At 68.8% G+C, this 112,780-nt stretch carries 110 protein-coding genes (1 of these 110 cut by a window edge); 58 read left to right on the top strand and 52 right to left on the bottom strand.

All coding sequences use genetic code 11. From position 1 onward, the window contains the following. The 4 genes from CTB96_RS02055 to CTB96_RS02040 all read left to right on the top strand — a co-directional run. Nucleotides 1-110, top strand: partial view of a TetR/AcrR family transcriptional regulator gene (locus CTB96_RS02055; protein ID WP_110125258.1) — the 3' portion only. It extends 484 nt beyond the left edge of the window; only the last 110 of its 594 coding nucleotides appear in the window; its start codon lies off the left edge, out of view; its stop codon occupies nt 108-110. Between the two features lie 48 nt (nt 111-158). After that, nucleotides 159-1,133, top strand: coding sequence for a DUF5692 family protein (locus CTB96_RS02050; RefSeq protein WP_110125257.1), 975 nt, complete (start codon nt 159-161; stop codon nt 1,131-1,133). A 310-nt stretch (nt 1,134-1,443) separates the two neighbouring features. After that, nucleotides 1,444-3,132 carry a phosphoenolpyruvate--protein phosphotransferase gene (ptsP, locus tag CTB96_RS02045; protein WP_110125256.1) on the top strand — a complete coding sequence of 563 codons (1,689 nt, stop codon included), beginning with the start codon at nt 1,444-1,446 and terminating at the stop codon, nt 3,130-3,132. 49 nt (nt 3,133-3,181) lie between these two features. Then, nucleotides 3,182-3,463 carry an HPr family phosphocarrier protein gene (locus CTB96_RS02040; RefSeq protein WP_110125255.1) on the top strand — a complete coding sequence of 94 codons (282 nt, stop codon included), beginning with the start codon at nt 3,182-3,184 and terminating at the stop codon, nt 3,461-3,463. A 190-nt stretch (nt 3,464-3,653) separates the two neighbouring features. Here the strand turns inward: CTB96_RS02040 and CTB96_RS02035 are convergent, their stop codons facing one another. From CTB96_RS02035 to CTB96_RS02025, 3 genes are read right to left on the bottom strand one after another with little or no spacing between them, the layout of a single operon-like run. After that, on the bottom strand, nt 3,654-4,469 hold the full coding sequence (locus CTB96_RS02035) for an alpha/beta fold hydrolase (RefSeq protein ID WP_110125254.1): 816 nt from the start codon (nt 4,467-4,469) through the stop codon (nt 3,654-3,656). A 48-nt stretch (nt 4,470-4,517) separates the two neighbouring features. Further along, nucleotides 4,518-4,961, bottom strand: a complete 444-nt coding sequence (locus CTB96_RS02030) for an SRPBCC family protein (protein WP_110125253.1) — start codon at nt 4,959-4,961, stop codon at nt 4,518-4,520. Continuing rightward, nucleotides 4,954-5,292, bottom strand: coding sequence for an ArsR/SmtB family transcription factor (locus CTB96_RS02025; protein WP_110125252.1), 339 nt, complete (start codon nt 5,290-5,292; stop codon nt 4,954-4,956). Before CTB96_RS02025 ends, CTB96_RS02030 begins: the two co-directional genes overlap by 8 nt. Before the next feature lie 139 nt (nt 5,293-5,431). On the opposite strand from CTB96_RS02025, the gene CTB96_RS02020 reads away from it, so the two are divergent. From CTB96_RS02020 to CTB96_RS02010, 3 genes are all read left to right on the top strand, one after another. Further along, nucleotides 5,432-6,043 carry a TetR/AcrR family transcriptional regulator gene (locus CTB96_RS02020; RefSeq protein WP_181397102.1) on the top strand — a complete coding sequence of 204 codons (612 nt, stop codon included), beginning with the start codon at nt 5,432-5,434 and terminating at the stop codon, nt 6,041-6,043. Nucleotides 6,044-6,154: 111 nt separating this feature from the next. Next, a complete protein-coding gene (locus tag CTB96_RS02015) occupies nt 6,155-7,735 on the top strand; it encodes an MFS transporter (protein WP_110125250.1) in 1,581 nt (526 codons plus the stop codon). 65 nt (nt 7,736-7,800) lie between these two features. Continuing rightward, complete coding sequence (locus tag CTB96_RS02010; protein WP_110125249.1) at nt 7,801-8,721, top strand: AEC family transporter; 921 nt, start codon at nt 7,801-7,803, stop codon at nt 8,719-8,721. A gap of 17 nt (nt 8,722-8,738) precedes the next feature. Here the strand turns inward: CTB96_RS02010 and CTB96_RS02005 are convergent, their stop codons facing one another. Continuing rightward, nucleotides 8,739-9,350: an antibiotic biosynthesis monooxygenase gene (locus CTB96_RS02005; protein WP_110125248.1), complete on the bottom strand. Its 612-nt coding sequence runs from the start codon at nt 9,348-9,350 to the stop codon at nt 8,739-8,741. 108 nt (nt 9,351-9,458) lie between these two features. Next, nucleotides 9,459-10,295 carry an exodeoxyribonuclease III gene (locus tag CTB96_RS02000; RefSeq protein WP_110125247.1) on the bottom strand — a complete coding sequence of 279 codons (837 nt, stop codon included), beginning with the start codon at nt 10,293-10,295 and terminating at the stop codon, nt 9,459-9,461. A 162-nt stretch (nt 10,296-10,457) separates the two neighbouring features. Between CTB96_RS02000 and CTB96_RS01995 the strand changes: the two genes are divergently transcribed. The 8 genes from CTB96_RS01995 (at nt 10,458) to CTB96_RS01960 (ending at nt 22,350) form a co-directional block, all read left to right on the top strand. Further along, complete coding sequence (locus tag CTB96_RS01995; RefSeq protein ID WP_110125246.1) at nt 10,458-11,459, top strand: TIGR03557 family F420-dependent LLM class oxidoreductase; 1,002 nt, start codon at nt 10,458-10,460, stop codon at nt 11,457-11,459. Between the two features lie 2 nt (nt 11,460-11,461). Continuing rightward, complete coding sequence (cofE, locus tag CTB96_RS01990; RefSeq protein ID WP_110125245.1) at nt 11,462-12,382, top strand: coenzyme F420-0:L-glutamate ligase; 921 nt, start codon at nt 11,462-11,464, stop codon at nt 12,380-12,382. 20 nt (nt 12,383-12,402) lie between these two features. Next, the gene (gene cofC, locus CTB96_RS01985; protein ID WP_219993193.1) at nt 12,403-13,095 is read left to right on the top strand and encodes a 2-phospho-L-lactate guanylyltransferase; all 693 of its coding nucleotides are present in this window, start codon (nt 12,403-12,405) and stop codon (nt 13,093-13,095) included. A gap of 408 nt (nt 13,096-13,503) precedes the next feature. Continuing rightward, entirely contained in the window at nt 13,504-14,823 is a 1,320-nt protein-coding gene (locus CTB96_RS01980; RefSeq protein ID WP_110125243.1) for an ABC transporter substrate-binding protein, read from the top strand. Between the two features lie 72 nt (nt 14,824-14,895). Next, nucleotides 14,896-15,885 (top strand): carbohydrate ABC transporter permease, encoded by a 990-nt coding sequence (locus CTB96_RS01975; RefSeq protein WP_110125242.1) that lies wholly within the window; start codon nt 14,896-14,898, stop codon nt 15,883-15,885. Next, nucleotides 15,882-16,712, top strand: a complete 831-nt coding sequence (locus CTB96_RS01970; protein ID WP_110125241.1) for a carbohydrate ABC transporter permease — start codon at nt 15,882-15,884, stop codon at nt 16,710-16,712. Before CTB96_RS01975 ends, CTB96_RS01970 begins: the two co-directional genes overlap by 4 nt. A 44-nt stretch (nt 16,713-16,756) precedes the next feature. After that, nucleotides 16,757-21,283, top strand: a complete 4,527-nt coding sequence (locus CTB96_RS01965) for an alpha-galactosidase (RefSeq protein ID WP_110125240.1) — start codon at nt 16,757-16,759, stop codon at nt 21,281-21,283. A gap of 53 nt (nt 21,284-21,336) precedes the next feature. Beyond that, nucleotides 21,337-22,350 (top strand): LacI family DNA-binding transcriptional regulator, encoded by a 1,014-nt coding sequence (locus tag CTB96_RS01960; protein ID WP_110125881.1) that lies wholly within the window; start codon nt 21,337-21,339, stop codon nt 22,348-22,350. Between the two features lie 44 nt (nt 22,351-22,394). On the opposite strand, the gene CTB96_RS01955 is transcribed toward CTB96_RS01960, so the two are convergent. Further along, nucleotides 22,395-22,961 carry a TetR/AcrR family transcriptional regulator gene (locus CTB96_RS01955; RefSeq protein ID WP_110125239.1) on the bottom strand — a complete coding sequence of 189 codons (567 nt, stop codon included), beginning with the start codon at nt 22,959-22,961 and terminating at the stop codon, nt 22,395-22,397. A gap of 105 nt (nt 22,962-23,066) precedes the next feature. Between CTB96_RS01955 and CTB96_RS01950 the strand changes: the two genes are divergently transcribed. Further along, complete coding sequence (locus tag CTB96_RS01950; protein ID WP_110125238.1) at nt 23,067-23,996, top strand: SDR family oxidoreductase; 930 nt, start codon at nt 23,067-23,069, stop codon at nt 23,994-23,996. Nucleotides 23,997-24,005: 9 nt separating this feature from the next. On the opposite strand, the gene CTB96_RS01945 is transcribed toward CTB96_RS01950, so the two are convergent. From CTB96_RS01945 to CTB96_RS01930, 4 genes are all read right to left on the bottom strand, one after another. Beyond that, nucleotides 24,006-26,072 carry a fructose-specific PTS transporter subunit EIIC gene (locus CTB96_RS01945; RefSeq protein WP_110125880.1) on the bottom strand — a complete coding sequence of 689 codons (2,067 nt, stop codon included), beginning with the start codon at nt 26,070-26,072 and terminating at the stop codon, nt 24,006-24,008. 190 nt (nt 26,073-26,262) lie between these two features. After that, nucleotides 26,263-28,617 (bottom strand): arylsulfatase, encoded by a 2,355-nt coding sequence (locus CTB96_RS01940; RefSeq protein ID WP_110125237.1) that lies wholly within the window; start codon nt 28,615-28,617, stop codon nt 26,263-26,265. Between the two features lie 144 nt (nt 28,618-28,761). Next, nucleotides 28,762-29,730 carry a formylglycine-generating enzyme family protein gene (locus tag CTB96_RS01935; protein ID WP_486601437.1) on the bottom strand — a complete coding sequence of 323 codons (969 nt, stop codon included), beginning with the start codon at nt 29,728-29,730 and terminating at the stop codon, nt 28,762-28,764. 57 nt (nt 29,731-29,787) lie between these two features. Then, nucleotides 29,788-31,494: an HNH endonuclease signature motif containing protein gene (locus CTB96_RS01930; protein WP_110125235.1), complete on the bottom strand. Its 1,707-nt coding sequence runs from the start codon at nt 31,492-31,494 to the stop codon at nt 29,788-29,790. Between the two features lie 200 nt (nt 31,495-31,694). On the opposite strand from CTB96_RS01930, the gene moaA reads away from it, so the two are divergent. After that, on the top strand, nt 31,695-32,810 hold the full coding sequence (moaA, locus tag CTB96_RS01925) for a GTP 3',8-cyclase MoaA (protein WP_110125234.1): 1,116 nt from the start codon (nt 31,695-31,697) through the stop codon (nt 32,808-32,810). Between the two features lie 80 nt (nt 32,811-32,890). Here moaA and CTB96_RS01920 read toward each other — a convergent pair whose 3' ends face one another. From CTB96_RS01920 to CTB96_RS01880, 9 genes are all read right to left on the bottom strand, one after another. After that, the gene (locus tag CTB96_RS01920; protein ID WP_110125233.1) at nt 32,891-33,235 is read right to left on the bottom strand and encodes a non-heme iron oxygenase ferredoxin subunit; all 345 of its coding nucleotides are present in this window, start codon (nt 33,233-33,235) and stop codon (nt 32,891-32,893) included. A 187-nt stretch (nt 33,236-33,422) separates the two neighbouring features. Continuing rightward, nucleotides 33,423-34,100: a lysoplasmalogenase gene (locus CTB96_RS01915; protein WP_110125232.1), complete on the bottom strand. Its 678-nt coding sequence runs from the start codon at nt 34,098-34,100 to the stop codon at nt 33,423-33,425. Between the two features lie 106 nt (nt 34,101-34,206). Further along, on the bottom strand, nt 34,207-34,677 hold the full coding sequence (locus CTB96_RS01910; RefSeq protein ID WP_110125231.1) for a hypothetical protein: 471 nt from the start codon (nt 34,675-34,677) through the stop codon (nt 34,207-34,209). A 92-nt stretch (nt 34,678-34,769) separates the two neighbouring features. Further along, nucleotides 34,770-36,224 (bottom strand): 2-phospho-L-lactate transferase, encoded by a 1,455-nt coding sequence (cofD, locus tag CTB96_RS01905; protein ID WP_181397101.1) that lies wholly within the window; start codon nt 36,222-36,224, stop codon nt 34,770-34,772. Beyond that, on the bottom strand, nt 36,221-37,171 hold the full coding sequence (locus tag CTB96_RS01900) for an ABC transporter ATP-binding protein (RefSeq protein WP_248283174.1): 951 nt from the start codon (nt 37,169-37,171) through the stop codon (nt 36,221-36,223). The genes cofD and CTB96_RS01900 overlap by 4 nt, the downstream gene beginning before the upstream one ends. 200 nt (nt 37,172-37,371) lie before the next feature. Beyond that, entirely contained in the window at nt 37,372-38,457 is a 1,086-nt protein-coding gene (locus CTB96_RS01895) for a putative F420-0 ABC transporter permease subunit (RefSeq protein ID WP_248283173.1), read from the bottom strand. A gap of 52 nt (nt 38,458-38,509) precedes the next feature. Then, a complete protein-coding gene (locus tag CTB96_RS01890) occupies nt 38,510-39,505 on the bottom strand; it encodes a putative F420-0 ABC transporter substrate-binding protein (protein WP_110125229.1) in 996 nt (331 codons plus the stop codon). A gap of 407 nt (nt 39,506-39,912) precedes the next feature. Next, nucleotides 39,913-41,214: an FAD-binding oxidoreductase gene (locus CTB96_RS01885; RefSeq protein ID WP_110125228.1), complete on the bottom strand. Its 1,302-nt coding sequence runs from the start codon at nt 41,212-41,214 to the stop codon at nt 39,913-39,915. Nucleotides 41,215-41,351: 137 nt separating this feature from the next. Beyond that, nucleotides 41,352-42,689: an aminotransferase-like domain-containing protein gene (locus CTB96_RS01880; protein ID WP_110125227.1), complete on the bottom strand. Its 1,338-nt coding sequence runs from the start codon at nt 42,687-42,689 to the stop codon at nt 41,352-41,354. A 240-nt stretch (nt 42,690-42,929) separates the two neighbouring features. On the opposite strand from CTB96_RS01880, the gene CTB96_RS01875 reads away from it, so the two are divergent. The 9 genes from CTB96_RS01875 to CTB96_RS01835 all read left to right on the top strand — a co-directional run bounded on the left by CTB96_RS01875 (nt 42,930) and on the right by CTB96_RS01835 (nt 53,390). Then, nucleotides 42,930-43,808, top strand: a complete 879-nt coding sequence (locus CTB96_RS01875; protein ID WP_110125226.1) for a nitrilase-related carbon-nitrogen hydrolase — start codon at nt 42,930-42,932, stop codon at nt 43,806-43,808. A gap of 130 nt (nt 43,809-43,938) precedes the next feature. Then, nucleotides 43,939-45,372 carry a dihydropyrimidinase gene (gene hydA, locus CTB96_RS01870; RefSeq protein ID WP_110125225.1) on the top strand — a complete coding sequence of 478 codons (1,434 nt, stop codon included), beginning with the start codon at nt 43,939-43,941 and terminating at the stop codon, nt 45,370-45,372. An 8-nt stretch (nt 45,373-45,380) separates the two neighbouring features. After that, the gene (locus tag CTB96_RS01865; RefSeq protein ID WP_110125224.1) at nt 45,381-46,397 is read left to right on the top strand and encodes a TIGR03842 family LLM class F420-dependent oxidoreductase; all 1,017 of its coding nucleotides are present in this window, start codon (nt 45,381-45,383) and stop codon (nt 46,395-46,397) included. Further along, complete coding sequence (locus CTB96_RS01860) at nt 46,394-47,338, top strand: ABC transporter permease (RefSeq protein WP_110125223.1); 945 nt, start codon at nt 46,394-46,396, stop codon at nt 47,336-47,338. The genes CTB96_RS01865 and CTB96_RS01860 overlap by 4 nt, the downstream gene beginning before the upstream one ends. Then, nucleotides 47,335-48,162, top strand: coding sequence for an ABC transporter ATP-binding protein (locus CTB96_RS01855; RefSeq protein WP_110125222.1), 828 nt, complete (start codon nt 47,335-47,337; stop codon nt 48,160-48,162). Before CTB96_RS01860 ends, CTB96_RS01855 begins: the two co-directional genes overlap by 4 nt. Further along, the gene (locus CTB96_RS01850; protein WP_248283172.1) at nt 48,159-48,965 is read left to right on the top strand and encodes an ABC transporter permease; all 807 of its coding nucleotides are present in this window, start codon (nt 48,159-48,161) and stop codon (nt 48,963-48,965) included. The genes CTB96_RS01855 and CTB96_RS01850 overlap by 4 nt, the downstream gene beginning before the upstream one ends. A gap of 114 nt (nt 48,966-49,079) precedes the next feature. Beyond that, the gene (locus tag CTB96_RS01845; protein ID WP_110125220.1) at nt 49,080-50,231 is read left to right on the top strand and encodes an ABC transporter substrate-binding protein; all 1,152 of its coding nucleotides are present in this window, start codon (nt 49,080-49,082) and stop codon (nt 50,229-50,231) included. A 91-nt stretch (nt 50,232-50,322) separates the two neighbouring features. Continuing rightward, nucleotides 50,323-51,657, top strand: a complete 1,335-nt coding sequence (locus CTB96_RS01840; protein ID WP_248283171.1) for an aspartate aminotransferase family protein — start codon at nt 50,323-50,325, stop codon at nt 51,655-51,657. A gap of 233 nt (nt 51,658-51,890) precedes the next feature. Beyond that, complete coding sequence (locus CTB96_RS01835; RefSeq protein WP_110125218.1) at nt 51,891-53,390, top strand: CoA-acylating methylmalonate-semialdehyde dehydrogenase; 1,500 nt, start codon at nt 51,891-51,893, stop codon at nt 53,388-53,390. Between the two features lie 48 nt (nt 53,391-53,438). Here CTB96_RS01835 and CTB96_RS01830 read toward each other — a convergent pair whose 3' ends face one another. Continuing rightward, nucleotides 53,439-53,717, bottom strand: a complete 279-nt coding sequence (locus tag CTB96_RS01830) for a GlsB/YeaQ/YmgE family stress response membrane protein (RefSeq protein ID WP_110125217.1) — start codon at nt 53,715-53,717, stop codon at nt 53,439-53,441. A gap of 144 nt (nt 53,718-53,861) precedes the next feature. Between CTB96_RS01830 and CTB96_RS01825 the strand changes: the two genes are divergently transcribed. The 4 genes from CTB96_RS01825 (at nt 53,862) to CTB96_RS01810 (ending at nt 57,807) form a co-directional block, all read left to right on the top strand. After that, a complete protein-coding gene (locus CTB96_RS01825; protein ID WP_110125216.1) occupies nt 53,862-54,524 on the top strand; it encodes a LuxR C-terminal-related transcriptional regulator in 663 nt (220 codons plus the stop codon). Nucleotides 54,525-54,639: 115 nt separating this feature from the next. Then, nucleotides 54,640-56,259 carry a xylulokinase gene (locus CTB96_RS01820; RefSeq protein WP_110125215.1) on the top strand — a complete coding sequence of 540 codons (1,620 nt, stop codon included), beginning with the start codon at nt 54,640-54,642 and terminating at the stop codon, nt 56,257-56,259. 63 nt (nt 56,260-56,322) lie between these two features. Continuing rightward, on the top strand, nt 56,323-57,030 hold the full coding sequence (locus CTB96_RS01815; protein WP_110125214.1) for an alpha/beta hydrolase: 708 nt from the start codon (nt 56,323-56,325) through the stop codon (nt 57,028-57,030). 138 nt (nt 57,031-57,168) lie between these two features. Beyond that, complete coding sequence (locus CTB96_RS01810) at nt 57,169-57,807, top strand: hypothetical protein (protein WP_110125213.1); 639 nt, start codon at nt 57,169-57,171, stop codon at nt 57,805-57,807. A gap of 40 nt (nt 57,808-57,847) precedes the next feature. Here CTB96_RS01810 and CTB96_RS01805 read toward each other — a convergent pair whose 3' ends face one another. From CTB96_RS01805 to CTB96_RS01765, 9 genes are all read right to left on the bottom strand, one after another. Continuing rightward, the gene (locus CTB96_RS01805; protein WP_110125212.1) at nt 57,848-58,078 is read right to left on the bottom strand and encodes a hypothetical protein; all 231 of its coding nucleotides are present in this window, start codon (nt 58,076-58,078) and stop codon (nt 57,848-57,850) included. A gap of 108 nt (nt 58,079-58,186) precedes the next feature. Then, complete coding sequence (locus tag CTB96_RS01800) at nt 58,187-59,023, bottom strand: sigma-70 family RNA polymerase sigma factor (protein WP_110125211.1); 837 nt, start codon at nt 59,021-59,023, stop codon at nt 58,187-58,189. 122 nt (nt 59,024-59,145) lie between these two features. After that, on the bottom strand, nt 59,146-59,553 hold the full coding sequence (locus tag CTB96_RS01795) for a hypothetical protein (protein ID WP_146215732.1): 408 nt from the start codon (nt 59,551-59,553) through the stop codon (nt 59,146-59,148). Between the two features lie 28 nt (nt 59,554-59,581). Further along, complete coding sequence (locus tag CTB96_RS01790) at nt 59,582-59,788, bottom strand: hypothetical protein (RefSeq protein WP_110125209.1); 207 nt, start codon at nt 59,786-59,788, stop codon at nt 59,582-59,584. Nucleotides 59,789-59,820: 32 nt separating this feature from the next. Beyond that, on the bottom strand, nt 59,821-60,438 hold the full coding sequence (locus CTB96_RS01785) for a hypothetical protein (protein WP_110125208.1): 618 nt from the start codon (nt 60,436-60,438) through the stop codon (nt 59,821-59,823). Then, entirely contained in the window at nt 60,435-61,010 is a 576-nt protein-coding gene (locus CTB96_RS01780; protein WP_110125207.1) for a DNA/RNA endonuclease G, read from the bottom strand. The genes CTB96_RS01785 and CTB96_RS01780 overlap by 4 nt, the downstream gene beginning before the upstream one ends. Continuing rightward, nucleotides 61,007-61,402 (bottom strand): hypothetical protein, encoded by a 396-nt coding sequence (locus CTB96_RS01775; RefSeq protein ID WP_110125206.1) that lies wholly within the window; start codon nt 61,400-61,402, stop codon nt 61,007-61,009. The genes CTB96_RS01780 and CTB96_RS01775 overlap by 4 nt, the downstream gene beginning before the upstream one ends. Beyond that, nucleotides 61,402-61,590 (bottom strand): DUF2273 domain-containing protein, encoded by a 189-nt coding sequence (locus CTB96_RS01770; RefSeq protein WP_110125205.1) that lies wholly within the window; start codon nt 61,588-61,590, stop codon nt 61,402-61,404. The genes CTB96_RS01775 and CTB96_RS01770 overlap by 1 nt, the downstream gene beginning before the upstream one ends. Continuing rightward, on the bottom strand, nt 61,587-62,069 hold the full coding sequence (locus CTB96_RS01765; RefSeq protein WP_110125204.1) for an Asp23/Gls24 family envelope stress response protein: 483 nt from the start codon (nt 62,067-62,069) through the stop codon (nt 61,587-61,589). Before CTB96_RS01765 ends, CTB96_RS01770 begins: the two co-directional genes overlap by 4 nt. Nucleotides 62,070-62,372: 303 nt before the next feature. On the opposite strand from CTB96_RS01765, the gene CTB96_RS01760 reads away from it, so the two are divergent. From CTB96_RS01760 to CTB96_RS01745, 4 genes are all read left to right on the top strand, one after another. After that, complete coding sequence (locus tag CTB96_RS01760; protein ID WP_110125878.1) at nt 62,373-63,674, top strand: ROK family transcriptional regulator; 1,302 nt, start codon at nt 62,373-62,375, stop codon at nt 63,672-63,674. 82 nt (nt 63,675-63,756) lie between these two features. Next, nucleotides 63,757-64,842 carry a sugar ABC transporter substrate-binding protein gene (locus CTB96_RS01755; protein WP_110125203.1) on the top strand — a complete coding sequence of 362 codons (1,086 nt, stop codon included), beginning with the start codon at nt 63,757-63,759 and terminating at the stop codon, nt 64,840-64,842. 93 nt (nt 64,843-64,935) lie between these two features. Beyond that, the gene (locus CTB96_RS01750) at nt 64,936-65,802 is read left to right on the top strand and encodes an ATP-binding cassette domain-containing protein (protein ID WP_110125202.1); all 867 of its coding nucleotides are present in this window, start codon (nt 64,936-64,938) and stop codon (nt 65,800-65,802) included. Further along, a complete protein-coding gene (locus CTB96_RS01745; protein WP_110125201.1) occupies nt 65,799-67,100 on the top strand; it encodes a sugar ABC transporter permease in 1,302 nt (433 codons plus the stop codon). Before CTB96_RS01750 ends, CTB96_RS01745 begins: the two co-directional genes overlap by 4 nt. 62 nt (nt 67,101-67,162) lie before the next feature. Here the strand turns inward: CTB96_RS01745 and CTB96_RS01740 are convergent, their stop codons facing one another. From CTB96_RS01740 to CTB96_RS01725, 4 genes are all read right to left on the bottom strand, one after another. Beyond that, a complete protein-coding gene (locus CTB96_RS01740) occupies nt 67,163-67,717 on the bottom strand; it encodes a GNAT family N-acetyltransferase (protein ID WP_110125200.1) in 555 nt (184 codons plus the stop codon). A gap of 29 nt (nt 67,718-67,746) precedes the next feature. Next, nucleotides 67,747-68,742: a phosphotransferase family protein gene (locus CTB96_RS01735; protein WP_110125199.1), complete on the bottom strand. Its 996-nt coding sequence runs from the start codon at nt 68,740-68,742 to the stop codon at nt 67,747-67,749. Between the two features lie 42 nt (nt 68,743-68,784). Then, entirely contained in the window at nt 68,785-69,420 is a 636-nt protein-coding gene (locus tag CTB96_RS01730; RefSeq protein ID WP_110125198.1) for a LysE family translocator, read from the bottom strand. Nucleotides 69,421-69,488: 68 nt separating this feature from the next. Further along, nucleotides 69,489-70,415 carry a LysR family transcriptional regulator gene (locus tag CTB96_RS01725; protein WP_110125197.1) on the bottom strand — a complete coding sequence of 309 codons (927 nt, stop codon included), beginning with the start codon at nt 70,413-70,415 and terminating at the stop codon, nt 69,489-69,491. A 132-nt stretch (nt 70,416-70,547) separates the two neighbouring features. On the opposite strand from CTB96_RS01725, the gene CTB96_RS20890 reads away from it, so the two are divergent. From CTB96_RS20890 to CTB96_RS20295, 3 genes are all read left to right on the top strand, one after another. Beyond that, nucleotides 70,548-70,670: a hypothetical protein gene (locus CTB96_RS20890; protein ID WP_282433101.1), complete on the top strand. Its 123-nt coding sequence runs from the start codon at nt 70,548-70,550 to the stop codon at nt 70,668-70,670. A gap of 71 nt (nt 70,671-70,741) precedes the next feature. Next, on the top strand, nt 70,742-71,287 hold the full coding sequence (gene pyrE, locus CTB96_RS01720; protein WP_110125196.1) for an orotate phosphoribosyltransferase: 546 nt from the start codon (nt 70,742-70,744) through the stop codon (nt 71,285-71,287). Next, the gene (locus CTB96_RS20295) at nt 71,287-73,656 is read left to right on the top strand and encodes a hypothetical protein (RefSeq protein ID WP_146215731.1); all 2,370 of its coding nucleotides are present in this window, start codon (nt 71,287-71,289) and stop codon (nt 73,654-73,656) included. The genes pyrE and CTB96_RS20295 overlap by 1 nt, the downstream gene beginning before the upstream one ends. A gap of 123 nt (nt 73,657-73,779) precedes the next feature. On the opposite strand, the gene CTB96_RS01705 is transcribed toward CTB96_RS20295, so the two are convergent. The 3 genes from CTB96_RS01705 to CTB96_RS01695 all read right to left on the bottom strand — a co-directional run bounded on the left by CTB96_RS01705 (nt 73,780) and on the right by CTB96_RS01695 (nt 76,660). Next, nucleotides 73,780-74,580: an HAD-IIA family hydrolase gene (locus CTB96_RS01705; protein WP_110125193.1), complete on the bottom strand. Its 801-nt coding sequence runs from the start codon at nt 74,578-74,580 to the stop codon at nt 73,780-73,782. A gap of 132 nt (nt 74,581-74,712) precedes the next feature. Then, nucleotides 74,713-75,357, bottom strand: a complete 645-nt coding sequence (locus tag CTB96_RS01700; RefSeq protein ID WP_110125192.1) for a metal-dependent transcriptional regulator — start codon at nt 75,355-75,357, stop codon at nt 74,713-74,715. A gap of 25 nt (nt 75,358-75,382) precedes the next feature. Next, on the bottom strand, nt 75,383-76,660 hold the full coding sequence (locus tag CTB96_RS01695) for an Nramp family divalent metal transporter (protein WP_110125191.1): 1,278 nt from the start codon (nt 76,658-76,660) through the stop codon (nt 75,383-75,385). Nucleotides 76,661-76,765: 105 nt separating this feature from the next. Here CTB96_RS01695 and CTB96_RS01690 point away from each other — a divergent pair, with 105 nt between their 5' ends. Together CTB96_RS01690 and CTB96_RS01685 are read left to right on the top strand one after the other, a co-directional pair. Beyond that, nucleotides 76,766-77,212, top strand: a complete 447-nt coding sequence (locus CTB96_RS01690) for a MarR family winged helix-turn-helix transcriptional regulator (protein ID WP_110125190.1) — start codon at nt 76,766-76,768, stop codon at nt 77,210-77,212. 156 nt (nt 77,213-77,368) lie between these two features. Beyond that, on the top strand, nt 77,369-78,817 hold the full coding sequence (locus CTB96_RS01685; protein WP_110125189.1) for an MATE family efflux transporter: 1,449 nt from the start codon (nt 77,369-77,371) through the stop codon (nt 78,815-78,817). 26 nt (nt 78,818-78,843) lie between these two features. Here the strand turns inward: CTB96_RS01685 and CTB96_RS01680 are convergent, their stop codons facing one another. Then, nucleotides 78,844-79,137, bottom strand: coding sequence for a DUF7882 family protein (locus tag CTB96_RS01680; RefSeq protein WP_110125188.1), 294 nt, complete (start codon nt 79,135-79,137; stop codon nt 78,844-78,846). A gap of 343 nt (nt 79,138-79,480) precedes the next feature. Here CTB96_RS01680 and CTB96_RS01675 point away from each other — a divergent pair, with 343 nt between their 5' ends. Together CTB96_RS01675 and CTB96_RS01670 are read left to right on the top strand one after the other, a co-directional pair. Further along, on the top strand, nt 79,481-80,737 hold the full coding sequence (locus CTB96_RS01675) for a sensor histidine kinase (protein ID WP_110125187.1): 1,257 nt from the start codon (nt 79,481-79,483) through the stop codon (nt 80,735-80,737). Beyond that, nucleotides 80,734-81,384 (top strand): response regulator, encoded by a 651-nt coding sequence (locus CTB96_RS01670; RefSeq protein WP_110125186.1) that lies wholly within the window; start codon nt 80,734-80,736, stop codon nt 81,382-81,384. Before CTB96_RS01675 ends, CTB96_RS01670 begins: the two co-directional genes overlap by 4 nt. On the opposite strand, the gene CTB96_RS01665 is transcribed toward CTB96_RS01670, so the two are convergent. Next, entirely contained in the window at nt 81,385-82,077 is a 693-nt protein-coding gene (locus CTB96_RS01665; RefSeq protein WP_110125185.1) for a DedA family protein, read from the bottom strand. It abuts the gene before it with no gap. 208 nt (nt 82,078-82,285) lie between these two features. Between CTB96_RS01665 and CTB96_RS01660 the strand changes: the two genes are divergently transcribed. Together CTB96_RS01660 and CTB96_RS01655 are read left to right on the top strand one after the other, a co-directional pair. Continuing rightward, nucleotides 82,286-82,915, top strand: coding sequence for a TrmH family RNA methyltransferase (locus tag CTB96_RS01660; RefSeq protein ID WP_110125184.1), 630 nt, complete (start codon nt 82,286-82,288; stop codon nt 82,913-82,915). Between the two features lie 34 nt (nt 82,916-82,949). Next, nucleotides 82,950-83,324, top strand: coding sequence for a DUF4440 domain-containing protein (locus CTB96_RS01655; RefSeq protein ID WP_146215730.1), 375 nt, complete (start codon nt 82,950-82,952; stop codon nt 83,322-83,324). Between the two features lie 44 nt (nt 83,325-83,368). On the opposite strand, the gene CTB96_RS01650 is transcribed toward CTB96_RS01655, so the two are convergent. Together CTB96_RS01650 and cmtR are read right to left on the bottom strand one after the other, a co-directional pair. Next, nucleotides 83,369-84,043: a cation efflux transmembrane domain-containing protein gene (locus CTB96_RS01650; protein WP_110125182.1), complete on the bottom strand. Its 675-nt coding sequence runs from the start codon at nt 84,041-84,043 to the stop codon at nt 83,369-83,371. Continuing rightward, on the bottom strand, nt 84,040-84,393 hold the full coding sequence (cmtR, locus tag CTB96_RS01645; protein WP_110125181.1) for a Cd(II)/Pb(II)-sensing metalloregulatory transcriptional regulator CmtR: 354 nt from the start codon (nt 84,391-84,393) through the stop codon (nt 84,040-84,042). The genes CTB96_RS01650 and cmtR overlap by 4 nt, the downstream gene beginning before the upstream one ends. 91 nt (nt 84,394-84,484) lie before the next feature. Between cmtR and CTB96_RS01640 the strand changes: the two genes are divergently transcribed. From CTB96_RS01640 to CTB96_RS01630, 3 genes are all read left to right on the top strand, one after another. Next, on the top strand, nt 84,485-85,102 hold the full coding sequence (locus CTB96_RS01640; protein WP_110125180.1) for a TetR/AcrR family transcriptional regulator: 618 nt from the start codon (nt 84,485-84,487) through the stop codon (nt 85,100-85,102). 13 nt (nt 85,103-85,115) lie between these two features. After that, nucleotides 85,116-86,792, top strand: coding sequence for an MDR family MFS transporter (locus CTB96_RS01635; RefSeq protein WP_110125179.1), 1,677 nt, complete (start codon nt 85,116-85,118; stop codon nt 86,790-86,792). Between the two features lie 340 nt (nt 86,793-87,132). Further along, nucleotides 87,133-88,296 (top strand): NAD(P)-dependent malic enzyme, encoded by a 1,164-nt coding sequence (locus CTB96_RS01630; RefSeq protein WP_110125178.1) that lies wholly within the window; start codon nt 87,133-87,135, stop codon nt 88,294-88,296. Nucleotides 88,297-88,474: 178 nt separating this feature from the next. On the opposite strand, the gene CTB96_RS01625 is transcribed toward CTB96_RS01630, so the two are convergent. The 4 genes from CTB96_RS01625 to CTB96_RS01610 form a co-directional block, all read right to left on the bottom strand. Continuing rightward, nucleotides 88,475-89,518, bottom strand: coding sequence for a Y-family DNA polymerase (locus CTB96_RS01625; RefSeq protein WP_110125177.1), 1,044 nt, complete (start codon nt 89,516-89,518; stop codon nt 88,475-88,477). Between the two features lie 111 nt (nt 89,519-89,629). Continuing rightward, nucleotides 89,630-90,286: a class I SAM-dependent methyltransferase gene (locus CTB96_RS01620; protein ID WP_110125176.1), complete on the bottom strand. Its 657-nt coding sequence runs from the start codon at nt 90,284-90,286 to the stop codon at nt 89,630-89,632. Nucleotides 90,287-90,390: 104 nt separating this feature from the next. After that, a complete protein-coding gene (locus CTB96_RS01615; protein ID WP_181397099.1) occupies nt 90,391-92,985 on the bottom strand; it encodes a YhgE/Pip domain-containing protein in 2,595 nt (864 codons plus the stop codon). A gap of 11 nt (nt 92,986-92,996) precedes the next feature. Continuing rightward, nucleotides 92,997-93,608: a hypothetical protein gene (locus tag CTB96_RS01610; protein WP_110125174.1), complete on the bottom strand. Its 612-nt coding sequence runs from the start codon at nt 93,606-93,608 to the stop codon at nt 92,997-92,999. A 125-nt stretch (nt 93,609-93,733) separates the two neighbouring features. On the opposite strand from CTB96_RS01610, the gene CTB96_RS01605 reads away from it, so the two are divergent. From CTB96_RS01605 to CTB96_RS01570, 8 genes are all read left to right on the top strand, one after another. Beyond that, nucleotides 93,734-94,315: a TetR/AcrR family transcriptional regulator gene (locus tag CTB96_RS01605; RefSeq protein WP_110125173.1), complete on the top strand. Its 582-nt coding sequence runs from the start codon at nt 93,734-93,736 to the stop codon at nt 94,313-94,315. 9 nt (nt 94,316-94,324) lie between these two features. Further along, entirely contained in the window at nt 94,325-94,762 is a 438-nt protein-coding gene (locus CTB96_RS01600) for a hypothetical protein (RefSeq protein ID WP_110125172.1), read from the top strand. Nucleotides 94,763-94,876: 114 nt separating this feature from the next. Beyond that, the gene (locus tag CTB96_RS01595) at nt 94,877-95,395 is read left to right on the top strand and encodes a DUF3151 domain-containing protein (protein WP_110125171.1); all 519 of its coding nucleotides are present in this window, start codon (nt 94,877-94,879) and stop codon (nt 95,393-95,395) included. A 3-nt stretch (nt 95,396-95,398) separates the two neighbouring features. Further along, nucleotides 95,399-96,685, top strand: coding sequence for an adenylosuccinate synthase (locus tag CTB96_RS01590; RefSeq protein ID WP_110125170.1), 1,287 nt, complete (start codon nt 95,399-95,401; stop codon nt 96,683-96,685). Between the two features lie 88 nt (nt 96,686-96,773). Next, nucleotides 96,774-97,436: a GNAT family N-acetyltransferase gene (locus tag CTB96_RS01585; RefSeq protein WP_110125169.1), complete on the top strand. Its 663-nt coding sequence runs from the start codon at nt 96,774-96,776 to the stop codon at nt 97,434-97,436. A gap of 121 nt (nt 97,437-97,557) precedes the next feature. Next, nucleotides 97,558-98,499 carry a DMT family transporter gene (locus CTB96_RS01580; protein ID WP_248283170.1) on the top strand — a complete coding sequence of 314 codons (942 nt, stop codon included), beginning with the start codon at nt 97,558-97,560 and terminating at the stop codon, nt 98,497-98,499. 122 nt (nt 98,500-98,621) lie between these two features. Further along, nucleotides 98,622-99,053: a chorismate mutase gene (locus CTB96_RS01575; RefSeq protein WP_110125167.1), complete on the top strand. Its 432-nt coding sequence runs from the start codon at nt 98,622-98,624 to the stop codon at nt 99,051-99,053. Further along, nucleotides 99,050-99,991, top strand: a complete 942-nt coding sequence (locus CTB96_RS01570) for an SDR family NAD(P)-dependent oxidoreductase (RefSeq protein ID WP_110125166.1) — start codon at nt 99,050-99,052, stop codon at nt 99,989-99,991. The genes CTB96_RS01575 and CTB96_RS01570 overlap by 4 nt, the downstream gene beginning before the upstream one ends. Before the next feature lie 209 nt (nt 99,992-100,200). Here CTB96_RS01570 and CTB96_RS01565 read toward each other — a convergent pair whose 3' ends face one another. Then, the gene (locus CTB96_RS01565; RefSeq protein WP_146215729.1) at nt 100,201-101,115 is read right to left on the bottom strand and encodes an endonuclease domain-containing protein; all 915 of its coding nucleotides are present in this window, start codon (nt 101,113-101,115) and stop codon (nt 100,201-100,203) included. Between the two features lie 339 nt (nt 101,116-101,454). Between CTB96_RS01565 and lhgO the strand changes: the two genes are divergently transcribed. Continuing rightward, nucleotides 101,455-102,663 carry an L-2-hydroxyglutarate oxidase gene (gene lhgO, locus CTB96_RS01560; RefSeq protein WP_110125164.1) on the top strand — a complete coding sequence of 403 codons (1,209 nt, stop codon included), beginning with the start codon at nt 101,455-101,457 and terminating at the stop codon, nt 102,661-102,663. Nucleotides 102,664-102,851: 188 nt separating this feature from the next. On the opposite strand, the gene CTB96_RS01555 is transcribed toward lhgO, so the two are convergent. Genes CTB96_RS01555 through CTB96_RS01530 form a run of 6 tightly spaced genes read right to left on the bottom strand, consistent with a single transcriptional unit; the run spans nt 102,852 to nt 107,916 of the window. Then, on the bottom strand, nt 102,852-103,712 hold the full coding sequence (locus tag CTB96_RS01555) for a MurR/RpiR family transcriptional regulator (RefSeq protein ID WP_110125163.1): 861 nt from the start codon (nt 103,710-103,712) through the stop codon (nt 102,852-102,854). Beyond that, nucleotides 103,696-104,547, bottom strand: a complete 852-nt coding sequence (phnE, locus tag CTB96_RS01550; protein ID WP_110125162.1) for a phosphonate ABC transporter, permease protein PhnE — start codon at nt 104,545-104,547, stop codon at nt 103,696-103,698. Before phnE (CTB96_RS01550) ends, CTB96_RS01555 begins: the two co-directional genes overlap by 17 nt. Next, nucleotides 104,544-105,347 carry a phosphonate ABC transporter, permease protein PhnE gene (phnE, locus tag CTB96_RS01545; protein WP_110125161.1) on the bottom strand — a complete coding sequence of 268 codons (804 nt, stop codon included), beginning with the start codon at nt 105,345-105,347 and terminating at the stop codon, nt 104,544-104,546. The genes phnE (CTB96_RS01550) and phnE (CTB96_RS01545) overlap by 4 nt, the downstream gene beginning before the upstream one ends. Next, nucleotides 105,347-106,168, bottom strand: coding sequence for a phosphonate ABC transporter ATP-binding protein (gene phnC / locus CTB96_RS01540; protein WP_110125160.1), 822 nt, complete (start codon nt 106,166-106,168; stop codon nt 105,347-105,349). Before phnC ends, phnE (CTB96_RS01545) begins: the two co-directional genes overlap by 1 nt. 3 nt (nt 106,169-106,171) lie before the next feature. Next, nucleotides 106,172-107,143: a phosphate/phosphite/phosphonate ABC transporter substrate-binding protein gene (phnD, locus tag CTB96_RS01535; protein WP_110125877.1), complete on the bottom strand. Its 972-nt coding sequence runs from the start codon at nt 107,141-107,143 to the stop codon at nt 106,172-106,174. Continuing rightward, nucleotides 107,143-107,916: an HAD family hydrolase gene (locus tag CTB96_RS01530; RefSeq protein WP_181397098.1), complete on the bottom strand. Its 774-nt coding sequence runs from the start codon at nt 107,914-107,916 to the stop codon at nt 107,143-107,145. Before CTB96_RS01530 ends, phnD begins: the two co-directional genes overlap by 1 nt. A gap of 142 nt (nt 107,917-108,058) precedes the next feature. Between CTB96_RS01530 and CTB96_RS01525 the strand changes: the two genes are divergently transcribed. After that, nucleotides 108,059-108,703: an amino acid deaminase gene (locus CTB96_RS01525; RefSeq protein WP_110125159.1), complete on the top strand. Its 645-nt coding sequence runs from the start codon at nt 108,059-108,061 to the stop codon at nt 108,701-108,703. A gap of 88 nt (nt 108,704-108,791) precedes the next feature. Here the strand turns inward: CTB96_RS01525 and purL are convergent, their stop codons facing one another. After that, complete coding sequence (gene purL, locus CTB96_RS01520; RefSeq protein WP_110125158.1) at nt 108,792-111,098, bottom strand: phosphoribosylformylglycinamidine synthase subunit PurL; 2,307 nt, start codon at nt 111,096-111,098, stop codon at nt 108,792-108,794. A gap of 134 nt (nt 111,099-111,232) precedes the next feature. On the opposite strand from purL, the gene CTB96_RS01515 reads away from it, so the two are divergent. Together CTB96_RS01515 and CTB96_RS01510 are read left to right on the top strand one after the other, a co-directional pair. Then, entirely contained in the window at nt 111,233-111,979 is a 747-nt protein-coding gene (locus CTB96_RS01515) for a hypothetical protein (RefSeq protein ID WP_146215728.1), read from the top strand. Further along, complete coding sequence (locus CTB96_RS01510; protein ID WP_110125156.1) at nt 111,979-112,707, top strand: hypothetical protein; 729 nt, start codon at nt 111,979-111,981, stop codon at nt 112,705-112,707. Before CTB96_RS01515 ends, CTB96_RS01510 begins: the two co-directional genes overlap by 1 nt. The last annotated feature ends 73 nt before the right edge of the window (nt 112,708-112,780 follow it).

The following is a 112,780-nucleotide window of genomic DNA, read 5'->3' as shown; positions in this document are numbered from 1 at the left end:
TCTTCTACGTTCTGGTCTACGGCCTCATCGGCCTGGTCCGCTCTACGCCCGACGTCGACGACCAGGTGCTCGTCGCCATCGTGCGGCAGACCCTTCACCTCGGCCACTGAGCCGGCACACCACCACCCCATAACAAAAGTGAATAAGGAGTAACGAAGATGTTCCTGTACGAGTCGATCCCCTGGTCTTCCACGCTGATGTGGTTCGCGGTGGTAGCCGGCCTCATGCTCGCCAACGAGATCGCCCGCTCGAGCAAGTGGGCTTCGTTGGTGCTCTTCATCGCCCTGCCGGTGGCCCTCACCATCTTCGTCTGGCCGCACACCGCTGGGCCCGATTCCAGCACCGGCACCTGGTTCCACTGGGTCAAGGTCTACTCCGCGCTGGCCGGCTGCCTGGGATTCATGGCCATCCGCTTCATCCCCCGACTGGCCAGGAACAAATACTGGCTGATGTTCCCCGCTGCGATCCTCGCCCTCAACATCCTCGAGGCCGTCATCCGCGACTTCCAGGTCTACGGCATGCACGGCATGGTCGACGGCGTCATGATGGTCGGCGGCTCGTGGAACATCATGAACGGCATCGCCGGCATCCTCAACCTGCTCACCATTTGCGGCTGGGCCGGCATCATCGTCAGCCGCAACAAGCAGAAAGACATGGTCTGGCCCGACATGCTCTGGTTCTGGATCGTGGCCTACGACCTCTGGAACTTCGCCTACGTCTACAACGCCGTCGGCGACCACTCCTTCTATGCCGGTGCCGCCTTGCTCGTGTCCTGCACCATCCCCGCGTTCTTCATCAAGAAGGGCGCCTGGCTGCAGCACCGGGCGCAGACACTGGCGTTCTGGATGATGTTCACCATGGCCGTGCCCACCTTCGTCACCAGCTCGATGTTCAGCGTGCAGTCCTCACACAACCCCACCGCGCTCTTCCTGGTGAGCGCGATCTCCCTGGTCGCCAACATCGCCGTGGTGGTCTACCAGGTGCGCGTCATCCTGCGCACCAAGCGCAACCCACTGCGAGACGAACTGTTCGTGGAACTGCCCGGCTACCAGAAGGTGCTCTCCGACAACCGACCGCTGGATGCCGCATCCGGCACTGGCGCGACCCCGCCGCTGGCCGCATCCCGCGTCTGACCCCCGCCCCGCCCCGTGACGGCGGGCGAACGGCCCCCTCGGAGACCCCGACGACGCCGCTCGCCCGCCGGCTGCCGCATTTTGACGCGGGCTACTCGCGGGAGTACAGTTCTTGGTGCACCATAGTGGGTGCGTTCAAAGGATTGTGACCGCGTCAGTGGGCAAGACCTGATTGGCAGCATTTGGCTGATGATCGGGTATTTTTTTTGCCTTGATGCCGACGTCCCTCCGGTGGCGCCCCAGAGAAGCGCGTCGCCTCGAGCGATGGAGGCCACGGCTGTCTCCCCCGCATAAGAATCGAGGATGTTTCGTGCAGAGTTTCACAGGAGTTGGGGTCAGCCCCGGCCGGATCGTTGGGTCCGTTCGGCAGATGCCGAAAGCCGTGAGCGAACCGCCCGCAGGAGAACTGTTGGCCTCGTCGATCACCGCTGAGGATGCCGCTGTGGCACTGCGCGCGGCTGCGAAGGCGGTGCAGACTGAGCTCAAGGAACGCTCGGTCACGGCCACCGGTGCGGGCAAGTCGGTTCTGGAAGCGACCGCCCTGATGGCCGCTGACCCGATGCTGATCAAGGGCGCGGTCAAGCTGATCACCAACAACGGCACGTCCGCCGAGCGGGCGATCTGGGAGTCGGCTGCGTCGGTGGCCGAGATACTGCATAACCTCGGCGGCTACATGGCCGAGCGCTCCACCGATGTGCTTGACGTGCGCTCGCGCATCGTGGCCGAGCTGCGTGGGGTGCCCGCGCCGGGCATTCCCGCTTCGGACACCCCGTTCATCCTGGTCGCCGATGACCTCGCCCCGGCCGACACGGCCACGCTGAACCCGGCGATCGTGTTGGCCCTGGTGACGTCCGGCGGCGGACCGCAGTCACACACCGCGATCATCGCCCGCGCCCTGGGCCTGCCCGCGGTCGTCGCCGCGGTCGGTGTCGACGCCATTACCGATGGCACCGAGATCTACGTCGACGGTGCCGCCGGCAGCGTCACGGTCGACCCCGACGCCGACCAGGTCGCCGCGGCCGCCGCGTGGGCGACGACCGCCTTGACCCTGGCCGTGTTCGACGGCAACGGCGTCACCGCCGACGGGCACCTGGTGCCGTTGCTGGCCAACGTGGGCGGGGCGAAGGACGCGGTCAAGGCCGCGGCCGCGAACGCGCAGGGCGTGGGACTGCTCCGCACCGAGTTCTGCTTCCTCGACCGCGACGAAGAACCTACCCACGAGGAACAGATCACCGCGTACCGCGGTGTCTTCGACGCGTTCCCGGGTAAGAAGGTTGTCGTGCGCACCCTCGACGCCGGCGCCGACAAGCCCCTCCCGTTCCTCACCGACGCGTCCGAGCCCAACCCGGCGTTGGGTGTGCGCGGGTACCGCACCGACTTCACCTCCCCCGGGGTGCTCAAGCGTCAGCTGGCCGCGATCGCCGCCGCCGCCGAGGGCACCGAGGCGGATGTCTGGGTGATGGCCCCGATGATCTCCACCGCCGACGAAGCGGGTGACTTCGCTGCGATGTGCGCCGAGGCCGGCCTGACCAACCCCGGGGTCATGGTCGAGGTCCCCTCCGCCGCCCTGACCGCGGAAACCATCCTCGGTAAGGTCAACTTCGCCAGCCTCGGCACCAACGACTTGACCCAGTACGCCATGGCCGCCGACCGGCAGCTCGGCCCGCTCGCCGCGTTGAACACGCCGTGGCAGCCCGCCGTGCTCCGCTTGATCCAGCTCACCGTGGCCGGGTCTCTCGCCGAGGGCAACCAGAAGCCCGTGGGCGTCTGCGGCGAAGCCGCAGCCGACCCGGCCCTGGCCGTGGTCCTCGTCGGACTCGGCGTGAACACCCTGTCCATGACCGCCCGCGCCCTCTCGGCCGTCGGCGCGGTCCTGAACACCGTCACCCTGGCCGAAGCCCAGCGCCTGGCCACGATCGCCCTCGCCGCCCCGAACGCACTCGAAGCCCGCGCCCAGGTGCGCGCCGAACTTCCCGTGCTCGACGAACTCGGCCTCTAACCCACCCGTTCCATTCGCCCCACCCCGCAGTACCGCTCCAGGAGGAATCATGTCAGAACGTACCGCCACCATCGCCAGCCGCGTCGGCCTGCACGCCCGCCCCGCGGCGATCTTCGCCGGTGCCGTCGGCGCCCTCGACCTCGAGGTCACCATCGGCCTGGAGGGCGACCCGATCGACGACGCCATGGATGCCTCGAGCATCCTGTCGTTGATGAGCCTGGGTGCCGGCCACGGCCAGGTCGTCGTGCTGCGCGCCGAGGGCGCGGGCGCCGATGAGGCCCTCGAGAGCCTCGTCGCGATCCTCGAGACGGACCACGACGCCGCCGAGTAACGCTCGCAGCATCGCACCACCACGAAGGGCCCCGGGAAACCGGGGCCCTTCGTGCGTGAGCGCGCGCATCCCACCACCGCCGCGCCCCAGGTGGCTTGCTGCGCCCGCTATGGCGCGCACGCGCAGCCACAGCTGGTGCGGTGAGGCAGTCGCACCCCGAACTCGGGCCTCGAACGGCGGCGGAGTGGGCTCAGAGGCCGTTCTCGGCCAGCCAGCCGAGCAGCACCCGCTCGAAGTCGGCGGGTTGCTCCACGTTGGGCAGGTGCGCGGCGTCACGGAAGACGCATCCGCTGGCCTCCGGCACCGTCGACAGCAGGTACTCGTACTGGGTGAGCACCTCGGAGATGTCGTATTCGCCCACAGTGATGAGCGTGGGTACCTCGATGTCGACCACCCGGTCGTAGGCGGGTGGTTCGAGGGGGAGTGAGACCGGGTTCTCGTCGGCGTGCACCACGTTCACCCGGTTGAGGGCGTAGGCGGTCGCGACGAACTCGGGGTCGAGGTCCTCCTCGCGGCGCAGCGGCCCGAAGTCCCAGAGTGCGGCTTCCAGCCGGGCGACCCGGTGCCAGTCCTCGGCCTCGAACGCCCGGTCGATCTCGTCGAACCGGGCATCCTCGACATCGGTCAGCTCGGTGGCGGGAAACCCGCTCGGGCCGGAGCCCACGGTGACCAGCCCGGCCACCCGGTCCGGATGCTCCACGGTGAGGTCGATCGCGATCGAGCCGCCGCGGGAGCACCCCACCAGGGTGGCCCTGGCCACACCAAGATGGTCGAGCAGAGCCAGCGCATCCGCTCGGTTCGAGAACTCGGCGTCTTCGGCCTCGGTCTGGCCGAAGCCGCGGGTGTCGAAGCGGATGACGTAGTGGTCGGCGGTGAGCGCGGGGATCTGCGGATCCCACATGCGCAGATTCGCGATGCCGGCGTGGATGAGCACGAGCGCCGGCTTCGAGACGTGGCCGTGGGCTTCGTAGTACAGGCTCGCGCCCGGCACGGTGAGGTGAGGCATGGTTCGAGCGTAGGGGAGCGGCCCGCGCGGCGGAAGAGTGACGGACTCCTACACTCGGGCGGTGAGGGCTGTGTCCATCGCCTCGAAGACGACCTGCCAGCCGACTGTCGTGCCCTCGTATTCCTCTGGCGAGAGGTTTCCGCCGGTCTGGCTGAAGCGCATCTCGGTGCCTTCGGGCACAGCGGTGAGGATCACGGTGAGCACCTCCCGCGCCTCGCCGGGTTCGAAGGTCGTGGTCAGCACGAGCTTGTTCGGGCGGTCGACCTCGATGTACTCGCCACGCCAGTCGAATCGCAGCTCTGGCCCCAGGATCATGGTGGCTTTCCAGCTGCCGCCAGGGCGGGCATCCAGCGAGATGGAGTCGAGAGGGACCTCCGCAGCGCTACCGCCCCACCAAATGGCGAAAGTCTCGGGAGTCACCCAGGCATCGAAGACGGCTTCGGGTGGTGCCGAGAAGGTGCGGATGATGGAGGAGCCGGTTGATTCAGTCACGGGTCGTGCCTTTCTCTTCGGAGGTGAGGTGTTGCTCTAACGCATCAAAACTTGTCTCCCAGAACCGGCGATAGTCGTCGATCCAGTCGGCAGCGGGCGCGAGCGTCACGGCATTCAATCTCGCCGGCCGCCATTGGGCGTCGCGTCCGCGAGAGATCAGCTCGGCCTTCTCCAGCACCTGGAGGTGCTTGGAGATGGCGGGCAGGCTCATGTCGAACGGCGCGGCGATGTCAGTCACCGTCGCCTCGCCCTGCGACAGCATCGTGAGAATGGCCCGCCGGGTCGGGTCGGAGAGTGCCGAGAATGTTCTGCTGAGCTGATCGGTGGCCATACGGCGATAATAAACCGATTGGCTAATTAAGCACAAGGTTAAATGAGTGATGCCCACGGCGGGATTTTTTGCCCCATCTGCCAGACCTGACTTACGCTCAGCCCTAAGTGTAATGTACAGTACAGATGTGGTCGGGGAGATGAGTAAGCGCAGTGCCGAGCGGGCGGATGCCGTTCTGCAGGCCACCACCGACCTTCTCGCCGAGGTGGGCTACTCGGCTCTGACGATCGACGCCGTGGCCGCCAGGGCGCATTCCTCCAAGGCCACCATCTACAAGCGCTGGCCCACCAAGACCGCGCTGGTCGTGGCCGTCGCGGCCAAACTCGGCCCCATCGACATCCCGGTGCTGGATGCGTCACACACCCTCACCCAGACGCTCACGGCAATCACAACCGCCGTGCGGAGCCTCACCGTGGGACGCTTCGGCCAGCTGGTGCTCGCCCTCGACGACGCCGGCCGGTCCGACCCCGCAGTCATGACCGCGGTGGAGGAGTACCTCGCGGCACCGCTGCACCTGGCCGTCGGCGCGGCACTGGACGCGCTCAAACAGGCCGGCCGGATCGACGACCGGGCCGACACCAGCCTCGCCTCCCGCATCATGCTCTCGGCGATCGTGGACCGTGCCCTCGCCCGCGGTGACGTCGTGTCGCCCACCGAGCTGCAGAGCATCGTGAGGGAGTGGCTCGTGCCGGTTCTGGCACCGCAGCGCCTCGGCACCCGCACCCCGGGGCCCACCGCCGGCCCCGGCTAGCAAGCCTCCCCAGCAGCCCCACCCCACGCTTCGCCACCCCAGACCGAAGCGTTTCTCCTGTGCGCCGACGCACGACCATTCCCACCCCGCAACACCGTTTGGAGCACCACCATGTCCACCTCCACCCCTCGCCGCCAGGCAACTCGCCCGGCGTCCGGCCGACGATCAGTGCGCGGCAACCCCGGCCTGTCCCTGGCCGCGGTCTGCTTCGGCCTGTTCATGGTCGGCCTCGACGGCACCGTCGTCTCGGTCGCCAACCCCGCCATCTCTGAATCCCTCGGCACCTCGTTCACCGAACTGCAGTGGATCACCAACTCCTACCTGCTCGCCCTCGCGGTCTTCCTCATCCTCGGCGGCAAGCTCGGCGACCGGTTCGGCCGCAAGAAGATGTACCTCATCGGCGTCGCGGCATTCGCCGTCACCTCGGTGGCCATCGGCCTGGTCGGCACGACCGAGGGCGTCATCGCCTTCCGCGCCCTGCAGGGCCTGAGCGCAGCGTTGCTGATGCCGCAGACCCTGGCCCTGTTGCGGGCGACCTTCCCGCGGGAGAAGTTCGGTATGGCCATCGGCATCTGGGGCGGCGCGTCATCCGTCGCCATCGCCGCCGGCCCGATCGTGGGCGGCGCGCTCGTGGGCACCGTCGGCTGGGAATGGGTCTTCTACATCAACGCCCCCATCGCCGTGATCGGCCTGATCCTCGGCGGCATCGTGCTCAAGGAAAGCGCCGCCACCGACAGCGCCCGGTTCGACATCTTCGGTGTCGTGCTGCTCGCCCTCGGCCTGTTCGCCGTGGTGCTGGCCGTCGTGCAATCCGAGGCGTGGGGCTGGACCAGCCCGCTCACCCTGGGCGTCCTCGCCGGCGGCCTCCTGCTCCTGGTGGCCTTCGTGTTGGTGGAGAACCGGGTCGCCGCCCCGCTCCTGCCCATGTCACTCTTCCGCAACCCCACCATCACCGTGGGCGCCCTGGCCGTTGCGGCCAACTTCTTCGCCCTGTTCGGAGTGACCTTCTTCCTCTCGCTGTTCCTGCTCAACTTCCGCGGCGAGGCCGGCGTCGCCACCGGCGTCATGCTGCTGCCGCTGAGCGCGGTCTCGATCATCGCGTCGCCCATCGGCGCCGCCATGGTGAGCAAGGTCGGCATCCGGGTCACCATGTCGCTCGGCCTGGTGCTCGTCGGTGCCGCGCTGTTCGGCCTCACCCCGATCAGCATCGATTCGCCCTACATCGCGATGGCCGTGCCGTTCGTGGTGCTCGCCCTCGGCGTTGGCCTGGTGATGACCTCGGGCGCCGAGGCCATCGTCGGCAGTGCACCCGTGCAGCTGGCCGGCGTCGCCGGTGGCCTGCAGGCCACCTCGCTTCAGCTCGGCGGCGCCCTCGGCACGGCCGTGCTGGCGGCCATCGTCTCCGCCGGCACCGCGTCCGGCCTCAGTGGCACGAGCTTCGCCGGAATGGAGGCCGTGGCTCAGGGCATCATTCCGACTGGCCTCGACTCGGCCACCACGAGCCTCGCCCAGGATGCCTTCACCGGCGGCCTGCAGAGCGCGTTCATCGTGGCCGGCTGCGTGGCGATCGCCATCGCCATCGCCGCCGCCGTCTTCGTGCGTGCCCCGAAGGCGCACCACACCGTGGAGGAGATCCTGCTCGAGACCGAGTCCGGCACCTCCGGCTCCTCCGCCGACGAGCTGGTGCGCTAACCGAAGCAGCCCCAGAGTCCCCGCCGATGGCCTCCCCGGCCGGGCGGGGGCTCTAGGCTCGATGGGTGGGCGGTGTACTGGTCGGATTCTCGATCATCGGGTTTGTGATCCTGGTGGGGTACATCGTCGAACGCTCCGGCGTCGCCGGCGAGAACGCCGGCCGGGTGCTCAACCGCATCGCCTTCTTCGTCGCCACTCCCGCCCTGCTGTTCACGGTGCTTGCCCACGCGGATGTGCGGGTGCTGTTCTCCAGCTTCCTCGCCACCGTGCTGTGCAGCGTGGTCGTGGGCATGCTGCTCTACGTGCTGCTGGCCCGGCTGTTCTTCCGCAACGGCCTGCCCGAGACCGTGCTCGGCGCCACCAGCGCCACCTACGTGAACGCCAACAACATCGGCCTGCCCGTGGCCATCTACGTGCTCGGCAGCGCTCAGTACGTCGCCCCGGTGCTGCTGCTGCAGCTGCTGGTGTTCGCCCCGATCACACTCGGCATCCTCGACGCCTCCACCAGCGGGCGGGTGTCGGTGCGCGGCATCCTCACCCAGCCGCTGCGCAACCCCATGATCATCGCGTCGATTCTCGGCGTGATCGTGGCCGCCCTCGGCATCCCGGTGCCAGAGGCCGTGTTCGCCCCACTGGACATCATCGGCGGCGCCGCGATCCCGTTGGTGCTGATGTCGTTCGGCATGTCACTGCACGGCCAGCGCCTGTTGCAGCCCGGCACCGGTCGCAAGCAGGTCGTGGCGGCGTCGCTGATCAAGGTGGCGGTCATGCCCGTGATCGCGTACCTGATCGGCCGGTTCGTCTTCGGCATCACCGGGCCCGAACTGTTCGCCGTGGTGACCGTGAGCGCCCTGCCGACCGCGCAGAACATCTTCAACTTCGCCTCGCGGTACGACCGGGCGGTCGTGGTCACCCGGGACACCGTGCTCATCACCACGATCGGCGCGATTCCGGCGCTTGTGATCATCGCGGCGCTGCTCGCCTGACCTGTGGCCGTGCCCGCCTAGGGCCTGGGGCGTTTCTGCAGCCAGGGCCGCAGCAGACGGGTGATCTGCGGCATCACCAGGTAGGTCATGGTGGGTGCCATCACCAGCGTGGTCAGCAGGATGCGCAGCACCGTGGGGATGTCGTTCCAGGCCGGGTCGACGCCGGTGATCAGGTAGGTGAAGATCACGTTCAGCGGGAAGAAACCCAGCCCGATCGCCACGGCCTGCTTCCACCGTGGAGGCTGCACCGGCGACGGCGCCCCGGCCTGCTCCTGCGAGTGATCGAACCAGCCCTCGATACCGGTGCGTTTCTCCACATGGGATTCCAGCACCAGGCCCTCGCCCTCGAGCAGCCAGCTGGTGCGGGCGATCGAGTTCTCCCAGGCCTCCAGCGACGCGGCATCCGAGAACTTGTAGAGCATGTGCCAATGGCCGGAGGTGGCGTGCGCGCGCACCCAGCCGGAGCCGAGGAAGCCCGGGTACTCGTTGGCGAGGTCCATGCCGGTCTGCACCCAGGAGGTGGCTTCGTCGAAGCGCTCGGGGTCGACGCGGCGGCGGATGGACACGGTGACGGGAACGCCGGCGGGCGCTGGTGGCGCCCCGTCATTCCCGGAGGCAGCAGCTGGCATGCCTCCAGTATGAGCGACGCGGGTCTCGACAGGCTCGACCAGCGCATGGGGGTCTCGACCAGCGCACGGGGGTCTCGACCAGCGGGACGGTTCTCGACCGGTGGGCCGCTAGAAGATCATCGGGCGGTCGTCGTCCTCGTCGTCGCTCTCGATGTCGACCAGCACCGGCACGTGGTCGCTGGGGGCGTCGCCCTTGCGTTCGTTGCGGTGGATGCTCGCATCCGTCACGAGCTCCGCGAACGCCGGTGAGCCGAGGATGAAGTCGATCCGCAGGCCCTCGTTGCGCGGGAACCGCAGCGCCTTGTAGTCCCAGTAGGTGTAGCCATCCGGCACGATCGGGCGCACCACGTCGGTGAAGCCGGCCGCCTCGAAGGCGGCGAACGCGGCCCGCTCCGGTTCGGAGATGTGGGTGGAGACACCGGGCTTGAGGCTCGGGTCGCCCACATCCGAGTCGAGCGGCGCGACGTTCCAGTCGCCCATCATCGCCATCGCGAGCCGGGGGTTGCGGGCCAGCTCGTCGGCGGCGTGGGTCTTGAGGCGCGCCAGCCAGTCGAGCTTGTAGATGTAGTGCGGGTCGTCGAGCGAGCGGCCGTTGGGCACGTACAGGCTCCACAGCCGCATATCGTTCACGGTCACGCCGAGCGCGCGGGCCTCCAGCGGCAGGCCGGGGCCCTCTTCGCCCTTGAGGAAGCCGGGCATCTCCGGGAACGCGGTAACGACATCCGTCATCTCGTGCCGGCTGGCGAAGGCCACGCCGTTCCATTGGCTCAGGCCGTGGATCGCCACCTCGTAGCCGGCGTCCTCGAAGGCCTGCACGGGGAACTGCTCCGGCTTGCACTTGATCTCCTGCATGGCGAGCACGTCGACGTCCTCCCGCACCATCCAGTCGACCGTGCGGTCGACGCGGGCACGGATGGAGTTGACGTTCCAGGTGGCGATGCGCATACACCCCAGCCTATTTGGCGCGGCACGCGGAAACCTCCTCGCCGAGTTGCCCACTTGCGGGCGAGTTGCCCTGGTGTGCCGGGGCAACTCGTCCGCAGCGGGGCAACTCGGTGCCCGGTGCTGAGAAACCTCGCCGACACACGTGAGTGGCAGGATGGCTGTATGTCGGAATTGCAGATCGGTTATGCGGCCATGTTGGAACAGTTCGCCCCCGCCGAGGCGGTGGAGCTCTCGGCCTACGCGGAGGAACACGGCTTCTCCGGCGTGATGGCGGCCGACCACTTCCAGCCGTGGGTTCCCGCGCAGGGCGAGTCGTCGTTCGTGTGGAGCGTGCTCGCCGCGATCGGCGAGCGCACCAAGGGCGACATGGGCCCGGGCGTCACCGCGCCCACCTTCCGCTGGCACCCCGCGATGGTGGCGCAGGCCTCCGCCACGCTCGCCTCGATGTACCCGGGTCGGCACTGGCTGGGCCTCGGCTCCGGTGAAGCCCTGAACGAGCACATCGTGGGCGGCTACTGGCCGGAAGCGCCCGAGCGGATCAACCGCATGTTCGAGGCCATCGAGATCATCTCGAAGCTCTTCACCGCCTCCATCGCCGGCAAGGACGTCAAGCACTCCGGCCAGTTCTTCAAGCTCGAGTCCACCCGGTTGTGGACCATGCCGGAGGTCGCCCCCGAGATCCTCGTAGCCACCGCCGGTCCGGTCACCGCCAAGCGCGCCGGCCGGCACGCCGACGGCCTCATCACGGTCGGTGCCCCGCTGGAGAAGATCTCCATGCTGTTCGGCAAGTTCGACGACGGCGCCCGCGAGGCCGGCAAGGACCCGTCGACCATGCCCAAGGTGCTGCAGCTGCACATGAGCTGGGCCGAGACCGACGAGGAGGCCATGGCCAACGCGCTGCACGAGTGGCCCAACGGCGGCATGAAATTCCCCAAGGGCGACATCCGCTCGCCGTTCGAGTTCGAGCAGATGGCCAAGCTGGTACGGCCGGAAGACTTCGAGGGCCGCATGATCATCTCCGCCGACCCCGACGACCACCGCGCCTACATCCAGAAGTTCGTCGACCTCGGCTTCGACAAGATCTACCTGCACAACGTGGGCCGCAACCAGCGCCAGTGGATCGACGTGTTCGGCCGCGACGTGCTGCCGAAGCTCGCCCGGTAGCGATGCCCGTATCCCAGACGCCGGGGCCGGGAGCCGAGTCCCGGCTCGAGGTGTTCGTGCTGCCCGGCATCGGCGAGATCCGCGCCGGCGACGACCTGGCCGCGATCATCCTCGCCGCTGCCGGGCCCGATGCCGCGCTCCTGGCCGACGGTGACATCCTGGCCGTGACCAGCAAGATCGTCTCCAAGGCCGAGGGCAGGCAGGTGGCCGCCACCGACCGCGAGCAGGCGATCACCGACGAGACGGTGCGCGTGGTCGCGACCCGTGCGCATCCCGGCGGTGTCACCCGCATCGTGGAGAACCGGCAGGGCCTGGTGATGGCCGCCGCCGGCGTGGACGCCAGCAACGTGGAGCACGGCACCGTGCTGCTGCTGCCGGCCGACCCGGATGCCTCCGCCCGCGCCCTCTGCAGCGCCCTCCGCTCCGCGACCGGGCTCTACCTCGGCGTGCTGATCACCGACACCGTGGGCCGGCCCTGGCGCGACGGCCAGACCGACATCGCCATCGGCGCCGCCGGCGTGGCCGTGCTCGACGACCTGCGCGGCACCGCGGATGCGCACGGTCGCCGACTCGATGTCACGGTCGCTGCCGTTGCCGACGAGATCGCCGGCGCCGCCGACCTGATCAAGGGCAAGACCAGCGGCAACCCGGTGGCCGTGCTCCGCGGCCTCGGCCAGCTGGTGGGGGCGATCGACGCGGAGGACCGCGGGGCGCGGCGCCTGCTGCGCGACAGCGCGAACGACATGTTCCGGGTCGGCAGCGCCGAGGCCTACGCGGAGGGCTATGCCGCCGGACTCGCTGCTGCTGCCGCAACTGCTGATTCCGCCGCAATTTCTGATTCGGCCGCCGAGACGACAGTTGTGGCCAGTGCTGAGCCGACCCAGGCACCTCAAGTGCCATCTCGCGGAACCACCACCGCGTGAGTTGGGTGTGTGTGGTGCCCGTGAAAGGCAGCGCAGCCGCCAAGAGCCGCCTGGGGGACTTGCCCGAGCCGTTCCCGGCACGCGGCGCCCTCGCCGAAGCCTTCGCCCTCGACACCGTGGCTGCCCTGCTCGCCAGCGCGAGCGTGCACCGGGTACTCGTGGTGACGAACGATCCCGCCGCCGCGGCTCCGCTCGCCGCCCTCGGGGCGCAGATAGTGCCCGAGCTCCCGCAAACCTCCCCGTCGGATGCCGCGAATGGGCGCCATGAAGCAACTCGCGACCCGCTCAACGCTGCGATCGCCGAGGGTGTGCGGGTGGCGCAGGAGCTGTATCCCCAGCGCAACCTCGCCGTGCTCACCGGCGACCTGCCCGCCCTCACCACCGCGGATGTCGAGACGGCCCTCACCGCCGCATCCGCCCACGACCGGGCGATGATCGCCGACGAAGAGGGCACCGGCACCACCACGTTGCTCGCGCTGGCGGGCGTTTCACTGACGCCGCGGTTCGGCCCCGGCTCCCGCGCCGCGCACGAGGGTGCCGGGCACGTGCCGCTCAACCTGCCCGCCTCGGCGTCGATCCGACGCGACGTCGACACCGTCGACAACCTCGCCGAGGTGCTGCGCCGGGGCGTCGGCGCCCACACCAGCGCCATCATCGCGCGCTCCCAGCTGGCACCGGATGCCGCCGATTCCCGGCCGCCCGAGTCACTCTGACAATCGTGCAGGCCCAGTGGGCAATCGTGCAGAGTGAACCGCACGATTTTTGATAGCGTTTTCATATAATTCCTGATAACGTTTTCACACGCACCGAGGGCCACACAATGGCCTCCGCTCTCCCGTCATCGATCACGAAGAAGTGAGGTTGCTGCACAGCTGAACCGCCCTCCACGCAGGGTCCGCCACACAGGACGCACCGGGCCTGAACGCCACCGGTCAGCGTGAATCCCCACCCCAGCCTCTGACTCCATCGCAGCATCGCTGCTGGAACTTCCTCGGAGACGAACCTTCCTCTCCCCTCCGGTCGCCGCCACCCGGCAGCCACGAGGTTCTTCGGCGCGCCAGCGAGACGCCCCGACCATCCCCGCATCACCCCGCACCCTTCAGAAGGACAACGAAGACCCCATGAAAGCATCGACATTCGTCAAGGCCGCAACCCTGGCCGCCGCCGCCAGCCTCATCTTCACCGGCTGCGCCACCGGTGGTGGCGGCGGCAGCGCAACCAACGGCAAGGCCGTCTGGAACGAACCCACCGCATCCCTGGAGGGCGTGACTCTCACCTTCGGCGGCGGCGCGGTCTCCGACGCCGGCCTCACCCAGGTGATGGATGCGTTCTCCGAGGCAACCGGAGCGAAGTTCGAGAAGGTCGCCTACCCCGACCCCTACGAGCAGAGCCTGCTCACCAAGGTCGCCGTCGGCGACATGCCCGACCTGGCCGCCTGGCAGCCCACCGCCAGTCAGCTCACCACCCTGCAGCCGTCCAAGAACCTGCTCTCCCTCGACGACGCCCCGTGGCTCGACGACCTCGACCCCGCCGTGAAAGACGTCACCGGCTTCGTGGGGGACACCCGCTACGCTGCGCTGGTCACCTCACCGTCGGTGATGGGCGTCTACTACAACAAGGGCCTGTTCGCCCAGTACGGCATCACCGAGGACCCGGCCAACTGGGACGAGTTCATCGCGGACGCCCAATCCATCAAGGACCAGGGCGGCGTGCCCTTCTACGAAGCCGGCGGCGACATGTGGCCCACCCAGTGGTGGCCGCAGGTGCAGCTCGCCGAGCAAGCCCAGGACGGACTCTGGGAACGGGTGAACACCAACGAGGAACAGTTCACCAGCCCGGCCATCCTGGACGCGATCACCGAGTACAAGTCGCTGATCGACGACGGCCTGTTCAACGCCGACATCAAGACCGCCACCGTCATCGACCAGGCCAACGCCGTGTTGACCGGCGAGGCCGCGATGGCCGTGCAGGTGAACGCGCTGCTGCTGCAGATGCAGTCGGTGTCTGACACCGAGACCATCGACGCGAATGTCGGCTGGTTCCCGATCTCCCAGGACGGCAACATCGCCACCTCGATCCCCGATAACAAGAACGGCGTCGTCGCCTTCCACACCGGAGACGCCGAGCAGGAAGCCGCCGCGGCCCAGTTCCTGAACTTCTGGATGACCGACGGCTACGCCGATTACATCGAAGCGGCCAACGCCGTCTCGATCAAGCCCGACGTGCAGAGCCCGGCCGGTGTGCCGGAGGTCGCCAAGCTGATCTCCGCCTCGCTGGGCACCTCGGTGGGCTCCATGCAGTCCCTCGCGGTTGCCAACGCCGACCTGTACCTCAACATGGCCAAGATGATCCAGGGCACCCAGACCCCGGAGCAGGTCGCGGAAGCCACCCAGCGCCAGTTCGCCGGGCTCGCTCAGGCGCAGGGCCTGGACGGCTTCTAACCGCGTCACGACGGGCGGCGGGGCGACCTGCCCCGCCGCCCGGTCCGCCCACCAATCGAAAGTGTGAATCCCATGACTGTCTTCGCAGACACACCGGGGCCAGGTTCGCTTCGCGGCAAGCGCCGGGGCGGGTCCAACCGTCGTGACTACCGCCGGATCGGGGTGCCGGGCCCCGCCAACCGTGGCATCAAGGCCGAGCGCAGCGCCTACCCGTCCTGGTTCCTCTGGCCCGCCTTCGCGATCCTCGGCGTCTTCTTCCTGCTGCCCACAGTGCTCAACTTCGTCTACGCGTTCACCAACTGGTCCGCCTATCACGACGGTGTCGACTTCGTCGGCTGGCAGAACTTCGAAGCATTGCTCGGAAACGGCGACGTGCTGATCGCCCTGCGCACCACCCTGATCTGGGCCGTGCTCGTGGCCGTGCTGCAGAACGTGTTCGGCTTCGCGCTCGCCCTCTTCTTCGAACGCGACAGCCGCATCAACCGGGCCAGCCGGGCGATCTTCTTCATCCCGGTGCTGATCTCGCCGCTGGCGATCGGTTACATCTTCCAGGCCCTGTTGAAGCCGGATGGCGCGCTCAACGGCATGCTCGGCGGCGTGCTCGGCCAGTCCGTGAGCATCGCCTGGCTGGGTGACACCACCTGGACGATTGTCGTGGTCTCGATCGTGCAGTCCTGGAAGTGGATGGGACTGAGCATGCTGATCTACCTGGCCGGTCTCAAGTCGATCCCCGAAGACGTGCTCGAGGCGGCCAAGATCGACGGTGCGAGCTGGTGGCGCACCCTCCGCAGCGTCCGGTTCCCCCTGCTCGCCCCGGCGGTCACCTTCAACGTCGCCACCGCGCTGCTCGGCTCGATGAACGGCTTCGATACCGTTCAGGCCACCACCAAGGGTGGCCCGGCCGGAACCACCGAGGTGCTCAACATTTTCATCTACCGCACCTTCGGACAGGGGCTGTACGCCCAGGCCACCACAATGAGCCTGATCCTGTTCCTGGTCGTCATCCTGCTCGCGTTCCCGATCATCTGGGCGCTGCGACGGAGAGAGAAGCAGCTCCTATGAAGACCACACGCCTGACCCGTGGCATCCAACCGATCCTCGCGATCCTGGCCTGCCTGCTCGTCATCGGGATCCCGCTCTATCTGCTGGTGATCACCTCGTTCAAGAGTGACGCCGAAGCGCAGGTGCCCGACCTCAGCCTGCCCACCACCTGGCACATCGCAGAGAACTACGGCCGGGCCATCAGCGACGGTGACGTTCTCGGCGGCCTGTTCGGCAGCCTGCTCGTGACGGTACCCAGCGTGTTCGGTGTGCTCGTCCTCGGCTCGGCCGCCTCGTGGGTGCTCGCCCGCCGCTCGTCCAAGCTGATGGGGCTGCTCTATTCCGTCGGCATCAGCGGCATCATCCTGCCGCCCGCGGTGGTCACCATGGTTCTCACCCTCCAGTCGCTCGGCCTCGACGGCACCGCGCTCGGCATGATCGGGGTGTACATGGGCATGTTCATGGCCACGGCGATCTTCTTCACCACCGGGTTCGTGCGCAACATCCCGGTCGAACTGGAAGAGGCCGCCCGCATCGACGGCGCCTCGCCGTTCAAGGTGTACGTGCGCATCGTGCTGCCGCTGCTGCGGCCGGTCATCGCCACCGCCGCCATCCTGGTCACCCTGTCGGTCTGGAATGAGGTGTTCTACGCCTTCTTCGTACTCAGCGGGAGCGGTGCCTCGACCCTGCCGCTGAACCTCTTCAACGTGGCCTCGCAGTCGGAGTACGTCAAGAACTGGAACCTGATCTTCGCCTACGTGGTCCTGATGAGCATCCCGATGGTGGTCACCTTCATCATCGCCCAGCGGCGCATCGTCGCCGGCGTCACCGCCGGTGCGGTCAAGTAACACCGCCGACGCCTCAGCTGACCGAATTCCAAGAAAGCAGAACAATGCCTGACATCCGCATCGAGACGGGCAACGACGTCCTCGAGATCGTTCTTGTGCAGCACGGCGACTCCCCGCTGAGCGTGCGCCGCTGGGGACCCCGGGGCTTCGCCCCCGACCTGCCCGCCGGCCAGAGCGCGGTCGAGATCCTCACCGTCGACGCCGGCCGGGCACCGTCCACGCCGCGCGTGACCGGCGGCGTCGTCAGCCAGAACCTGCGCTATGTCAGCCACACCAGCCGCACCGACGACGGCTGGACCGTACTCGACGTGCTGCTGCGGGAGAGCGACGGTGGCCTCGAAGCGGTGCTCACCATCGCCACCCCGCCGGCCGCCCGCGCGGCCCGCGCCACCGTCACGGTCAGCAACCGGTCCACCGACCGGGTGCGGATCGTGCAGGCGGTCACGAGCCTCGCCCTGCAGGTGGCGCTCGGCGCCGCCGCGACGGCGAGCCCGGACGACCTCGACCTGGCCAGCGCCACCTGCGACTGGATCGGCGAATCCCGCTGGAGCACCCGCCGGCTGCGCGGCGACCTCGTCGACCTCGCCCTCTCCGCCCACGGCGACGCCCCGGCGAGGGGCTCCCGCGCATTCTCCTCCACCGGCTCCTGGTCCACCGGCCGGTCGCTGCCGAGCGGCGCCCTGGTGGAGGCCCACGCGGACGGCACGGCAGCCGCATTCGCCTGGCAGGTCGAGAGCAACGGCGGTTGGCGGTGGGAGGTCGGCGAGAACACCGCCGGTACCTACCTCGCCCTCGCCGGCCCGTCGGATGCCGACAGCCAGTGGGTCGCCCGCCTCGCCCCCGGCGACTCCTTCACCACGGTGCCGGCCACACTCGGCGCCGGCGCCGGCCTCGAGGGCGCCTTCGCCGCGCTCACCGATTTCCGTCGGGCGGCCCGCCGCGCGCACCCCGACAATGACCGCCTGTCGGTGGTCTTCAACGACTACATGAACACGCTGATGGGCGATCCCACCACCGAGAAGCTGCTGCCGCTGATCGACGCCGCCTCGGAGGCCGGCGCCGAATACTTCTGCATCGACGCCGGCTGGTACGACGACTCCGGCGACTGGTGGGACAGCGTGGGGGACTGGGAACCGTCCACCGTGCGGTTCCCGAACGGACTCGGTGAAGTGATCGACCGCATCCGCAGCAAAGACATGAAGCCGGGCCTGTGGCTCGAACCCGAGGTCGTCGGCGTGGCCAGCCCCGCCGCCCAGCGCCTGCCCGCTGAGGCATTCTTCAGCCGGCACGGCGAACGCGTCGTGGAGCACGGCCGCTACCACCTCGACCTGCGATACCCCGCCGCGATCACTCACCTCGACGCCGTCGTGGACCGGCTCGTGAACGACTTCGGTGTGCGCTACTTCAAGCTGGACTACAACATCAACCCCGGCGCGGGCACCGACCGGGGCGCAACCAGCCCCGGCGACGGCCTGCTGCAGCACAACCGTGCCCACCTGGCCTGGCTGGAGAGCGTGCTTGACCGGCACCCCGACCTGGTGCTGGAGAACTGCGCCAGCGGGGCGATGCGCATGGACTTCGCCATGCTGTCCCGGCTGCAGCTGCAGTCCACCAGCGACCAGCAGGACCCGCAGGCCTACGCGCCCATCGCAGCCGCCGCCCCGCTGATGATGCTGCCGGAACAGGCCGCGAACTGGGCCTACCCGCAGCCCTCGATGACCGACGAGCAGCTCGCGTTCACGCTCTGCACCGGACTGCTCGGCCGGATGTACCTCTCCGGGCATCTGGACATCATGACCATGCCACAGCAGGTGCTGGTGGCCGAGGCCGTGGCCGCGCACAAGCGGATGCGTCGGGACCTCGCCGCCGGCCACGCCTCCTGGCCGCTCGGCATCGACCAGTGGACCGCGCCCTGGGTGGCGCTGGTCATCGGCACGGCCGACGACCGCTATCTCACCCTGTGGAAGCGGGACGGTGCCGCCGAGTCCGTGCAGGTGCCCCTGCCCGACCTGGCCGGCCTCGACCTGGTGATCGACACCGTCTTCCCCCGCCGGTTGGAACCGTGGGCCTACGACTGGAACCCCGTGACCGCGGTACTCACCGTGACCGCGGCGGCAGAGTCCGCCGCGCGCACCCTGCGCATCTCCACCCACCCGATCGTCGAGCAGGTCACCATCGACGCCAGCGTGAGCACCGGTGCCGTGCACGGCGGAGCGACCGGGATGCTCTACGGCCTCGCCGACGAGGGTGTGCCGGCTGCCGCCCTGATCGCCGGCGTGCGGCCGCGCACCATGGCGCAGAAGGCACCGCACGGCCGCCAACACCCCGGCGGCGACGCGCTCGCCCAGGCCGACGGCTACTTCGCCGCGGGGGGCTCGGAGATGGTCGTCTACATGCAGGACGTGCTCGCGGAGTGGCCCTACGAAGAGGTCGGCATCGAGGCCTTCTGCGAGCTGGCCCGCACCATGGTGGCCGAGGTCGCCGCCCGGCCGGATGCGCACCAGTTCGTCTGGGTGCCCTTCAACGAGGGCGACTGGATCTGGTACACCGACTGGTCGGCCGCCGGCCGCGACAGGTTCCTGGCCGACTGGGCCACGATGTACCGCACCATTCGCGCCGTCGACCCGGCCGCTCGTATCGTCGGACCGAACGAATCGCACTACTACCCGGAGCGGGTGCGCGACTTCTTCGCCTATTGCGTGGCCAACGACGTGGTGCCGCAGATCATGAGCTGGCACGAACTGCAGCCCTCCTCGCTCGAGGTCTACCCGGCGCACTACCGGCACTACCGCGAGCTGGAGGCCGAGCTCGGCTTCGGCCCGTTGCCGATCAACATCGACGAGTACGGCAACCGCCGCGACATGTCGAACCCCGCCCAACTGGTGCAGTGGATCGACCTGTTCGAAACCAGCAAGGTCGATGCCGACCTGGCCTACTGGACCCTCGCCGGCAACCTCGACGACCACGCCGTCAACAGCGGCCAGGCCAACGGTGGCTGGTGGCTGCTGCACTGGTACGCGAGCCTGCGCGGGCACACCGTGCCGGTGGTCGTTCCGCACCCGGACGTACGGGACTCGCTGCGCGCACTGGCGGCCTGGGATGACTCAGCGTCGTCCCTGACAGTGCTGCTGGGCGGCACCGACGCCGGCATCGCCGTGAACCTCACCGGCCTGAGTCTGTCGGGCGCGGTGCGGGTGCGGCTGAGCTCGGTCACCTGGTCGGGTTATGAGGGCGACGTGATCGCCCCCACCCTGGTGCGCGACGAGCCCGCCACCGTGCGGGATGGCACGCTGACGCTGACGGTGTCGGTGCCCGGCGCCGACCCGCACTCGGCCTATCTCGTCGTCGTCACCCCCGACGGCGGCGGCGCAGCCGCAGCCCCCAGTCCCTGGAGCGCCTCCATCGACTCCGACCTCGCCACGGCCACCGCGGTGAGCTGGGTGCGCCATGGCGACGACCCTCAGCACTACACCGGATCCGGCCGCCAGAACGTGGTGCTGGCCTCGACACCGGATGCCGACAGCCGGGTGAGCTTCCCGGTGTCGGTACCCGCCGACGGCGACTACCTGCTCGGCATCACCTACGGCACCGACACCGCGCCGGCCACGATTCTCCTCGCGATCGACGACGCCGACCCGGTCGAGGTGCGCCTGGCCGCCACCCTGTTCACGACCTACGCCGGCCGCCATGACCTGCCCGTCGGCCTCACCGCCGGTGCGCACACCGCGACTATCACCGGCACTATCGGCGACGAGGTGGCGGTCGACCGCCTCACCCTCAGCCGCATCGACGACCAGGCCCGCCGCTTCGACGCCGTCTTCGCCTGGCGCACCGGCGGCACAATCGAACACACCGCGGCCGTGCATGGGCCGGGCAGCGTGCGCCTCACCGGCGACGACGAACTCATCTTCTTCGTGGCCGTGCCGGTCGCCGGGCGCTACACGCTCACCGTCGCCACGGATGCCGAAGCCGGCATCGGCAGCCCGGTCTCGGTGCTGGTCGACGGCGCCGACGTGGGCGGCTCCGGCGCCGGGGTGTACCTGGCCGCCGGCGTCTCGATGGTCACCGTGCGTGCGGCCGGGGCATCCGCCCTGGTGCACAGCCTGAGCCTGACCGAGACCGTCGAGCCGGCGGTGACCCACCGGGGGATCGCCGAGCAGTTCACCGTGACCGGATCGGTGCGGCTCGAGACCGGTGCCAACGTCGCCTTCCTCGACGGCTTCGCCGAAGAGGGTGGCGCGGCCACCGGGGCGGCGGTCGTCGACCTGCCGGAGCTCACCCCCGGCCGCTATATGCTGACGCTGGAATACAGCAATGCGGACAAGGCCACCGGTCACATGTACAACGCCGACGTGATCAATCGCCGGCTGGCGGTACGGCGCGGGACTGATGCGTCCACCGTCGTGACCCTCCGGCACAACTACCACTGGCTGAATTACCAGCCCCTCACCGTGCGGTTCGACGTCACCGATGCCTCCGGACCGCTGCGGCTCGAGGCGACGAACGGACCCGGTCCCCGGGTCGTGGCAGTTCGGCTGGACCCGCTCGTGGTGCCGACGGGCCGCCAATGACCGATCTGCCCGCCGACGCGTCGGCGGGCGAGCAAAAGCAGTATCGTCGCACCATGACCCGCACGTTCGCCAAGCCCGCCAGCATCAATGATGTGGCGACGGCGGCCGGTGTGTCGGTGCCCACGGTGTCGCGGGTGCTCACCGGCGCCGCCAAGGTGAGTGCCGTGCGGCGGCAGCGCGTGCTCGACGCGATCGAAGAGCTCGGCTACCGGCCGAACGGTGCCGCACGGGCCCTGGTCAGCGGCAAGCAGACCACCATCGCGGTGATGACCTCTGACACCACGATCTACGGCTACTCGTCGACGATCCAGGGCATCGAACTGGCCGCGCGAGCGGCCGGATACTTCGTGATCATCTCGTTGGTCGACGGCGACGAACCCGACGAGATCGAACGTGCGGTCTCGCTGGTGCTCAGCCAGCCCCTCGCCGGCGTGGTCGTGCTCAAGTTCGACCCGGCCGGCGTGAAGGCCGTCGGCGCATTGCCGCGGGATGTACCCGTGGTGGCGGTCTCCGGCGAGCTCGACGACCAGGTCTCCCAGGCCGTGCTCGACGAGGTGGCCGGCGGTGACGAGATCACCCGGTTCCTGCTCGGGCTCGGCCATCGCACCGTGCACCACGTGACCGTTCCACCGTCGCGAGCCGAAGACGGCCGCACCACCGGCTGGCGGAACGCCCTGCAAGCGGCCGGCGCTCCCGTGCCCGCCATCATCGCGGCGACCTGGGATGCCGACTCCGGTGTGGCGATCGGGCACGACCTGGCCGGCCGGGATGATGTCACCGCGGTGTTCTGCGGCAACGACGAGATCGCCATGGGCGTGATCTCCGGCCTGGCCGAGGCCGGCCGCTCCGTGCCCGACGACGTGAGCGTGGTCGGCTTCGATGACCATCCGCTGTCCCATATCTGGCGCCCGGGCATCACCACGGTGTCGCAGGACTTCGTCGACCTCGGCCGCCGGGCATTCAGCCTGCTGCTGCAGCAGATCACCGGCGACGAGCAGCCGGTGCTCTCCAGCGAAGGCCCCACCCTCGTGGTGCGGGCCAGCGCGGCCCCGCCGGCGAGCCGCTGAGCGGGTCTTCACCCGGCTGAGAGTCGGCGCCGACCGGCGGTGGTTCAGGCGCCGGCGGTCATGCCCTTGAGCTGGGCGAGGGCATCACGGATGCACTCGGTGAAGGTTCCGGAGGGCTCGTCGCTGACCCAGCGTTCGAAGCTCAGCTTGAAGATCGTGACCCCGGTCTCGGCAGCCAGGCCGGCGGGCAACTCGGCGACGCCGCGGGCGCGAAGGGCCTCGGCGCACGCGGCGCTCAGGGACGCCATCTTGAGCAGCTCGCGCTCTCGTAGGCTCGGGGTGGCGGCGATGACTGCCCAACGCTGCCGGGCATAGTCGCGATCCTCCTCGAGAAGCTCCGCCGCGCTCTCCATGGCGACTCCCACCACGTCGATCGGCGGCATCGAGGCTGGGGCTGCCGTGATCGCGGCAACCACCCGGTCTTGCAGGTGTTTTGCGCCCATGAAGAGCACCTCGCGCTTGTCGGGAAAATGGCGGAAGAAGGTGCGTTCGGTCACGCCGGCCCGTTCCGCGATCTCGGCGGCGGTCGTCTGCTCGTAACCGCGCTCGGCGAAGAGCTCGAGCGCACCCAAGGTTAGGCGCCCGCGCGCATCCGGTTTCCATCGTCCCACGGGTTCAGTCTAGTGATGTCGGTCACTGACATAGGTGTGCTACCGTCATGGCGGCAACTGACATCAAGGGTTCGGCGCACACCGGGCCAGAAGGAGATCACTCTCATGCGCGTATTTGTCACCGGTGCATCCGGTTGGATCGGCTCCGCCGTCGTGCCCGAACTTCTTTCGGCCGGCCACGAGGTCGTGGGCCTGGCACGCTCCGACGCGTCGGCCGCGGCCATCGCTGCCGCGGGCGCTCAGGCGCATCGCGGCAGCCTCGACGACCTGGACAGCCTCCGCGCCGGCGCCGACGGCTCCGACGGCGTCATCCACCTCGCCTTCAACCACGACTTCTCCGACTATGCCGGAGCCGGCCGCACGGAGCGGGCCGCCGTCGAGACGCTGGCCGGAACCCTGGCCGGATCCGATCGGCCGTTCCTGCTCGCCTCGGGCATGGCGGGCATCGTTCAGGGCCGGTTGGCAACGGAGTCGGACCTCTTCGGGCTGAGCGGCCCGGATGCTCCGCGCGGTGGAAGCGAGAATCTCGCCCTCGAATACGCCGACCGTGGCGTGCGCGCGGTGAGCCTGCGATTCGCCCCGACGGTGCACGGCGAGGGCGACCACGGCTTCATGTCCGCCATCGTCGGCGCTGCCCGGGCTACGGGAGTATCGGGCTACGTGGGCGACGGGGCCAATCGGTGGCCCGCCGTGCACCGGCTCGACGCGGCCCTCCTGGTGCGGCTGGCGCTGGAGACGGCGCCGGCCGGCACCGTGGTGCATGCCGTCGGCGAGGAAGGTATCGAGGCACGGGAGATCGCGGAAGTCATCGGCCGGCACCTCGGCCTGCCGGTCGTCTCGGTGGCACCCGACGACGCCTTCGGCCACTTCGGCTGGATCGGTGCCTTCTTCAGCCGCGACATCGCGGCCTCGAGCACCCTCACCCGGGAACGATTCGGCTGGACGCCGACGCACCCGACCCTGATCGAGGATCTGGAGGCCGGGTACTACTTCCGCGAGACGTCGGCGGAGGCCGTGCGGCCCACCGTCGGCTAGCGCTGCCGGCTACAGCGGGGCGGGAGCCGCGGGGCGCACCGAGGACGCCAGCGCCGCGAGCACGTCGGCCGGGGTGGCCGCCATCTCGATGGAGGCCCGGAACGACGGCTTCATCAGGCTGCGGCTGAGCTGGGCGAGCACCTTGAGGTGCTCGGTGCCGGCGGCCGCCTCGGGCACGGCGATCATGAAGATCAGGTGGGCTGGTTTCTCATCGAGTGAGTTCCAGTCCACCCCGACGGCGCTGCGTGCAAAGGCGAGGATCGGGGCGGTGGCGCCGTCGGACTTCGCGTGCGGAATGGCGATGCCCTCGCCGATGCCGGTCGTGCTGATCAGTTCACGATCGAGCGCGGCCTGTACGACGGCGTCCTCGTCGACCACGATGCCGGTGGCCTTCATCAGGCCGGCCAGGCGGCGGATCACGGCATCCCGGTCGGTCTCCTCGATGTCGAGCACGATGGTGCGTTCGTTGATGTAGTCGAGCACGGTCTTCGGCTTCGGCAGGGCCGATGCTGTGGCCGCCTGTGCCACCGGGGCCACGGAGACGGGCGGTGCCGCAGCCGGGATCGCCTCGGCCGGAATCCTTGCGGCCGGGGCTGCCTCGGCCGCAGGCTCGGCGGCGGTAGGCGCATCCGTTGCCGTCTTGCGCACCGAGATGCCGATCAGCAGCACCGAGACCAGGGCGGTGACGAGCACGCCGGCGAGAATCGCGACGAAGTACATCGGCACGCCGCTGACGGCACCGAACACGGCCACGATCGGGCCGCCGTGCGGAACGGCGTTGGTCACACCGGCGATTGCGGCGATGGCACCGGCGACAGCGCCACCGAGCACGTTGGCCGGAATGACCTGCAACGGGCGGGCGGCGGCCAGCGGGATGGCGCCTTCGGTGATGCCGAAGAAGCCCATGAACAGCGCGGCGATACCGGCCTCGCGTTCCACCGGGGTGAAAAAGCGGCGACGGATGACCGTGGCCAGGCCCATGCCCAGCGGCGGCACAGCGATAGCCGCGGCGACCATGCCCATCGGGCCGGGGTTGCCGGAGGCGATCAGGGCGCTGCCGAACAGGAACGCAGTCTTGTTGACCGGACCGCCCATGTCGAAGGCGACCATGGCGCCGAGGATCAGGCCGAGCACGACGACGCTGCCGCCGTCGAGGCTGGAGAGGAAGTCGGTCATCGAGGAGAAGACCCAGGAGATCGGCTGGCCGAGGGCGAGCACGAACAGGCCACCGACCACGAGGGTGGTGATCACGGGGATCACGAGGATCGGCATGATCGGCTTGATGAAGCGGTGCACCGGGATCTTCTTGATCCCCAGGGCCACGAAGCCCACCAGGAAGCCGGTGACGATGCCGCCGATGAAGCCGGCGCCCGATTCGGAGTTGTAGAACGCGCCGGTGGTGGCGATCCAGCCGCAGATCATGCCCGGGGCGAGTCCGGGTCGGTCGGCGATCGCGTAGGCGATGAAGCCGGAGAGGATCGGCACCATCAGGGTGAAACCCAGCACGCCGATCTGGTTGATGGTGAGCCAGAAGCTGCCCTCAGGAATGACCAGGCCCTGCGGGGTGGCTTCGCCGCCGACCGACAGGGAGATCGCGATGAGCAGCCCACCGACCACCACGAACGGGATCATGTAGGAGACGCCGTTCATCAGCGCCCGGTAGATGAAGCCGCCGATGTCGCGCTTGCCGGCGTTGGTCGGGGCATCCTCGGTTGCAGCGGCCGTGCCGGTGGGGGAGGCCGCGAGGGCCTCGGCGATGAGTTCGGCGGGGCGGTGGATGCCGTCGGCCACCCGGGTGGAGACGATGCGTTTGCCGCCGAACCGGGCGAGGTCGATCTGGGTGTCGGCGGCGATCACGATGGCGTCGGCGCGCTCGATGTCGGCCTGGCTGAAGGTGCCTTCGACGCCGACCGAGCCGTGGGTCTCCACCTTGATCTGGTAGCCGAGTGCGGTGGCGGCGGCGTCGAGTTTCTCGGCGGCCATGTAGGTGTGGGCGATGCCGGTGGGGCAGGCGGTGATGGCCAGGATCAGCACTGTGGGTGGTGCGATTGTGCTGCCGGTCGGAGTTGCGGGCATGGTGAGGAGTCCTTCCAGGACGTCGCCGGCGGCGTGTGGCCCGCCGACCATGGAGTGCGTGCGCGCCCGATGAGAGACGCCGCAGCTCATCCACCGTACCTGTGACCGCGAGCGGGGCCGAGAGGCTTTAGGCCCTGCACTGGCACCTTTCGCCTTCTCGGCCCCGCTGAATATCAGCTCCGACCAGCACCTATTCCCGCATCAGCATCGCCTGGGCTTCGCGTTCGAGGTCCACGTACGGCTCGCCGCTCACGTCCACTGCCACCCGCCGGATGGTGCCCCCGGTGAATGGCCAGGGCGCGGTGCCGCTGTACCCGGTCACGGCCTCACCGCCGTCGCGGCCCACGTTCAGGCCCTCGCCGGCGATCGAGAACTTGCCCGGCTGGGTCTTGATCCGAGCCGAGCCCACCGCCTTGTCACCGTAGTAGAGCGTCAGGATGCCGGTGGAGACGTGCGGGGGATCCTCGCCGTCCTTCTCGAACGAGGCCGAGAGCAGCAGGTTCTCGCCCTGCGGCAGGTCGGTGTCCGCGTCGATCTTCTGCTCCATCAGCCCCACGAAGTTGTTCACGTAGTGCAGCCGGTTGTCCTGCACGTAGAGCGCGTGCCCGCCGAACCGGGAGCCTTGGGCGAAGAGCACCCCTTCGGCACCCGCCGTGGGCATGTCCACCAGCGCGCCGATCACGAATGACCGGTTACGGGTGTTCACCGCCTGCGATTCCGGCACCTCCGAGGTGTGCGGGTAGTAGACATACCGGCTACGGGGCGGGGAGAGCACCGGCCGCGGGGTGACGAAGATCTCGAACGCCGACCTGTCGTCGAGCGGGAACGCTTGATTGGCGCCGGCCTCGGCGAACCACAGGTTGACGAGCTCGCGGACCTTGTCGGGATGCTCGGCCGCCAGGTTGTGCAGCTCGCCCCGGTCCACATCGGTGTGGTACAGCTCCCACTCGTCGTCGTTGAAGTGGCTCCAGCCGCTGAGGGTGGGGTGGGTGGTAATGGCCTTCCAGCCGTCGTGCCAGATCGCCCGGGAACCCAGCATCGAGTAGAACTGGGTGCGGCGGGTGGTCGGCGCCTCGGCATCCGTGAAGCCGTACCGCATGCTCACCCCGTCGAAGCGGCTCTGCACGTGGCCCTTGATGCGCTCGGGCGGTTCGACCCCGAGCACGTCGAGGATGGTCGGCACGATGTCGACGGCGTGGTGGTACTGCCCGCGTAGTTCACCGCGCGCGGGTATCCCGGCCGGCCACGACATGATGCACGGGTCGCAGGTGCCGCCGTTGAACTCGTAGCGCTTCCACATCTTGAATGGGGTGTTGAACGCCATCGCCCAGCCGTTCGGATAATGGTTGTAGGTGGCGGGGCCGCCGAGCTCGTCGAGCATGCGGAGGTTGTCGGCCATCTCGTCTGGCACGCCATTCACGAATTTCATTTCATTGACCGACCCGTTCGGGCCGCCCTCTCCGCTGGCGCCGTTGTCGGACACCACGATCACCATGGTGTTGTCGCGTTCGCCGAGTTCGTCGAGGTAGTCCAGCAGTCGGCCGATCTGGTGGTCGGCGTGGGAGAGGAACCCGGCGTAGACCTCGGCCATGCGGCTGAACAGGTGCTGTTCGTCGGCGGTCAGGGAGTCCCACGGGCGGGTCATGTCCATCAGCGGGAACGGCTGGCCGTCCGGGCCCGAGCGGGTGTCCGGTGTGCCCAGCGGGTTCATCGGCGGCAGTTCGGTGTCGGCCGGCACGATGCCCAGCGTCTTCTGCCTGGCGAGGGTTTCCTCGCGAATGGCCTCGTAGCCCTGATCGAACTGGCCCTTGTACTTGTCGGCCCACTCCTTGGGCGCGTGGTGCGGGGCGTGTGCGGCACCGGGCGCGTAATAGAGGAAGAACGGCTTCTCGGGTGCGATCACCTTGGCGTCCTTGATGAACTCGATGGCCTTGTCGGTGATGTCCACCGAGAAGTGGTAGCCGTTTTCGGGCAATTCGGGCTGGTCCACCGGGTGGTTGTCGTGCACCAGGTCGGGGTACCACTGGTTGGTCTCTGCGCCGAGAAAGCCGTACCAGCGCTCGAAGCCACGGCCGCTGGGCCAGTTGCGCCGGGTGGACGCCACGTTCATCTCGTCATCGGGGCAGAGGTGCCACTTGCCCACCATGTAGGTGTTCCAACCCAGCTCGCCGAGGATCTCCGACAGCATGCCGTTCTCCGGCGGGATGGTGCCGCTCGCGTTGGGGAACCCGATTGCGGCCTCGGTGATGCAGGCCATGCTGTTGCGGGTGTGGTTGCGCCCGGTGAGCAGACATGAGCGAGTGGGTGAGCAGAGCGCAGTCGTGTGCCATTGGGTGTACCGCACCCCGGCATCCGCCACCCGGTCGATGTTGGGCGTCTGGATCGGCCCGCCGTAGCTCGACATCGCGGAGAACCCCACATCATCGAGCACGATGTAGACCACGTTGGGTGACCCGGCCTTGGCTTTGGGCGGTTCGAACGGCGCCCAATCCGGCTCAGAGTCGCGGATGTCGACGTTGATACTGCCTGTGAACGGTGCGGGCATGGGGTACTCCGTTTCATGGTGAATTGGGGCCGCCCCACGAAGGGCCCTGCGCCAGCAGGCGCTGACCTGAGCGACTGTATAACCGCCCCTGCCCCGCTTCAAGGCACACCGAACCGCAGGGGCCGAGGGGACGGGGAGGCGAGGTCAGGTGAGGGCGACGGTGCGGAAGCCCACGTTGCCGGCGGCGGAGTCGGCGGTGTTCGAGGCCCGAGCGGAGTTGCGATACCGGTTGCAATAGGAGTCGTGGCAGAGGTACGAGCCGCCGCGCATCACCCGTTGGCCGCCCATGGCCGGTCCGGCTGGATTCTGGCCGGGGGAGCTGGCGTAGTAGTCCTCGGCCCACCAGTCGGCGCACCACTCCCAGACGTTGCCCACGCTCTGCCAGAGCCCGTAGCCGTTGGGAGTGAACTCCCGTACCGGCGCTGTGGTGAGCCAGCCGTCGGCCAGCGTGTTCACCGCGGGAAACCGGCCCTGCCAGATGTTGCATCGTCGGCCCTCTTCCCACTCGTCACCCCACGGGTAACGCCGTCCGGTCAGCCCGCCGCGCGCGGCGCATTCCCATTCGGCCTCGGTGGGCAGCCTCCGGCCGGCCCAGGCGCAGTAGGCCTGGGCGTCGTTCCAGCTCACCTGCACCACCGGATGCTGCTCCAGACCGTCGAGCGACGACTGCGGACCCGCCGGATGCGCCCAGTTGGCGCCCCGCACCCCGAGCCACCAGGGCGTCTGCGGCGGTTGGCCGAGAATATCGTCGAGTTCGGCCTTGAGCGCCAGGTGGAACACTGCCGAGTAGCCGAACCTCTCGGACTCGGTGCGGTACCCCGTATCGCCGACGAACGTGGCGAAGTCGGCGTTGGTCACGGTCGTCACGTCCATCGAGAAGGCATCCAGCGACACTGCGTGCACGGGTGTCTCGCCGTCCCCGGGATTGCCAGCGCCATCGGCGTCGCCCATCTGGAACTGCTGGGCCGGAACCTCGGCCTGTTCCAGCGTGTGCCCGCCAGAGTGTCCGCCAGCGTGCTCGGTCGTGGGGACATCAGCTCGGGGAACTGACGCGGCACCGCTCACCTCACGATTCGGTGTGCAGCAGTCGTGGTCATCCGTTGTCACGCGCAGACCCTAGCGCGCAACCACCCCGACGACGACCCCGCCCCGATCACGGGATCGGTCGTTTCAGGAGTTCGGTGGTGCTAAGGGCTTGGGCAGCAGACCCTGCGCCCGGCCGGTCATCTCGATGAGGGTTTGGCCGGGGTCGATCGTGGCGGGTGGGCGTAGCCAGTAGCGGCCTTGGTTTTCGAAGATCTGCCAGCGTTGGTTGTGCAGTAACAGGTGGTGGGTGCGGCAGAGCAGGATGCCGTGGTTGATGTCGGTTCGGCCGTTGTCGCGTTGCCAGTGTTCGATGTGGTGTGCTTCGGTGAAGGAGGGTGGCCGGTCGCAGCCGGGCCAGGTGCAACCGCCGTCGCGGGCGGCGAGGGCTCGGCGTTGGGCGCGGTTGAAGAGGCGTTGTTCGTGTCCGACGTCGAGGGGCCGGTTGTGGTCGTCGAAGCGGATGTCGACGGTGCCGGAGTCGCAGATCAGGCGTTCGATGGTTTCGGCAGAGACCGGGGAGGTGTTGCCTTCGATGGAGCCGTGGCCGACCTGGCCGGCCTGCCCGGGCGGGTTGATCAGGATGTCATCGGCGGTGACGGGCCGGTCGGGGGCCGTGGGGGTGACGGTGGTGAGGATCTGTACGGTGGGGCGGCGGCCGCCGAGCATCTCGTTCGGGTTGATGGTGGTGCCGGCGCGGAGGAGGTCGATGAAGCCGTCGCAGGTGATCTGGGTGGTGGTGCGGGGGTCGTCTTGCACGCGGCGTGCCCAGGCGGCGCGGTCGGTGTCGACGAAGCGCACGCCGCCGCGGCGGGGGCTGGTGAGGCTGTCGAAGGTGGATTTGATGAACTCGCCCTGCTCGGGCGGGAAGAGGCCGTCCACCCGGACTTGGCCGGTGTCGAGGGTCCAGATGCGCAGGTAGCGGTCGTCCCAGGCTTTCTGTTCGCGCACCCGGATGCCGGCTTCGTCGAGGCTGTCCCGTGCCTGCCGGGCGGCTTTGAGGAGCTGGTCCGCGTTCATCGTCGGGGCATCGGCGAGCAACCGGTCCAGGGCCTCGGTGAGGACCGGGCCGGTGACGACGGTGTCGATGTCGCCCAGCCCTTTGCGCAGGGCGTGGGCCGCGTCGATGGACAGGGTGCCGTCGCTCAAGGCGCGAGCGATCGGCGCGTGCCAGGGCGCCGGCACCGGTGGAAGCGACGGAGTACTGAAATTGTCGGTGCCAGTGCCGTCCGGGTCAGTGCCGTCCGGGTCGAGGTCCACCCGGCCGTCGCTGCCCGGGTCAGCCTGGTCGAGCAACCTGCGGGCAGCCTCGGCCTCTGCTTCGGCTTCGGCTGCGGCCTGTAGAGCGCTGGCCGCTTCGGTTTCGGCCAGCATCCGGCCCACCTCGACGAGTTTGCGGGTGTCGGCCTTGGTGCCACCGGTGAGATTCTGGATCAGGTCTTCGGGGGAGAGATAGCCGTGCTTCTTGGCCAGGCCGTCCTGGCCCAGCTCCCAGCGGGAACGCTGCGCGAGGGTCTTCGCCATCCAGGCCTTGCAGGTGTCCAGCTCGTGCCGCAACCGCGCGAGCGTCTTCTGCCCGGCCAAGGCATCGGCGTCTGACAGGCGGTCGTAATCCGTGCTGCACCGGCCGAGCCGGGCCACCGAGGCCGCAGCCTCCACCAGCGGGCCACGGGCAATGCCGGTCTTACCAGAAGAATCCGTGCCCGCATCATCCGGCCTGACGGCATCGAACACGGCGCCGACGGGAAGGTCCTCCCCGCCGAACGTGTCTTCGATAATCGTCTGGATTGTCATACCCCGAATCTAGCCCGGTATCGAAGCTTTGTGTGAGCAAAAATCAACTTGTTGATAACTCTTTTTGGGCTCAGGGGATGCGATCGCGCAACGGCTCCGCCGGGCAGAATCACCGGGCGGCGGGAGTGAGTTTCGGGTGCCGACACTGCTCCTCACGCATCCGCAATCAAACCGTAACCGTTCGGGGTTAGGGTCGATACATGTCCGGCGCACCCCTCTCAGCGCACGTTGTCGCGCCCGCTGGGGCGACAACGCCGGGGTCCCCTGCTTCCACACCGGCTGCGCCACTCGTCGACACCCTCGATCGTCCGCTGCACGACTTGCGACTCTCGGTCACCGACCGGTGCAACTTCCGCTGCGTGTACTGCATGCCCAAGGAGGTCTTCGGCAAGGACTTCGCCTTCATGCCGCGGGACGAGATGCTCTCCTTCGAGGAGATGACCCGGCTGGCCCGCATCTCGGTGGCGCACGGGGTGGAGAAGATCCGCCTCACCGGCGGCGAGCCGTTGCTGCGAAAGGGCCTGGAAGAACTCATCGCGATGCTCGCCGAGCTGCGCACCCCGGCCGGCCGGCCGGTCGATATCGCCCTCACCACCAACGGGTCAGCGCTGGCGATGAAGGCGCAGGCGCTCAAGGACGCCGGACTCAAGCGGGTCACGGTGTCCCTCGACTCCCTCGACGACGCCACCTTCCGCACCATGAACGACGTGAACTTCCCGGTCGGCCGGGTGCTCGCCGGCCTCGACGCCGCCCACGCCGTGGGCCTCGGCCCGATCAAGATCAACATGGTGGTCAAGCGCGGGCAGAACGACCACGACATCGTCAACATGGCCCGGCACTTCAAGGGCACCCCCTACATCCTCCGGTTCATCGAGTTCATGGACGTGGGCACGAGCAACGGCTGGGACATGGCCGCGGTGCTGCCGTCCAGCGAGGTGCGCGATCGCATCCACGCCGAACTGCCGCTCGAAGAGGTGGCCCCCAACTACACCGGCGAGACCTCAAGGCGCTGGCGCTACGTCGACGGCGGCGGCGAGATCGGCCTCATCTCCAGCGTCACCCAGTCGTTCTGCCACACCTGCTCCCGCGCGCGGGTCTCCACCGACGGCAAGCTCTTCACCTGCCTGTTCGCCAGCGAGGGCCACGACCTGCGTGCGCTGCTGCGCGACGGCAGCACCGACGAGCAGCTCTCGGCCGCGATGGGCTCCATCTGGCGCCAGCGCACGGATCGTGCCTCGCAGCTGCGCAGCGCCCAGACCGGCGCCGTGCGGTCCTCCGGCCGCAAGAAGATCGAGATGTCCTACATCGGCGGCTGACCCCGCCCCGATGGGCGGCGTCAGCGGCCGTGCCTGTGCCTGGTTGAGCTGCCCTCAACCCTCTCGAGCGGCCCCGGCGCTCAGGCGCTGGCGAGGTAGGCAGCCACGTCCACCCGGGACGTCACGTCTACATAGACATCGCCATCCACGATCGTGAGCGGGTAAACCGGCACCGGATCACTCACGGGCAGCGCGCGCGGGGCACCGGTGGCGAGCTCGAACTTGCCGCCGTGCGCCCAGCACTCGATCTCATCGCCCTCGACGAAGCCCTCAGACAACGAGATGTCACCGTGCGAACAGGTGTCGCCGAGCGCGAAGCAGTTGCCGGCGCTGTCCTTTACCAGGGCAACGGGCACGCCGTCGATGATGACCTTGAATGCTTCGCCGAGCTCCAGCTCGTCTTCCGCACACACCCTGGTTGGCACCTGATCCTCGTTCCCGCCGGGCGGATGCCGGCCTTGATTCCTCCCGGCAATGGGAAGGGGCGAACACCCCGACTTAGAGGCTAAGCATCCTCACACGCGATGGAACAGGGCCATTCGGCCCGGCGAAGGAGACTTGAATGCTGCCGCGACAGAGGCACGGGCTGGCGAGCTGCCAACCGGGCTGAGATCACGCCGACGATGGCCCCAGAGCCACTCGGGCCCGCTCGTGCTGCAGCAATCCCCACACGATGAGCGTCTGCGCCGCGAGATAGGTCACCATGATCACGGCGTCCGCCAACGGGATACCGGCGTTGGGCAGGAACCTGTCGATGGCCAGGATCGAATCGGAGACGACGAAGAGCGCCCCGCCGACCGCGACCCAGCGGTTGCACCGGGACGCGAACGCCGCCATCGCGGAGAGCACGACGCCGTAGGCGATCACCGGGATCAGCAGCGAGCCGGTGTGCGGAGCCAGCATCACGAGCAGCACACCGAGCCAGACCAGGTAGGCGACGGCCCACCAGGGCATTCGGCGTGCCGTGAGCCTGCTCACGAAGAGCACGAGGTAGACGATGTGGGCCAGCAGGAAGAAGATCAGCCCGACGACGAACCACCGCAGGGTGACGTCTCCCACCCAGGACAGGAACAGGGCGAGCGCTCCCAGCAGAACGGCCGGCGATCGGCGCTGCGGCGCGGCCCAGATCAGTCCGATCGCCAGGGCCGGCATGAGCAGCGGCTTGGTCCACGCCACGATGTCGTTCTGCCCCAGCAGAATGGCGCCCAGGTGGATGACGCTGACGACGAGAATCGGCAGGAAGGGAACGACGGACGTCGTCGGCGGAACCGTGACTCGGGATGCGTGCACTCTGCTCACTTCGCTGTCTGCTCACTTCACTGTGGGACGGATGTGTCCCTCACTGTACTGAGACTGAGCAGCACTGGGACTCGCGCACCGCCGGTGCACGGCGCGGTCAGGCGCGGTCGTCGTTGCCGCGCCGCGGGTCCTGGTCGGTGGTGCGCGCGTCGGCAGCGTGGGCGCCGCCAGAGCTCGCAGCGGAGCGCGGGGCGGCCGTGCCGCCGCCGTGCCGGCCGCGCCGGGTGTCCACGGTGGGATCGAGCACGTCGGCCTGACGGCTTTGCTCAGCGGAGGAGGCGCGCAGCTCCTGCGCCTGGGATTGGCGCTGGTCGGCTTCCTGCCGCAGCCGGTCGGCATCCACCTGGGCCTGCTGCGCATCCGCCTGCGCCCGGGTGGCCTCGGCCTCGTTCTCCCGGGCGTCGAGCGCGCGGGCTTCGGCGTCACGGCGCAGCTCCTGCGCCCGCTGCTGATCGTCGCGGCGTTTCTTCTCGCGGCGTTCCCGGCCGGCGACGTAGACGATCACGCCGATGATTGCGAGTACGACGACAACGCCCACGATGATCCAGACCACTGTCGCTGTGTCCATGGCGGTACTACCTTCCGGTCAACGGGATGCTTGCCGGCGATAGTAGGCCGGTCTGCACCATCCCGCTGGACTCGGCAGGCGCATCGTCTGCGTCAGGGGTGCAGCAGCGCGACCACGCGCATCCGTTCGAGAACCACCGGGGTGTCATCGGTCACGGTGAAATCGGAGTTGCCGATGTAGGCGCGCATGTCGTCGCTGTGCCAGAACGCTTCGTGGCCGGCCCGCCATTCGGCCACGGAGGTGTAGCCCTCGCCCTCGTCGCGGGCATGGTCGAGGTCGACGTCGGCCAGGCGAACCACTCGCACGCCGGTGGTCTCGATGATCGCCACCGGGCGCTCCAGCGAATCGATCACGATCTGACGGCTGCCCACCGCCGGCAGCGGCTCGTCTTCGACCGAGTACTCCACCAGGGTGGAGGTGGTCGAGGTTTTCGTACCGGCCAGGATCGCGCCCACCAGCTTGTCGCGGAGCTGGCCGGGGAACGCGAATTCAGCGATCGGCAGTTCGGCCGGTTCTTCCTCGGGCTCCGCGGCCTGCAGCAGCTCGATCGGGGGCAGCGCGGCCACGCACACCGCCTCGGCGAAGATGCGTGCGGTGGCGGGCACGTCGGACATCCAGAGCGGCACGGCGCGGGCGCGGATGCCGGCGGCCTCCAGCTTGGGCACGGCCTGCGCATCCGTCTCGTCGACCAGCCAGCCGTCGAGCAGCCCGCCGTCACGGCGGGAACCGTAGTGCAGGCCGACGGCCAGCGCCGAGGTCTCCACGCCGATCGTGGCCAGGCAGGCGTCGGCCATTCCGCGCACGGCGGCGCCGGCGATGATCGGCGAGACGCCGATCACCCGGGCCGTGGTGGTGCGCAGTGCCTCACGGATGCCCGGGATCGCCAGGATGGTGCCCACCGAGACCACGGGGTTCGACGGCGGCAGGATCACCAGGTCGGCGTTCAGGATGGCGTCGATCACCCCGGGAGCGGCGACCGCGTCGGCCAACCCCACCTGCACGAACTCGGCGGCCGGCACCGAGGCTCGGTAGCGCACCCACCACTCCTCGAAATGGATCAGGTCGCCGGCTGTGTGTTCGTCGGCGTCGGCGGCCAGGCGCACGTTCGTCTCCACGAACTGGTCGCTCATCGGCAGTAGCGTCGCACCGGGTTGCCAGCGGCGGCTGAGGAACTCGGTGGCCGCGCTGAGGGTCTCGCCGCTTCGCAGCAGGTCGGTGCGCACGATGTGGGTGGCCAGGTCGAGGTCGCCCAGGGTGAACCATGACCAGCCGCGGCCGTACGCGGCGATCTCCGCAGAGGTGCGCCGGGACTCGTCGGTGCGACCCCAGCCCTGTTCCTCGCTGATTCCGCCGCCCAGCGTGTACATCACGGTGTCGAGGTCGGGGCAGATGCGCAGCCCATCGAGCCACATGTCGTCGCCGGTGTTCACGATCACGGTGACGTCCGGTGCGCCCGGCAGGCGCGCATCCGTGTTCAGGTGGTGCAGCAGCCCGCGGGTGAACCGGGCCCCGCCCACGCCGCCGGCGAGCACTGTGACACGGGTCATGAGATTCCTTCGTTCGGGTCGGATGCCGGTGAGTTGCCAGTTGGTGCCCCGTACGGAGCCGCGACGGGGCCGGAACTGGCAACTCGCGAGTCAGCTACTAGCGAGTTGCCAGTCGGTGCCCTATGTGGCGCAGCCAGGGGGCCGGAAGTGGCAACTCGCGGGTCGGCAGGTGCGGGCATCGGGTCGTCGGGGCCGGAGAACACGATCACCGGGCGCCCAGTGCGCGGATGCGGCACGATGTCGCAGTCCACGCCGTAGACCTGCCGGATGACGTCGGGCCGCAGCACCTCGGCCGGCGTGCCGAACGCGGCCAGCCGGCCGCCCTGCAACAGCACGATGCGGTCGCAGTAGGCGGCGGCGAGGTTGAGGTCGTGCAGGGCGAGCACCGAGGTGAGCCCGAGCCCGCGCACCTGGTGCAACAGCGAGAGCTGCGCGCTCACGTCGAGGTGGTTGGTGGGTTCGTCGAGCAGCAGCAGGCTGGGTCGCTGGGCGAGCGCCCGGGCGATCTGCACGCGTTGCTGCTGGCCGCCGCTGAGGGTGTGCCAGCGCCGATCGAGCAGGTCGGCGGCACCCACCATGGCCAGGGCCGCGGTGACCACGTCGAGGTCGTCGTCGCCGCCGAAGCTGCCGAGCAGCCGGCTGCGGTGTGGGATGCGGCCGAGCAGCACGACCTCGCGCACCGACAGGTCAACGCTGGGGGCCACATTCTGCTCGAGCAGGGCGATGCGCTGGGCGGCCTCCCGCCGGCGCAGCTGCCCCACCACGACGCCATCGAGGGTGACGGTGCCGGCATCCGCCCGGTCGATGCCGGCGATGATGCGCAGCAGCGAGGACTTGCCCGCGCCGTTGGGTCCGAGCAGCCCGGTGACGGAGCCGGCCGGCAGGGTTGCCGAGATGTCCTGCAGGATGCGGGTGCCCTCGATGCTGAGTGAGACCCCGTCGAGCACGACCCCCGCCGCGCCCGCGTCGCCCGCAGCCGCCGAGATGACAGTTGGGGCCAGTGAGCCGCGTCGGGACTGGCCTGAACTGTCCTCTCGCGTGGTGGAGTTTGGCGAGAGGGCAGTTGGGGTCAGTGTGGTGTCCTGGGACTGGCCTGAACTGTCCTCTCGTGAACCCTTGGCCCTTCGGGCTGTCTCGCGCTCGGCGCTCATGCCCAGGCCGCGCTTCGCTTGCGCTTGATCAGCAGAATGAACACGGGCACCCCGATGAACGCCGTGATAATGCCCACCGGCAGTTCCCGCGGGTCGAAGACGGTGCGGGCGAGGGTGTCGGCGATCACCAGGAACAGCGCCCCGACCACGGCCACCAGGGGCAGCAGCCGCCGGTGCCCGGGTCCGCTGAGCCCGCGCACCAGGTGCGGCAAGATCAGCCCGACGAAGCCGATCGCCCCGCTCACTGCCACCATCGCGCCGGTGAGCAGCGCGACGGCAACGAGGAATCCCCACCGGGTGGCATTCACGTTGAGGCCGAGCGAGGCGGCGCTGTTGTCGCCGAAGGCGAACGCATCCAGCCGGCTGGCCGCGAGCAGGATGCCCGTGCCCACCACGACCAGGGCGACCGACGAGATGAGCACGCTGCTCCACGAGCTGCCGGCCAGGGAGCCGAGCAGCCAGTTGAGGATTTCGCGATAGGAGTCGCCCTTGGCCGCCCAGAAGATGATGAACGAGGTGCCCGCCGAGCCCAGCTGGGCGATCGCAAGGCCGGCCAGCACGGCCCGGCCCGGAGTGATGCTGCCGCCGACCCTGGCGATGTTGAGGGTGGCGAACAGGGCGATCAGGGCACCGGCGAACGCGGCGGCCGGCAGGGCGAAGCCCACCCCGAGGATGACCACGCAGACCGCGCCGAGCGAGGCTCCGGAGGAGAGCCCGAGCAGGTAGGGGTCGGCGAGCGGGTTGCGGGTGACGCTCTGCATCACCGCACCGCTGAGCGCGAGGCCGGCGCCCACCATGGCCGCGGTGAGCACGCGCGGCATCCGCAGCTGCCAGACGATGGCATCCGTCAGCGGCGGCACCGGCGAACCGATCGGCAGGCCGAGGTGCGTGCCGACGCTGCCCAGCACCTGGGCCAGGCTCACGTCGGCCGGGCCGATCGTCACGGCCACCGCGCAGCCGAGCAGCAGCGCGATCACCGCAGTGACCAGCCAGATCAGGTACCTGCCCGGCCGGCGCAGTGTGGCCGGGGCGGGCCGGGGCACGGTGATGCGGGGGTCCTGCATCCTCGTGCTGCCGGTCATGACTGGTCCTTCGTGTGAACGGCCCGACTATATGCCCGGCCGGGTATGTGGCCTACTTGGAGTTGAGCTCAGAAAGCTGGTCGATGATCGACCCCGCGGCCTCGACGTTGCGGATACCGGCCTCGGTGGCGGCGAACGGCACCACGATGTAGCGGTCGTTCAGCACCGCGTCGAGCCCCGCAGTGGCCGGATTGGCCTTGAGGTTGGCGATTTTCGAGTCCGCCGTGTTCCAGGTCGCGTCGACGAGCACGATCACGCTCGGGTTGGCGGCGACCACCGACTCCCAGCCGGCCGAGGTCCAGGTGTCCTGCACGTCGGCGAAGATGTTGGTGAGCCCGGCGGCGTCCATGATCATCTGCGGCGACCCGATGCCGGCGCCCACGTAAGGGGTGTCGGTTCCGCTGGAGTACCACAGCGCCGTGGTGTCACCGGCGGCGGGCGTGAGCGCGGCCAGCTCTGCCTCCTGTTCGGCGACGAGCTCCGCGGCGGCATCCGGCACCCCAAACAGCGCGCCGGCCTCGTCGATCTCGGCGAAGACGGTGTCGAAGGTGAGCGGGTCCGGCATGGCCTCACCCTTACAGGCGGCGGGGGAGACGTAGCTGCCGATGCCCAGGCCGGCCAGCGCGGTGCGCTCGCCCACCCCGTCGGCGGAGAAGTTGGACTCCCAGCCCCCGTAGACGAAGTCGGGGGTGAGCGCGAGCACGGCTTCGTGGCCGGGCACGAAGTCGCTGATCACGTTGAGGTCGGCGCCGGCCTTCTCCAGGGATGCAGGCAGCGGGCCGTCGAGGAACGCTGACCCCACGATCCGGTCGGCCAGGCCGAGCGCGAGCAACAGCTCGGTGGTGGTCGACTTGATCGTGACGATCCGTTCCGGTGCAGCCTCGAGGGTCACCGAGGTGTCGCAGTTCTGCACGGTCACCGGGTACGCGCCGGCGCCGCCGGCCGAGGCTGTCGGGGCGGGCGCGGCGGCGGGCGAACCGCTCGCGCAACCGGTGAGGAGCAGCGCGGCCGTTGCGGCGGTGACGATGGCGGGATAGCGAATCTTCATGGGGCCAATCTGGGGCGGGGAGCCGCGCATCCGCTGGCGGGCAGGAGGCGACCGCAGAGTCACGGCGGCACTCTCCCGGGCCGGGCGGCGACCGCAGCGCAGAGGCGCCGGCGGCCAACGGTGGCTCAAACGAGGTGGGGAGTAAACGAGGGCAAAGCCCCGACCTGCCGCCCAAATCCGGGCCAGCGCAACCGGTCAGATCAAACCGGGGGTCACATCCAGCCTAAACCCATCCCGTTTCGAGCGGATGCGCCCCCAGCCCGGCACGCCCGGTCGCGGCACGCGCATCCCCACGCTCCGGAACGGCGCGGAGCCCGATTCGCGGGCAACGCGCCGCTGCGCCCGTGGCGCGCCACCCGCGAACCGGCGCCTGCCCCGCGTACCTCTGCGTGGCTGCGCAGCCCGACTCAGGGCACGATGTTGAGGTTGTGGGCCAGCACGTTCTCCGGGTCGTAGCGCCGTTTCGCGGCCCGCAGCCGCTCAGCGGTTTTCGGCGGGTACATCAAGTCGAACACATCGGGGTACGCGCTAAGACTGAAGTTGCCGTAGGTGCCGGTCAGCCCCTCGGCCACGACCGACCAATCGTCCAGGATGCGCCGCTCGGCGGAGTCCGGGGCATCCGGCGGTAGGAACGCCGCCGACGAGACGAACACCTCCGCATCCCGGTGCGCGAATGCCGTCGCATCCGCGCTCACCCGGTTCAGCGCCCCGCGCACGTAGCGCACCATGAGCACCGCCGACCTGAGCTCGGCGTGCATGGTGGTGAGCCGCTCGATCAGGGGGTCGTCGAAGTCCCGGGCGAAGCCGTTACGGTCCACGATCCGGATCGACCCGGGCGGCGCCGACGGCTCGTCGAACACCTCCACGAAGAGTCTGCGATCCACGTCGTTGCCGGTCACGCCGGGCAGCGCGAACAGGGGCCGGATGGCCGACATCGCTTCATCGACATCTGCGCCGCCGTAACAGACCAGCACCTTCGTCTCCGCGGGCATCTCCGGACCGAACTCCGGCGTCGAGTACACGGTCGAGTTGAGCTTCTCCGGCGCGGCCCGCATCACGTCCCGCCAACCGCACAACAGGTCGGCCAGCGCCGCCGGGTGCACGTCGATGCTGCCGAACACCACGCCCCGAAGCGGATGCGCCTGGAAGGTGAACCGGGTCACGACGCCGAAGTTGCCGCCGCCCCCGCGCAACGCCCAGAACAGCTCCGGCTCACTCGTGTCGCTGGCCGTCACGATGGCCCCGTCGGTCAGCACCACCTCGGCCTCGAGCAGGCTGTCGATCGCCAGCCCATGCTGTCGCACCAGCCAGCCGATGCCGCCACCCAGGGTGAGGCCGCCGACGCCCACCGTGTAGGTGTCGCCGCTGGAGACCGCCAGGTCGTACTCGATCAGCTCCTGGGCCACACTGCCCCAGGTGGCACCGCTACCCAGTCGCACCCGGTCACCGCCCAGCACCTCGACATCGCGGATGCGGGAGAGGTCGAGCACCATTCCGCCATCGTTGATGTTCAGCGGGCTGTGCCCGCCGCTGCGCACCGACAGCTCAAGGCCCTCGGCTCTGGCGTAGGCGATCCCGGCCGCGACGTCCGCCGCATCGGTGGGCCGCGCCGCCAGCCGGGGCCTGCCGACCTTGCCGTAGGCCGTGGCCGCCATCAGGTATTCGTCGGAGCCGGGCAGGAGAATCGTGCCCGCGAAGCCGTCGATCATGGTTCCTCCGCACCCGTCGCGTGCGGCGTCGACCGTCCCCCAAGTCGCATCCGCCGGACCGCACTGGTGAGTCACTGTCTGCGCCCAGCATGCCCCTCGCCCGCGCCGCCCGCGACCCCTTGAAACGCGCCGGCCCCTCAGGTGGCGGGCACCCCGGCCGCGGCGGCGATCGCCTGGGCGACGGGCAGCACATCGTCGGGCAGCGCGCCGGCAGTCACGCGAATGAACGCCTCGGGCCGCTCCGATGCGAGAAACGGGCTGCCGCCGGCCACCCGGATGCCCGATGCCGCGAGCCGCACGATCGCGTCGCGTTCGTCGGCCACCGGCACCCAGGCGTTGATGCCGTCGGCGCGGGGCAGGGGCAGGCCGAACCCGGTGAGGGCATCCGCCAGCGCCTTCTGCCGGGCGAAGTACACGTGCCGGGCCTCGTTCACCTGGGCCATGCTGGCACCGTCGGTGAGCAGTTCGTGCAGGATCGTCTGCAGCATCCGGCTGGTCCAGCCCGGGCCGAGCATGCGGCGGGCCACGATGCGGTCCACCAGCGCCGCCGGACCGCCCAGGGCGGCGATGCGCAGATCGGGGCCGTGCGACTTGGAGTAGCTGCGCACGTGCAGCACCCGCTCCGGTAGCCAGCTGCCCAGCGACACATCGGGCGAGGTGCTGATCGCGCCGGAGTGGTCGTCCTCGATCACGATGGTGTTCGCCGCTCTGCTGCTCGCGGACAGCAGGCGGGCCAACTCCTTCGCCCGCTCGGCCGACATCGACGCCCCGGTGGGGTTGTGCGCGCGCGGCTGCAGGATGACCGCGGCCGGCCCCGAGGCCAGCGCCGCCTGGAACGCGCCCGGCACGATACCCTCGGCATCCACGGCCACCGGCAGCCGTTCGATCCCCATCTGGTCGAGCAGGTCGAAGAACGGCGGAAAGCCCGGGTCTTCAACGATGACCCGATCGCCGAACCGGGCCACCTGCTCGAGGCTGCGGGAGATGGCATCCAGGGCGCCGTCCACCACGGTGATCGACTCGCACCGGTACGGCCAAGAGCCGGTGAGCACGGTCAGCAGCTCGGGGATCACCGGCACCGCCTGGTAGCTGGGCGTCATCGCCCGCTGCGACACCCGGGAGAGCGCCGGTCCGAGTGCCGGCAGCAGGGCCGGGTCCGGGGTGCCGCGGGAGAGGTCCAACCGGGTATCGCTCACGTGCCCGGCCAGCGACTGGGTGCGGGCGGGCAGCCAGGACGTGGCCGGCTGCCGCACGAAGGTGCCGCTGCGGCCGCGGGAGACGATCAGCCCAGCAGACGAGAGTGCCTGCCAGGCGTGGCTCACCGTGGCCGGACTCACGCCGAGCTCGCCGGCCAGCTCCCGCACGGTCGGCAGGCGCTCGCCGGGAGCGAGCCGGCCGGAGCTGATCAGGCGGCCGAGCGCGGCCGCGATGCCTGCCGGAGTGGCCTGTTCGATCTCGTCGAGGAAGAGCTGCATGGGTGACCTCCGGTGCGAGTCCTTGCCAATCTGCCTCTTCGGAGGACAGGATGATTTACGCGTGCGTCATGTGAAGAAACAGAACAGAAATGTTTACGTCGAATAATAACAAAACCGGACACCGAAAAGTGGCTCGATCTCGACAGGCTTCCCCAACGTTTGGCTCGCAGGTTTTTTGCGCTGTCGCCGATTGCCGCTGACGAGGTCACCCCAGTGTGAGACCTAGCGGAGGCAAACAGTATGAGCGCTACCCCAACCAGCACCGGCACAGCCAACATCGTGCGAGCGGCGATCACCCAGACCACCTGGACGGGCGACATCGAATCGATGCTCGCCAAGCACGAGCAGTTCGCGCGCGACGCGGCCGCCGACGGCGCCCAGGTCATCTGCTTTCAGGAGCTCTTCTACGGCCCGTACTTCGGCATCACCGAAGACGCGAAGTACTACGACTACGCCGAACCGGCCGACGGCCCGATCGTGCAGCGCTTCGCCGCCCTGGCCAAGGAACTGAACCTGGTCATGGTGCTCCCCATCTACGAGGAGGAGCAGCCCGGCGTGTATTACAATACCGCTGTCGTAGTGGATGCCGACGGCACCATCCTCGGCAAGTACCGCAAGCACCACATCCCCCACCTCGACAAGTTCTGGGAGAAGTTCTACTTCCGTCCCGGCAACCTCGGCTACCCCGTCTTCAACACCGCCGTCGGCCCCATCGGCGTCTACATCTGCTACGACCGGCACTTCCCGGAGGGCTGGCGCGAGCTGGGCCTCAACGGCGCGCAGATCGTCTTCAACCCCAACGCCACCAAGCCGGGGCTGTCGAACCGGCTGTGGGAGATCGAGCAGCCGGCCGCCGCCGCCGCCAACGGCTACTTCGTGGCCGCACCCAACCGGGTGGGCCGGGAGGACAACGAGTACGGCGACCTCGCCGTGACGTTCTACGGCACCAGCCAGTTCGTCGACCCGCAGGGCAACTATGTGGGGGAGCTGGGCAGCGGAGTGGACGAGGAGGTCGTGATCCGCGACCTCGACCTCGGCATGATCCGCCAGGTGCGCAACAACTGGCAGTTCTACCGGGACCGCCGCCCCGAGTCCTACACCTCGATCCCCAAGCCGTAAACCGGTCTCGACGCCGCACCATCCGCTGGTCGAGCCTGTCGAGACCCGGTGACCAGGTCACTTCGACAGGCTCAGTACGACGCTCGACAGGCTCGACCAACGACTCGAAGCAACGAACAGGAGAACCCCGATGAAGACCCTGATCAAGAACGGCACCGTGGTCAATTCCACGGGCACGGCCACAGCGGATGTGCTGATCGACGGCGAGAGAATCGCCGCGGTGCTCGCCCCGGGTTCCACCCTGCTCGGCTTCGATGTGGAGCGGAACGTCGACACCGTGATCGACGCCGCCGGTAAGTACGTCATCCCCGGCGGCATAGACGCGCACACGCATATGCAGATGCCGTTCGGCGGCACCGAGGCCAGCGACACCTTCGAGACCGGCACCCGGGCTGCGGCCTGGGGCGGTACCACGAGCATCGTCGACTTCGTGGTGCAGTACGCCGGCGAGAACGTGCTCGACCAGTACCACCTCTGGCACGAGAAGGCGCGTGGCGAGTGCGCGATCGACTATGGCTTCCACCAGATCCTCTCCGACGTGCAGGACTCCTCGCTCGTGGCGATGGACGAGCTCGTCAAAGAGGGCGTCTCCAGCTTCAAGCTGTTCATGGCCTACAAGGGCGTGTTCCTCTCCGACGACGGCCAGATCGTCAAGGCTATGCAGAAGGCCGCCACCAACGGCAGCATGATCATGATGCACGCCGAGAACGGCAGCGTCATCGACCTGCTCGTGCAGCAGGCCATCGAGGCCGGCAACACCACGCCCTACTACCACGGCCTCACCCGGCCGTGGCAGGCCGAGGAAGAAGCCACCCACCGGGCGATCATGCTCGCCAACCTCACCGGTGCCCCGCTCTACGTGGTGCACGTGTCGGCCAAGCAGGCGGTGGAGCAGATCGCCATCGCGCGCGACCGCGGTCAGAACGTGTTCGGCGAGACCTGCCCGCAGTACCTCTACCTCTCGCTGGAAGACCAGCTCGGCGCCTCGAGCGACGAGTGGGGCAGCTTCGAGGGCGCGAAATGGGTGTGCTCCACTCCGCTTCGCTCCAAGGCAGAGGGCCACCAGCACCACATGTGGCAGAGCCTGCGCACGAACGACATCCAGATGGTCTCCACCGACCACTGCCCGTTCTGCATGAAGGGCCAGAAAGACATGGGCCTGACTGACTTCTCCAAGATCCCCAACGGCATCGGCTCGGTCGAACACCGCATGGACCTCCTGTACCAGGGCGTGGTCGACAAGCAGATCTCCCTCGAACGCTGGGTGGAAGTCACCTCCACCACGCCGGCCCGCATGTTCGGCATGTACGGCAAGAAGGGCGTCATCCAGCCCGGTGCCGACGGCGACGTGGTGATCTACGACCCGAACGGTCACACCTCCATCGGAGTGGACAAGACCCACCACATGAACATGGACTACTCCGCCTGGGAAGGCTACGAGATCGACGGCCACGTCGACACCGTGCTCTCCCGCGGCAAGGTCGTCATCGACAACAACCAGTACCTCGGCGCCAAGGGTGATGGCAAGTACATCAAACGCGGCCTCAGCCAGTACCTGATCTAGGGGACACCATGGACTTCGGCGCAGTACTCCAGACCAACCCGCCCTCGGCGCGAACCGTGCAGTTGGCCGTGTTGGCCGAGAACCACGGCTTCAGCCACGTGTGGACCTTCGACTCCCATCTGCTCTGGCAGGAACCGTATGTGATTTACAGCAAGATCCTGGCCGAGACCCGCAAGGTGATCGTGGGTCCCATGGTCACCAACCCGGCCACCCGGGACTGGACGGTCACGGCGTCCACCTACGCCACCCTGAACGAGATGTACGGTAACCGCACCATCTGCGGCATCGGCCGCGGCGACTCCGCGGTGCGGGTCACCAACGGCCGGCCCAGCACGTTGAAGACCCTGCGCGAATCGATCCATGTGATCCGTGAACTGGCGAACTCCCGGTCGGTGGAGTACAACGGCGCCACCCTGCAGTTCCCCTGGAGTCAGGGCTCCACCCTCGACGTCTGGGTGGCCGCCTACGGTCCGCTCGCGCTCAAGCTCACCGGTGAAGTCGGCGACGGCTTCATCCTGCAGATGGCCGACCTCGACGTGGCCGAGTGGATGATCAAGACCGTGCGCACCGCCGCCAAGAACGTGGGCCGCGACCCCGACGCGATCAAGTTCTGCGTTGCCGCGCCCATGCACATCGGCACCGATATGCCGCACATGCGCGACCAGAACCGGTGGTTCGGCGGCATGGTCGGCAACCACGTCGCCGACATTGTCGCCAAGTACGGCGAGGGCTCCGCGGTTCCCAAGGCCCTCACCGATTACATCAAGGGCCGCGAGGGCTACGACTACAACGAGCACGGTCGGGCCGGCAACACCCACACCGACTTCGTGCCAGACGAGATCGTCGACAGGTTCTGCCTGCTCGGCCCCGCCGAGGCCCACATCGAAAAGCTGAAGGCGCTCAAGGAACTCGGCGTCGACCAATTCGCCGGGTACCTGCAGCACGACAACAAAGAGGAAACCATGCGGGTCTACGGCGAAACCGTGATCCCCGCCCTCGCCGACCACATCACGGCCAAGGCATGACCCAGGCCGGCTCCGTTCGCACCGCCCCCGCCCGGGCGGGCGTTGCGTCACGCGGCCGGTCCTGGCTCGGCCAGGGGATGCCGCGGCGCATCCTGGTGGGCGCTCTCGGCGTGCTCGCCCTCGCGCTGTTCTGGGAGCTCTACATCTTCTTCGGCCCCGCCGACGGTGTGATCGTGGGCGGCATCACCGTGCTGCCGCGCGCCAGCGAGATGGCGATGCCGCACCTCTGGGTGATGCTCGAGCGGGTGCTCGAACCGGTCACCGGTGGGGCCAACGCAATCCCGATGTGGCAGGCCGTGCTCGAAGCCTCCCTGTTCACCCTCGGCATCGCCGCGGTCGGCTGGATCGTGGGCGTCACCGTGGGCCTGGCCCTGGCCCTGCTCATGCAACGCTTCAAACTCGCCGAGTCGGCCATCTTGCCCTGGATCATCCTCAGCCAGACCGTGCCGCTGATCGCCCTCGCCCCGCTGGTGCGGCGCTGGGGCGCGCAGATCGAGTTCGGTGCCTTCACCTGGGAGAACTGGATGTCGGTGGCCCTGATCGCCTCCTACCTCGCCTTCTTCCCGGTGTCGATCGGCGCGCTCAAGGGCCTCGGCTCGCCCGACGCCAACCATGTCGACCTCATGCACTGCTACGCGGTGGGCTGGTGGAAGACGCTCTGGCGGCTGCGCCTGCCGGCCAGCGTGGGCTACCTGCTGCCGGCCCTGCGCCTCGCGGCGGCCAGTGCCGTGATTGGCAGCGTCGTCGCCGAGGTATCCATCGGCCTGCGCGGCGGCATCGGCCGGCTCATCGTGGAATACGCCGGCGCCGCCGGCAGCGACCCGGGCAAGCCCTGGGCCCCCATCTTCGGGTCGGTGCTGGTGGGCCTCGTGGCCGCCGGTTTCGTCGGCCTGGTCTCACTGTTCTTACGTCGATTCCGCAGGGGAGAGGTGGCCTCATGACCACGGCAGCAGCACCGGTAGAGCATGCCGTGGCGGTGAACGCGGTCAGCCGTGTTTTCGCCGGCCGCAAGGGTGCATCCGTCACGGCCCTGGATGCGGTGAGCCTCACCGTCGCCCCCGGCGAGTTCGTCTCGCTGATCGGGCCGTCCGGCTGCGGCAAGAGCACCCTGCTGCGCTTGATCGCCGACCTCGACACCCCCACCAGCGGGTCGATCGAGGTGTTCGGCAAGACCGCCCGGCAGGCCCGCATCGACCAGGACTACGGCATCGCCTTCCAGCAGGCCGGCCTGCTGCCCTGGCGCACGGTCGCCGGCAACATCGAGCTTCCGCTCGAGCTGCACGGCACCGGCAAGGCCGCCCGCCGTGAGCGGGCCGCCGAATTGATCGAGCTCGTGGGTCTGAGCGACTTCGCCGGGCACTACCCTGACCAGCTCTCCGGCGGCATGCAGCAGCGGGTCGCGATCGCCCGGTCACTGGCCGAGAGCCCCAGCCTCTTGCTGATGGACGAACCGTTCGGCGCGCTCGATGAGATGACCCGGGAGCGCATGCAGAACGAGCTCGTGCGCATCTGCGCCGAGACCAGCGCCGCCGTGGTCTTCGTCACCCACTCCATCCCCGAGGCCGTGTTCCTCTCCAACCGGGTGGTGGTGATGTCGCCGCGGCCCGGCCGTATCCGCGACGTGCTCAGCGTCAACCTCGGCCGCATGAGCGACCGCGGCGAGAACCTGCGCGAAGACGAGGACTTCTTCCACTCGGTCAGCCAGGTGCGGGAGCTCCTGCACGGCAGCGCCTCCACCGGGGCGCGCGGGGTCGAGACACGATGAGCACGCCCGCGAGCACGCCAGGCAGTATGCGCGGAGGGCGGGGCGCGGCCGGCCTGGCCCGCACCGTGCTGCCGCCGGTGTTGCTCGGCGTGGTCGCGATCCTGCTCTGGCAGGGTTTCGTCACCGTGCTGGCGGTCAAGCCGTTCATCCTGCCCGGCCCGTTCGCGATCGGCGAGCAGTTCACCGCCAACCTGCAGAACGTGGTCAACGGCATGGTCGTCACCGGCCGCAACGCCCTGATCGGGCTGGTGCTCGGCGCGATCGTCGGCGTGCTCCTGGCCATCCTCTCTGCCCTCCTGCGCATCCTCGACGAAATGGCGGCACCGATCGTGGCCGCGTTCGCGGTGGTGCCGATCGTGGCGCTGGCGCCCGTGCTCTACACGATGTTCGGGGCCAACGCCGAGACCGCCCGGCAGCTCGTGGCCGCTCTGGCCGTGTTCGTGCCCGTGTATTTCAACACCCTCAAGGGCCTGCGCATGGTGCGCCCGGTGCACCGCGACCTGATGCGCTCGTATGCCGCGTCGAGTTGGCAGGCCACCAAGACCGTCACCCTGCCCACCGCGGTGCCGTTCGTGTTCACGGGCCTGCGCATAGCGTCATCCCTGGCGGTGATCTCCGCCCTCATCGCCGAATACTTCGGTGGCCCGGTCGGCGGTCTCGGCAAGTCGATCACGTCTGCCGCGTCCAGCAGCAACTACGGGCTGGCCTGGGCCTACGTGCTCGGCTCCATCATTCTCGGACTCCTCTTCTACTGCGCAGCACTCGGCCTGGAGAAACTCGTCAGCCGAAGCGCTCCGGCCTGACCCCCTGAAACGCCCGACCCACGAAGTCGGTCAACCCGCATCACCCGCCCGCATCACCCACACCGCTCGACCCCCGCAGCAGCACCCCGCAGCAGTACTACTAAGGAGGAACTCATGAAACACAGCACACGATGGCTGACAACGGCTGGCGCCGTTGCCGCTGCCAGCGCACTCGTCCTCTCCGGATGCAGCGCCTCCGGCAATTCCGCCCCGTCCGACGACTCCGCCAGCGGAGACCTCACCCCCGTCACCCTGCAATTGCAGTGGGTGGCCCAGGCCCAGTTCGCCGGCTACTACGCGGCCGTCGACCAGGGCTACTACGAAGACGAAGGCCTCGACGTCACCATCGCCGAGGGCGGCGCCGACATCGTGCCGCAAGACGTGCTCGCCTCCGGCGACGTGGACTACGCCATCTCCTGGGTTCCCAAGGTGCTCGGCTCCATCGAACAGGGCGCCAACATCACCGACGTCGCGCAGATCTTCGAGCGCAGCGCCACCACCCAGATCTCGTTCAAGGACAAGAACATCACCACCCCGGCCGACCTGGCCGGCAAGAACGTGGGCAGCTGGGGTTACGGCAACGAGTGGGAGCTCTTCGCCGGCATGCAGAAATCCGGCGTCGAGGTGGGCGACATCAACCTCGTGCAGCAGGCCTTCGACATGAACGCCTTCCTCGCCGGTGACATCGACGCGGCCCAGGCCATGACCTACAACGAGTACGCCCAGGTGCTCGAGACCATCAACCCCGACACCGGTGAGCTCTACCAGCCCGATGAACTCAACGTCATCGACTGGAACGACGAGGGCACCGCCATGCTCCAAGACGCCATCTGGGCCAACACCGACAAGCTCGCCGACGACGAGGCGTACGCCGACCAGACGGTCGCCTTCATCAAGGCCTCCATCAAGGGCTGGATCTACGCCGCCCAGAACCCGGAAGACGCCGCGACCATCGTGGCCGACGCCGGATCCGCCCTGCCCGCCGGCCACCAGCTGTGGATGACCAACGAGGTCAGCAAGCTGATCTTCCCGTCGACCAACGGCGTCGGCCTGATCGACGAGGCTGCCTGGGCCAACACCGTCGACATCGCCATGAACACGAAGAACGAAACCGGTGGCACCATCATCACCACAGACCCGCCCGAAACCGCGTACTCCAACGAGTACGTGCAGAAGGCCCTGGATGAGCTGACCGCGGATGGAGTCGACGTCATGGGCGCCGACTGGACTCCGATCGACGTCACCCTCCAGGAGGGCGGCGAGTAGTACACCTCCGCACCGGGCGGCTGCCTCACAGCAGCCGCCCGGTGCACCACCGCCCTTGCGATTCGCGAGGGCAGAAGAGAAGGAACGCATCGTGACCGACATCGATACCGGCACAACCACCGAACTCGGGCTGAACGACCTCACCGCCCAGCTCGACAAGGCCCACGTCTTCCACTCCTGGTCGGCCCAGGGGGCGCTGAAGCCCCTCGTCATCGCCGGCGGCCTCGGCTGCCGGGTCTGGGACCACGACGGCCGCACCTACCTCGACTTCTCCAGCCAACTGGTCAACGTGAACATCGGCCACCAGCATCCGGCCGTGATCAAGGGCATCATCGACCAGGCCCAGCTACTCACCACGATCGCCCCGTCCACCGCCAACCTGGCGCGCGGCGAGGCCGCCAAGCGCATCGTCGACCGGGCGCCCATAGGCTTCAACAAGGTCTTCTTCACCAACGGCGGTGCGGATGCCAATGAGAACGCCATCCGCATGGCCCGCCTGCACACCGGGCGCGACACCGTGCTCTCCACCTACCGCTCGTACCACGGCAATACCGGCGCGGCCATCGTGGCCACCGGCGACTGGCGGCGCATCCCCAACGAGTTCGCCCGCGGGCACGTGCACTTCTTCGGTCCCTACCTCTACCGCAGCGAGTTCTGGGCGACGACGCCCGAGCAAGAGACCGAGCGGGCGTTGCGGCACCTCGAGCGGGTCATCCAGAGCGAGGGCGCCACCTCGATCGCGGCCGTGCTGCTCGAATCGATCCCCGGCACCGCCGGAGTACTGATGCCTCCGCCCGGCTACCTGGCCGGGGTGCGCGAGCTCTGCGACCGCTACGGCATCATGCTCATTCTCGATGAGGTGATGGTGGGCTTCGGCCGCACCGGCCGCTGGTTCGCGTTCGAGGGCAGCGGGGTCGTTCCCGACCTCATCACGTTCGCCAAGGGCGTCAATTCCGGCTACGTACCGGTGGGCGGTGTGATCATTTCCGACGCCATTGCCGCCGACTTCGACAGCACCGTCTTCCCGGGCGGACTCACCTACAGCGGGCATCCGTTGGCGATGGCCTCGATCGTGGCGGCTCTGGACGCCATGACGGACGAGGGAATCGTGGAGAACGCAGCCCGGATCGGCACCGACGCGATCGGACCGGGGCTGGAGGCGCTGAAGGCAAAGCACCCGATCATCGGGGAGGTGCGCGGCGAGGGGGTCTTCTGGGCGATCGAGCTGGTGGCCGACCGCGAGACCCGGGAGCCCGTCGCGCCGGCCGTGATGGCCCGCATCAAGACCGAGCTGCTGGCCCGCAACCTGCTGCCCTTCGTGCAGGACAACCGCATCCACGTGGTGCCGCCCTGCGTCGTCACCGACTCCGAGGTGGCCGAGGCCCTCGCCATCTACGACGAGGTCCTCGCCCTCGACCTCCTCTGAACAGGTCTCGACAAGCTCGACCAGCGAGATGGTCGCGACCGTCCGCTGGTCGAGCTTGTCGACCTGTGCTGAGCTTGTCGAAGTAGACCCCGCCCCGTCCGCTGGTCGAGCTTGTCGAGACCCCGTGACCGCGCCTACCTTCAGAGGACGGCTCACGAGGTCTCGACAAGCTCGACCGACGGGATCGTCGCGACCCACGCAACGACTTCCACCCCCCAACAGAATCGGATGACATGAACGACCTTCCCGTCCTCACCCATTGGATCGACGGCGCTCCCGGTACCGGAAGCTCCGCTCGAACCGCCCCCGTCTACAACCCGGCCACCGGCGCAGTGCAGCGCCTGGTGTCCCTGGCCTCCGCCGCCGATGTCGACACCGTTGTCGCCTCGGCCCAGGCCGCCTACCCCGCCTGGCGCGATGCCTCCATCGCCAAACGCCAGGCCGTGATGTTCTCCTTCCGCGAGCTCCTCAACGCTCGCAAGGGCGAACTCGCCGACATCCTCACCAACGAACACGGCAAGGTCACCTCCGACGCGCTCGGCGAGATCGCCCGCGGCCTCGAAGTGGTCGAGTTCGCGCTCGGCCTGCCGCACCTGTCCAAGGGCGAGTTCTCCGAGAACGTTTCCACCGGCGTCGACGTCTACACCCTGCGGCAGCCGCTCGGTGTGGTCGGCATCATCAGCCCGTTCAACTTCCCCGCCATGGTGCCGCTCTGGTTCTTCCCCATCGCCATCGCTGCCGGCAACTGTGTTGTGCTCAAGCCCAGCGAGAAGGACCCGTCCGCCGCCAACTGGCTGGCCGCCCTGCTCACCGAGGCCGGCCTACCCGACGGCGTCTTCAACGTCGTGCACGGCGACAAGGAGGCCGTCGACGCCCTGCTGGTCAACCCCGATGTGCAAGCCATCTCCTTCGTCGGCTCCACCCCGATCGCCAAGTACATCTACGAGACCGCCGCCGCCAACGGCAAGCGGGTGCAGGCGCTCGGCGGTGCCAAGAACCACATGCTGGTGCTGCCGGATGCCGACCTCGACCTGGCCGCGGACGCGGCGGTCAACGCCGGCTTCGGCTCTGCGGGGGAGCGGTGCATGGCCATCAGCGTGGTCGTGGCGGTGGAACCGGTCGCCGACGAACTCGTGGCCAAGATCGCCGAGCGCGTCGCCGGCCTCACCGTGGGTGACGGCATGCGCGGCTGCGACATGGGTCCGCTGATCACCGAGGCCCACCGTGACAAGGTCGCCGGTTACATCGACATCGCCCAAAAAGATGGCGCGGAGGTCGTGATCGACGGCCGCGGCATCGAGGTGAACGGAGAGGCATCCGGATTCTGGCTCGGCCCGACCCTGTTCGACAAGGTCAGCCTGGACTCAGCCGTCTACACCGACGAGATCTTCGGTCCGGTGCTCAGCGTGCTGCGGGTCGCCAGCTACACCGACGGCGTGGCCATCATCAACGCCAGCCGGTACGGCAACGGCACGGCCATCTTCACCAACGACGGTGGCGCCGCCCGCAGGTTCCAGCACGAGGTGCAGGTGGGCATGGTCGGCATCAACGTGCCCATCCCGGTGCCGGTGGCGTACCACTCGTTCGGCGGCTGGAAGGACTCCCTCTTCGGTGACGCCAAGGCCTACGGCCCGGCCGGGATCAACTTCTACACCCGGGAGAAGGCCGTCACCGCTCGCTGGCTCGACCCGAGCCACGGCGGCATCAACCTGGGCTTCCCGCAGAACACCTGACCCGGCTGCCCCCGGTGACCGCCTAGACGTCGGTCACCGGGGAGACGGTCAGTGCTGAACGCTGCGACGGCCGCTGACGCGGATGTAGATCAGGAGCACGATGATCGCGCCGATGATGGATCCGATGATTCCGGCCGGCTGGAAGAAGCCGTCCATCGGGTCGTGCTGGAAGATGAGGAACCCGAGGAACCCGCCGACAAAGGACCCGATGATGCCGAGCACGATTGTCATCGGGATGCTGATGTTCTGCCGACCGGGCACGACGAGGCGAGCGACGGCGCCGGCGATGACGCCGACGACGATGAGGCTGATGATGAGACCAAGCATTGTGGTCACCTTCCTGTTGGGTGGGACTGTGCATTCGATGTGACCAGCGGTTACTGGCGAAGACCAGCCAAACACCCAGAGGGATGCGGCGGTACACCCCTAGGGGTGTAGCCGCTAGACGGGCAGACGCAGTAGCGTCCTACTATGTCCCCGTCCCAGCCAGTGACCGTCGCCCTGGTCGATGACTACGACATCGTGCTGACGGGCTTGGCGCACATGTTCGATCACTACCGGGATCGTGTGCTCGTCGCGGAGATCGATGCGAACGCCGCTCTCTCCGACCGCACTGACATCGTGCTGTACGACTCCTTCGCCCAGCCGGAGTCCGACCTGTCGGAGCTCTCGGCGCTCGTGCAGAACCCACGCGCCGGTCGAGTCGTCGTGTACACCTGGAACTTCCAGCCCGCGCTGATCAGTGATGCGCTGGAACGGGGCGTCAGCGGCTACCTGTCGAAGACGCTGCCCGCTCGCGACCTCGTGGCGGCCCTGGAGTCAGTGCACGCCGGCGAGATCGTGGTGAGTGATCCGCCCAAGCGGGCAGGCAGCGCTCCGGGACTCGACTGGCCCGGACGCCGCGAGGGCATCACGGACCGTGAGTCCGAGATCCTGGCGCTCATCACCCAGGGCAAGAGCAACGCCGAGGTAGCGGCGCTCACGTACCTCAGCCCGAACACCGTGAAGTCCTACATCCGTAGCGTCTACGGCAAAATCGGCGTTGCCAGCCGAACCCAGGCCGTGCTGTGGGGCGTCGGCCATGGGTTCCGCCCCGACCATCATCGGATCGACAGTTGGCTCGGCGGACCCTGAACGAGGCGTCCCGAATTGCCTCAACGCCAGCGCGAAAGAACGAGCCTGGTCCGCGCGTCAGTGGGGATTTCCAACGAGGGAATTAATCCGGGCAAATCACCGCCATAATCGACATATGACTAGCAATGATGCCTTTGACGCTGCCCGAACCGCCATCCTCAGTGGGCGCACGTCACTGGGCATCGAGCTGGGCTCGACCCGCATCAAGGCTTGCCTGATCGGCGACGACCTGTCCGAGGTCCTCGCCGTCGGCAGCCATGAGTGGGAGAACGAGTTCGTCGATCGGGTCTGGACCTACTCGCTCGAAAACGTCTGGTCGGGCATCCAGGCGGCCCACGCTGCCCTCGTGGCTGACATCCAGCAGAAGTATGGCGTGCAGCTCGAGAGCTACGGCGCGGTCGGCGTGTCGGCGATGATGCACGGCTACCTCGCGTTCGACGCAGCCGGCGACCAGCTGGTGCCGTTCCGCACTTGGCGCAACACCACCACCGGCCCGGCAGCGAGCGAGCTGACCGAGCTGTTCGGCCTCAACATCCCGCTGCGCTGGTCGATCGCCCACCTGCACCAGGCCGTTCTCGACGCCGAGCCGCACGTGTCCCAGCTCGCCTTCATCACCACCCTCGCCGGCTACGTGCACTGGCGCCTCACCGGCCGCAAGGTCCTCGGTGTGGGCGACGCGTCCGGCATGTTCCCCATCGACTCCGCCACCGGCGGCTACGACGCCGAACTGCTCGCCCGCTACGACGGCCTGGTCGCCGAGCGCTCCCCGCAGCTCAGCCTGGCCGCACTGCTGCCCGAGGTCCTCGTGGCCGGACAGTCCGCCGGCGAACTCACGGCGGAGGGCGCGGCGCTCCTCGACCCCACCGGCGTCCTGCACCCCGGCGCCGTGCTCTGCCCGCCGGAGGGCGACGCCGGCACCGGCATGGTCGCCACGTGTTCCGTCGCCCCCCGCACCGGTAACGTCAGCGCCGGCACCAGCATCTTCGCCATGGTCGTGCTCGAACGCCCGCTCACCAGCGTGCACCACGAACTCGACCTGGTCACCACCCCGGCCGGTGACCCCGTCGCCATGGTGCACTGCAACAACGGCGCGAGCGAGCTCGCCGCCTGGGCCGGAATGTTCGGCCGATTCAGCGCCGCCAGCGGTACTCCGATCGACTCCGACGCTGTGTTCGACGCCCTGTTCCGCGAGGCGCTCGAGGGTGACGCGGATGCCGGCGGACTGCTGGCCTACAACCACTTGGCCGGCGAACCCATCGCCGGTCTCACCGAGGGCCGGCCGCTCTTCGTGCGTACCCCCGACAGCCGGCTCACCCTGGCCAACTTCATGCGCGCGCAGCTCTACGGCGTGTTCGGCACCCTCAGCCTCGGTATGCGGGTGCTCGCCGAAGAGGGCGTCGAACTCGACGCGATGTTCGCGCACGGGGGCCTCTTCCGTACCGCCGGGGTGGCGCAGCGGTTCCTCGCCGGATCCCTGGACGCCCCCGTCTCCGTGGCCGCGACGGCGTCGGAAGGTGGCGCCTGGGGTATCGCCGTGCTGGCGTCGTTCACGGCTGCCGCCGCATCCGGTGACGACCTCACCCTCGACGGCTACCTGCGGGAACGGGTCTTCGCCGGGCAGGAATTCGAGACCGTCGCTCCCGACCCGGCCGACGTGGCCGGTTTCTCCAGCTACCTCGACCGCTACGCCGCTGGCCTGGCCGTCGAGCGCGCGGCCGTCGACTCGCTCGCCTGACGGCGAGCACCCGCTCGCACCTCTCCGCCTCACACCCGCTGGGCTTGATGGAAGGACCACCCGATGGAACTGATCTTCGTGCACGGTGCCCTGGTGCGAGACGGGCAGTGGTGGTGGCAAGCCACCGCTGACCTGCTCGAGGAGCGAACGGGCATCCGCAGTCGCGCCCTGCTGCTGCCGTCGTGTGGAGAGACCGGCACCGACCAGGTGGCCGGCGGACTGGTCGCCGATGCCGCCGCGCTCACCGCGGCGCTCGACGAGGTGGACTCGGCGATCGTGGTCGGCCATTCCTACGGCGGCACCGTCATCGCCGAAGCCGGGCACCATGCCGCTGTCGCCCACCTGCTCTACATCTCGTCGTACCTGCCCGACGTCGGCCAGGCGCAGGGCATGATCATGAGCGGCGAGAATGACCCGGTGTCGATCGGCGACAACGGCGACGGCACGCTCAGCGTGGCCGGGTACGACGCCGCCACCTTCGGCGCCCGATTCCTGCAGGATGCCGACACCGCGACCCAGCGGCAGGCGTGGGAGCGGGTGGCCGCCCAGTCCGCCGCGGCTTTCATGACTCCGACCACCGCGGCGGGCTGGCAGGGCGTCGATTCCACCTACCTCGTCTGCGGCCGGGACCGCAGCACCTCGGTCGGGTTGCAACGCGTCCACGCGGCCCGCGCGATCCGCTCGGTCGAGCTCCCGACCGGACACCATCCGTTCATCTCCCGCCCCGACCTGGTCGCCGAACAGGTGCAGACCTTCGTGCAGAACGCGTGAAACCGGCAGACTGAGCGAATGGGGATTCGACGAACGTGGGCAGTGCTGGGGGCAACCGTGGCGATGGTGTTGATCGTGACTGGATGCGCGGGTGGAAGCAGCGACGCGGGTTCCAGTGCGACGCCGACACCCAGCGTCGTGGATCTCGTCACACCGAGTCCGACACCGACCTCCACTCCGACCCCCACTCCGACGACTCCCGCTACGGAGGAGCCGCTGGCGCAGACCGTCGATGCCGGCGTTGTTGCGGACGGCACCTCCGCGGCGGTGTCCGGAAACGGGCCCTCGAATGTCGCCTATGAGCGCCAGGGCGACTTCGCCGTCGTTATCGACCTCGACTGCTCGGCCTGCACCGGTACGACCACGGTGACCGCGCCGGGGCGCATGTCACCGCTCGGCGAAGCGTCTGCACCGCTGCGCGGGTCGTTCCTGATGGACGTCTTCCAGGACGCCCCCGTCAACCAGATGCTCATCGTGAAGGCGGAGGGGCCGTGGACGGTGACGCTGCAGAGCTGGAACGACCTGCCGTATGTGTCCGGTCCGCAGTCGGGCACCGGCCCGGCGGTGCTGTTCTTCTCCGACGATGTCGCCCACGTGACCGTCGACTACGCACCCGCCGGCACCGACGACTCGTTCTCCGGACGGGTGTTCACCGTCTCGGACAACACCCAGGCTTTCGGCGACAGCGAAGCGTTCTCCGAGGTGTTCGATGCCGACCTGCCGGGAATCATGGCCATCCAAACCAACGGCACCTGGACGGTCACGCCCACGCCCTGACGACCCGAGCGGTTGGTCGGCCGGCGGATGCCCTCACCGCTCAGGCGAGCTCGGCAAACTCCTTCTTGGTGGCTGAATACCACCCCATCGCTTGCTTCGGGTGTCGCCAACGAGCCTTCATTTCCTGAAAGGCAGGTTCGTGGGTGGTGTCTCCGGCTTTCACCGCGTCCTTGAGGTGTCGATTCTGTGCCTTGATGACGTCATCGGCGGTCTCCCCGAGAAGCGGCGCTTCGCACGGGCCGCCGAGCTGGTGGCAGGTCATGGTCTTCATCGGTCTCTTCCTCACTGTGGTTATTCAAGCCCCGTCCGGAACCTCTGCTTGTATGACGTTCGGGGGTGGAGAAGTGTGACCGTTCCCGCCGACCGGGCGAGATGCGGGTCAGCTCCGGCGCTCCCCGGCCCTCCGGCGAACGATGAGTGCCAGCGTCGCCGGGTCGGCGCGGAAGTCGATCCGGGTGACGACTCCGTCGACGACGGTGAAGTCGAAGACCACTCGCGGCGTGCCCTGGTGGAACCAGGCGGCACCCGCGCGCTCGCTGACGAACACCGGCAACGCGGCCTTGGCGGCACCGTTGAACATGGTCGCAACGGCCTGTCGCCCTTCGACCAGGCCAGGGGTGCCTGCCGAGACGGCCGCCTCGTCACCGGCGGCCACAGCACCCGGTGCCAGCAACTCCAGGAGCTGCTCGAAATCGCCCTGGCGTGCGGCGGCGAGGAACGCATCCACCACCTCCCAGTCGGCTCTCCCGCGCTGGCCTCCCGCCGGTCGCACCTTGCTCCGTGCCCTCGAGGCGAGCTTGCGCGCAGCAGCCGGACTCGTGCCCAGCACCGTGGCGATGGTGGGGAAATCTATGCTGAAGCTGTCGTGGAGAACAAAAGCCACCCGCTCGTTCGGGGTGAGGCGGTCCAGAACCACCTGCAGCGCAATCCCGACAGTGTCGGCCAGTGCGAGTTCGTCGGCGGGGTCCGTGGCGGGCGACGGGAACTCCGTGCCGTCGACAAGAATCGGCTTCGTGCTGCGCAGCCGGTCGAGGCAGAGCCGCGTGGTGACGGTGGTCAGCCACGCGGGCAGGTTGTCGATCGCCGCATCCGTGGCGTGCAGTCGCAGCCAGGCTTGCTGAACGATGTCTTCGGCCTCGGTGTGGTCGCGCAGAATCCGACCGGCGATACGCAGCAAACGGGGCCGTTCCTGCTCGAAAACCGCCGTCTGCTCCATGAGCGTCACACTTCCATCGGGAGTTTCAGTCTATGACTGACCCCGATCGAAGGGGGATCTGAACACGGGCGGTCAGGCGCGCTCCACCCGCGCGCCGGCCCGGTCATCGGCTGGCCGTACGTTCACGGCAGCACCGCAATGGCGGTGTTGATCCATTCCAGAATCCACGGGATGAGCTGGCCGCCGCGTTCCACCCCGGCCTGAGCGACGGCGAACGCGGGGAAGATGCTGGTGAGCAGGCCGACGATGACGGCTGACAGGGCGAGCGTCCAGGCCAGCGGCACGCTCCGAACCAGGGTGATCAGCGCGAGCAGAGCGAGCGAGACGGCGAAGCCGAGAAGCGTGACCAGGGTGATGGCACCGATGGGTACGGGAACAAACCACGCGGCGCCGGCACTGCTGCCGATCAACCCCAGTAGCGGTGCATAAACACCGGCGACCAGGAGAAGGCAGAGGAGGGTGCCGGCCCCGAGGGCGAACCACACTCCTCGGGGGCGGGAGCGCCCGCGGGAGCGGGTCCACCGGGTCATCGGCTGTTCCCTGGCTCGCTGCGCCGGGTTACCGGTGCGCGGCCTTCGCGAGTTTCTTGGCGTTGCGGCCCGCGAACTTCTTGGTGCCGGCGCGGGCCTTCTTCACGGTCTTGTCGTTCCAGGCCTTGTGCGCGTTCCGGCGAATCTGCTTGTACCGGCCGCGGCCGGCCTTGGCGCCCAGGAGGTAGAAGAGTCCGGCGATGGCGGCGACGATGAGAAGACGGAGATAGGTCATGATGTCTGCTTTCTAGTTGGGGATGGATCGGGTCAGCGCACGCGTTGATCGTGGCCGAGCTTGGCGCGTAGCCCCGAGTGGATGGTGAGGCAGGTGGCCGGAGCGTCGCCGACCACGGTCGCGAGGTTCTTCAGCAGCAGGCCGGCCTCCTCGGCGATCAGCCGGGGTGAGACGCCCTGTCGGGGAGTGACGCCGAGGTGCAACACGGGCTGATTCTTCACCGTGAATGCCCCGACCGTGCTGCCGACCAGGTCTGGTCTCTTATCGAGGGAGTGCTTCAGCGCCTCGGCGGCGAAGGAGGTGTCGATGAGCACCCGGTCGCTCGAGCGGTCCTGCTTGCTGATCGACCTGCGGTAGATCTCCCGGCTGCCGCCACCGCCCACGCTGGCGATGACCAGCACCATCAGGATCACGATGACCAGCAGCACAGCGACGGCGACGAGCAGCCACCAGCTGAAACCGGCACCAGGCACCGGGGAGGCTGAGAGGGCGTCGGTGACGGTGTTTATTGCGCGGCGACCGGCGTCTTCCCACCGGGCTGCCCACCACGGCCAGAACAGCAGGGCGCCGGCGGCCGCGCCGGCCGCGACGAAGACGAGGCCGACCATGAGAATGAAGATGCGGTTCAGCGCTCGGTTGGTGTCGTTCATGAGCCGATCGCTCCTGTCCTGTTGATGCGCACGGTGTGCCGCACGGCCGGTCTCAGGTCGTATGAGGCGATTTCCGTCTCGACCGCACCGCGAATTGCCGCCTCGTCGACCGGAATGCCGGAGGTCGGGGTGACGTCGACGATGGCTCGGCGGTGTGACACCGACACGACGGCCTGGACCTGGGGAATCCGGGCAGCGGTCGCGACCCGGCGGGCGATGCTGGAAGCGAGGACCCCGTTGTCCACGATGACGGCGGCCCCCTCGCTCACCATCTCGTGGCGGGCCAACCGGCCCGATCGGATCGCGTGCAGCATCAACAGCAGCCCGATCAGGGCCAACAGGATGCCGCCGATAGAGATGGCCGAGAGGGGTTGCAGGGTGGGCAGCGCCGCGAGCCAGTCGAGGGACTGTTGCGGGGTGACCAGGAGCGGTGGCTGGTCGAGCATCCACAGCACCAGTTCGGTGCCGGCGTACCCGCAGGCCAGGGCGATCAGAACCGCGAGAACTATCGTGGTCACCGTGCGGGGTGAGTGGGTTTCGCGGCGGATGATGCGCGCAAAGGGTGTGCTCATCGTGGTACCCGCCGTTCCTCGGTGATGTGTGCGCCTCGCACGCGGATGTCGACCCGCCCCACCTGGTTCCCCGTGATCTGGGCGGTCGTTGAGCGAATCGTGGCCTGGGCGTCGGTGACTCGCTGCAACAGGGTGCTGCCGGCATAACCGGGTGCGATCGTGTCCAGGTCGGGCATGCTGATCGGGGTGACCACCTCGAGGCCGAGGAGGCCGTGATCGTCTTGCAGTGTGACGGTCACCTGGCCGGGGTCCACGCCGAGGGCCTCGGCGGACACCGCCCGGGCGACGGTGTTCAGGGCCTTCTGCCGCACAGTGATGTGGCCGGGATACTCGGCCTCACCGGCCGCGAGGGTTCCCCCGCGGCTGGTGGAGTCGGTGGTGTCGGAGGACATCAGGAGGTTCGTTTTCCGCTCAGGGCGTTGGCGAGGCCACGCGGGTCGAGCTTCCCGTCGAGAAAGCGGCCGACCAGGAGCCCGATCGCCATGAACAGCGCCACCAGGAGGAATCCCCAGAATCCGAACACGAGGATCGCGACGGCGAGAACGGCTCCGACGGCGATGCCTGCAATGGAGGTGCTCATGAGACGCGCGCCTCCACGTGTTCGTCCTGGTCGTCGGTGGGCAGGTGCACGTCGTTGACGGCGACGTTGACCTCGACCACGTCGAGGCCCACCAGGCTCGTGATCGCGTTGGTGACCTGTCGGCGCACGGAGTCTGCCACCTGCTGGATCGGGGCGGGGTACTCCACGACGATGGTGATGTCGACGGCGGCCTGGGTCTCTCCGACCTCGACCCTGACGCCCTGGGTCATGTCGTCCTGGCCGACCGCGCCGCGGATGGCCCCGAGCGCGCGGGAGGCTCCGCCACCCAACGCGTAGACACCGGTGACCTCTCGGGCGGCGATGCCGGCGACCTTCGACACGACGTTGTCAGAGATGGTGGTCTTGCCGTGCGGTTCGACGGCCGCGGACGACGGGTCGCGGCGGGCGCCGACGTCGACGCGGGGGGAGGGGGCGCCCGGCGTGGTGGCGGGGGTGGGGCGGGTTTCTTCGATAGCCATGGGATGAGTCCTCAGATTCTCGTGGATGCCGGCCGGGCAAGTGAGCGGGGCCGGGGGCGAATGCTTCGCCATAACACTGAGAGGGACGGAATCGAGGGTTCGTCACGGAAAAGACCGAAATTCTCGGTATCGATTCAGCGTGCGTGTGGTGTCGAGGTCCGGCCACGCGGCTCGTGTCGGGTGCGTGAGGCCGCGCGACTGCTGGTCGTACACGCCAGGTGAGGTGCCACAACGCTCGGAACGGCGGTGGCGAATTCGAGCCGTTTCCGGCATGCGGCGGTGCTCGGCACTATCGTGTGTGCTGTGAGCAGCCGCCGCAATCCCGGGTCGCAGTCGTCCCTGCGTGAGGCCAACCGTGCCCGCATTCTCGATGCGATCGCCTCGTACGGCGCGCTCACCCAGGTGGAACTGGCCGGCGTCACCGGTCTGTCCCCGGCCACTGTCTCGAACATCGTCAAGGAACAGGCCGCGGCCGGGGTGCTACAGACCACCCCCACCTCCCGCAGCGGCCGGCGCGCGGTGCGGGTCACGCTGGCCCGGGAGATGGGCCTGGTGGTGGGGCTGCACGTGTCGAACCGGCAGCTGCGGCTGGCCCTGGCCGACGCCGGCCACCAGGTGCTGGCCGAGCGGATGCTGCCGCTGGCCCGCGACCACAGAGCCGACAGCGAACTCGATCGGGTGATGCTGCTCATCCAGGACATGGCGGAATCCGTCGGCGCCTCCGTCAGCGAGGTGCTCGCGGTGGGGATCGGCCTGGCCGCGCCCGTTGACCCGCGCACCGGCATCATCGCCACCCCCGGCCTGATGCGCGGGTGGGACGGCGTGCCGGTGGCCGATGAGCTCGAGGCCAGGCTGCACCGGCCGGTCTTCGTCGACAACGAAGCCAACCTCGGAGCGCTCGCCGAATCCCGCCTGGGCGCGGCGCGGGGAATCGGTCAGGCCGCTTACCTGCGGGTGTCACACGGCGTGGGCGCCGGCCTGATCGTGGACGGCCGGGTGTATCGCGGCGGCAACGGCAAGGCCGGGGAGATCGGCCATCTCACCCTCGACGAACAGGGCCTGGTCTGCCGGTGCGGCAACCGGGGCTGCCTGGAGACCCTCGTGGGGGCCTCGGCTCTGGCCGCGAAGTTCCCCGGCAGCCATGGCGACGTGAAACTGCGCGACATCCTGTTACGCGCCGACGCCGGTGACGCCCTGGCGCGGCGGGTGATCGCCGATGCCGGCCGGCACCTCGGCATCGCCCTGGCAGGCCTGAGCAACCTGGTCGACCCGCACCGCATCGTGGTGGGCGGTGAACTCGCCGAAGCGGGCGAGATGCTGCTCAGCCCGCTGCGGCACGCGCTGGAGCGGTCCACCCTGGCCACGCCGGCCGGGGTGCCGGAGGTGGTCAAGGGCGAGTTGGGCGAACGTGCCGAGGTGCTCGGTGCGGTGCTCTTCGCCATCGACCGGGCCCAGATTGTGGCCCGTCGCACCGAGGAGGGCATCCTCCCGGCCCGACCGGCACCGGCACCCGATATCCTGCCCGGAATCGCCGGGCTGCGAGCCCGCACGGCTGCGGAAACACCCGCCGAAAACAGTCCGGAACGGGGCGGCCTGGCCTCTTGAGTTCAAGCCTTGACGCCATATGGCACCGGGGCCATGCTCGTTACACCGCCAACGAGGGTGGTCACAGTAGGAGGCATACATCATGAGAAAACCCAGGAAGAGGTTCGCGCTCCTGGCCATTGCAGTACTAGCGACAACAGGTGCTCTGGCCGCCTGTTCAACCGGCGGCTCAGACTCCGAGAGCACCGACGGTGGCGGTTCGGCGGATGCCATCAAGATCGGGCTGCTCTTGCCCGAATCCAAGACCACCCGGTATGAAAGCTTCGACCGGCCGTTGTTCGAAGACAAGCTCACCTCGCTCGGTGACTACGAGATCGTCTATGCCAACGCCGATCAGGATGCCGCCAAGCAGCAGCAGCAGGCCGAATCGGCGCTCACCGAGGGCGTGAAGGTGCTGGTGCTCGACCCGGTCGACGGTGCCGCAGCGGCGAGCATCGCCGAGGCCGCCGCCGCTCAGGATGTTCCGGTGGTGTCGTACGACCGGCTGATCAAGAGCGACAAGGTCGACTACTACATCTCGTTCGACAACGAACAGGTGGGTGTTCTGCAGGGCACGGCGCTCGTCGACCGGTTGCAGCAGGACGGCACCACGACAGGCATGATCATGATCAACGGCTCGCCCACCGACGCCAACGCGGCCGAGTTCAAGAAGGGCGCACACTCCGTGATCGACGGCAGCGGCATCCCGATCCTCGCCGAATACGACACCCCTGACTGGAGCCCGGACAAGGCCCAGGAGTGGGCGGCCGGCCAGATCACCCAGTTCGGTCCGGAGATCTCCGGTGTCTACGCCGCCAACGACGGCACCGCCGGAGGCGCGATCGCCGCGATGAAGGCCGCCGGAGTCACCCCGTGGCCGCCGGTCACCGGGCAGGACGCCGAACTCGCTGCCATCCAGCGCATCGTCGCGGGTGACCAGTACATGACCGTCTACAAGGCGATCAAGCTCGAAGCCGAGAAGGCGGCGGAAGTCGCCGATCAGCTGGCCCAGGGTGAGACGCCGGAACCCGACACCACGTTCCAGGACGTGCCGTCGACCCTGCTCACCCCGGTGGTGGTCACGATCGACAACATCCAGGACACCGTGATCGACGACGGCTTCTACACGGTGGACGAGATCTGCACCGACGAGTACGCCGACGCGTGCGCCGCCGCTGGGCTGCAGTAGCCACCAGAGAACGCAACAGCCCCAGACTGCCGGCCGGGACACCGTTACCCACGATTTCGGGTCCCGGCCGGCTCTACGAGCAGAGGAAGCACCATGGCCGCGCTCTCCACCCCCGAAGTGTCCACCGGTGAACTGGTGCTCTCGCTTCGCGGAATCGACAAGAACTTCGGCGCCGTACAGGCGCTCACCGGAATCGACCTCGACATCTACAGCGGCGAGGTGGTCGCCCTCGTCGGCGACAACGGCGCCGGCAAGTCCACCCTGGTGAAGATCCTCGCCGGCGTGCACCCGCAAGACGGTGGCACCATCACCTCCGACGACAAACGGGTGTCGATCAACAACCCGGCCGACTCCAACAACCTCGGCATCGCCACCGTCTATCAGGACCTCGCGCTCTGCGACAACCTCGACGTGGTCGCCAATCTGTTCCTCGGCCACGAACTCGGCCGCGGCACCATCAACGAGGTCGAGATGGAGAAGCGCTCGTGGAGCCTGCTCCGACAACTCTCCGCCCGCATCCCGTCGGTGCGCATCCCCGTCGCCTCACTCTCTGGCGGGCAACGCCAAACCGTGGCCATCGCCCGGTCCCTGATCGGCGAACCGCGCATCGTCATCCTCGACGAACCCACCGCTGCCCTCGGAGTGGCCCAGACCGCGGAGGTGCTCAACCTGATCGAGCGTCTCCGTGAACGTGGCCTCGGCGTGGTGCTGATCAGCCACAACATGGCGGATGTGCAGGCCGTCGCCGACCGCATCGTGGTGCTGCGGCTCGGCCGCAACAACGGCGAGTTCAAGGTTGCCGACGTCACCTACGAAGACATCATCGCGGCCATCACCGGCGCCAGCGACAACGCCGTCACCCGGCGCGCCCAGGCCAGGGTGGATGCCGCCGGCGCCCCGGCCGCCACCGCGGGCAGCCGCCCCGACGACACCGCGCTTCCCGAGGAGGACCGGCCATGACGACCCCGACTTCGACACCGACCCCGTCCAACCCAGACGGACCGCCGCCGACCGAGACCGTGCGCCTGGCCGCCGTCGCCGCCGACCTGCAAGACGAGAGGCTGATTCAGCCGCACGGCCTGGGCGGCACGGTCCGTGCCTTCGGCAAACGGGTGCGCTCCGGCGACATCGGGTCGCTGCCCGTCGTGATCGGCCTGATCGTGATCTGGGTGGCCTTCTCGCTGCTCAACCCCAACTTCCTGTCCAGCACCAACCTGGTCAACCTCACCCTGCAATGCGCGGCTGTCGGCACGATCTCGATCGGGATCGTGCTGGTGCTGCTGCTGGGCGAGATCGACCTGTCGGTGGGATCCGTCAGCGGTCTGTCCGCCGCCATCCTGGCCGTCAGTTTCGTGAACCTCGGCTGGCCGCTGCCGGTCTCCCTGCTCGCGTCGCTGCTGGCCGGTGTGGTCGTCGGCCTGCTCTACGGCTTCCTATACACCCGGTTCGGTGTGCCGAGCTTCGTGATCACCCTGGCCGGGCTGCTCGGCTTCCTCGGCCTGCAACTCTGGGTGCTCGGCTCGACCGGGTCGATCAACCTGCCGTTCGATTCCTGGATCGTGCAGTTCGCCCAGCAATGGTTCCTGCCCGACTGGCTGTCCTACGTTCTCGTGGTGCTCACGGTGCTCGCCTACGCGGGGCAACTCTTCCTCACCGCCAATCGCCGCGCCGCCGCCGGGCTGTCCGCCGTTCCGGCGACGTCGATCGTGGTGCGCAGCGTCTTCCTGCTCCTCGTGCTCGGGGTGCCCACCTGGTACCTCAACCAGACCCGCGGGGTCGGCGCGATGTTCCTGCTGTTCCTGATCCTCGTGGTGGTGATGAACTTCTTCCTCACCCGCACCCGCTGGGGACGCTCGGTCTATGCCGTCGGCGGCAACGTGGAGGCGGCCAGGCGCTCCGGCATCAACGTCACCCGCATCTATGTCACCGTGTTCGTGCTCTGCTCCACCTTCGCGGCCCTCGGCGGAATCCTCGCCGCGGGGCGGCTGGCGGCGGCCAACCAGGGTTCGGGCGGCGGCGACACCAACCTCAACGCCATCGCCGCTGCGGTCATCGGCGGCGCGAGCCTCTTCGGCGGCCGGGGCAGTGCGTTCTCCGCCCTGCTCGGCATCTTGGTGATCCAGTCGATCTCCAGCGGCCTCACCCTGCTCAACCTGGACTCCTCGATCCGCTACATGATCACCGGAGCCGTGCTGCTGCTGGCCGTCATCGTCGATTCCCTGTCACGCCGCACCAGGGTCTCGCACGGAAGAGCCTGACCGCCTCCCGCCCGGGGCCGGGCGGGAGACGGGCAGTCGAGTCGCTGCACCGTGAGCGCCGGTTAGACCTCGAGCCCGTCGCGGATGATCGTCTGCCCGGCCGGCCACTCGGTGAACGACGCCGTCACCGGGAGCACCATCGCGGGTCCGGTGAACGTCTCAGGCCGCATCCGGGTGTCGATCATGCGGGTCACCTGGCCGGGGGACTGCCGCCAGCCGCCGCCGGTGTAGAACGCCACCAGCTCGGGGGCGCAGGTGAGGAAACCGAACGGCAGGCCCTGAGCTGTCAGGGCCGATGTCGTCTCGGCGAGCAGTCGGCGGCCGAGCCCGGTGCCCTGATACGCGGGATCGACACCGACCAGGCCCACGTCGCCGACCAGCTGGGATGCGCCAGACTCGAGGCGCAGCATCCGTCGCACGAATCCGACGTGTGCAACCGGCTCGCCGCTGTCGTAGCCGATCACGCGGACTTCGGGGCGGGCGCCCATCCAGCTGCGCGCGCCGGTGAAGGTGGCGTGGTCCTCCGGGTAGTAGCGGGAGAACAGGGCCGCCAGGGCCGTGTGATCCTCGACCGAAAGGTCGGCCTCCCAGCGCAGGGTCCAGTCGATGTCAGCCATGCGGTCAGCCTAACGGCCCGGTCATGCGCTCAGGCGAGGGCATCAAGGGCCGCGCGCAGGCAACTCTCGGCGGCAGCACGGTGGCCGGCGACCCAGTCGCCCTGGTAGCCGCGCGGGGCGATCTCCACCAGCAACACCAGCGCCATGTACATCCGGTAGAGCAGTAGACGGGTATCGCCTGCCGGGGTACCGAGCGCCGGTTGTGCGCCCGCGGCAGAGTAGCCGGCGAGCAGGGTGGCCGGCACCGGGCCGCGGCCGAGCTGGTCGGCACCCGCGAACTCGAACAAAGGGTCGCCCCAGATGGCCCGCTCGGGGTCGATGACACCCGAGAGCCGCCCGGTACCGGCATCCACGAACAGATTGCCGGCCCACAAATCGGTGTGCACGAGTACCGGAACGGTGACCCCGGCGAGGTCAGCCCGGTGTCGATCGAGTGCCGCCCGGATCTCGGTCGACGGCAGGTGCGTCGTCCAGCGCTCGGCATCGTCGAGCAGTGCGTTCACCATCCGCCCGAACGCCTCGGGCCAAGTCGGGGCGCTGAGCCCAGCGGCCCGGTTGGGGTAGCCGAATTCTGTACCTGTCACGGTGTGGAGGCGGGCCATGAGCGCGCCCAGGTCGTGCTGCAGGCCCGGTTGGTCGGCCACCGGCTCCCCGGTCACGGTGAGGCGGTCCAGAAGCGGCACGCCGTCGAGATGGGTGGCCACCACGACGTCAGCGGGCAGGATGCTGCGGCTGAAGTCGGTCAGCAGCACCCGAGGCATCAGCAGGTCGGGTCGACCGGCGGCCAGCCCATAGACGAGCGCCTCGGTGCGCACCAGGTCGAGTTCGTAGCTGAGCAGTCGATCGGTCGACGTTGGCGCGGTCTTCGCGATCACCCTGGTGCCGTCGGCGAGCGAGACCCGGTAGGTGGTGGCGAACATGCCGCCGGTCAGGAGCTCCACACCGCTCAGGTCGCCCAGCGAACCGAGGATGTGGCCGAGCGCCGCGCGGGTAGCGGGGGAGACGTCAGTGTCAGAGGGAGCCATGGCCACGGATCGAACCTAGCAGCGGGTCCGCCCGCGCCGGGGTCAGCCGACAGCGCGCCGGGCGGTGAGGGCGTACCCGGCCAGCCCGAACAGCACGGTGCCGGAGATACGCTCGAGGGTCTTCATGCGCACCGCGGGCAAGATCCGCCGCACGCCAGTGCCGGCGAGTGCCCAGGCCAGGTCGGGAACGGTGGCCATTGCCACGAAGATGAGCCCCAGCACCGCCATCTGCAGCCAGGCCGGTCCGGCATCCGCCGACACGAACTGGGGCAGGAAGGAGAGGAAGAAGACCGCGGTCTTCGGGTTGAGTACGCCCACCAGGAAGCCGCGGCGGAAGGCTGCTCCCGGCCGCACGGCGGCACCGGCGGAGCCCATGTCGCGCAGACGGGTGTTGTCCCGGGAACGCCAGGCCTTGATGCCCAACCAGACCAGGTAGAGCGCGCCGGCCACCTTGACCAGGGTGAAGGCTTCGGCGCTCGCCGCGATGACGGCCGATACTCCGGCAACGGCCGCCACGATGTGCAGCACATAGCCCAGCTCCACGCCAGCTACGCCGCTCAGGCCGGTGGCGCGACCGGAGCTCAGCGTGGTGGTCAGGATGTACGCCACCGACGGCCCCGGCGCCAGCACCAGTGGCACACACGCAGCCATGAAGAGTAGGAGAACGCTGAGCTGCATGTCGCCTCGATCCGGTCGGTGACAAGACGCTACCAGCCGGATGCCGCCATCCGCCCGTAGCGGCCGTCTCAGTTCGCGGCGGCCGCGTGTTCGGCCTGCACCTGGGCGGCGCGGGCGCGCAGGGCGTCGATGACCGTGCGCACGGCCAGGCGCTCGGCACGGTCCGGCCGCATCAGCGCCACGATCTGCCGTTCGGCGTCGAGCCCGCGCAGGGGCTTGAGCACCATGCGGCCCGGTTTGTTGCCGCTGGAGGTGTACCTCGGCACCAGGGCGATGCCCAGCCCGGCCATGATGAACGACTCGATCAACCGGATGTCGGCGAACCGCTGCGTCACCTGCGCCCGGCCGCCGGTCTGCAGCTCGATGTCGTGCAGAACCCGTTCGAACGCGTAGCCGACCGGCACGCCCACCCAGGTCTCTCCGACCACATCGCTCGCCCCGAGCGAGACGCGGCCGGCCAACCGGTGGTCCGCGGGCAGTCCCACGTCGAGCGGCTCCGTCATCAGCGGAACCGAGGTCAGTCCGCGGCCACCCCAAGTGTGCTGTCCGCGCATGCTGTGCGCCAACACGATGTCGTATTCGGACGTGAGGGTGGGAAAGTCGCTCAGCTCAGGGTCCATGTCGGTGCAGTGCACGGCGAGGCCTTCGTGGTCGGCGAGGTCCTGCAGTACACCGGGCAGAAGCATCTGGCCGGCGGTGGGAAACGTCACCAGGCTCACGTCGCCGGTGGCTCGGTTGCGGAAGGTGTCCCAGACGGCCGTCGCGCGCTCCAGGGCCACGGCGATATCGGTGGCACTGGCGGCCAACGCGCGACCGGCATCCGTGAGAGTGAGGCCCCGCCCGCTGCGTTCGGTGAGGGGCAAACCGGCCTCGCGCTCGAGCACTTTCAGTTGCTGCGAAACCGCCGAAGGAGTGCGGTGGGTGGCCCGCGCGACCGCCGTGACGCTGCCGCGTTCGGCCAGTTCGCGGAGCAGTTCGAGACGCTGAACATCCATGTAGCCAGCCTACATAGTCCCTGCAGAACTGTGCGATTGTGCTGAAAGGTTGTAGGTGGTCATATTGGGGAGTCGGTTACCGGGCATCCGCCCTCGTGACACGGCCAACCACTTCCCTCGAAAGGCACGACCGTGTTCGTTTTCTTCATCCTCATCTCCCTCATCGCCGTGGGCGCCGTTGTCGCCACGATCGTCACCGCACACCGCGACGGCTACAGCCGCACCCCCGAGGCGAAGTTCGTTCGCAGCTTCTAGTCGCAGTCCCCGCGCATGCCTGCATCATGCGCGGGGCGCTTCACGGGCGATTGGCCTAAAGTAGCTCTGTGATGGATACCCGCAGCAAGCTGATCGACTACATCTCGGCTGACGCCGTCTTCCACGGTGACTTCACCCTCACCAGCGGCAAGAAGGCCACCTACTACGTCGACCTCCGCAAGGTCAGCCTGGACCACCGTGTGGCCCCGCTGATCGGCCAGGTCATGATCGACCTCATCAAGGACATCCCGGATGTCGTGGCCGTCGGTGGCATGACCATGGGGGCAGACCCCGTCGCCACCGCGATCCTGCACCAGGGCGCCGCACGCGGCCTGGCCTACGACGCTTTCGTCGTACGCAAGGAACCCAAGGACCACGGCCGCGGCCGCCAGGTCGAAGGCCCAGACCTCGCCGGCAAGCGGGTCATCGTGCTCGAAGACACCTCGACCACGGGCGGCTCGCCGCTGGCCGCGATCGAGGCCCTGCTCAAGGTCGGCGCCATCATCGCCGGCGTCGCCGTGGTCGTCGACCGCAGCACGGGAGCGCGCGAAGTCATCGAAGCCGCCGGATATCCCTATTACGCGGCGATCGGACTCGAGGACCTGGGACTGAGCTGATGCCCGACCAGCGCGACGGACACGACGACGACAGCGAACTCGGCATCGACTGGCTCGCGGCTCAACTGGCCGCCGCCGAAGAAGACGACGACGAGACCGACGACGCTGCCCCCAGCGCCGGGTCCGCCGCTGCGGCGCCGGAGCCTCATTCTGAGCCAGCGCCGACCGTCGCCATGCCGGTCACGCCTCCCGCCGCCCCCGCCGCGCCGCCCGCTGCCGCGCCGCCCGTGACGCCGCCGGCCGCCCCATCTGCTGGCGCCCACGCGGAGCCCGCGCCCACCGACGAATTCGCCACCCGGGCCGAGCGTGCCGCCGCCGAGCGTGCTGCCGCCGACTCCGCTGCCGCCGAACGGGCTGAAGCCGCTCGCGCCGCGGAAGAGCGTGCTGCTGCCGCGCGCGCTGAGGAAGAGCGTGCTGCTGCCGCTCGTGCCGAAGAAGAGCGTGCTGCTGCCGCGCGCGCCGAGGAAGAGCGTGCTGCCGCCGCTCGTGCTGAAGAGCAACGTGCTGCTGCCGCGCGTGCCGAAGAGGAGCGTGCCGCTGCCGTTCAAGCCGCCGCAGCACGGGTTGCCGAGGAACGTGCCGCATCGGATCGAGCCGCCGCCGAACTGGCCGAGGTCGAGCGCGCAGCCGCTCTGCGCGCCGCCGCCGAACGTGCTGCGGCTGAGGCCGCCGCCGACGAGAAGGCCGCCTCCGAGCGAGCCGCCGCGCTGGCCGAGACCGAACGGATTGCGGCCGAGCAGGCCGCAGCCGAGCAAGCGGCTGACGCGCGAGCTGCCCAGCTGGCCGAGGCTGAGCGTGCTGCCGCCGAACAGGCCGCCGCGCAGGCCGCTGCCGAGCGTGCCGCCGCAGTGCGAGCCGCCGAGGAACAGGCCGCATCTGAGCGTGCCGCTGAACAACGTGCCGCTGCCGAGCGTGCCGGCGAAGAACAAGCCGCATCTGAACGTGCGGTCGCTGACCGTGCTGCAGCGTCTGCCGCCGGCATTGCCGCATCCGCTGCCGCGGCCGAGTCATCCGCTGCGCAGCCCGCTGCGGCCGAGGCCGCTGACCCCGCCGAGTCCAGCAACGCCGATACTGCACCGACCGCCGGCGGATTCCGCTGGGGCCTCACCCCCACCATCGAACCTGACCCCGCCGTCGCCGCAGCTCGGCGCACTCCGCCGGTCAAGCCCGCCGCTGCCGCGCCCAACGCACCGGTGGTTCCGGCTGCGCCCACCCCGGCCGCCACGCCTCCGGCTCCCGCGGCGGCAGTACCGGCCGCTCCGGTGCCCGCGGCCGTCGAGCCGCCCGCTCCGGCCGCTGCCCCGCCGGTACCCGCCGTCGAGCCCACCGAACCACTCACCAAGCCGCCGGCAGCGCCGCGGCCTGCCACTGCCGGTATCGAACCAGCACCGTGGTGGACCACTCCGGCGCAGTCCAGGCTCGTGCCCACCGAGGAAGAACAGGCGGCCGCCCTGCGTCGCCGCACCGCGCCCGGCCCCCTGGACACCGGAGTGCAGCGGCCCGCCGCAGCGGCAGGCACTCCTCCCACGCCGAACGTCGCACCACCCGCTACCCCGGCACATGCCGCACCGCCCGCCCCTGCGGCGCATGCGGCACCGCCGGCCCGCGAGGAGCCGTCACGTCGGCCCGCTGCTCCGGCGTTTGCCCCAGAGCCCACCGTCGCGCTGCCTGTTTCGGCGTCCGCCGCGGCAACGGCCATGCCCATGCCCCTGTCCGACTCGGCGGCACCCGCCCCCGCTCCGGCCGGAGATGGCACCAGCAACCGACCGGGCACCTCCGCCGCTGGCGGCCCGCCTCGTCGCCCCAGCAGGCGCACCATCGCCTGGGCCGGCGGCGCGGTCCTGGCCGTCCTGGTGATCATCGGCCTGTTCTTCCTGGCCCAGAGCCTGGCCGGTACCCCCACCGCTGCGCCCACCGAGTCCAGCTCGGCCGCGCCGAGTGAGACACCCACCCCGACGCCCACCGAGACGCCCGCACCGACCGCGCCACAGCCGGCCGGCGTGCATTCCTGGGACACCATGTTCGGCAGCGAATGCCTCGAGCCATACACGTCGCCGTGGGACGAAGAATTCACCGTGGTCGACTGTGCCACCCCGCATACGGCGCAGCTGGTCTACCGCGGCATCCTCGACGGGGCCAGCGGCTCGGAGTTCCCCGGCGAGGAAGCCTTCGCCGCGCAGATCAATGTGCTCTGCAGCGCCCCCGGCGTCATCGACTTCGACGCCGCCGGCGCCTACGACGACGTGCAGCTGCAGGGCAGCTACCCCGTCACCGCCGAGCAGTGGGCGGCCGGTGACCGGTACTTCTACTGCTTCGCCAGCCGTTCCTCCGGCGAGCCGCTCACCGCGAGCCTCGCCCCGGTGGCCTGACCGGCGCATCAGCCGTATGGCACGCTCGCCAGTGTCGCGGCACTAGTTGAGCGCCGCGGCACGTGGAGCAACACGTGCCGCGGGAACTACCGAGTGCCGCGAGCACTCCCTAGCGCAGCCCCGCTAGATCTCGTCGGACTCGATCGGTTCGCGCGAGAGCAACTGATGCACGCCGTCCAGAATCTCGTCGGGCCGGAACGGGTACCGGGCGATCTCGGAGTCGTCGCTGATGCCGGTGAGCACCAGCACCGTGTGCAGGCCCGCCTCGATACCGGCCACGATGTCGGTGTCCATCCGGTCGCCGATCATGCCGGTGTTCTCCGAGTGCGCGCCGATACGGTTCATCGCCGAACGGAACATCATCGGATTGGGCTTGCCCACCACGTACGGCTCCATGCCGGTGGCCTTGGTGATGAGCGCTGCGATCGCACCGGTGGCCGGCATCGGACCCTCTGCGCTCGGCCCGGTGGCATCCGGGTTGGTCACGATGAAGCGGGCGCCCTTGAGCAGCAAGCGGATGGCCTTGGTGATCGCCTCGAAGGAGTAGTTGCGGGTCTCGCCCACCACCACGTAGTCGGGGTTGGTCTCGGTCATGATGAACCCGGCCTCGTGCAGCGCAGTGGTCAAGCCCACCTCACCGATCACGAACGCGGTTCCACCGGGGCTCTGCTGTTTGAGGAAGTCGGCCGTGGCCAGCGCGGAAGTCCAGATGCGTTCCTCCGGCACGTTCAAGCCCGACGAGCGCAGCCGCGCCGACAGGTCGCGCGGGGTGAAGATGGAGTTGTTCGTGAGCACCAGGAACGGGGTGCCCGCGTCGGTCCACTGCTGCAGCAGTTCCGCCGCTCCGGGGAGGGCCTGGTTCTCGTGCACCAGAACGCCGTCCATGTCGGTGAGCCAGCATTCGATCTCGTCACGGGTTCTCAAGACTCGCTCCTTCGGTGGGAAGTACGTCGGTGAACATATGGGCAGTCGACGCTGTGCTGCCTCATCCAGACTATCGGCCGGGGATATCGCCGGTCAGCGGTGAGATGTACTTCTGTGCGTCTTCGGATGACGTCAGCTGGTCAGCCAGATCGATTCGGCCACCTCGGCGGTGAGCGGATGCAGCGCGCCGGCGGCCAGCCGAACCGTGCCGGCGTCGACCACGGTCACGGCGCTGCCCGGACCGATGCCGGCATCCGCTACCGCGCGCAGCACTGCCGGGTCGCGGTCGCTCACCCGCAGCACGGTGCCGGTGTGCCCGGGCGTGGCCTCGGCCAGCAACACCGCGGGCACCCGGGTGGTGGAGCCGTCGGCGGCGGGGATCAGATCGCCGTGCGGGTCGGCGGTGGGGCGACCCAGGTGAGTGTTGATGGCCTCGAGCAGCCGGTCGGAGATGGAGTGCTCGAGCACCTCGGCTTCGTCGTGCACCTCGTCCCAGGTGTAACCGAGCTCGCGCACCAGCCAGGTCTCGATCAGCCGGTGCCGTCGCACTACGGCGGTGGCGCGCATCCGACCGGCCGGGGTGAGGGTGAGCGGGCCGTATGGCACGTGAGCGATGAGTCCGCTCGCGGCCAGTTTCTTCACCATCTCGGTCACCGACGACGGCGCGATGCCCAGCCGGTCGGCCAGCGCCTTGGGCGTGATCGGCTCCGGCTGCCACTCGGTATGGGCGTAGATCGTCTTGAGGTAGTCCTCAGCGGCGGGAGTGGGTGGTTTCATGACCCCTTCAGGGTACCGGGCGTGCCTAGGCTCCGCCGAAGACGAGCACCAGCAGCACGGCGTTCAGAGTGACGAGCAGTAACGCGGCCACGGCCCCTGCAGCAGTGGTGAACCACCGGTTGGTGTACGCCCCCAGGAGCCCTCGCTGCGCCGTGAGCCAGACCAGCGGGATGAGCGCGAACGGGATGCCGAACGACAGCACCACCTGACTGAGCACCAGCGCTTGGGTGGGGTCGAAACCGACGCCCAGGATGAGCAGTGCGGGAATGAGGGTGACCAGACGGCGCAGCAGCAACGGCACCCGGATTCGGAGGAGGCCGTGCATGATCTCGGCGCCGGCGTAGGCGCCCACCGAGGTGGAGGCCAGCCCGGAAGCCAGCAGCCCGACCGCGAAGACTGTGGCGACCACGGGACCGAGGGTGCTCTGCAACGCGGCGTAGGCGCCCTCGAGGGAATCGGTGCCCTCCACACCCTGCAGGGCCGAAGCGGCCAGCAGCAGGATGGCGAGATTCACGGTGCCGGCGATGGCCATCGCGATAGTCACATCCCACTTGGTCGCCCAGAGCAGCCGCCTCGTCGCGACCGGCCCTTCCTGCACCGGGAACCGGTCGCGGGCGAGCGCGGAGTGCGCGTAGATGGCGTGCGGCATGATCGTTGCACCCAGGATCGACGCGGCCAGCAGCACCGAGTCGGTGCCCTGGAACCGGGGCACGAGGCCGTCGATCACGCCGCCGGCCTCGGGCGGGGCGAAGAAGACGCCAGCCGTGAAGCCCACCGTGATGATGAGCAGCAGGGCCACGATCACCCGTTCGAACACCCGCGGGCCACGCCGGGTCTGCACGGTCAGCACGATCATGGAGATCACGCCGGTGATCACGCCGCCGGCCAGCAGCGGCACGCCGAAGAGCAGGTTGAGCGCCACGGCGCCGCCGATGATCTCGGCCAGGTCGGTGGCCATCGCCACGAGTTCGGCCTGCAGCCAGTAGAGCCGGCGGGCCGTGGGGCGCCGCATCCGCACCCCGAGGATCTCCGGCAGGCTCTGCCCGGTGACGATGCCGAGCTTGGCCGAGAGGTACTGGATCAGCCAGGCCATCAGGTTGCCGGCGACGACCACCCACACCAGGAGGTAGCCGTATCGGGCGCCCGCGGTCATGTTGCTGGCGACGTTGCCCGGGTCGAGGTACGCCACTCCGGCCACGAGGGCCGGGCCCAGCAGCCAGAGCAGGCGGGTGGAGGCGACGGTGCGCGGGGCCGGCGCGGGGGCCAGGGTGGTGTCGGTGCCGACGGCGTCAGATTGAGGCATGCCTAAACCCTAGCCAATATTTCGGGTCACCGAAAGATCTGCCGAGTTTCATTGGAGTGGTCTTGATGATTGACAGTTAGATCTCTAATGGTTAGAGTTCTGATTATGGACGCGAACCGGAGAACCCCCACCAGCAGTGTCGAGCTGTTCCGCTGGATCGGGTGGGCGCAGATGAAGGCGGGGGAGGACTGGATCCGCGAGCGCGAGCTCAGCCACGCGCAGAGCTTCGTGCTGGGCTATCTGGTGCAGAACCCCGGCGCCATCCAGCGTGACATCGCCGAGGTGTCCCGCACGAGTGCGGCGAGCGTCTCAAGCCTTCTGCAGGGGCTCGAGCGGCGTGGCCTCATTGAACGCCGCACGGAGAGCGGCAACGAGCGCAGCAAACGCGTCTTCGCGACGCCAGCCGGCGCCGAGCTCATCTCCGGGTTCGAAACCGCCATGATCGACGCGGGGGAGACCATCCTTGCGCCGTTGGACCCGGCCGAGCGAGCCACCCTGTATGCCCTGCTCACCAAGATCACCCAGGAACTGCCCCAGCCCACCCGGTCGTAACCCTCCTCTGCGGTAACCGACGCGGGGCCTGAGCCCTCGGCCCACGCCTTGCTTTGTCGTGCCCGAAGTCATCGGCGCGCCCGAAACCCTCAGCTATCCCCTCGCCGTGCCGGCGTTCGTCGGCGCGCGCTCACACCTGCCCGGAAAGGACCAGCCATGAGCACCACACCTACCCCCGAATCCACCCGTGCCCCCGAGGTCGTCGGCAGCAATCGCTGGTACCTCTCCTCGGCGCCGATCATCCGCGCCCTGGTGCACCTCTGCGTGCCGATGGCCGCCGCCATGATCGTCGGCGCCGTCTATAACCTCATCAACGCCGGCGTGGTCGGCTCACTGCACAACACTGCGCTGCTGGCGGCGATCACGCTCGGCTCGCCCGTCCTCGGGCTGGTCATGGCGGTCGGCGGGGTCTTCGGGGTCGGCGGCGGTGCCCTGATCTCCCGACTGCTCGGTGCCGCGGAACACACCCCCGCCGCTGCCGGCCAGATCAAGCACGTCTCCTCCTTCGCGCTCTGGGGCGCGGTGATCGTCGGGGCCGTGTTCGGCGGCATCGGGTTGGTCTTCCTGCACCCCCTGGTATCCGTGCTCGGGGCGGATGCCCAGACCGCTCCGGCGACGAGTGCCTTCGTCGGGGTCATGCTCGCCTTCGTTCCCGTGCTCGCGGCGGCATTCTGCCTCGAACAGATCGTGCGAGCAGAAGGTGCGGCCCGGCAGGTGATGATCGGACTCATCGCTTCCACGATCGCGAACCTCGTCTTCGACCTGCTGTTCATCCTCGTGCTGCACTGGGGTGTCGCCGGCGCCGGCCTCTCGATGGGCCTGGCGAACCTCGGCGTGGTGATCTATTTCGTCGTCTGGCTGCAACGCCACAGCGAGCACGTGAGCCTGGCGCCGCGCTGGTTCACCCTCTCCCGCACTGTGCTGAAGCCGGTCTTCGGCGTGGGGATCGGCGAACTGCTGCAGTCGGCGTTCCTGATCATCACATCGCTCGTGCTCAACAACCTGGCGGCGGCATACGGCGACGGCCCGCTTGCCGCCATGGGTGTGGCCGTGCGCATCGCCCAGATCCCGGAATTCCTGCTGATGGGCGTGACGCTCGGGGTGCTGCCCCTGCTCGCGTATTCGTTCGGCAAGGGTGACCGGAACCGGCTCACCTCGGCACTGCGGGCTTCCGCGGTCACCGTGGGCGGTGTCGCGCTGGTCTTCTCCACGGTGGTGTTCGTCTTTCGCGAGCAGGTCTTCACCGCGTTCGTGACCGACCCGTCGGTGCTGATGATCGGCGTGACCATCCTCACCGCCCAGCTGGTGGCCATGATCGCGAACGGGTTCGCCGGCCTCATCACCTCCCTGTTCCAGGCCACCGGCCGGGCAGCCGCTGCAACCGTGATGTCGATGACCCACGGCATCCTCTTCATCCCGATCGTGCTGCTCGGCAACCTGTGGTTCGGGCTGGCCGGCGTGATCTGGGCGCTGACCGTCACCGAAGTGATCGTGTTCCTGGTCGGCGTCGCCATCTGGCTTGCCTCCCGCCGCGCCATCGACCTGGGCCTGGCAGAGGGCAGCCCGCAGCGCGCCGACGAGGTCCTCGAGCACGCCGAGGCCTGAGCCGGGCGAGGCCGGCGCGGCGCCGGTCAGGGCTCCACGATCAGCAGCATCCCACCGGGCGTGTTCGCCTGGGCGAACAGATCGTTGACCCGGTCCCGGTCAAGGGTGGGGACCCGGGCGTTCCGGTAGATGAACTGAACCGGGATGCTCGGGGTCAGCCAGATCGTGGTGCGGGTCTCTCCGGAGTTCGCGGGGTAACCCCAGCTGAAGTAGAAGGACTGCTGCAGCCGGAACTTGGCGCCGACCACCGCCTGCAGGTGGGCGAGCAGATCATCACCGAGCGTGACGCTCACGGTCGAGTCGTAGACGAACCGGCCCACCGTCAGGTTCGTTCCTGTGGCAGGCGAGCTGAGTCAGTAGTGGTCAATGCCTGGTTCATCAAGACGCCCCCCGGTCGTTTCGTGCCGGTGCCGCGGGTGCGCTCAGCTGAGAAACGTCCCCGTCCCAGTGCTGCGCACTCTCCCGAGAGCATCGGCTGCCAATCTATCCAGCAAACCGGTCGCAGGTCAGTCCCCCGATCCAGGGACAGCCGGTGCCGGGTGGTCGCCCAGAGAAGGTCCGTCTTGGCTGGCAGGTCGGCGGCGGATGACTTCTCTCCTCCCTCGGGAGGAACTTCGTCGAACAGGCACCAGCTGCGGGCGGGCGCGGCCCTAACGTGGGGGCATGACGAAATTACGAGCGCTTGCGCGGGGCGCGATCGAACCAGCCGTCGGGGTGGGCTTCGTGCTGTTCTGGGTGATGGCAGAGGTCGGCCGCTTCGACCAGGCGGCCTTGGCGGTGGCTGTGTTGCCGTTCGCCCTGATCGGCATCGTGCTCGCAGCGTCGCGGCTCGCTCCCTGGGTCGCGTTGGCCGCAACAGTTGCCCTCCTACTGGCGCAATTGCTCTGGCCTGCGGTGCGGTTCGGCCAGAGCGGCTTCCCGGCCTATCTCGGCCTGGCGGTCGCCGCGGTGGTCTTCGGTGCATCGGCGAACCGGCGGCTGCGGCTGGTCGCGCTGCCGGTCATCTGCGGCAGCGCTCTCATCGTCGGGTTGCTCTACACAGTTCCGGCGCTGTCCACGACCGGCGACTCCAGCGTGGTGACCGGCTGGGGTCCGCTCAATCCGGGGCTGTCGCGTAACATCGCGGGCTGGTCCCTCGGATTCGCTGCCGTCGCCGCGGCATGCTGGTTCACCGGGTTCGGCGTGCGCGCCCGGACTGAGCGCAACCTCAGCGAGGTCGACCGGTTGGCAGCGGAGGCGGATCTGGCCGGCGCCGAAACGGAGCTGCGGATGGCCAGGGAGCGGGACCGCATTGCCCAGGACGTGCACGACATCATGGCGCACTCGCTCTCGGTGATCGTCGCCCAAGCCGACGGCGCCCGGTTCCTCGGCGAGCGGCGGCCCGGCGCTGTCGCGGAATCCCTGGCCGCTATCGCCGAGTCTGCTCGCGAGTCGCTGGTGGAGGTGCGCATGCTCATTGATTCCCTCGACCCGGAATCAGACGGACACTCCCATCCGACCCTGAGCGACCTCGAGCCGTTGCTGCAGCGGATGCGTTCAGCCGGCCTCACCGTGACGCAGACGGTGTTCGGCGACGCTGGAACCCTCACCGCGGGGCAGCAGCTGGCCGTGTACCGGATCGTGCAGGAAGGCCTGACGAACGCGCTCAAGCACGGCGGAGGATCCGCCGATGCGCAGGTGATGTTCGACTGGCGGGGTCCTGGACTCTCCCTCACCCTCTCGTCGGGTGGTGACGCCGCGCCGGCAGACGAGATATTGCTGGGCAGAGGAATGCGCGGCATGCACGAGCGCGCCCGGCTGGCCGGTGGCTGGCTCGCCGCCGGCCGGGACGACGGCGAGCCCAGCCGGTTCGTCGTGACCGGGTTTGTACCCCGAGCCGACGCGCTGCTCGGTCGTCTCCCGGCGGGAGCAACGAGGTGATCCGGGTCGCGATCGCCGATGACCAGGTGCTGTTCTGTTCCGGCATCCAGATGCTCATCGAGTCGCAGGATGACCTCGAATTCGTGGGAGCTGCCTACGACGGCGAGGCGATCGAAGCGCTCGCGCACGCCGGGACGCCCGACATCATCCTGATGGACATCCGGATGCCCAAGGTCGACGGCATCACCGCCACCGAGCGCATCCTTGCCGCCGGGGGCGCGCGGGTGCCGCGAGTGATCGTGCTCACCACCCACCAGCGGGACACCGCCGTCTTGCGGGCGATCAGCGCGGGCGCCAGCGGCTTCCTGATGAAGGACGCGACACCGGAGTTCCTGCTGGCCTCGATCCGCACGGTGCATGACGGTAAGTCGGTGATCTCGCCGAGCGGCTCACTCGCGCTGATCCACGACCTCTCGCCCGAGCGGCCGGGGCCGGCGAACGACGCGGTGCTCGCGAGCCTCACGGTGCGTCAGAAGGAGGTCTTCCACCTCGCTGCCCGCGGATTGAGCAATGCGGAGATCGCCGCGGCCTCGTTCATCAGCGAGACCACGGTCAAGAGTCATGTGTCGAGTGTCCTCACCAAGCTCGGTCTGGCCTCCAGGCTGCAGCTCGTGGCTCTCGCCTACGAAAACCGTCTGGTGCGTTAGCTACTTCTCGCGCAGCTCTGCGGGAATCTCGGCGACGGGCACCGGGCCGTTTCCACGGTTGCGCAGGTTCTCCCGGCCGGCCTTGTAGAGCTCGGTGAGAATCGGGATGCCGGAGAGCAGCACGATGCCGATGATGAAGTACTCCGAGTAGCGGGCGACGAAATCGATCTGGCCGAGCAGGAAACCCACCATCGTGAGGCCGACGCCCCAGGCGAACGCGCCGATCAGGTTGAAGGTCACGAAAGTGAGGTAACTCATCTTGCCCACGCCCGCAGCCAACGGCACGAACGCGCGGAACACCGGCAGGAACCGGGCGATGATCACGGCCTTACCGCCGTGCTTGGCGAAGAACGCGTTGGTGCGTTCCACGTTCTTCGGGTTGAAGAAGCGGTTCTGCTCGCGCGCGAACACCGCCGGCCCGGCTTTTCGCCCGATGCCGTAGGCCAGCTGGTCACCGGCGAAGGCGGCGACGAAGATGATGGCGCAGGTCACGAAGATGGGGAACGGCACGCTGCCGGTGGCGGTGAGCAGGCCCACCGTGAACAGCAGGGAGTCGCCGGGCAAGAACGAGAGCACGATGAAGCCGGTTTCGACGAAGACCACGGCGGCTACGCCCACCAGCACGAATGAGCCGAACCAGCCGATCAGCCACTCTGAGTCGAGGAAATCAATCCCGAGGAGCGTGGGTTGCATGGAGGTACCTTCCGGTCGGGGTCATGAGTACGGTCTCGATCGGATGGTGCCGGCGGTGAACGGTGTGGGTAAGACACCCCGGGAGCCGGCGAAGAGCACCCTGTGCCCAAGGCTAGCGAACCGCCCATGGGCAGAACCTGAGTATGCCCCGGGAGTCGCGGAGCCCGCCGCTGCGTCAACGAGCGCCCAGCCGGGCTACGGTGGAGCAGTGCCAGAAACCTCGAACCCCACCCCAGAGCTGTCCACCAACGGGGTCGGCCCCTGGGTCGGTGAGTGGCCGGAAGAAGACTATTTCGACCCGGAACTGCTCGAACGCGGTGACACCCGCAATGTGATCGACCGGTACCGGTACTGGAAGATGGCGGCGATCGTCGCCGACCTCGACGAGAAGCGCAACCCGTTCCACGTCGCCATCGAGAACTGGCAGCACGACATGAACATCGGCTCGATCGTGCGCAGCGCCAACGCGTTCGGCGCCGATACCGTGCACATCGTGGGCCGCAAGCGTTGGAACAAGCGCGGCGCCATGGTGACCGACCGGTACCAGCACGTGCTGCACCACGCGGATGTCGCGGCGTTCGTAGAGTGGGCACGCGCCGAGAACCTGCCCATCATCGCGATCGACAACCTGCCCGGCAGCGTGATCATGGAGACCTACAGCTTTCCCGAACGCTGCGTGCTGCTCTTCGGCCAGGAGGGCCCCGGGCTGTCCCCGGAGGCCGTCGCGGCCGGCGATGCGCTCGTCGAGATCAGCCAGTTCGGCTCCACCCGCTCCATCAACGCGTCCGCAGCCGCGGCCGTGACGATGCACTCGTGGATTCTGCAACACAGATTCTGACGTGCGCAGCCCTGCCGAGGGCTACCGTGGGAGCATGACTGTGATCACTGACGATCTCCCTGCCAGACTCCTGCACGAAGCTCACGAAGGATGGCGCGCCATCCTCTCGGGCAAAGGCGGCGACTATTACCAGCGCACCATGACCGGTGATGCCCTGCTCATTCTGCCGGGGGTGGTGCTCGGCCGCGACGATGTGCGGGCCGCCTTCAAGGCCGCTGCCCCGCTGGACCGATATGAACTACACGACCCGGCCATCATCCGCCTGGGCGAGCACGCCGGCGTGCTGGTCTACCGGTCGAAGGCTTGGCGCGGTGACACCGCGACGGAACTGCAGATGTCCACCACCTACCTTTTCGATGAGAACAACGGTGGTTGGTCGATCGCCGCGCACCAGGAGTCCCCGGTCTAACCGACGTTTGCCCCGACGCCGGCATCCGCCAGCGCCGGGGCCGGTCAGTGACCGGTCTCGGGGGCGCGCTCACCCGTGAGTTCGGAGACGGGCACGGTGCAGGCGTCACCCTTCCACGCCTCGAGCCCCTCCTTCACGGCGAATGCCGCGATCACGAGTGCCGCGATCGAGTCCGCCCACGCCCAGCCGAGCAGTGAGTTGAGCAGCAGCCCCGCCAGTAGGGCCGCCGACAGGTAGCTGCAGAGCAGGGTCTGCTTGGAGTCGGCGACGGCCGACGCCGAGCCGAGTTCCCGGCCGGTGCGGCGTTCGAACCAGCTCAACACCGGCATGATCGCGAGGCTCACCGCCGCCAGAACGATGCCGACCGGGCTGTGCTCGGCCGCGCGGGCGCCCAGCAGCGACAGGGCGGCATCCACGCTCACATAGGCAGCCAGGGCGAAGAACGACACCGCGATCACCCGCAGTGCCGTGCGCTCGCGCGTCTCCGGGTCGGGCGCTGCGAATTGCCAGGCGATCGCGGCGGCCGAGAGAACCTCCACCACGGAGTCGAGGCCGAAGCCCACGAGAGCGGCCGAGGAAGCGACCGTGCCGGCCGCCAGGGCAATGGCGGCCTCGATCACGTTGTAGCCGATGGTGATCGCCACGACCAGGCGGATGCGGCGTTGCAGCACCAGACGACGGGCCGGATTTGGCACTGTGGCCGTGTTCGCCGCGGTCATGCGGCGCTACCGCAACAGCCGGGAATGTCGCAACCTGCGTCGCTGCAGGGTGCACCGTCGTCCACCGCGAGCACGACCTCCACGAGGGCGGCCAGGGCCCGGGTGAGGTGCGGGTCGGCGATCTCGTAGCGGGTCTGCCGTCCTTCCGGAACGGCGGCGATGAGGCCGCAGCCGCGCAGGCAGCTCAGGTGGTTCGACACGTTCGAGCGGGTGAGGTCCAGCGAGCGGGCGAGTTCGGCCGGATAACCGGGTTGGTCGAGCAGGCTGAGCAGGATCCGGGACCGGTTCGGGTCGGCCATGGCGCGGCCGAGGCGGTTGACGACGTCGAGGGAGGAGGAAATGGTCAGCACACACTGACCATACAGTGCGTGCTGACCATTACGCCAGAACCGTGGCATATTTCAGTTGCACTTGTCGTCGAATAGTGCAAAACTGCACTCTATGTCTGAGAGTGCAACCACCACCCGCGTTGAGCGACGGATGCGCAAGACGGCGTCCAGCCTCACGTCGGTGTCGCGCCGGCTCACCGCCGAGCGCGGCCTGGCCGGGTTCACCATCGAGGAGGTCTGCGACGAGGTCGATGTGTCCCGCCGCACCTTCTTCAACTACTTCGCCTGCAAGGAAGACGCCGTCATCGGGGAGAATTCCGACAACGAGTTCGAGATTCTCGCTGAAGCCTTCATGGCGGGAACGCCCGGCGACTGGTCCCGTGTGCTGCAGGATCTGATCGAGTTCGCCATCACCCACATCGAGTCCGGCGATATGGACGCCACCGCGCACACCGACTTCATGGCAGCCCTCGAGCGGGAACCCCGACTGATGACGCGCTTCATCGGAGTGACCAGGGAGCGTGAACGCCAGCTCCGCGCCCTCATCGCCCGCCGTGAGGGTGCGAGCGAGGACGACCCTCGGGCGGCGGCTGTCGTCAGTGTCCTCGCGACGCTCATGCAGTCATCCGTTCAACGTTTCGTCGACCCGGCGAACACCCAAGATTTCTCCACGATTCTCACGACCTCACTGGCTGCGTTCCGCACCGTGCTGGCCGTTCCCACCACCTGAAAGGCAACATCTCGTGACCACCACCACCAACGCTGAGGCGCCACTCCTCCTCACCAAACGGCGAATCTGGATCATCTTCGGCGCTCTGATCGCCGGGATGCTCCTCTCCAGCCTCGACCAGACCATCGTCTCGACCGCGATGCCCACCATCGTCGGCCAGCTCGGCGGCGTGGAGCACCAGGTATGGCTGACCACCGCCTACCTGCTCGCCACCACCATCGTGATGCCCGTGTACGGCAAGTTCGGTGACGTGCTCGGCCGGCGCAACCTGTTCCTGATCGCGATCGCGCTGTTCACCATCGCCTCGGTCGGCTGTGCCTTCGCGGGCGACTTCACCCAGCTCATCGTGTGGCGCGCCGTGCAGGGCCTCGGTGGTGGCGGACTGATGATCCTCTCCCAGGCGATCATCGCCGACATCGTGCCGGCCTCCGAACGTGGCAAGTACCTCGGCCCGCTCGGCGCCGTGTTCGGCCTCTCCGCAGTGGGCGGCCCCCTCCTCGGCGGCTACTTCGTCGACCACCTCACCTGGCAGTGGGCGTTCTACATCAACATCCCCGTGGGTATCGCAGCCTTCGCCATCGCCTGGTTCACCCTGAGATTGCCCAGCAAGAAGGCCACCCAGCCGATCGACATCCTCGGTGTGGTGCTGCTGAGCGCGTTCACGACCTGCCTGATCTTCTTCACCGACTTCGGCGGCGACAACGCCCACGGCTGGGACGCCATGGAAACCTGGCTCTTCGGCGCCGGCATGCTCCTCGCCGCGATCCTCTTCGTGATCGTCGAGGCCAGGGCCAAGGACCCGATCATCCCGCTGCAGCTGTTCAAGAACCCGACCTTCGTCAACGCGACCCTGATCGGACTCACCCTGGGCCTGGGCATGTTCTCCGCGATCGGGTTCGTCCCCACCTTCCTGCAGATGTCGTCTGGAACGTCGGCCGCCGCATCCGGCCTGCTCATGCTGCCGATGATGGCGGGCCTGATCGGCACGTCGATCATCTCGGGAATCGCCATCACCAAGACCGGCAAGTACAAGATGTTCCCGATCCTCGGCACCATCCTCACCGCGCTGGCCATGGTGGCGATGACGACGCTGAGCGCCGAGACGCCGATCTGGCTGATCTGCGTGTTCCTGTTCGTCTTCGGCGCCGGCCTCGGCCTCATCATGCAGGTCGTCGTCCTGGTGGCCCAGAACTCGGTCAACCCGGCGATGATCGGTACCGCGACCAGCACGAACAACTACTTCCGTGAGGTGGGTGCCTCGCTCGGAGTTGCCGTGTTCGGCACCATCTTCACCACCCGCCTCACCGAGAACCTCACCGAGGTCTTCGCCGGGGCCGGAGCGAGCGCGTCTGAAGCGGCCAGCGCCACCGCCAGCATCGACCCGCAGACGCTGAACGCCCTGCCCGACGCTGTGCGCGACGGCATCGTCGTCGCCTATGCGGATGCGTTGGCGCCGGTGTTCTGGTTCCTGCTGCCGTTCATCGGCATCGCGTTCGTGCTCTCCCTGTTCCTGAAGCAGATCCCGCTCTCCGACGTGGCCGGAATGGTCGCCCGCGGCGAGGCCATCGGCGGCACAGAGGCCGAAGCGCTCGAGGCCGCGCACCACGGCACCGCGGGCGCGAAGGTCGGCGCTTCCGCCGACGCCGGCGACCGCGCCGACGACGCCCTCAAGGAACCCGAACGGCGCTAGACCGCGGTCGCCGGCGGTCGCCGGCGGTCGCCGGCGGTCGCCCGCGGGTTCGCCGAGTTGCGTCAGGTTGCCCCTTCGCCGCCCGTGAAGGGGCATTCTGGCGCAAGTCGGCGGAAACTCTCTCGCCGACTTCGGCCGAATGTCCCCTTCAACGCCCGTTACGTGGACGTTTGCGGCAACTCGCGGCCGCTGCCACACGCGGGAACGCACCCGATCCGCGGAAATAGGCCTATGGTCCCGGGTGCCGGTCCCGAGGTGGCCGTAGCCTGATGCCAGGCCGGTCTCGAGATTCTTCAGTGCGTGCGCGGCTTCCCGTTGTCTCGACCGCGAAGGCCCGTCCATGTCGCTCACCGCTCCCGCCCAGCCCGCGCTCGTCACCTCCGACGAGATCTTCACCGCCCACGAGGGCGGCAAGCTTCGCATCGAACTGGCCCGGCCGATCGACACCCGCCGCGACCTGGCGATCGTCTACACGCCCGGCGTGGCCGAGGTCAGCCGGGCGATCCACACCGACGCCGCCATGGCCGCCCCATATACCTGGGCGAGCCGGCTGGTGGCCGTGGTCAGCGACGGCACCGCCGTGCTCGGCCTCGGCAACATCGGGCCGGCCGCGGCGCTGCCGGTGATGGAGGGCAAGTCGGCGCTGTTCCAACGCTTCGGCGGGCTCAACTCCATTCCGCTGGTGCTCGACACCACGGATGTCGACGAGATCGTCGAGACCCTGGTGCGGCTGCAGCACAGCTTCGGCGCCGTGAACCTCGAGGACGTGTCGGCGCCGCGCTGCTTCGAACTGGAGGCCAAGCTCATCGAGGCGCTCGACATGCCCGTGATGCACGACGATCAGCACGGCACCGCCGTGGTCGTGCTCGCCGCGATCACCAACGGCGCCAAGGTGCTCGGCCGTTCGCTGGCCGGCCTGCGGGTGGTTGTTTCCGGTGCCGGCGCCGCGGGCATCGCGATCGCGGCGATCCTGCTCGAGGTGGGCATCACGGATGTGGTGCTGCTCGACTCCCGCGGCATCTTGAGCGGTCACCGCATCGACCTCACCGGGGTGAAGGCCGAGTTCGCCACGAAATCCAACCCGCGCCAAGTCGACGGCGGCCCGGCCCAGGCACTCGCCGGCGCGGATGTCTTCGTCGGCGTCTCCTCCAGCACCGTGGAGGAGAGCCTGCTGGCCACGATGTCTGACGACGCGATGATCTTCGCCCTGTCAAACCCCGACCCGGAGGTGGCCCCCGACATCGCCGGCCGCTACGCCAAGATCGTGGCCACCGGCCGCAGTGACTACCCCAACCAGATCAACAACGTGCTGGCGTTCCCCGGGATCTTCCGTGGCGCGCTGGATGCCGGCGCCCGCCGCATCACCACCGCCATGAAGATCGCCGCGGCCACGGCCATCGCCGATCTCGTCGGCGACGACCTCGCCGCCGACTTCATCATCCCCAGCCCCTTCGACGAGCGCGTCGCCGCCGCGGTAGCCGCCGCCGTCATAGCCGCCGCCTGACCTCCGGCCGCCCCGTCCCGCTGGTCGAGCTCGTCGAGACCCGTGACCCGGTCTGCGGTACGTTCCCCTCTCGCTGGTCGAGCCTGTCGAGACCCCGCGACCCGGTCTGCGGTACGTTCCCCTCTCGCTGGTCGAGCCTGTCGAGACCCCGCGACCGGCTCGACCGGTGTCGGCTGTGTCAGAACAGAGTGTGCAGCACCCGGTCGAGGGGGAGCAGTCCGGTCAGCGTGACCCGCAGCCCGGCCAGGCGCGGAACGACCGCGCCGGCCAACAGATCGCCGGCCACCTCGAGCCAGGTGTCCCGCCCGGTCGTCGCCGCCACCAGGGTGCGTTTGAGCACAATCGCCTTGCCGCCGGTCTCCGGTCGCAGGGTGAGCGTGATGCCCGTGCCGGCCAGCCCGGCGCGCTCGGCCCGGTGGCAGAGCCGTTCGACGCAGGCCGCGGCCAGTTCGGCCGGCGTCTTGTCCGGTCGCGCGTAACCGGCGGTGGACCCTTCGGCGGTGAGCGAGGAACGCTGCTCGACCGGGCGCACGACTGCGTCATCGGTGCCGTCCCGCATCCGCCACAACCGTCGTGCCATCGCGGTGCCGCACACATGCTGCAGCTCGTTGCGCGGAATACCGTCGACGTCGCCGAGCCTGAACACACCGATGCGACCCAGCCGCTGCAGCGTTGTGGCGCCGATGCCCCAGACGTCATCGATCGGCAGGGTCGTGCGTAATGCGGCCTCCTCGTCGGAGTCGATCAGGTACAGGCCGTCCGGTTTGGCCCGGCGGGAGGCGAGCTTCGCCATCAGCTTGGTGCGGCCCACCCCGACGCTGATCGGAATTCCGAGCTCGCGGGCCACCCGTCGGCGCAGCGTCTGCCCGGCCTCAGCGGCGCCGGCCAAGTCGTCGGCGCCCACATCGAGGAATGCCTCCTCGATCGAGCCGGGTTCCACCGCGCGCGCTGAGTCGTGGAAGATGTCGAACAGGGCGTCACCCACCTCCTCGACCTCCGCTCGCGGCACGTCGATCAGGATCAGCTCCGGGCACTGCCGTAACGCGTCCTGTGCCAGCGAGCCCGAGCGCACGCCGCGTGCCCGTGCCGGGTAGTTCGCGCTCGCGATGTACACGTGGGCCACAACGGCAACGGGCACGGCGGCGAGGTCAGGGCGGGTGCGGAGGGCCACCGACGCGAAGAACGAGTCGGCGTCGGCGTGCAACACCGGACGGCCCGTCATGCCGGATGCCCGGCGGGCATCAGCTCTGACGCGCGCGCCCGGCCCGCAATCGAATAGTACATGTGTTCGATTTTGTCAGACTTCGGCCGTGTCGGCGTCAGCCGCTCCCGATCAGGCGAGTCTGCCCGCTCGCACGACCACATCGTGCAGGGTGAGAACCCGGCCCTCCTCGCCATCCAGTTGGCGACTGTGTTCCTCGGCCGTGTCGATGCGCCACACCGCCGGGTCGAGGCGCGCGGTGATATCCGCGCGGGTGACCGTCGCCTCCGCCGGTGGGTGGTCGTCGTGCTGATGGTCGTGGCCGTTGGCCTCACCGTCAGCGGCGTCATGGTGGTGCAGATGCCCGATGATCAGCAGTGTTCCTCCCGGCGCCACCCAGTCGGAGATCCGGTCGTAGAACGCCAATTGCGGCACCGCCGGATGCGCGTAGCTGGTGACCACCAGGTCGAACCGGTCGTTCGGCACCCACGTGGTGAGGTCGGCCTCGACCCAGGTCACCGCACTCCCCACCGCCGCGCCGGCCGCACCCGCTCGCTGCAGGGCGTTCGCCGAGATATCGGCGGCCGTCACCCGCCAGCCCTGGCCGGCCAGCCAGATCGCCTCGGCGCCCGTGCCGCAGCCGGCGTCCAGGGCGGTGCCTGGCCGAAGTGTGGCAGTCTCGCGCAGCAGGTACGGGTTCGCGGTGCTCTCGTTCGCCACCGCCGACGCCGGGTCGTCCGCCTGCACCCAGTGCTCTTCCCAGTAGTCCTTCTCGAAGCTGTGCGCCATCACAGGGCCCTTCCGTCGAATCCGCGTGCCGATCTTCCGATCGTGCCCAATGAACCGCGCATGGCCAAGCCGGATTGCCGTAACGGCAAGTCTGCGGCGCGGAGCTACCCGATCAGGCTGGGCTTCAGGTCGCGCAGGGTGCGGAAGTGCGTCATCCGCACCACCCCGACTGCGGCGAAGGCGAGCGCCCCGACCAGCCAGAGCAGCAGCACGCCGGCATCGTTCAGTGCGGTGGCAGGATTCCCGCCGTACATCAGCTGGCGGATGCCGTCGACGGCGTAGCTCATCGGCATCACGTGGTGCAGGAACGCCAGCGGCGCCGGCAGGGTCTGCCAGGGGAAGGTGCCGCCGGCGGTGACCAGCTGCAGCACCATCAGCACCAGGCCGACGAACTGGCCCACACTGCCCAGCCACACGTTCAGCGCCAGGATGATCGCGGCGAACGTCATCGCGGCCAGGCCCATCATGGCGTAGGTGCCCACCGGGTTGTGTACCTCGAAGTGCAGCACACCGGTGAGGATGGCGAACAGGGCGGCCATCTGCAGCAGCCCGAGGATGCCCGGGGTGAGCCAGCCGGCCAGGGTGATCTTCAGCGGCGAGTGCAGCGCGGTGATGGCGCGGCGGGAGACCGGCTTCACGATCAGGAACAGCGCGTAGATGCCGATCCAGCCGGCCAGGCTGGCAAAGAACGGGGCGAGCCCGGCGCCGTAGGTGCCGGCCGAGGTCACGGCAGCCTTCTGCAGGTCCACCGGGTCGGCGATGGTGGAGCCCTGCAGGTCGCGGGTCTGGGCATCCGTGTTCGGGATGCTGTTGACGCCGTCGGTCAACCCGTCGCGCAGAGTGCCCGCGCCGGTTTTGAGGCCGAGCAGGCCATCGCTGAGCGACGACGCCCCGGTGGCGAGGGTGTCGGCGCCGGACTTGGCCGAGTCGGCGCCGTCGCGGAGGGTGGCGGCGCCGGCGGCAGCGGAGGCCGCGCCGGTGCTCAGGGTGTTCGCGCCGGCCGCGGTCTGACTGGCACCGTCGGCCAGCGTTCCGGCCCCGGCGTTGGCGTCTGACGCTCCGGCCGCGAGGGCGGATGCCCCGGTGGCGGTCTGGGTCGCACCGTCCGCGACGGCGGATGCCCCGGTAGCGGCGCTGCTGGCGCCGGCAGCGAGGGTCTCTGTGCCGGTAGCGGCCGTGGCCAGGGAGTCGGCCAGGGTCGTGGCTCCCGCGGCTGTCTGGCCTGCCCCTTCGGCGAGGGCGGTCGCGCCGGTGGACGCGCTGGCGGCGCCGCTTGAGGCGGAGGCCGCGCCGGTGGCGAGGGCGGATGCCCCGGTGGCGGCCGAGCTGGCGCCATCGGCGACGCCGGCGGCGCCGGTGGCGAGTGCGGCGCTGCCGTCGGCGAGCACGCCGATGCCGCTGCTGGCTACGGTGAAGGCGTCGGTGGCGTCCTGAACTGCGGTATCCAGCGGGTCGAGGGCGGCAACGGCCGCCGTGATCTGGTCGTCGGTCAGGCCTGCTGCGCCAAGCTGGTCGGCCAGGTCGGACCTGGCGGAGTCGAGCGCCGCGGATGCCCCGGAGAGCACGGCTCCGGCGCCGGTGGCGGCAGTGGCGAGACCGGCATTGCCGTCGGCCACCTGCTGAGCGGCAGCGGCCATCTGAGCTGCCCCGGCCGACAGCGTCGCCGTTCCGTCGGAGAGTGATGCGGCGCCGGTGGACACGGCGTCAGTGCCTTCGGCCAGAGCCGTGGTGCCATCGGCAAGGGCAGTGGCGCCCTGCGAGACCTGTTCGGCGCCGGCGGCCAGAGTGGCCGCTCCGTCGGAGAGCGCAGCGGTGCCGTCCCTCAGGGTTGCGGCTCCGTCGGCGACCTGGCTGGTGCCGTCGGCCACCTGCTCGGCGCCCGTCGCGAGGGTTCCGGTGCCGGTCGCGAGCACGCCGGCTCCGCTGGCGAGCGACCCGGTGCCGCTGAACAGGGCGGCAGCGCCCGCCGCGACCTGGCCGGACCCGTCGGCGACCTGGCTGGCGCCATCGGCGACCTGGCCGGTGCCGTCGGCCAGACTGCCGGCACCCGTGGCCAGCTGGCCGGTGCCGTCAGCGAGCTGGCCGGCCCCATCGGCCAAGCTGGTGCTGCCGTCGGCGGCCGTGGTGGCGCCATCGGTGAGCTGGGTGGCGCCGTCTGCGGCATCGACCAGGCTGGATCGAATGTCACTCAGTCCGATCAGCAACTGGTCGGCGGCCTGCTCGTTCACCCGGGCCACGATGGCATCGCGGATGCTCTGTGCGGCCTGGCTGCCGATCGTGGAGGCGAGGTAGCTGTTGGTGTCGTTCGTGGTAAGGGTGATCGTGGCCTGGTGTGGGGTGTCGGTCGACGATGACGCGATCGAGCTGGAGAAGTCGGCGGGAATGGTGACGCTGAAGTCGTAGGTGGCGTCGGCCACGCCGGACTTCGCGGTTGCGGCGGTCACGGTGTGCCAGTCGAAGGTGCCGTCGTCGATGAGCTGGTCGGCCACATCCTTGCCGTAGTTGGTGGCCTTGCCGTCGTAGTCGGCGCCGGTGTCGGCCACCACCAGGGCGACCGGAACCCGGTCCAAACCCGCGTACGGGTCCTGGTTGGCCCAGAGGTAGAGACCGCCATAGAGCACGGGCACGAGCATCAGGGCCACGAGGGCGACCCGGGACATGGTGGTAGCGGTCAGCCGCGCGAGCTCCGCGCGGATCATGGCAAAGATCTTCACAGTTCGGCTCCGGTGGTGTCGAGGAGATTGATGGCGTGGGCGGATGCATCGCCCGCGATGACGAGTACGGCGTAACCGCGGGCGGCGAGGTCGCCGCCGATCTGCCACCAGCCCAGTGGATCGCCGCCGTGCCGGTCGGGGGAGGTGAGCACAATACCCTGCACGTCGCCCCGCAACACCGCCATCTCGGTGAGGAGGCGAATGCGGCTGTCGGGGGCCAAGTCGGCCATGTTCACCCGGGACTGGCCGGCGAGACCCAGATCGTCGAGCACCACCGCGACCGCACGGCGGTGGCCGAGCCGGCCGGCGAACATGAGTTCTTCGGAGACGACCTCCGCCACCGTGACATCCGCGGCGGGTTCGGAGACCCCGAGGGCGTCGACGAGGGCGATGTGTCGGCGCAGGCCCGAGTAGTCGGTGCGGCCGTCGAGGGTGACGGTGCCGCTGTCCGGCCGCATCCGCCCCGACGCGATCAGGCCGAGCACGGTGGGTCGGCGTTCGGTCTCGGCCCGGGCCAGGGTGACGGCGCCGGACTCGAACTCGAGCGAAGTGAGGGGGAGGGCCGAATCCTTGGGGCCTTTGGTGACGTTGGTGAGTGTGATGCGCATGCGGATGCCTTCGAGGTGTGGGGGCGCCCGGCAGCCGGACGCCGCGTCCGGTCGGCATGCTCCATTGCAGCGGGGGCCGAGCACCACTATACTGACTAGTCAGTACAGAATCAATAGGAGTCGACATGGCACGGGTGACCGGAACAAAGCGCGCGATATTCGACGCTGCTCTGCAGCTCGCCGGCGAGCGTGGCATCACCGGCACGACCATGGACGACGTCGCCGAGCGGGCCGGCGTGGCCAAGGGCAGCCTCTATTACAACTTCGCCTCCAAAGACAAGCTCTTCGAGGGCCTGCTCTGCGAAGGCATGACCGCCCTCACCGAGGCCTTGCGCGCAGCCCGCGACGGAAAGTCGGGCTGGGTCGCGATCGAGGCTCTCGTCACCACCCTGCTCGGCCGGATCAAAGCCAACACCGCCCTGGCCAAGGTCATCGCCGGGGATATCTTCCGCACCGACCGGGCATGGAAGGAGACGTCCTTCGCGTTCCGGCAGGATGCCCTCGCGGAATTCGCCGCGGCAATCGATGAGGCCGCACCGGAGGCAGCCACCACCGGCGCCACCCTCCTGATGGCCAGCAGCGTGTTCGGTGCCGCACTGGTGGCGGGGCTGGAATGGCTGCTCTTCGACGAGGAGCGCCCCCAGAGCGAGGTGGTTGCGGCTATTCTGCTGACCTTCTCCGGCCGGCTGGCGCCCGTCACCCGCTAGGCTCCGGACATGAGCGCACTGGAACCGTCCGGACCGATCGACGCCGCCGCATCCGCAGCCCTGCCGCCAGGCTGGGCGCCGGCCGCGCAGGAACCCACTCTCGTGCAGTTCGGCGACATCAGCATCAGCGAGCACTGGCTGGTCACCCCGGCCGGCACCGCCCCGCTGCGGGGCACCCAGATCTTCGTCACTGACATGACCCGGGAGGAACGGTTCATCCCGGCCTGGGCCATTGTGCTGGCCATCATCGGTTTCTTTTTCTTCTTCCTCGGCCTGCTCTTCCTCCTGGTGAAGGAGACCCGCATCAGCGGATTCATGCAGATCTCGGTGACGAACGGCGCGTTCAGCTACCAGTCCGCCGAACTCTCCCACGGCAGCCGCACCAACCAGCTCTTCGAACTGCAGAACCGCGCCAACTTCGCCCGCGGAGTCATCGCCCGCGCCTGACCCCCCTCGCCTGCCCCCCCTCGCGAGCTGTGACCTAAGCCCCAGGATTCCGAGTTTTTCGGTGCTCAGCTCACGGCTCGCGGGCCTGAATCGCGGGTCGCGGTAGTATCTAGTGTGACCGGCGCAAATCTGATCGAACAGCCCGAGACCCTCCTACCCGCGGAACCGGAGGTGATTGAGGCGCTGAACCGAACCGCGACGCAGGAGATTGCCACCGTCGTGGCGGCGCATCCGAAGTCTTCGCTGGCGTGGGCGGCGCTCGCCGACTACACGCACAGCCAGGGTCGCCTGCTCGAGGCCTACGCCTATGCCCGCGTGGGCTACCACCGTGGCCTCGATGCGCTGCGCAAGGCCGGCTGGAAGGGCCAAGGCCCGATTCCGTGGTCGCACGAACCCAACCGCGGTGTGCTGCGCGCCCTGTTCGCTCTGCGCCGCGCCGCCGCCGAGATCGGCGAGACCGACGAGTTCGAGCGCCTCACCGTCTTCCTCGACGGGTCAGACCCCACCGTCATCACCCGGCTGCGCTCCCAGCACACCGAGACCCAGATGTTCCCCGCGATCCAGCCCGCCGTCTCGCCCGACGTCGACCCGGCCCCGCCGACCGCCGCTTTCTTTATCCAAGGAGAAAACTAAGCCATGCCAGCCATCGTTCTGATCGGCGCCCAGTGGGGCGACGAAGGTAAGGGCAAGGCCACCGACCTCCTCGGCAGCCGCGTCGACTACGTTGTGAAATTCAACGGCGGTAATAACGCCGGCCACACCGTGGTCGTCGGCAACGAGAAGTACGCGCTGCACCTGCTGCCCTCCGGCATTCTCACCCCCGGCGTCACCCCGATCATCGCCAACGGCGTCGTCGTCGACATCGAGGTGCTCTTTGAAGAACTCGACGCGCTGATCTCCCGCGGCGTTGACGTCTCGAAGCTGCGCGTCAGCGCCAACGCCCACGTCATCACCCAGTACCACCGCACCATGGACAAGGTCACCGAGCGGTTCCTGGGCAAGCGCCAGATCGGCACCACCGGGCGCGGCATCGGCCCCACGTACGCCGACAAGATCAACCGCGTGGGCATCCGCATCCAGGACCTGTTCGACGAGAACATCCTTCGCCAGAAGGTGGAAGGCGCGCTCGGCCAGAAGAACCACATGCTGGTCAAGGTCTACAACCGCCGCGCCATCACCGTCGACGAGATCGTCGACGACCTGCTCAGCTACGCGGAGCGCCTGCGCCCCATGGTCGCCGACACCGCGCTGCTGCTGCACCAGGCCCTCACCGACGGCAAGACCGTTCTGTTCGAGGGCGGCCAGGCCACCATGCTGGATGTCGACCACGGCACCTACCCGTTCGTCACGTCGTCGAACGCCACCTCCGGCGGCGCCGTGACCGGTTCCGGCATCGGCCCGAACCGCATCGACCGCATCATCGCGGTCGTCAAGGCGTACACCACTCGCGTCGGCGCCGGTCCGTTCCCCACCGAGCTCTTCGACGAGTCCGGCGAGTTCCTGCGCGCCAAGGGCTTCGAGTTCGGCACCACCACCGGCCGCCCGCGCCGCTGTGGCTGGTACGACGCCCCGATCGCCCGGTACACGGCGCGCATCAACGGTGTCACCGACTTCGTGCTCACCAAGCTCGACGTGCTCACGGGCTTGGAGACCATCCCGGTCTGCGTCGCCTATGAGGTCGACGGCGTGCGCTACGACGAGGTGCCGGTCTCCCAGTCCGACTTCCACCACGCCAAGCCCGTCTACGAGGAGTTCCCCGGCTGGACCGAGGACATCACCCACGTGCGCACCTTCGAGGACCTGCCCCAGAACGCGCAGGACTACGTGCTCGCCCTCGAGGCCATGAGCGGCGCCCGCATCTCCGCGATCGGCGTCGGCCCCGACCGCGAAGCGATCCTCACGCGCCACGACCTGATCGACTAAAGCCGCACGGCACGCGAGCCGTGAGCTAAGCACCAGAAAACTGCCATTTTCGGGGCTTAGCTCACAGCTCGGCGAACGGAGAATCTCTGTGACCGCTCACCTACCTGACGCTAGGCTCCTCACCGGACGCTTCGTGAGCCTCGAGCGGCTCAGCCGCGCCCACCTGCCGGAACTGCATCGCGCCATCGCGCATCCGGCCGTGTTCGCCGGTGGCTACGGCGGCGGCCCGCACAGCCTGCCGGCCGACCTCGACACCTTCGTGGCGTTCGCCGAGAAGTATTACCAGTGGGATGCCTTCCCCTACGCCGTGCGCGTGGTCTCCGGCCCACATGCCGGCGACCTAGTGGGCACATCCACCTTGGGTGACATCGACCTGCCCAACGAGGCGCTGCACCTGGGCTGGACCGCCTACGCGCCGCAGGTCTGGGGTACCGCGGTGAACCCCGAGACCAAACTGTTGATGCTCGGTGTCGCCTTCGACCACGGCTTCGGCCGGGTCAAGATCCAGGCCGACGTGCTCAACTCCCGCTCCCGCGCCGCGATCCTCGGCATCGGTGCGCAATTCGAGGGCATCAACCGGCGGGTGCAGCGCCGAGCGGATGGCTCCTGGCGCGACACCGCCGTCTACTCGGTGCTCGCCGACGAATGGCCCGTCGTGCAGGCCGGGCTGCACAAGCGGCTCGAGACCCACACCGGTACCTCGGTGGAGTACCGCAACCCGCGGGCTCCGCGTCGCGTCAGTCCGTCCTGATCCCGGCATCCGGTCTCGGCGCCCGCCTGATTCCGGCCAATCCACCGCGATTTTCAGACATCACGGTCGGAGACGGCCCGCGCGGCTCCGCGGCCCGTTCCGGCTGGGCTAGGGTCGGCAGGTGAGTGACGTTACGACCCCCAAGAGCCCCCTGGTCGCCCTGCAATTCCTGGGCATGGGCCTGGTCTGGGGTGCCAGCTTCCTATTCATGAAAATCGCCCTCGACGGGGTGAGTTTCGGCCAGGTGGCGTGGTCCCGGCTGGTGCTCGGCGGTCTCACCCTGGGCCTGATCGTGCTCGTCACCCGGCCCCGGGTGAACGGCGGCCCTGTGCTGCCGCGCGAGGGCATCGTCTGGCTGCACTTCCTGGTGATCGCGATCAGCGGCTGCGTCATCCCGCACCTGCTGTTCGCTTGGGCCGAGCAATACGTCTCGTCGAGCCTGGCCAGCATCTACAACGCCGTCACGCCCATCATGACCGCCCTCATGGTCACCGCGGTCTTCCGGGTGGAGAAGCTGGCCCGCGACCAGGTGATCGGGGTGCTGATCGGCATCGGCGGCGTGATCGTGATCATCGCGCCCTGGCAGTACACCGAACTCACCGGCGACCTCTGGGGCCAGCTCGCCTGCCTCGGCGCGGCGCTCTGCTACGGCTTCACCTTCGCCTACACCCGCAAGTACCTCAGCGGCCGGGCGATCACCGGCACCACCTTCGCCTTCCTCAACATCGGCCTGGCCGGCGCCGTGATGCTGCTGCTCACCCCGGTGCTGGCCTGGCAGCCGGTGGCCCTGACCACGCCCATCGTGCTCAGCCTGCTTACCCTCGGCGCACTCGGCACCGGCTTCGCCTACATCTGGAACATCAACGTGTTGCGTGCCTGGGGCCCCACCACGGCGTCGACGGTCACCTACGTCACCCCGGTCGTCGGCGTGATCCTCGGGGTGCTGGTGCTCTCCGAGACCTTCTCCTGGCACGAACCCGTCGGCGCGGTGCTGGTGCTCCTCGGCATCCTGCTCACCCAGAAACGCATCCGCCTGCCCCTCCCAGCGCCGCGCCCGGCCTAACCCGCCCGTCTGAACCCCCGAGTTGCCCACCTCCGGACGAGCTGCCCCGGTGCGCGGGGGCATGTCGTCCGTATCGGCGCAACTCGGCCCGGGCATCCGGGTCGGTGCAATATCGTAAGTGCATGGCTGTAAACGAGGAATTGCCCGCAGGCGCGGGGCAGGATGCGATCGACGAGTTGCAGGGCATTCGCCAGAGCATCGACAACATCGATGCCGCACTCATCCACCTGCTCGCCGAGCGGTTCAAGTTCACCCAGAGCGTGGGTCGGCTCAAGGCCAAGCACGGCCTGCCGCCGGCCGACCCGGCGCGGGAGTACCTGCAGATCCAGCGCCTGCGCGGGCTGGCCGAAGACGCCAGGCTCGACCCGGCGTTCGCGGAGAAGTTCCTCAACTTCATCATCGCCGAGGTGATCCACCACCACGAGAAGATCGCCGGCGGTGCCACGGATGCCGCCAAGGCCGCCGCCGCTCCGTCGACCGCCGAGACCCCCGCCGCCGCGGCCGTCGTGGGCGACCCGGCCGTGGACCCGGCCCACCCCTCCGCTTCCGCGTGAGCTGGAACCCGCGGGCGCTGCCGGACCAGTCCGGGCGCACCTTCGTCGTGACCGGCGCCAACGCGGGCCTCGGCTACTTCACGAGCGAGCAGCTGGCCTCGGCCGGCGCCCACGTGGTGCTGGCCTGCCGCAACCCGGTCAAGGCGGCCGCGGCGATCGCAGCGATCCGCGGCCGGGTACCGGGAGCCGCCGTGTCCACCCTCACGCTCGACGTGGCCGACCTCGGGTCGGTGCGCGCCGCCGCCGAACGGATGCTGGAGCTTCCGCAGCTGCACGGCCTCATCCTCAACGCGGGCATTGTGCACCCGCCGGTGGACCGTTCGGTGAGCCTGGACGGCACCGAGCTGGTGCTCGCCACCAACTTCACCGGCCATTTCCTGCTCACCAGCCTCGTGCTTCCCGTGCTGCAGCAGACGCCCGGCAGCCGGGTCGTGTCGCTCGGGTCGATCATCACCCGGCTGCTGGACTCGGCGCTCGACGACCTGCAGCTGGAGACCACCTACAACAGCTGGAAGGCCTACGCGCAGTCCAAGATCGCGATGCAGGTGTTCGGCTTCGAACTCGACCGGCGCCTGCGCGAGGCGGGCCTCGGCGGCCCGGGCGGGGTGCAGAGCCTGGTCGCGCATCCGGGCTACTCGATCTCCGGGCTCACCCCCGGCATCCGCGGAGTGAACGAGGTGACCCGCGGCAAGCGTTTCGTCGACACTCTGCAAGGCTTCATCGGCGCGCAGGGCAAGAACGCCGGCGCATGGTCGATCGTGCGCGCCGCCACCGACCCGGATGCCCGCGGCGGCCAGTACTTCGGCCCGCGCTTTCTCACCCGCGGCACCCCGGTGTTGGAGCGCCCCACCCGCACCTCCCGCGACCGCGCCGTGGCCGCTCGGCTCTTCGCCGGTACCGAGGCCCTGGTCGGCGCTCCCTTTCCCCTGGCGCCGTAACCGCCCCTTCCCCCGCGCTCCACAAGCGCCCGTTCCCCCGCGTCCCACAAACGCCCGTTCCCCCGCGAAAGCGGCCAAGCGGCTACCTCCGCTGTTCGAGCCAGCCGCAGCACCGCTTTCGCAACCAGAAGCTTCCGCGAGAGCGGCCGTGGGGCTGCCTCGGCTGGTTCAGGTAACCACTCCACCGCTTTCGTGAGCGCGGTGCACACTCACGGGCGCCACCCTGCGGCGGCTAAAGCCGTCGTGATCTTCCGCAAGGCGGGCGAGGGCGACATTCTCAGGTGAGACTTGTTGATGCGGATGACACGCCAGCCGGCCTCCCTGATCGCGTCGAGACGGTCCACGTCCCAGTGATACTGCTCCTCGTCCGTGCGGTGCTGTTCGCCGTCGTACTCCACCAGCAGCCGATATTCACGAAAAACCAGATCTCCGGTTGCGATCTTGCGGCCGAGCCGGTCGAAGATCTCCCCGTTGACCTCCGGTTCGGGCAGCCCGGCCCGCCCGATCAGGAGCCGGGTCGCAGTCTCCTTGGCTGAATCCGTGCGGGGCCGCACGGCCTCGAGCGCATCACGCAACTTTTTCGCCCCACGTTGGCCGGCATAGTGGGACACGCCAGCACGCAGCTCATCCATCGTCGCCAGCGGATGTTTCCGCCGTACCAGCGCGTCACCTGCCTCGATCAGGGCGTCCAACTCCAACACGGTAGACAGCTGACACCACGTGTCGACCGGCGCTGTCACCGGCAGTCCACCTACTTGCACGACTCGAACGCGGTCGCTGTGCACATGATGCCCGACCACCCCGCGGCCACCGTGCCGCGATCCGGCCAGGGTCGTCGAGACGTGTACTCGCGGATCCTGGGCAAGGCGCATGGGCAACGGCAAACCGTGGACTAACGCCGCGCTGGTATGGCTGAAGAACTTCTCTGCACTGAGATGGGGCAGGTATGCGCGAATGTGGGCGAGCGGGTCCGTCGGGTCCAGTGGCCGAGAGCGGATGCCGCGGAACGGTGTGACCAGGTCGTCGCCTCGCATCCGGGCCCGTGTGATGCCCTGGGCCAGACCCTCCTGGTGGCTGAATGCCCGCCCTCGCAGGGCTGCAGGTATTTCGGTTCGACGTTTCACCCCGAGAGGATGCGCCGTAACCGTGTCGCCGCGCCGAACTTATCCCCAGTTCGCGCACCGCCATCCCGCGAGAGCGGTCGTATGGCTGCCTCACCGCCGTGAGGTGACCGTTGTGCCGCTCTCGCGGGATCTGGGACGCAACAAACTTGCCACAACTGGTGAGGACAGGGTGGTGGGGTATTCAGTCCCGGCCGGGCGAGTCATTGCCGCGCCACCGTTCCGGGGGCAGGATGCCACCGTGCGGGCGTCGAAGCGGAGATCCCCGACGGCGATGCGGCAGGGCGAGGCAGCCCGGCCGGACGGAGCCACGGAGCACCAAAGGCATCAGGACGGATGGGGATGGGCGAGCGAATAGCGATCATCGGCGGCGGCATTGTCGGGATCGCCCTGGCGCGCGCCCTGCTCCTCCGCGGCCTGGGCGAGGTGACGGTGTTCGAGAAGGAGGAGCGGCTCGCCGCCCACCAGACCGGGCGCAACTCCGGGGTGGTGCACGCCGGCCTGTACTACCAGCCGGGCACCCTCAAGGCCCGGCTGTGCGCGGCGGGGCGCATCGCCATCCGCGACTACTGCGCCGAGAAGGGCCTGCCCTACCGCGAGCTGGGCAAACTGGTGGTGGCGGTCGACGCCTCTGAACTGCCGGCTCTGGCCGAGATCGAACGCCGCGCCACGGCCAACGGGGTGCCCGACCTGGCCCGGCTCGACGGACTCGACCGCATCCGGGCGATCGAACCGCATGCGGCGGGGGTGGCCGCTGTGCACTCGCCCCGCACCGCAGCGGTCGACTACACCGCGATCACCGAGGCGATGGCGCAGGATGTGCGCAGCCTCGGTGGCAGCATCCGCACCGGCCAGGAGGTGGTGGGCCTGCAGATCGACCGGGGCACGGTGCGGGTGCGCACCCCCGCCGGCGAGCAGGTCTTCGACCGGCTGATCGCCTGCGCGGGCCTGCAGTCCGACCTGGTGGCGCGGCTCGTCGGCGCCGACCCGTCGCCGAAGATCCTGCCGTTCCGCGGTGAGTACTGGGCGTTGGCGGCCGCGCGCACCGACCTGGTGCGCGGCATGATCTACCCGGTGCCCGACCCGAGGTTCCCGTTTCTCGGTGTGCACTTCACCCGCGGCGTGCACAACGATGTGCACGTGGGCCCCAACGCGGTGCCGGCCCTGGCCCGGGAGGGCTATTCCTGGTTGGCCGTCTCGCCCCGGGACACCTGGCAGTCGCTGCGTTGGCCCGGCGCCGGCGCGCTCGCCCGGCAGCACTGGCGTATGGGCCTGGACGAGATCAGCGGCTCGCTGGTCAAACCGCTCTACTACCGCAAGGCTCGCCGGTTCATCCCCGAGCTGCAGATGAGCGACCTCGCCACGAAGACCGCGGCGGGCGTGCGCGCCCAGGCCTGGGGCCGCGACGGCACCCTCCTCGACGACTTCGCGGTCGACCAGGTCGGCCCGGTCACCCTGCTCCGGAACGCCCCGTCTCCGGCCGCCACCTCCTCGATGGCTATCGCCGAGCACGTGATCGAACATTACGTCCTCGCCCGTATGCCCGAGTAGCGCAGCGGATGCGCACCCTGCAGGCTCGCTGCACCTCTCGTGGGGGAGTGGCTGGACAAGCCAACTGTAGGGGGATCAGCCAGCCAGAGGGGGCGCGGCAAACGAGACTCAGAGCGAGCCCGAGCCCGAGCCCGGGCCCCAGCCCAGCCCAGCCCAGCGGAACTCGGCCCCGAGCGACCGCCCCACCCCTACTCGCTGAGGTTGTCGCTGAGGATCTCGAGCACGGCCGAGCGGGTGGTGCGGGCATGATCGCCGAGTCGGGCTGCGACCACGTCGACCAGCGACTCGATCAGGATCACGTGCGGCACCCGCGACGTGTGCTCCAGTTCGTGCCGAAAGGTGCCGCCCGCCGGGGCCACGACCAGGCTGATATCGGCCAGGCTCACCAGCGGCGAGGTGGCGAAGGAGGTGATGACCACCACGGCAGCGCCGGTCTGCCTGGCGGCACGGGCGGCCTTGAGGCTGGCCTCGCTCGCACCGCTGCCGCTGATGATCAGTACCGCATCCGCGGCCGTCAACTGTCGGGCCGCGATCTGCTGCCCGATCGGGTCGGCCACGAATTCGGTGGGCCGGCCGATGGCGGTCAGCCGCATTCCGACGTCGAGCGCTAGCGGTGACGACAGCCCGCTGGCCAGGGCCAGCAGCCTCCCCGCCCCGACGATGGTGCTCACGGCACGCTCCACCGCATCCTCACTGAGCACGCTGGCGATGCGCGGCAGCGTGGCAGCCAACCCATCAATGTCGGCACGGATGGCGCCCAGCGCTGACTCGCCGTAGTCGCGTTCGGTCACCAGCGTCTGGGCGAGCTCCCGGGTGAGGGCCACCCGCAACTGGGCGAACCCGCGGTAGCCCAGCTTCTGACAGGTGCGAATGACACTCGACCGGGCCACGCCGGCGCGGTCGGAGAGGTCTTGCGCGGTCATCTCCACCACGCCCTCCGCATCCGCCACGATCAGGGCGACCACGCTGAGCTCGCTCGGCTGCAGCGAATTTCGCACCGTACTGATGCGGGTCGTCACGGTGGCGTCGTCGTTACCGGTCCAGCTCACGAACGGATGCTCCTTCGGTTATGCGTCGGCGCAGGGCCCCGGACACGGCGTCGATGCTCATCGTCACGACGACCACCACGAGCAGCAGCATCCCCACCGTGGACCACTCGCGATACTGAGTGTACGAGGTGAGCATGTCGCCGATGCCGCCGACACCGATCAGGCCCAGAATCGAGGATGCCCGCACGTTGATCTCGAACCTGTACAGCCAGAACGACACGAAGTCGGGCATCGCCTGCGGCCAGACCCCCCAGCGGATGACCTCCGGCGTCGACCCGCCCGCCGCCCGCACTGCCTCGATCGGGCCGGGGTCCACGCCCTCGATGGCTTCGTAGCCCCACTTGCCGAGCGTGCCGACGCTGTTCACCGCCAGGGCGAGCGCCCCGGTGAGCGGGGTGAGGCCGGTCACCGACAGGATCGCGATGGCGATGATGATCTCCGGCACCGCCCGAATGACCGAGAACAGCAGGCGCAGCACACCCCGGGCCGGTGCCGGGGCGAAGCCGCGCGCGGCGAGGAAGCTGAGCGGCAGCGAGATCACCAGGCCGATCACGGTGCCCACCCAGGCCATCTCCACCGACCGCCAGGTCTGCAAGAGGGCCTCGCCGATCTTGTCCCAGTTGGGAGCGGCGAACATCAGCCAGAGGTAACGCACGATCTCGCCGGGCAGGCTGCCCAGCCTGGCCCAGGTGATGTCGACCGACCAGAACGCGACGATCACGATGACGGTGACCACAATGGTGGCGGTCAGTCGGCGCCAGGAACTGGGCTTGGCCGGCAAAACCAGGGCAGGCCGGGCGCGGGTTCCGGGCGGGGTGGGCGTGAGAGTGGTCATACCAACCTCTTTCGAATGGAGGCACTGACGGTGTCGATGACGACGACCACCACGAGGATCTCGAGGATGATCAGCGACAACTGGTCGTAGCGGTAGAAGGTGCGCACGGCGTCGATGAGCAGGCCGAGCCCGCCGGCTCCCACAAGGCCGAGCACGGTGGAGGCGCGCACGTTGAGTTCGAGCACGTACAGGGTCTGGTTGACAAACGCGGGCCAGGCATCCGTCAGCGCGATCGCGCGGTTGATCTGCAGCTGGGTGCCGCCGGCGGCACGTCCGGCCTCGAGCGGGCCGGCGTCGTTCACCTCGATCGACTCCGACACCATCTTCACGATGATGCCCACGTTGAACAGCACCAGCGCGATGATGCCGGGTAGCGCGCCCACCCCCACCATCGCCACCAGCACGGATGCGTAGAGCAGGTCGGGAATGGAGCGCACCGCGTTCAGCACGGTCTTGAGCAGGCCCCGGGTGTACCGGTTCGGATTAGTCAACCGGGCCGCCCAGAGGCTGAGCGGCAGCGATACGACAGCTCCCACGAAGGTGGCGATCACCGCCATCTGCAGCGTCTCCACCAGCGGCGGGATGGTGCGGGGAAAGAACGACCAGTCCGGCTGGAGCAGTGCGAGCACCTTGTCGGCACCGTTCTGCCAGTTCTTCACGATCGCTTCGAAACTGAATGCGATTCCCCACTGCGGGCTCAGCGTGACCGCGGTGATCAGCAGCACCACGGCCAGGCCCAGCCAGGGTTTCCAGCGTCCGCGCGGCTTCGGCGGCAGAACCAGCGGTGCCAGCGTGCTCATCAGCCGAGCACATCCTCGTGCTGGATGGACCGGCCGTAGATGGTCTCGAACACGGCATCGCTCGCGGTGGCCGCCGGGCCGTCGTAGACGACCTCACCGGCGCGCAGCCCGATCAGCCGGGTGCCGTAGGTGCGGGCCAGGTCGAGTAGGTGCAGGTTGGTGAGCACGGTGATGCCCAGGTCCTGGTTGATCCGGCGCAGGTCCCGCATCACGCCGTGCGCGGTGGGCGGGTCGAGGCTGGCCACGGGTTCGTCGGCGAGCACGAGCTTGGGCTGCTGCGCGAGGGCCCGGGCGATGGCCACGCGCTGCTGCTGCCCGCCGGACAGTGTGGAGGCGCGGTCATATGCCTTCGCGAGAATGCCGACGCTGTTCAGCGCCTCGTAGGCGATCTGCTTGTCGTCGGCCCGATACAGACCGAGCAGGGTGCGCCAGGTGGGGGTATGGGCGAGCCGGCCCACCAGCACATTGTTCAGCACACTCGCGCGGCGGGCCAGGTTGAAGCCCTGGAAGATCATGCCGATCTCCCCGCGCAGTTGGCGCAGCTCACGGCCGCGGGCGGTCTCCAGGTGCCGTCCGCCCACCTCGAGGGTGCCGGAGCTGATCGGCACGAGCCCGTTGATGGTGCGGATCAGGCTGCTCTTCCCCGAACCCGACAGCCCGACCACGGAAACCATCTCGCCGGCTTCGATGTCTAGGGACACGTTTTTCAGTGCGACGACCCCATTGGGGTAGCGCACGCTGACGTCACGCATCCGGATCGACCACGGCGCGGCGGCCGGGGGGTGAACCCAGGCCGCCGCGCTGTCGTGAAGGTCAGTCATCGGTTACTGCAGGCCCAGCTTCGTGGCCGCGTCGGCGACGACGGAGAGCGTCGACGGGTCGGCGGGCGCGAGCTTGGTGATGGAGTAGATCGACGTGAGTACAGCCGAGCCCTCTTCGGTGGCGGAGTAGTCGGCCAGGGCGGTGGTGATCTCCTCCTGGAGCTCGGGCGAGAGGCTCTTGGTGAGCGCGACGCCGTCGTTGGGGATCTCGTCGGTCAGAGCGAAGACAACGACCTTCTCGCCCACGTCGGGCTTGTCCTTGGCCACGATGTCGCGGGCGTCCCAGAAGCTGAAGCCCACCTCGGCGTCGCCGTTGTAGACGGCGAGCACGGATGCGTCGTTGGCCGTGACCGGAATCTGCTCGATGTCGGAGTCGGTGTCCAGGCCCGCGTTCTTCAGCGCAAGGATCGGGTAGATGTAGCCGGCGGGGGAGCCCGGGCCGAGCACAGCCACCTTGGCGCCCTTCACCTTCTCGATCGAGTCCAGACCGGCCGGGCCGGCGAGGGCGTCGGCGCCGTTGCAGAACAGCTTGCCGTCACGCTCCACCGGAGTGTCGTCGCAGTACTTGTCCGGGTTGTTGGTCATGAACTGCGCCGGGTAGGTGATGTTGCCGTTGCGCTCGGTCTGCAGCACGACGGATGCGCCGTACATGTCGCTGGCCTGCCAGAGCTGCAGGGACGGCAGGAAGCCGATCTGGGCCTGGTCGGCACCCATCGCCTCGACGGCGGCCTGGTAGTCCTTGGAAACGACGCCCGTGACGGGGATGCCGAGGGCCTCGGTGAGCATGTCGGTGAGCGGCTTGGCGGTGTCGACGAGGCCGGCCTGGTCCTGCGAAGGCACCAGGGCCAGGGTCAACGACTCAGGGTCGGCCGCCGGGGAGGGCGTGCCTTCCGCTGCCGAGCTGGTGGCGCAGCCGGTGAGGGCGAGGGCGGCGAAGGACGCCGCGGCGACGAAGGAGAGTGCTTTCTTGGTGATCACTGGTCAGCCTTTTCTGTGGTGAGAGCGGTGGTGAAAGTGGGATCAAGCGAGGTGGTGCCTGGTGCGAGAGGTGTGGCGGAATCGAGCCAGTCCCGCAGAGCCGGATACAGCTCGTGCAGGTGGTCGGCTCGGTAAGTCGGGGTGGCGGTGCGGGGCGGCGGGGCGCCGACGAGCGCGGTGGTTGCGCCGCGCATATAGGCGGGAGCAAGGTCGTTCTCCCAGACATCGCCGATACTGGTGAGGTTGGCCGAGCTCGCACCGACCGGCAGCCGGGCGAGCAGGCTGTCCAACAGCGGGCCGAAGCCGTCCGGCTTGCCCACGGAGGTGTGCACGGCGTCGAACGCCCCGGCCAGACCGAGGGCGGCGAGGGCTTCCTCGAGGCGGATGGCGGGAGCATTGGTGGCGAGCACCAGGTAGGCGGTCGGGCGGGCCTCGGCCAGGAAATCAGCGAGGCCGGCGGGCGAGGTAACCGGGGCGGCGTTCGTCGCAAGCTCCTGTCGGCTGGCCAGGTAGGCCGCGCTGCGAGCGCTCGCCGTCACGTCGTACTGCTCGGCCAAGAGGCGCACCAGGTCGTAGCCGTCGATCGGCTGCGCCCATCTGGTCGCCGACGGCGGCGCGGAGATGTCGGTTTCGAAACGGCCGAGGAACTCGACGGCCGCGGCCGTGGGCAGGCCGGCGGCGACGAAACGCGCGTAGGAGCGAATCGGTCCGTGCCCGAGGGAGACAGTCCCATCGAAGTCGAAGACCAACACCCGTTCGCGAGATGGCACGCTCACTCATTCCTGTTCCGGCGCCCCTCGTGGACGCATGGTTCATGTTAGGAGCCGTCTATGGACTAAATGACCGCGCCAGGTGAACAGCGTGTAAACCTTCCTTCCAGGCTCGTTCGGTAAAGGTGCCTACTATGGGCAGATGATGTTCGAGCAGATCGCCCGTGACGCCGCTGCCGGCCGCTTCAACGACTGGGCGCTGTCCACAGTGATCGACGAGAACGCCCAGTCCCCGGTGATTTCCAAGGCCGAGTTCTTCAGGTTGCACGCGGCAGCGAACATCGCGGCGACCTGGCCGATCGGCAACGCGGGCCTGTTGCACGTCTACGGCTACCTGCTCTCGAAGGTGGTCACGCCGTTCGGTCTCAAGGGCGACCGTTGGCGAAACGGCGAACTGGCCGGCCAGCTGGGTCTGGCGCCCGCGGAGTTCCTGCTCGATGCGGCGGATGCGGCCGGCGAAACGGTGCTACAGCGGGTCACGGGTTCGGTGCTCCCGCACCTGGCGCGCCCGGCCCGCGCCCGCGGCGACGTGCTGGTTTTCGACGACGAGGTTCCCGGTGAGACCACGTTCTTCCGAACCACCGTGGTGAGCACGCCCGGCCGATCCGGGGCGGCTCTCGTCTACGGCGTGTGCCACGGCGGCCGGATGCGCGTGGTCACGGTCTTTCCGCTGGCCCACCCGTCCCCGGTCTCTCTCGACGCCCTCGCGGCCGAACCCCCGCGGATGCGCTACAACGCCGCCTTGGCGGCGCTCCCGCCGCGCACCCCTCTCCGCCGGCGGCACTGAGCCGGGTCGCCGGCGCCGAGTTGCCGAAAAGTGCCCCTTCCCGAGACGGGAAGGGGCACTTCGCGGCAAGTCAGCGACGCGCTGGGGCCTACGCGAACGCGTTCGGCAGGGTGCTGCGGTGGCGCGACTGCAGCTCGGTCAGCGGCACCGTGAAGTAGTCCTGGATCTCGAGCTCGGGAGCGGTCGCATCCGTCACGCCGATGCGCAGCACCGGGTAGTCGCGGCCTTCGCAGAGGCCGAGAAACTTGACGTCGTCCTCACGCGGCACCGAGACCAGCACGCGGCCGGTCGACTCCGAGAACAGGGCCACGGATGCGTCGACGCCGTCGCGCTCGAGGATGTCGCCGAGCCAGACCCGTGCGCCAACGCCGAACCGGAGTACGGCCTCGGCGAGGGCCTGCGCGAGGCCGCCCGTGGAGAGGTCGTGGGCGCTGTCGATCAAGGCCTCGATCGACGCGGCGTGCAAGAGGCCGGCGAGGTCGGCTTCGCGGCCGAGGTCGACGACGGGCGGCACGCCACCGAGGTGGTCGTGCACCACGGCGCTCCACGCGGAACCGTCGAGCTCTTCACGGGTGATGCCGAGCAGGTAGATGTTGTGTCCGTCGTCCTGCCAGCCGCTGGGCACGCGGCGGGCGACGTCGTCGATCACGCCGAGCACGGCCACGACCGGGGTCGGGTGGATCGGCTGGTCGCCGGTCTGGTTGTAGAACGACACGTTGCCGCCGGTGACCGGGATCTCCAGCTCGAGGCAGCCATCCGCGAGGCCCTCGACGGCCTGGGAGAACTGCCACATGACCTCGGGGTTCTCGGGCGAGCCGAAGTTGAGGCAGTCGCTGATGCCCACCGGCACGGCGCCGGTGACGGCCACGTTGCGGTACGCCTCGGCGAGGGCCAGCTGGGCGCCGCGGTACGGGTCGAGCTGGCAGTAACGGCCGTTGGCGTCGGTCGCGATGACGAAGCCGAGGCCGGACTCCTCGTCGATCCGGATCATGCCGGCATCGTCGGGGAAGGAGAGGGCGGTGTTGCCCATCACGTAGCGGTCGTACTGGTCGGTGATCCAGCTCGGGTCGGCCAGGTTGGGCGAGCCGAGCAGGGCGAGGAACTGCTCCTGCAGGGTCGCGGCATCCGTCGCCCGGGGCAGGGCCAGGGCCGTGTCGGCCTGCAGCGCGTCGATCCAGGTGGGGTAGGCCACGGGGCGGTCGTAGACGGGGCCGTCGACGGCGACGGTGCGCGGGTCGACGTTGACGATCTCTTCACCGTGGAAGTCGATGATCAGGCGGCCGGAGTCGGTGACCTCGCCGAGCACGCTGGTCTCCACGTCCCACTTCTCCACCACGGCGAGGAAGCCGGCGAGCTTCTCCGGCGTGACGACGGCCATCATGCGTTCCTGGCTCTCGCTCATCAGGATCTCTTCGGCGGTGAGCGACGGGTCGCGCAGCAGCACCTTCTCCAGCTGGATGTACATGCCGCCGTCGCCGTTGGAGGCCAGCTCGCTGGTGGCGCAGGAGATGCCCGCGGCGCCCAGGTCCTGGATGCCCTCGACGAGCTTCTCGCGGTACAGCTCGAGGCAGCACTCGATGAGCACCTTCTCGGCGAACGGGTCGCCCACCTGCACGGCGGGCCGCTTGGTCGGGCCGCCCTCGCTGAAGGTGTCCGAGGCCAGGATGGATGCGCCGCCGATGCCGTCGCCGCCGGTGCGGGCCCCGAAGAGCACCACCTTGTTGCCGGTGCCCGAGGCGTTGGCCAGGTGCAGGTCCTCGTGGCGCAGTACGCCAACGGAGAGCGCGTTGACCAGCGGGTTGCCCTGGTAGACGGAGTCGAACCAGGTCTCGCCGCCGATGTTGGGCAGGCCGAGGCAGTTGCCATAGAACGAGATGCCGGAGACCACGCCGTGCACCACCCGGGCGGTGTCGGGGTCGTTGATGTCGCCGAAGCGCAGGGCGTCCATCACGGCGACCGGGCGGGCGCCCATCGAGATGATGTCGCGCACGATGCCGCCCACGCCGGTGGCGGCGCCCTGGAACGGCTCGATGTAGGAGGGGTGGTTGTGCGATTCGATCTTGAAGGTGACGGCCCAGCCCTCACCCACGTCGAGCACGCCGGCGTTCTCGCCCATGCCCACCATCAGGTTCTTCTTCATGGCGGGGGAGACCTTGTCGCCGAACTGGCGCAGGTACTTCTTCGAGCTCTTGTAGGAGCAGTGCTCGCTCCACATCACGGAGTACATGGCGAGCTCGCCCGAGGTGGGGCGGCGGCCCAGGATGGTGCGGATCTCGGCGTATTCGCCGGGCGTCAACCCGAGGGCAGCGTACGGCTGCTCCTTCTCGGGAGTGTTGATCGCGTTGGTCACGGTGTCAGCGACGCCGCGGGAGGATGTGTTGGAAACAGCGGTCACGAGTGGCGTTCTCCCAGAGATAGCGGATGCTTGACCCGCTTAGTCTACCGGGCCGGGTCGGCGGCGGCCCGGTGTCGCCGCGGGCGCACGTTAGGGTTGCGGCAGGGGCACTTGTCCCGCGAGCGGGGGGCTCTATGACACGTCACACATCCATCTCCATTCTCCGACGAGGCACCGGTCGGTTGGTCGCGGTTGCGGCGGTCACCGTCGCACTGGCGCTGAGCGGCTGCTCGGCCGGCACCGGCCCCGCGGCCGAACCGGCGGCGCCGACGCCGACGCCGACTCTCGAGCCGCACGAGCTCGCCGCAGAGATCTCGGCCACCTTCCCCACCACGGCGGAATGGCTGAAGACCTACTCGACGGGCCAGTGGTGCGAGGCGAAAACCGCGGGCGAGCCGAGCAACTGCGGCGGTGAGCCGTGGGACGTTCCCGGTGTATACAGCAACGGCTACACCCTGCGCGACGGCGTCACCGATGTCACGGCGGGCGCGGTTGTGCTGACGATTTCCGAGCATCCATCGGTGGAAAGCGCGGCACAGCAGCTTGCCGACGTCAAGGCCCAGGACTCCGCCTACAACGGTGACTTCGACCTGGCTCCTGGGCGGGACGGCACCCTGATCGCCGGGGTGCGGGGGTCGGGCACCGTGACCGATTTCGAGCGGGATGGCTGGGCCGGGTACCGCCTCTCCGAGGCCTCCGAGTACTACAACACCGACGGCAGCATCGTGCAGGACCTGGCCGGCACCAACGCCGTCCTGTTGACCAAAGGCACCCTCGCGCTCCTCGTGCGGGTCTACTGGGCCAGCCCGGAACCCGGGGTGGTCGATGTCGAAATGGATGCCTGGCTGGACCGCGTTCTCGGCGCCGAGGATTCGGAGTAGTGGGTATTCGATCGGCGCCCACCGCCCGGCTGGCGCGGCGGGTCACGGTCGGCGCGCTGGCCCTGAGCCTCCTTCTCGGCGGATGCGCGGCCGGCGCCGGATCGGCGGAATCGGCCACCCCGAGCCCCACGCCCACTCCCACGCTCGAACCCCACGAGGTCGTGGCGCAACTCGCGGCCACCTTCCCGACCGAGGCGGAGCTGGCCGAGACCTACGAGACCGCCCGGTACTGCGTGGCGGAGACCGTCGGCGAGCCCAGCAGCTGCGGCGGTGACGCCTGGACCGCGACGGGCACGCTCGCCAACGGCTTCAACCTGCGCGAGGGGGTCACCGGCGTGACCGCCGGCGCGGTGGTGTTGCAGATCGTCGAATGGGACACGGACGAGCAGGCGCTGAAGCAGGTGGCGGATGCCCAGGCCCTCGACGCGGTCTTCACCGGCGACTTCGACGTGCCTCCGGATACGAGCGCCGGGCAGCGGGGAACGGGAACCCTGGTCGACTTCGAGCGGGCCGGGTTCTCCGGATACCGGCTATCCCAGGTGTCCGAGCAATACGGGTATGACGGTGTCGCCTCGAGCTCCCCGCGAAACACGCAGGCGATCATGATGACCGATGGCACGCTGGCCTTCACCCTGCGGGTGTACTGGGCCAGCGGCGAGCCCGGCGTGGGCGACGCCGAGGTGGATGCCTGGCTCGACCGCGTCTTCGGCCCGGAAAAATCGGACTAGCCCAACCGCGCGCGAGGCCCGCGCGCGAGGCCCGCGCGCGAGGCCCGCGCGCTCGGGCCGCGCGGGTCAGGCG

The organism is Cryobacterium arcticum (assembly GCF_003185895.1).
Classification (GTDB): domain Bacteria; phylum Actinomycetota; class Actinomycetes; order Actinomycetales; family Microbacteriaceae; genus Cryobacterium; species Cryobacterium arcticum.
The sequence above is the reverse complement of the archived record's forward strand: the minus strand, read 5'-3'. Positions and strand labels throughout refer to the sequence as shown.

Excerpts from the sequence above, each read along its gene's own strand:
- CTB96_RS01895 (WP_248283173.1), bottom strand. The coding sequence starts at position 38,457 with ATGACCGGCAGCACGAGGATGCAGGACCCCCGCATCACCGTGCCCCGG.
- CTB96_RS01830 (WP_110125217.1), bottom strand. The coding sequence starts at position 53,717 with ATGCTTGGTCTCATCATCAGCCTCATCGTCGTCGGCGTCATCGCCGGC.
- CTB96_RS01820 (WP_110125215.1), top strand. The coding sequence starts at position 54,640 with ATGACTAGCAATGATGCCTTTGACGCTGCCCGAACCGCCATCCTCAGT.
- CTB96_RS01795 (WP_146215732.1), bottom strand. The coding sequence starts at position 59,553 with ATGACCCGGTGGACCCGCTCCCGCGGGCGCTCCCGCCCCCGAGGAGTG.
- CTB96_RS01775 (WP_110125206.1), bottom strand. The coding sequence starts at position 61,402 with ATGTCCTCCGACACCACCGACTCCACCAGCCGCGGGGGAACCCTCGCG.
- CTB96_RS01525 (WP_110125159.1), top strand. The coding sequence starts at position 108,059 with ATGATGTTCGAGCAGATCGCCCGTGACGCCGCTGCCGGCCGCTTCAAC.
- CTB96_RS01950 (WP_110125238.1), top strand. The coding sequence starts at position 23,067 with ATGCGCGTATTTGTCACCGGTGCATCCGGTTGGATCGGCTCCGCCGTC.
- CTB96_RS01610 (WP_110125174.1), bottom strand. The coding sequence starts at position 93,608 with ATGCGCATCACACTCACCAACGTCACCAAAGGCCCCAAGGATTCGGCC.
- CTB96_RS01965 (WP_110125240.1), top strand. The coding sequence starts at position 16,757 with ATGCCTGACATCCGCATCGAGACGGGCAACGACGTCCTCGAGATCGTT.
- CTB96_RS01665 (WP_110125185.1), bottom strand. The coding sequence starts at position 82,077 with ATGCAACCCACGCTCCTCGGGATTGATTTCCTCGACTCAGAGTGGCTG.
- CTB96_RS02015 (WP_110125250.1), top strand. The coding sequence starts at position 6,155 with ATGTCCACCTCCACCCCTCGCCGCCAGGCAACTCGCCCGGCGTCCGGC.
- CTB96_RS01640 (WP_110125180.1), top strand. The coding sequence starts at position 84,485 with ATGTCTGAGAGTGCAACCACCACCCGCGTTGAGCGACGGATGCGCAAG.
- CTB96_RS01980 (WP_110125243.1), top strand. The coding sequence starts at position 13,504 with ATGAAAGCATCGACATTCGTCAAGGCCGCAACCCTGGCCGCCGCCGCC.
- CTB96_RS01800 (WP_110125211.1), bottom strand. The coding sequence starts at position 59,023 with ATGGAGCAGACGGCGGTTTTCGAGCAGGAACGGCCCCGTTTGCTGCGT.
- CTB96_RS02040 (WP_110125255.1), top strand. The coding sequence starts at position 3,182 with ATGTCAGAACGTACCGCCACCATCGCCAGCCGCGTCGGCCTGCACGCC.
- CTB96_RS01770 (WP_110125205.1), bottom strand. The coding sequence starts at position 61,590 with ATGAGCACCTCCATTGCAGGCATCGCCGTCGGAGCCGTTCTCGCCGTC.
- CTB96_RS01735 (WP_110125199.1), bottom strand. The coding sequence starts at position 68,742 with ATGGCTCCCTCTGACACTGACGTCTCCCCCGCTACCCGCGCGGCGCTC.
- CTB96_RS01725 (WP_110125197.1), bottom strand. The coding sequence starts at position 70,415 with ATGGATGTTCAGCGTCTCGAACTGCTCCGCGAACTGGCCGAACGCGGC.
- CTB96_RS01945 (WP_110125880.1), bottom strand. The coding sequence starts at position 26,072 with ATGCCCGCAACTCCGACCGGCAGCACAATCGCACCACCCACAGTGCTG.
- CTB96_RS01805 (WP_110125212.1), bottom strand. The coding sequence starts at position 58,078 with ATGAAGACCATGACCTGCCACCAGCTCGGCGGCCCGTGCGAAGCGCCG.
- CTB96_RS01755 (WP_110125203.1), top strand. The coding sequence starts at position 63,757 with ATGAGAAAACCCAGGAAGAGGTTCGCGCTCCTGGCCATTGCAGTACTA.
- CTB96_RS01655 (WP_146215730.1), top strand. The coding sequence starts at position 82,950 with ATGACTGTGATCACTGACGATCTCCCTGCCAGACTCCTGCACGAAGCT.
- CTB96_RS01590 (WP_110125170.1), top strand. The coding sequence starts at position 95,399 with ATGCCAGCCATCGTTCTGATCGGCGCCCAGTGGGGCGACGAAGGTAAG.
- CTB96_RS01940 (WP_110125237.1), bottom strand. The coding sequence starts at position 28,617 with ATGCCCGCACCGTTCACAGGCAGTATCAACGTCGACATCCGCGACTCT.
- CTB96_RS01855 (WP_110125222.1), top strand. The coding sequence starts at position 47,335 with ATGACCACGGCAGCAGCACCGGTAGAGCATGCCGTGGCGGTGAACGCG.
- phnE (WP_110125161.1), bottom strand. The coding sequence starts at position 105,347 with ATGAGCACGCTGGCACCGCTGGTTCTGCCGCCGAAGCCGCGCGGACGC.
- moaA (WP_110125234.1), top strand. The coding sequence starts at position 31,695 with ATGTCCGGCGCACCCCTCTCAGCGCACGTTGTCGCGCCCGCTGGGGCG.
- CTB96_RS01790 (WP_110125209.1), bottom strand. The coding sequence starts at position 59,788 with ATGACCTATCTCCGTCTTCTCATCGTCGCCGCCATCGCCGGACTCTTC.
- CTB96_RS01975 (WP_110125242.1), top strand. The coding sequence starts at position 14,896 with ATGACTGTCTTCGCAGACACACCGGGGCCAGGTTCGCTTCGCGGCAAG.
- CTB96_RS01815 (WP_110125214.1), top strand. The coding sequence starts at position 56,323 with ATGGAACTGATCTTCGTGCACGGTGCCCTGGTGCGAGACGGGCAGTGG.
- cofD (WP_181397101.1), bottom strand. The coding sequence starts at position 36,224 with ATGACCCGTGTCACAGTGCTCGCCGGCGGCGTGGGCGGGGCCCGGTTC.
- CTB96_RS01765 (WP_110125204.1), bottom strand. The coding sequence starts at position 62,069 with ATGGCTATCGAAGAAACCCGCCCCACCCCCGCCACCACGCCGGGCGCC.
- lhgO (WP_110125164.1), top strand. The coding sequence starts at position 101,455 with ATGGGCGAGCGAATAGCGATCATCGGCGGCGGCATTGTCGGGATCGCC.
- CTB96_RS01615 (WP_181397099.1), bottom strand. The coding sequence starts at position 92,985 with ATGATCCGCGCGGAGCTCGCGCGGCTGACCGCTACCACCATGTCCCGG.
- CTB96_RS01690 (WP_110125190.1), top strand. The coding sequence starts at position 76,766 with ATGGACGCGAACCGGAGAACCCCCACCAGCAGTGTCGAGCTGTTCCGC.
- CTB96_RS01865 (WP_110125224.1), top strand. The coding sequence starts at position 45,381 with ATGGACTTCGGCGCAGTACTCCAGACCAACCCGCCCTCGGCGCGAACC.
- hydA (WP_110125225.1), top strand. The coding sequence starts at position 43,939 with ATGAAGACCCTGATCAAGAACGGCACCGTGGTCAATTCCACGGGCACG.
- phnC (WP_110125160.1), bottom strand. The coding sequence starts at position 106,168 with ATGACTGACCTTCACGACAGCGCGGCGGCCTGGGTTCACCCCCCGGCC.
- CTB96_RS01875 (WP_110125226.1), top strand. The coding sequence starts at position 42,930 with ATGAGCGCTACCCCAACCAGCACCGGCACAGCCAACATCGTGCGAGCG.
- CTB96_RS01700 (WP_110125192.1), bottom strand. The coding sequence starts at position 75,357 with ATGAAACCACCCACTCCCGCCGCTGAGGACTACCTCAAGACGATCTAC.
- CTB96_RS02035 (WP_110125254.1), bottom strand. The coding sequence starts at position 4,469 with ATGCCTCACCTCACCGTGCCGGGCGCGAGCCTGTACTACGAAGCCCAC.
- CTB96_RS01970 (WP_110125241.1), top strand. The coding sequence starts at position 15,882 with ATGAAGACCACACGCCTGACCCGTGGCATCCAACCGATCCTCGCGATC.
- CTB96_RS01930 (WP_110125235.1), bottom strand. The coding sequence starts at position 31,494 with ATGACAATCCAGACGATTATCGAAGACACGTTCGGCGGGGAGGACCTT.
- CTB96_RS02020 (WP_181397102.1), top strand. The coding sequence starts at position 5,432 with ATGAGTAAGCGCAGTGCCGAGCGGGCGGATGCCGTTCTGCAGGCCACC.
- CTB96_RS01605 (WP_110125173.1), top strand. The coding sequence starts at position 93,734 with ATGGCACGGGTGACCGGAACAAAGCGCGCGATATTCGACGCTGCTCTG.
- CTB96_RS01885 (WP_110125228.1), bottom strand. The coding sequence starts at position 41,214 with ATGATCGACGGCTTCGCGGGCACGATTCTCCTGCCCGGCTCCGACGAA.
- CTB96_RS01600 (WP_110125172.1), top strand. The coding sequence starts at position 94,325 with ATGAGCGCACTGGAACCGTCCGGACCGATCGACGCCGCCGCATCCGCA.
- CTB96_RS01780 (WP_110125207.1), bottom strand. The coding sequence starts at position 61,010 with ATGAGCACACCCTTTGCGCGCATCATCCGCCGCGAAACCCACTCACCC.
- CTB96_RS01745 (WP_110125201.1), top strand. The coding sequence starts at position 65,799 with ATGACGACCCCGACTTCGACACCGACCCCGTCCAACCCAGACGGACCG.
- CTB96_RS02025 (WP_110125252.1), bottom strand. The coding sequence starts at position 5,292 with ATGGCCACCGATCAGCTCAGCAGAACATTCTCGGCACTCTCCGACCCG.
- CTB96_RS02050 (WP_110125257.1), top strand. The coding sequence starts at position 159 with ATGTTCCTGTACGAGTCGATCCCCTGGTCTTCCACGCTGATGTGGTTC.
- CTB96_RS01910 (WP_110125231.1), bottom strand. The coding sequence starts at position 34,677 with ATGGACACAGCGACAGTGGTCTGGATCATCGTGGGCGTTGTCGTCGTA.
- CTB96_RS01995 (WP_110125246.1), top strand. The coding sequence starts at position 10,458 with ATGTCGGAATTGCAGATCGGTTATGCGGCCATGTTGGAACAGTTCGCC.
- CTB96_RS01835 (WP_110125218.1), top strand. The coding sequence starts at position 51,891 with ATGAACGACCTTCCCGTCCTCACCCATTGGATCGACGGCGCTCCCGGT.
- CTB96_RS01695 (WP_110125191.1), bottom strand. The coding sequence starts at position 76,660 with ATGCCTCAATCTGACGCCGTCGGCACCGACACCACCCTGGCCCCCGCG.
- CTB96_RS01685 (WP_110125189.1), top strand. The coding sequence starts at position 77,369 with ATGAGCACCACACCTACCCCCGAATCCACCCGTGCCCCCGAGGTCGTC.
- CTB96_RS01860 (WP_110125223.1), top strand. The coding sequence starts at position 46,394 with ATGACCCAGGCCGGCTCCGTTCGCACCGCCCCCGCCCGGGCGGGCGTT.
- CTB96_RS01730 (WP_110125198.1), bottom strand. The coding sequence starts at position 69,420 with ATGCAGCTCAGCGTTCTCCTACTCTTCATGGCTGCGTGTGTGCCACTG.
- CTB96_RS02000 (WP_110125247.1), bottom strand. The coding sequence starts at position 10,295 with ATGCGCATCGCCACCTGGAACGTCAACTCCATCCGTGCCCGCGTCGAC.
- CTB96_RS01740 (WP_110125200.1), bottom strand. The coding sequence starts at position 67,717 with ATGGCTGACATCGACTGGACCCTGCGCTGGGAGGCCGACCTTTCGGTC.
- CTB96_RS01675 (WP_110125187.1), top strand. The coding sequence starts at position 79,481 with ATGACGAAATTACGAGCGCTTGCGCGGGGCGCGATCGAACCAGCCGTC.
- pyrE (WP_110125196.1), top strand. The coding sequence starts at position 70,742 with ATGGATACCCGCAGCAAGCTGATCGACTACATCTCGGCTGACGCCGTC.
- CTB96_RS01750 (WP_110125202.1), top strand. The coding sequence starts at position 64,936 with ATGGCCGCGCTCTCCACCCCCGAAGTGTCCACCGGTGAACTGGTGCTC.
- CTB96_RS01850 (WP_248283172.1), top strand. The coding sequence starts at position 48,159 with ATGAGCACGCCCGCGAGCACGCCAGGCAGTATGCGCGGAGGGCGGGGC.
- CTB96_RS01620 (WP_110125176.1), bottom strand. The coding sequence starts at position 90,286 with ATGGCGCACAGCTTCGAGAAGGACTACTGGGAAGAGCACTGGGTGCAG.
- CTB96_RS20295 (WP_146215731.1), top strand. The coding sequence starts at position 71,287 with ATGCCCGACCAGCGCGACGGACACGACGACGACAGCGAACTCGGCATC.
- CTB96_RS01825 (WP_110125216.1), top strand. The coding sequence starts at position 53,862 with ATGTCCCCGTCCCAGCCAGTGACCGTCGCCCTGGTCGATGACTACGAC.
- CTB96_RS01650 (WP_110125182.1), bottom strand. The coding sequence starts at position 84,043 with ATGACCGCGGCGAACACGGCCACAGTGCCAAATCCGGCCCGTCGTCTG.
- CTB96_RS01890 (WP_110125229.1), bottom strand. The coding sequence starts at position 39,505 with ATGAAGATTCGCTATCCCGCCATCGTCACCGCCGCAACGGCCGCGCTG.
- CTB96_RS02005 (WP_110125248.1), bottom strand. The coding sequence starts at position 9,350 with ATGCCAGCTGCTGCCTCCGGGAATGACGGGGCGCCACCAGCGCCCGCC.
- cofE (WP_110125245.1), top strand. The coding sequence starts at position 11,462 with ATGCCCGTATCCCAGACGCCGGGGCCGGGAGCCGAGTCCCGGCTCGAG.
- CTB96_RS01625 (WP_110125177.1), bottom strand. The coding sequence starts at position 89,518 with ATGACGGGCCGTCCGGTGTTGCACGCCGACGCCGACTCGTTCTTCGCG.
- CTB96_RS01785 (WP_110125208.1), bottom strand. The coding sequence starts at position 60,438 with ATGAACGACACCAACCGAGCGCTGAACCGCATCTTCATTCTCATGGTC.
- phnE (WP_110125162.1), bottom strand. The coding sequence starts at position 104,547 with ATGACCACTCTCACGCCCACCCCGCCCGGAACCCGCGCCCGGCCTGCC.
- CTB96_RS01515 (WP_146215728.1), top strand. The coding sequence starts at position 111,233 with ATGACACGTCACACATCCATCTCCATTCTCCGACGAGGCACCGGTCGG.
- CTB96_RS01575 (WP_110125167.1), top strand. The coding sequence starts at position 98,622 with ATGGCTGTAAACGAGGAATTGCCCGCAGGCGCGGGGCAGGATGCGATC.
- CTB96_RS01630 (WP_110125178.1), top strand. The coding sequence starts at position 87,133 with ATGTCGCTCACCGCTCCCGCCCAGCCCGCGCTCGTCACCTCCGACGAG.
- CTB96_RS01845 (WP_110125220.1), top strand. The coding sequence starts at position 49,080 with ATGAAACACAGCACACGATGGCTGACAACGGCTGGCGCCGTTGCCGCT.
- CTB96_RS01960 (WP_110125881.1), top strand. The coding sequence starts at position 21,337 with ATGACCCGCACGTTCGCCAAGCCCGCCAGCATCAATGATGTGGCGACG.
- CTB96_RS01880 (WP_110125227.1), bottom strand. The coding sequence starts at position 42,689 with ATGCAGCTCTTCCTCGACGAGATCGAACAGGCCACTCCGGCAGGCATC.